Below are 115,343 nucleotides of genomic sequence, written 5' to 3'. Positions count from 1 at the left end.
TCTGACCCTGGATCGGCTCACCCTCCACTATAAAGAGCAAGTTGCTCTAAAATATGCTGAAATTGTCTATGATGGGGTTTGGTATTCTCCCCTGCGCGAGGCCCTTGATGCCTTCGTTAATGTAACTCAGAAGAACGTTACAGGGACTGTGCGCTTGAAACTATACAAAGGAAATTGTTCTTTAGCAGGTACGAAATCGCCCTATTCTCTCTATAATGAAGCTTATGCCACTTTTGGAGAAGATGGAGTATATGATCAAAAGGATGCGGCAGGATTTATAAATCTTTTTGGTCTGCCGCTTAAGGTTAGAGCCTTAATGGAAAAACAATCAGGGCTGCGTAAATAAGACTGCAAATGGGCGCCGAAATTTTCGGCGCTTATCTCACACTATTGAGGTTGAGTAGGGGGGCATTGCTCCCCTGCTTGTTTATTATCAACTACGAAAGGAAGATGACTTGTGAAACTTTGGGGCGGACGCTTTGAAAAAACAACAGATGCGTTAGTGGAGGATTTTCATTCTTCAATTCGTTTTGACCAACGCTTGTACAAACAAGATATTCAGGGAAGCATAGCTCACGCCAGAATGCTGGGCAGCGTGGGGGTAATCACGGAAGATGAAGCAGCACAATTGATTGAAGGCCTGCAAGGAATCCTGGCGGAAATCCAAGCAGGCAATGTGGAATTTGAAATCGGTGCCGAAGATATTCATATGAATGTGGAAAAACTATTAACTGAAAAAATCGGACCAACAGGGAAAAAGTTACATACCGGACGGAGCCGGAATGATCAGGTGGCCCTGGATTTAAGGCTTTATCTCAGGGAGGAGATTGACCAGACAAAAACATATGTTGGAAATCTGGTCAGGACGCTGCTGAACATAGCCCAAGAACATCTTGAAACGTGGATGCCCGGGTATACCCATTTGCAAAAAGCACAGCCCATAACGTTAGCCCATCATTTAATGGCTTATAGCCAGATGTTTTTACGTGACCTTGGACGGCTGAATGATACCCGTAAACGTTTGAATGTGTCACCGCTCGGTTCAGGAGCGATGGCCGGAACGACTTTTCCCCTTGATCGCGAGAAGGCGGCCCAGGACTTAGGGTTTGCCGGTGTTACCCTGAACAGTTTAGACGGTGTCAGCGACCGGGATTTTGCTTTAGAATTTTTATCCGGCGCATCGATTATGATGATGCATCTTAGCCGCTTGTGTGAGGAACTCGTCCTTTGGTCGAGCGGGGAGTTTCAATTCATTTCTATGGATGACGGCTATTCTACTGGATCAAGTATTATGCCGCAAAAGAAAAATCCGGATGTGGCGGAATTAGTGCGAGGAAAGACCGGACGTGTTTACGGGGATCTGATCGCGCTCTTAACAGTGATGAAGGGGTTGCCCCTTGCCTACAATAAAGACATGCAAGAGGATAAAGAACAGGTTTTTGATGCTGTCGATACCTTACAAAAATGCTTAATCGTTGTAGAACCTATGCTTAGAACCATGCAAGTCCATAAAGATGCTATGGCTTGGGGAGCTAAAGGAGGATTTACGAATGCTACGGATTTGGCGGATTACCTGGCGAAAAAAGGAGTGCCTTTCCGTGAAGCTCATGAGCTCGTAGGGCGAATTGTTCTGCACTGCACCAAAAAAGGAATAGGATTGGAAGAGCTGGCTCTCAGTGACTATCAGGGCTTGTCACCGGTGTTTGGCGAGGATCTTTTTGCCGCCATTGGGATTGAACATTGCGTGCGTGCGCGTAAGCTTATAGGAGGCCCTTCCCCGGAAACCGTTGCTCAGGGTATTCAGATAAGTCTTGAAACTCTAAAACAATTGTTGGCTGAGTGAGGTATGGGAGCCACCCCCACTGATAAAAGAGGGAATCTTAAGACTGGATAAGAGACATATGTCGAAAATTCAAAGGAAAAGACTTTTTTAGCGAGGATTACCATTGAATAAGTGGTTAATTTTGAAATTTGAGTGCAATAAAAGGCTCAATACGGGTATAGGGTTTAGAGCTGTTAGTGCATCTTGCTTAGTTTCTAGGATTTTATCCTTTAATTACACGATAAGGTGACACAAAACTGTGCATAGTGTGGATAACTCTGTGGATAATATCGAAATAGATGGGCTTTTTTAGTGGATAACCTCTAGATAAACAGGGGATAAGCTCCCTTAATCTGTGGATAACTGTTTTGCTATTTTCGAGCAAATACGACAAACCCAGTCTTTAAGAATGGTATTTTTAAGATAAAACAATTATTTCCGTTGTCAAAGAAGGAAATGTTACTTCAAAGGTAGAAATTCTCACACATGAATTTTAGGCAACGATTATATCCTAAGATTTAGGAACACAAAACCTGTAGGTGAGAGTGGCGAGGTAAAGGATAAATGGAAAATCTAACAATGTTAACAGATCTATACCAGTTAACCATGATGCAAGGATACTTTATTAATGGCTACCGCGATAAAGAAGCTGTCTTTGACGTTTTCTTTCGTTCCTTGCCCTTCGATGGAGGGTATGCGTTAGCAGCCGGACTTGAACAGGTCGTAGAATTTATTGAAAACTTAAGGTTTCAAGAAGAGGATTTAGCCTATCTCAAAAGTCTTAATATTTTTCAGGACGATTTCCTTGATGAGCTGCGACATTTTCATTTTACCGGTGATATTGATGCTATACATGAAGGAACTCCTGTTTTTCCCTACGAGCCGATAATGCGAGTCAAAGGACGCATTTTGGAAACTCAGCTTTTGGAAACTGCCATTTTAAATCTGGTAAACTTTGAAACCCTGATTGCGACAAAGGCCTCTAGGGTAGTTGCGGCGGCGGGACAGGGCCCGGTTATGGAGTTCGGGTTGAGAAGAGCTCAAGGACCGGACGCGGGAATATTAGGGGCCAGAGCAGCTTTTATCGGCGGATGTCAATCGACTTCGAATATTCTGGCCGGAGAACGCTATGGAATCCCTGTTTCGGGTACCCAAGCCCATAGCTGGGTTCAGTGTTTTCCCTCAGAGTTAGAGGCATTTCGAGCCTATGCCCGGACTTTTCCGGATAATTGTTTGTTATTAGTGGATACCTACAGCGCCCTGGAATCCGGTGTTCCGAACGCCATTAAAGTAGGGCTGGAGCTTGAAGCTGAAGGGTATCATTTTCAGGGGATACGGATTGACAGCGGCGATTTGACCTATTTGTCGAAGAAAGCTCGTCGCATGTTGGACGAGGCAGGACTGACAAAGGCCATTATCGTTGGCTCCAATGATCTTGATGAAGAGACAATCTTTTCGATAAGAGCTCAGGGAGCTGCTATTAATGCTTGGGGAGTTGGAACCCATCTTATAACCTCCAAAGACAGTCCGTCCTTAGGCGGCGTCTATAAGCTGGCTGCGGAGGGAGAAAACGGTGTTTTTCAACCTCGCCTTAAAGTCTCCGAAAACATCTCTAAGATCACCAATCCCGGAATCAAAAAGGTTGTTCGTTTTTATGACCGAGCGGGAAAAGCTATGGTCGATTTAATCGCCTTAGAGGATGAACTATTCAGCGAACAAAAATCCCTGACTATTTTTGATCCTATACAGACCTGGAAGAGAAAAACACTGGTGAATTTTCAGACCAGGGAGTTGTTAATTCCTATTTTCCGCAAGGGAAAACGGGTTTGCCAATTGCCTACACTGTTGGATATACAAAAGTATTCGCGCCAGGAACTGGATACCTTTTGGGATGAAGTGAAGCGCTTGGCGAACCCCCATCGGTACATTGTCGATCTTTCGCCGAAGCTTTATGATTTAAAGCAGCAGTTACTTTTGACCATTCACAATGAAATAAAATTAAATCAGAATCGGGAGGAAGAATAAATGTGGACTGAAAAGGAATTGGCCATCCGGATTAACACTGCTGTGGAATGGCTCCGTACCAAAGTTGCCGAGGCTAATGCCAAAGGAGTTGTCGTCGGAATCTCTGGCGGCGTGGATTCGGCAGTGGTTACCGGGCTTTGTGTCCGTGCTTTTCCGGATAACTGCATCGGAGTAATCATGCCCAGTCACTCGAATCCTGAAGATCGGGAGGATGCCCTCTGGATTGCCGAAGGGTTTGAACTTAGGCCGTTAGAAATTGACCTTGGTGAAGCTCATACATTAATCTTCAACCAAGTCAAGCAAGGATTGCCTTCCTCTGCGCAAGGCAGTCAAATTGTTGGAGAAACAATGAGTCAAGGAAATTTAAAGGCTCGTTTGCGTATGTCAACATTATATTCTGTAGCTAATGCTATGAATTATTTAGTTGTCGGGACAGACAATGCCCCAGAAAGTTATACCGGATATTTTACTAAATACGGTGATGGCGGCGTTGATCTTTTGCCAATCAGTTCCCTTACCAAAAGTGAGGTAAGAGCTTGGGCTTGGATGCTGGGTCTGCCGCAAAAAATTGCCATGCGTGTGCCTACGGCAGGTCTATGGCCCGGACAGACCGATGAAGCAGAGATGGGTTTAACTTATGATTTAATCGATCGTTATTTGCTCGGGGAAGAAGTCCCGGCCGAAGTCAAAGAACGAATTGAGAAGTTACATTGTCAAAGCGAGCACAAACGACATCTTCCTCCCAGCCTTGAACTTCCCAAACTTGAGAGGTTAGATTAAGGTGCGAATCGGAGTCGATATCGATGGCGTCGTTTCCGATAGTTACCCATATTGGATGCAGGAACTGAATCAATACTTTGGCAAGGACGTCAAGACGATTACAAATTACGATATGCATAGAGACTTTGAAGTTCCAAGATCCGATATGAATGACTTTTTTGTCGGTAATGCGGAACGGCTGCTGTTTATGCCGGATATTGTGGCGGGAGCAAAAGAAGGAATAGAAGCCCTAATCAAAGAGGGCCATGAGATTATTTATGTGACTGCCCGTACACCTGAAGAGAAGGACGTTACCATTCGCTGGCTGGCGAAGAGTGAGATTCCCCATGAACACGTGCTCTTTTCAGGCTTTAACAGTAAAGTAGACTTAGTCAAGGAATGGAGTATCGAGGCTTTTATTGAGGATTATCATGTGAATGCTCAGGAGATTGCCGCAATCGGAGTTCCTGTTTTCCTTTTGACAACCAGTTATAATCTGAACTATGGGGAGCTTTCCCAAGGCATCAAACGATGTCAGAGCTGGAAAGATGTTGTGGAGGGAATTAGAGAATTAAAGGGCCCTCTGAAGGGTTAAAAGCAGTTAAAAAAGCGGGACATTAAATAAAGAGCAGAGCAGATAACAACTCGACGTTTGTTACTGCTCTGCTTTTTTATCAAATCGTAAGATGCCCTCTTCTACAAGTAGGAGTTCCTATACCTGCTTCGGTGGAGGTAGAGTTCATCCTTCAACGCGATAGCATTTGTTAAGGGCTAGGCGCTTCGGCGAAAGTGTCCAAGGACACTTTCGTCACCGAAGTTCCGATGTTCAGCTTTAGCTGACGATGCCTAAACCAACTTTATAAACGTCCCCCGCCCCTAAGGTTAGGACGAGATCTTCGGGAGCTAGTGTTTGGGCAAGATAGTGTTTAATATCGTCTAAGGTTCCAATGTAGCGTGCCTGTATTCCTTGCTTTTGAATCAGCTCAGCTAAAGTATGAGCGGAGACTGTTTGCTGCCCTTGCTCGCGTGCGGAAGCAAAAACATCGGCAATAACGACTTCATCTGCACTTTGAAAAGCCAAAGAAAATTCCTGGAGAAGTTTTTCCGTGCGGCTAAAGGTATGGGGCTGGAACACAGCACGGATACGACGATCCGGGAAGGATAACCGGGCACCTTCTAAGGTCGTGCGGATTTCTGTTGGGTGATGAGCATAGTCATCAACAATAAGAGCTCCGTTGGTATTACAGCCAAGATGCTCAAAGCGGCGTTTTGTCCCAGTAAACTTACTTAAACTGTCGAGTACTTCCTTAATGGGAATGCCGATTTCGTGACAGACTGCGATAGTTGCCAAGGCGTTAAGAATATTATGACGGCCTGCAACATGAAGGTCCAGATCGCCGACATATTGCCCCTTTAGCATAATTTTCATTGAACTTTGCTCATCGCGAAAGAGAATTTCCGTAGCCCGAACATCCGCGGCCTCGGAAAGGCCAAAGGTAGTAATGGGCGCAGATCCGTGGATCGCCTGACAATTTGGGTCCTCAGCCCAGATGTAAATATGACCGCGTTCAGGTACCTTCTGAGCGAGTTCGGAAAAAGCAGAGATGACATCATCGAGGTCTTGGAAATAATCCGGATGATCAAATTCTATATTTGTAATTATGAGATGCTCGGGTGAATAGTTAAGAAAGTGGCGCCGATATTCACAGGACTCCGCCACAAAAAATTCCCCCGTTCCAGAATGGGCGTTGCCGCCAATGCTGGGAACATCGCTGCCCACAACAATCGTAGGATCGAAGCTGGCATTAAGCATAACCATACCCAACATGGCAGTTGTTGTTGTCTTGCCATGAGTTCCGGAGACTGAAATGCCACGTTTTTTGGAAAGCAATCGTCCGAGAAACTGGGGATAGGTCAGAACAGGAATATTTAGCTCTAAAGCACGAGCGATTTCCGGGTGTTGATTTGTATAGGCGGCTGAAGCAACAACTAAATCAGCCTTTTCTACATTACTGGGAGAAAAGCTTAAAACAGGAATTTGGGCACGTTTTAAAACACTATCTGTAAAAAAACTCTCTTCTACATCAGAACCAGAGATGGTAGCTCCTTCTATTCGAGCGCTAATTTGAGCTAAGGCGCTCATACCTGTGCCCTTTATGCCAACAAAATGAATATGCAATCCCAAAATATATCGTCCCTTCTATGTATAACTCTATCTTTCATTATACCCAAACTTATACGAAAAGGTATCATAAATATACAAGGAAAAATTTTCTAACTTTTTTCAGGAGGCGGTTTTCGTTCATAACCCGAAACCATAGCCTGGAGATGGCTAAGGTTCTCTGTCATACTAAGGTAAATGTGCAGAGGAATTGTTGCCAGAAAGTAAATGGTGATCATAAATTTGATCCACCTGAGACGCTGGAAACCGCCCACTAATCTCCATAACCAAATGAGATGCTCTCCCTGCCAATAGGAAGATAAGCCGAGCAGACTTGCTATCAGGAAAAGGAGGAGCCATGAGGAATAGACAAGACGTTGCCCGATGTTATATTTGCGATTGGGGGGAGGAGCGGAGCGCAGGAACAGGTAGTATGCTAAAAGCTTGGGAAATAGTTTAATATCACGTAATTTAGGAATAAGTGATTGATCGCGGCGGAGAATAGCATCCGTACAGCGCAAGGCCACAAATCCAAGGGCGAACCAACTTGATATTACATGAATTTTGAACATATCGCCATAGGAAACTGCAAAAAATTTTGCAGGCTTATGCAATTCTAAACCGCTTAACAAGATTCCAGTTAGACTGAGGGCGAATCCCCAATGAAAAATCCTGACCCATAGAGGTTGGAAGAGGATAATTTCTCCCTCTACGTTTCCCCTTTGAAGTTCTTTAAAAATTGTTTTTCTTAACTCTTTTTTTTTCTTCATGTTGTTAAACCTCAGATTTATCTAGCTAAGAAAAGTCCTCATTCAATTCGTAAAGCTTGAATACGTTTACCGTCTATAAGATGAACACTACAAGAAAAGCAGGGATCGAAAGAACGGATAATCCTGCCCGCTTCTTTAAGATCTTCTGATTGAACCTTCAAACCAAGCAGTGAGGATTCTCCTACGCTGCGAGTGCCTGATTCGTCCCGGGCTCCAAAATTAAAGGCAGAAGGAGTAACGATTTGATAATGCTGCACGCGTCCTTTTTTCACGCTAAGCCAATGACCTAAGACTCCACGCATAACTTCGTGGAGCCCAACACCGCTTCCTGAATCTGAGTTTATTTTTCGGTTAAGTGTATCTGCCCCAGGTTCCAGACGATTAAGCCATCCTAACGTTGCTTCGGCAAGTTTTTTGATTTCATTAGAGCGAGCCCATATCCGTGCTAGTGCTCCGTGACCGATGACGTTATCGTTATTGATGATCGCTCGTGCTAAAGGACCAACTTCCATAGGTTGGCCGTGATAGCGCGGAGATTTGACCCAGGTGTACCCTTTAGGCTGGCTGCGATCAGGAATTGTTTCCTCTTCGGTAGGGTGCAGCGGACCGTGGGGTTTATACCAGGCTCTGGTTACATCTTCAGTAATGTATTTTTCATTGAAGCTTTCGCGCTTATCCTGAAGAATGATCCCTTGGGGAAACAGCGCTGCTCCCTCTGGACTCGAGAATCCCCCCACCGACATATAATTTCCTATTCCTTCCCCCAAATCTACATAATCAGGATATCGTTTAATGATTAAGTCCACATCCGGCAGGAGTGTATCCTCAACAAAGCTTAAGATTTCCATCATATATCCACGATAGCGATTGACCTTGTCGGCGTCCACTTCCATACTGGCTCCGCCGGGTACGATTCCATGGCCATGAGGCGCTTTTCCTCCAAAGACGGCAAATGCAGCATGGGCCGCTCGGGAAATTTCCAGAGCTTTGAAATAATGTTCGCTAAGAGAATCATTTTCTTGTTTGGATACACGCAAGTCGGATTCCGAATGGGGAATAAAGGGAGCAAGGTCAGGGCCGCGGAAATAATCCGGCAAGGCATATAAGTAGAGGTGACGAATATGGTTCTGAATGACATCACTGGCTAAGATCAAGTTGCGGATTAAATGACCATTGGGCGGAACTTGCATTCCTAGTGCTTGTTCCACGGCCAAGGCAGCAGTAATGGCATGAGCAGAAGAGCAAATGCCGCAGATGCGTTGTGTGTAATAGGGCATATCCATGGGGGAGCGGCCAATTAAAATTTGCTCAAATCCTCTGTAGAGGGTATCAGAAATGTAGGCATCTTTGATTACCCCATTTTCTAACCAAGCTTCCAACAACATAGGATTATGAATACGAGTTACAGGAAAGATGACCTTCTTTTCCAGCATTGGTCACTCCTTTTTGGCGTTTTTCTTGACCCGATAGATGTGGAACGTTTTAACTTTAATGAGGGAAAGACGATGCTTCCCCCGAACTGTGGACTTGAGGAGATTTCTTTGAATTCTCCCCTTATACAGGGAAGCCGCGACATGACCAATAATTGCTGCCGAGGTAAAACCTAATACTCCCAGGGCAACAGAATCTGTCGCAATTTTTGTTCCGCCGGGTAAAGGAATGTCGGGTGAGTGAACGGTAAATGGAGACATAAGATCAGGATAGCCAGGTTCTGTACAGCCAATACAAGGAGTATTGCAGCCTATAGGCCAATTTAAGCGATCGTTCCAGCGGCGGATTGGACAATCAGCGTAGGTGACAGGTCCTTTACAACCCACCCGGTAAAGGCATTCTTTCTGCCCAATGTCTGTAGCAAAAATCCCTTGATCATAATAGTATCTCCTTGGACAGCGATTATGAATGGTTTCTCCGTAAAACATCTTTGGCCGTCCGTACTTTTCCAGCTCTGGTTCACCATATAAGGCCAGGTGAAGTAAGGTCCCCATGATCCAATCCGGGTGCGCGGGGCAGCCTGAGACATTGATAACCCTTCTCTCGGGCAGGACATCCTGTACTCCTGTCGATCGAGTTGGATTGGGATAACCGGAAACAGGTCCCCCAAAGGTTGCGCAGCTGCCTATAGCTACAACGTACTTAGCTTTGAGGCCGATGCGGCGGACCAGGTCTATTCCCGTAATGAGCTTGCCTTGCTCATAGGCGACATGGTCGTAATGCCCAGAATCACTGTGAATCATTGATCCTTGGACGAGTAGAATATATTCGTTGGGCAGTTTAGAATAGGTATCCAGAAGGACTTGATAGGCAGCATTCCCTTGAGCTTGATTCATGCTCCAATCGTAACGCCAATCGAGAATGTTTGAGAAAATATCGGAGAACGTAGGGGTCCAAATATTATCGAAGGAGATACTATCTCCGGTACATGTGCCTGTTTCGATCATAATAACCGGTAACTTTTTCTTAATGTCACCTGCCGCAATCGCTTGAGAAAGGTGAGGGGTAATAAGTTGATAAAAATTCCCTAAAATTGCTCCTTTAACGATTAATTTTAGAAATTCACGACGATCCAGTATGACACACCCCCTGAGAGGGTATTATTTCCCAAAAAATAGTGATTCACTCAAAAAGGAAGAAATAGTTGGAGTGAACTCGTTCAGCTAAAGCGGAACATCGGGGCTTCGGTGAGGGACTCTACCCCCACCGAAGCAAGGTATGGGAACCACTCCTACTTGTAGAAGTGGAATTCTTACGATTGGATAAAAAGGTATGTATCAATAAAAACAGTATTGCAATGACTAAATTAATAACCAAATTGTGCCACTCGAATACATTTCAAGAATATATTTCGAATATATTATAAAAAAATATTTGACGAAACGGCAAAAATAGGGTAATATAACTCTCGTCCGTAATTGCCGATGTGGCTCAGAGGTAGAGCAGCTCACTCGTAATGAGCAGGTCGTCGGTTCGATTCCGACCATCGGCTCCATAGGAAACTAGAACCCCGCAAGTGATTGCGGGGTTTTTGCATGTGCGATTAATGAACCAGAACGTTTTTTGACCTAAGGTGCTATAATAATTTTCTTTAACGAAAGCTTAATAGGAATGGCGAGCCGTATGCATTGAAAGATGCCCGTACGGTTCGTGAAAGGGCGAATTCCTATGGAATTCGCCTATTTCATCCACCTCACGATGGACACCCTTGACTTAAGCTAATGGTTGATCGCGTAAATAAGTGAATATGGGATACAGTCGGGGAAACTATTCTTTCCAACAGGAATTTGGGTTTAGAGGTAGAATTATCTAAAAATGTTTTACTTTAAAAAAGGAAAATGAGAAGGTGATAACCCGTGACAGATAAACGTTTAAATCAAGCTAAATCGTTCCTGATGGCCTTGTCGGAACACCACGGAGTATCCGGCTATGAATCAATCATTTCTCCAATCGTAGTTCAAGAATTTAAATCTTATGCAGAGGATGTCCAAACCGACCGTTTGGGAAATATTTATGCGGTCAAAAAAGGGGAAAACCCACACCATAAGATCATGCTTGCCGCGCACATGGATGAAATAGGCTTAATGGTCAAAAAAATTGACTCACGTGGTTTTCTTCGCTTTACAACGATTGGAGGAGTGGATCAACGAACCCTCCTATCTCAGGAAGTGATTATCCACGGACGGGAACAAGTTCTAGGGATTATCGGCTCAATGCCTCCACATCTTGTGCTAGAAGATGGAGATAAAGCCGTAAAAATCGAAGATATGGGGATTGATGTAGGTCTTTCTTTTACAGAGATCCAAAAAATCATCCAAGTTGGTGACATCATTACAATGCGGCGTGAGCCCTACGATTTGCTGGGAGGACTTATGGCTGGGAAATCGCTCGATGATCGAGCCGGCGTAGTTGCTTTGCAGGTTTGCTTTCGTGAATTACAGCGGATACATCATGCTCATGATGTGATCGCAGTGGTCACAACGCAAGAGGAAGTCGGTTTGCGTGGAGCGATCACCAGCGCTTATAACTTAAATCCTGATCTTGCAATTGCCATTGACGTCACTCACGCCGTAACCCCGGACACAAAAGGGCAAGTGAATATCGAATTAGGCAAAGGTCCAACGATTGCGCTTGGTCCGAATTTTCACCCTGTTGTTTATCGGTTAATGGTTGAGGCAGCTCAAGATGCTCATCTTACTTATCAGATTGAACCGATTCCCGCCCATTCAGGAACAGATGCCTGGGCCATCCAGGTTACGCATGCCGGCGTACCGACAGGATTACTTTCGATCCCGCTTCGGTATATGCATACATCGGTTGAAACCTTGGATCTTAAAGACGTCGTGCATGCTGGAATGATGCTTGCCCACTTTATTGCCAGCCTACCGGAAGATTTGGAGGAAATTCTATGTTATTAAAAAATCTCAGCGAATGTAATGGAACATCCGGGGCTGAAAAAGAAGTTCGCGACGTGTTATGTGAGGAAATTAAATCCTGGGTCACTTCTGTATCGATCGATAAAATTGGTAACCTTATTGCTTATGCTTATTAAGGAAGGCTTAGAGAAATGGCCAAAGATTCTCATTGCCGCTCATATGGATGAAGTGGCACTGATGATTACCGAAATTACCTCGGAAGGATTTTTGAAGTTCCTACCAGTCGGGGGAATTGACCCCCGCATTCTTGTTTCAAAACCTGTGAAAATATCAGGCTGCAACGGGGTCATCGGTTCCAAGGCGATTCATTTACAGAAGCCCCAAGAACGACAACAAGCGCTAAAACTTGACCAGCTTTATATTGATATAGGGGCATCATCTAAGGAAGAGGCAGCCAAGCATATCAAGTTGGGAGATTATGCTTATTTTGTCACAAAATTCGAACCCTTGGGTCAAGGCTATTATAAAGGAAAAGCTTTTGACGACCGGATTGGATGCTTCGTCTTAACCGAAATCCTCAAAAAAGAATACCCTGTCTCGCTCATTGCGGCTTTCACGGTTCAGGAAGAAGTCGGATTACGAGGGTCTCAAGTTGCGGCGTATCATACCCAGCCGGATTTTGCCATTATCCTGGAAGGAACAGTATCCGCCGATATGGCTCATGTTGAGGAAGAAGATTGGGTGACAGAACTCGGAAATGGCCCGGCATTATCCATTCAAGATCGGACAACGCTCTACAATCCAAGGCTCATCCAACAGGTCATTAACTTAGCTGACCAAAAGAAGATCCCGTTACAATTCCGGCGCGGGACCAGCGGTGGAAATGATGCTGGAAGAATACACACGAGCCGGGAAGGCGTCCCCTCATTAACCATTAATGTTCCATGCCGCTATATTCATTCCTGTGCTTCTGTAGTCAGTCAAGCTGACATCAGGAATACCATTCAATTGGTAGAGGAAATTCTTAAGTCAAAATTTCTTGGCGAAGGGGTTTAACATAATACCCTAGTGGTCATTATATTGTGCCTATGATTTCTGAACAGTAAGAGTTAGGTTTATTTAACATACAAGGAGGAGAACAGAGATGCCACTGAATCAAAATCCTCTGGATTTTAAGCTGCTGGAACGTTTAACTCAGTCTTATGGACCTTCCGGGTTGGAGGATGACATTGCGGATCAAATTACGGAGATAGTCCGGCCATACTGCGACTCAATTCGTAAAGACAGATTAGGCAATTTGATAGTGGTGCGCCAGGGCCAAGGGAAGAAAATTATGATTGCGGCGCACACGGATGAAATCGGAGTCATGGTTACACATATTGATGAGAATGGCTTCTTGCGCTTTACAACGATTGGCGGCGTTCATATTCACCAAATTACACACAGTCGAGTCCAATTTAAAAATGGCCGGGTCGGGGTGATCAGTGTCGAAAAATTAGAAAACTCCTCAGATCTTAAACTTGCAAAACTCTATATTGATATTGGAGCCCAAAGCCGGGAAGAAGCCAAGCAACTTGTCCGAATTGGAGACAGCGCGGTTTTTATTGGTGAATATGTCCACTCAGATTCACGCATTATTTCCAAGGCTATGGATGATCGAATAGGCTGTTTTGTGGCCATTGAAGCCCTGAAACGGGTTCAGACAGATTACGAACTTGCTTTCGTTTTTACCGTTCAGGAAGAAGTTGGTCTGAGAGGTGCTCAAACGGCAGCTTTTGCTCTTGATCCGGATGTAGCCATTACAATAGATGTTACCGCGACAGGAGACACTCCTAAAGCCCACCCGATGGAAGTAAAACTGGGTGCAGGCGTAGCGATAAAAGTCCTTGACCACTCAATAATTACGCCTCCGCAAATGAAACAGTGGATGAGTAATACCGCTGAAAAACATCAAATCCCTTATCAATGGGAAGTTCTCGAATTCGGCGGTACCGATTCTGGAGCTATCCACTTGACTAAAGGCGGAGTGATTTGCGGTGTCCTTTCTATTCCGACTCGCTATGTTCATAGCCCTGCCGAAATTGTAGATTGTAGCGATGTGGAAGCAGCTGTCAACCTTTTGGTTGTTTTGCTTGAAAGTCTCGTTCCTTTTTAATAAAGAGAGACAAAAATGAATTAAATATTCAACGATTCCTTTACGTATTTAATTCCTGAAGTTGTAAGAGCAACGCCTCTTCTCCCTCGATTAGGAATAACGAGCCCTTTCAACTCAAGATTCATTAATAATTTACGAACGACTCCCTCAGTTAAGCCTGTTTGGAGTGCCAAGGATCGACGACCGATTGGATGATCTTGGTCATTCGCCTGAGCAATAAGGCGTAGAATAAGGGAATATTGGTATGGATCCTTGATGGAAGGTGGGCTGGGATTGCTGAAGTCTTCTCTTAATTCTTCAGGAAGCATTTTTTGTACTGGTGGTTGATCGGGACAAATGCTAATAAGATATTCGACAACATTTTGAAGCTCGCGAATGTTTCCTGGCCAACTATAGGCAAGAAGGAATTCTTCAATCTTACGGAAGTAATCTTCTGCGGGATGAAGCTTAGATCCAATCAAATACTTTTCGTAAAAATATTTCGCAAGAATCAAAATATCTTCATTCCTTTGACGTAAGGGTGGAATTTTGATTGGAAGAACGTTGAGGCGATAATAGAGATCTTGACGAAAAAGCCCCTGAATAATTAGTTCTTTAAGGTTTCTATTGGTTGCTACGATTACTCGGACATCGATCGGAATAACTCGAGAACTTCCGATTCTCCGGACTTGTTTCTCTTGCAGAACGCGTAGGAGCTTAACTTGAAAAGTCAAGGGGGCATCTCCAATTTCATCAAGAAAGATAGTCCCCTTATGTGCTTGTTGGAATAGTCCTGACATTCCGCCTTTCTTGGCGCCAGTAAAAGCGCCTTCTTCATAGCCGAAGAGTTCACTTTCTAAAAGGTTTTCACTGAGAGCTGCAAAGTTTACAGCAATGAAAGGCCCGTTTTTGCGGGCTGAGGCATTATGAATACCTTGAGCAAAGAGTTCTTTACCCGTTCCGCTTTCTCCTAGAATCAAAATAGGAGAATCAGAACGGGCTATTTTTTGGGCTAATCTTTTAGTTGTTTGAATCATTTCGCTGGAGCCAAGGATATGGGCAAAGGTATAGCGCGCGAAGTTCTGTTGATTGATCAGTTCTCGACGATGTTCTTCTTCCATCCTTTGAATTTCTGTAACATCATTTAAAGTGTAGACACGACCTTTAGGGTGATTAGCAATTAACTGATTTTTATTTTCAAGGAAAACTGCGCTATTGACCACAAGATGCCTCCCATTTATGTAGTGAAAATTTTCCCGATCATTTTTTGAAGCGGCTAAGAGTTCCCGGATATCAGCCCGAATAGTCGTATCGCTCATGTTTTTGCCAATAATTACTTCACACGGAAAGCCTAATAATTCTTCGGCAATTGAATTAAAAACTGTGATGTTCCTCTGGTCATCTATGGCGATTATGCCATCACGAACTGTATTAATAATGATTTCTAACTGATTGTTTATGTGTTGATTGAGTTCTTCCATTTGTTTATTGCGTACTAACAGGTTAACCATTCCTCGTACATATTTAGCAGAGAGCAGGTTCATTTTTTCATCGAGAAGATCCAAATATTTCAGGATCTCAACTAAGGTAATAAAATCAATGCTGCGATTTTGAATATCAATAATATGTTCAACACATTCGGGTACGAGATCGGTTTCGCCGGGTGTAATAGCGAGTTTTATATGAGGATAATCTGCGATTCCCGGGTAATAATCGAAATACTTAATGTGATTCATGCCAATGGTTTTCAGAAAGGAAATCGACTCGGATACAGATGAGTCCGTATCATTTACAAGTAAAGCCTGTGTACCATTAGGTATAGTCAAAAGGGGTTCCATACCTTGATAATTAATCGAGCGCAGGGCAACAATCCGCGGACAATTCGGATTAAGGATATTTTTTCCGAGTTCAAGGACTGCTGGACTTGAAAGAATGATAAGATCCTTGCCGATGAGCTTCTTGATGTTACTCTCTAAATAATAAGCTTCAACGTGGACTCGGTCACCGAGGAGATCAATGAGTTGTTCGTGGAGAGCTTCACACGTATTTTTACCTATGGTTAATAAGGTTAAGGTCTTCATTATATTCCTCCATTGAAATGCTAAGCTTAAATGGGTTGAAAAAGGGATAAACAATGGGGAAAAAGGGCTGCAAACGGGAAGGAGAGCAGTGATAATCACCATAATATGAGCCATGAATTTGTGCTAAAACACATTAAAGCCTTATCCTTCTAAGTCTAAAAATAAAAATACGAATGGCATCTACTTTTGGCGCAATAATTGCATAACAGAAGAATGTATATATTACCATTTTACAACAGTTTAGCGGAAGGGGACAAATTTTTTACAATGTTTAAGCTTTTAAAAGGCGGAAGAGTTTTTACTCCAGAGAATCTGGGTACCAAAGATCTCCTTATAGCCGGTGATAAGATCGCCCAGATCGGAGAAATTAATCCAGTACCTGAATATGGACCTGTTGAAGTTATCGATGTCACCGATCATTATGTCGTCCCCGGGTTTATTGATCAGCATATTCATCTCATTGGAGGTGGTGGAGAGGCAGGATATGCTTCACGCACTCCGGAAGTCCGTTTAAGCCAGCTTACTTCAGCAGGTATCACGACAGTTGTAGGCTGTCTGGGAACAGATGGGACGACTCGTCACATGGCATCTCTTTTGGCCAAAGCACGGGGCCTCGAGAACGAAGGGATTTCCACATATATTTATACTGGTTCCTATGAAATTCCAACCTGCACGCTAATGAAAAATGTCCGAGATGACTTGATTATTATCGATAAAGTCATTGGTTGCGGTGAAGTTGCGATTTCTGATCACCGATCAGCTCAACCCACAAAGGAGGATATAAGCAAACTTGCCGCAGAATGCCGCGTCGGTGGAATCCTAAGTGGTAAAGCGGGAGTGTTACATCTCCATGTAGGTTCCGGCAAAGAAGGGTTACGGATACTTTCCGAAATTGTAGACGAGACAAACATACCTATTACTCAGTTTATACCGACCCATATTAATCGTAATGCAGATCTACTGGCTGAAGGCATTCGATTCGCTCAAAAAGGTGGAAGAATCGATTTGACAACCGGATTTAATCCGTTATCCCAGCCTCGGACTTCAATCAGCCCTACGGAAGCAATTCATCAGGCTTTAGCCGAGGGTGCTCCTCTTGAGCAAATAACGATGAGTTCCGATGGTAACGGCAGCCTGCCTGTTTTTAATGAGCGGGGCGACATAGTCGGAATGACGGTTTCAGAACCACGGTGTCTGTATGAGGAATTCAAAAATTTGGTCAATTCGGGACTTCCTTTGGAGGATAGCTTAAAAGTGATCACCCAAAATCCAGCGCGGGTGCTTAAAATTCAAGAAAGAAAAGGAACGCTACGAGTATGGGCTGACGCAGATGTATTAGTCCTCGATCAAGACCTAAATATCGTGCACGTTTATGCTCGAGGGCAGTGTATGATTCGAGATGGAAAAATACTTGTCAGCGGAACCTTTGAGTAATCCAAAATAAGAGGTTTGTGATGTTTCCTAATGTAGAGCGTTTTACGTTTATCATAGATACATGAAATATTTAGAAGGGGGATTGAGAAAGCAATACCTGGCAACTGCTGTTTTAGTCGGTAATGGATTGATTGTTAATTTAGGAGGAGTGAAGTGTTGATGAAAAAATCAGTAAGAGCAACCCTATTGGGGCTGCTGTCATTCAGCGTCATGCTATCGTCCATAGGATGCGGCTCCCAAACGAGTACAAGTGGTAATACAGCCAATAGTAATGCAAGCAAGCAGATTGTTATTGCCAGAAATGCTGATTCAGCAGATTTAGACCCAGTCAATGCAAAAGACAACAATGATATTTGGATGGAAAATCTATTCGCGGAAGGTCTGGTACAGAGCAGTGCCGATGGAAAAAAGACGGAACCGGCGCTTGCTAAAAGTTGGGATGTCAGTGCTGATAAACTAACCTACACGTTCCATATCCGGGATGGCTTGAAATTTTCAGACGGTACGCCAGTCACAGGTGAAGACTGGATTTATTCCCTCAAACGCGCACGGGATACCAAGAGCAGTCAATGGGCCTTTGCTTTGGAGGATGTAAAAGATGTTACAGCTCCCGATAACACAACTGTTGTTATTACGTTGAAGGATCCCTCTGCTGCCATATTATCGGATCTGTCAATGTTCAACGCGTCGGTCATGCCTAAGGCTTATTGTGAAAAAGCAGGCGATGATGGTATCAGCCAGAAACCAATTGGAACCGGCCCATATATGATCAGTGTATGGAAGAAAGGAGAGTACATCCTCTTCAAAAAGAACCCCAACTATTGGCAGAAGGGTAAACCACTAACAGATGAAATTAAGGTAACGGTTGTTCCGGATGATAATTCCAGAATCATGCAGCTAGAAGGCGGTCAGATTGATGTTGCTACCAATGTGCCCTATGATCAGATGAAGACAATTGGTTCCAGTGGAAAGCTGCAAGCAGTAAACCTTCCCTCAACAGAAGTACACTATATTACCATTAATACGACGAAGAAGAACCTTAACAATGGAAAGGTTAGACAAGCTCTTGAGTATGCCACCGATAAGGATGCCCTTGTCAAGACAATTTTATTTGGCAATGGGACCAAGGCTATTTCATTCTTATCCTCAGAGGATCCCCATTTTGATAATAATCTGCCCGATGCTCATGCTTACAATGTCGATAAGGCGAAGGATCTTCTGAAAGAAGCTGGATTACCCAATGGGTTTGAAGTTTCTCTGGTTGTACCGGCAGGAAACTCCTCTGCACAGCAGACTGCAACGATGCTAAAAGAGCAATGGGCTAAAATTGGTGTAACCGTAAATATCAGCCAACTGGAAAACGCTGCAGTATCGAGCCAGTATAAGAGCTTGCAATATGATATTCAGCTTCATGTGTGGACCAATGATATCACAGATACCACGGAATGGGTGGACTATGCTTGTATCTATGAAAATGATAAAAATAGTTTTACCGGCTGGAAAAATGACCAAATTGAGGCCTGGGCAAAGCAGGCCAAGATTGAGCTTGATGAAAACAAGAGAATGGCTCTCTATAAAAACATTCAGGAGGCCTTCCAGAATGATGCACCTTTGATTCCGTTGTATGCTGTTCCTTATACGGTTGCAATGAGTAAAAACATTACTGGATTCGTGCAAACGCCACTCGGCAATTATCGATTCCAGGATTTAGCAAGAAAGTGAACCGCTTAAAGGTTAGTCGTAAATAAGAATTTCCTTTTGGGGGGGAGTTGCTTTTCCTCCCCAATATCTCATCTTACCCCTTTCTTTCGGTATATTGATATAGTAGGTGTTAGAATGAATGAACTGAATTATATCATCAAAAGACTGCTTCAGATAATACCGGTGCTGTTTTGTGTTACGGTACTGATTTTTATTATGATGCGGCTCATCCCCGGTGATCCGGCCTTGGTAATGCTTGGGGATAAGGGTTCTCCAGAAACGATTGCAGCAATGCGCCACCAGATGGGATTGGATCAATCTTATCTTACGCAATATTGGATCTTTCTCAACAATCTTCTACACATGAATTTGGGTAAATCTGTCTACTATAATCAGCCCGTAAGCGAACTAATACAACAAAAAATTCTCGTAACGATTACACTCACCATTGTTTCAACTATACTAGCGATCCTGATAAGCTTTCCGCTGGGTTATCTTTCGGGGATTAACCGAGGCAACCTTAAAGGCCAGATCATAAATGCGGGTTCATTGGTTGCTGTATCGCTGCCTTCTTTTTGGATTGGTCTTCTTTTTCTCATTTTATTCGGGCTCAAATTAGGATGGTTCCCAATCGCAGGTTGGGGGCAGACCTGGCCGGAACATATCTATTCCATGATTCTTCCGGGCTTGACCCAGGCTTTGGCGACGTGTGCCTTACTCATCCGCAACATTCAAAATAGTGTTTCAGATATTCTTAAAAAAGATTATGTTGATTTCGCTTACAGCAAGGGACTACCCCGTAAAATTGTACGTTCTCGTTATATAATAAAAAATGTCATGGTCTCAACCGTTACCTTATTTTCTATGCGGATCGCTTACATGCTTGGCGGCAGCGTTGTCATCGAGACTGTTTTTGCTCTGCCGGGTATCGGTTTACTTCTTTTACAAGGAATACTCGGCAGGGACTATGCGATTGTTCAGGGAACTGTTTTCATCTTTGCAGTCATTGTACTGGCGATGAATCTATTCACGGACATTTCGTATTCGATACTTGACCCGAGAGTAAAACTGCAATAGGAGGGATAGGCTTGTGGGGACAGAAAATACAATTAGCTTGCCTGAGCGAACAGCAATCGCCCCAAAAATACCATTTTGGCAAAGAAGCACTACATTTAATATGGGCTTTGTTTTCTTGGTGATTGTTTTAGTGTTTACTTTATTTCCCGGTCTATTCACCTCTTATTCTCCTTCTGCCCAAGACCCAAATGTAATTTTATCAGCTCCGACTGCTGCTCATGTTTTCGGGACCGATAATTTTGGCCGTGATATGTTTTCACGGGTGCTATGGGGAACAAGAATAGACCTGGAAATAGGGGTCTTAGCCGTAATTATTCCGTTAGTTATCGGCTCCCTGATCGGGCTTATTGCCGGTTATTATGGGAAATGGATCGATGTGTTGTTTATGCGGCTTTTAGACATCGTCATGGCGTTTCCCTTTACCATCCTAGTCATTGCGATTGTTGCAATAATCGGACCGGGAATCAGGAACCTTTATATCGCCATTTGGCTCGTTGGCTGGAAAGAGTATGCAAGACTTGTACGCAGTGAAGTCATAGTACTCAAAGAAAGCGAATATGTTCAGGCCGCCAAGACCTTGGGTTATTCCGATACACGGATTTTATTTAAGCACGTTTTACCGAATGTCATGAATAGTGCTATCGTATATTCGATTTCTGATGTGATGATGTGCATGTTGGTTGGTGCATCCATGAGCTTCTTAGGCCTTGGTGTTCAACCACCTACGCCGGAATGGGGCGCTCTCATTTCCGATGGCCGATCGCTCATATCAAGCGCATGGTGGATCTGTGCGTTTCCTGGTCTTGCGCTTGCTATAACCGGTATTGGCATAAGTCTTCTGGGCGACGGTCTTTCTGATTTACTGAGAACGAAGGAGCATTGATGGGGAGGACATATGAGCAATACAATTTTAGAAGTCATTGATCTCAAAACTTATTATATCGAGAAGAATCGCGTTGTGAAGGCGGTCGATGGTGTCAGTTTTTCAATCAATGAAGAAGAAACTTTTGGACTTGTGGGCGAAAGCGGGTGCGGAAAAAGTGCGACCTGCCGTTCCTTAATCGGTTTAGTTCATAAGCCAGGCGAGATTGTTAATGGCTGTATTAATTATAAGGGGACTGATCTCTTGAAAATAAGTCCCAAAGAATTGGAGAAAATCCGCGGCAGTGAAATGGGTATGATTTTTCAGGAACCCATGACAGCGCTTAATCCGGTACTCAAAATCAAAGAGCAGATCATGGAATCCTTCAAAGATAAAGCATTAAGTAAACAGCAAAAATATGAAAAGGCTATTGAATTGCTTAGATTAGTAGGCATCCCATCCCCAGAGAAACGTATGGAATCTTTCCCCCATCAGTTTAGTGGTGGTATGCGGCAGAGGGTTATGATTGCTATTGCTTTAGCCTCCAAGCCGCGCTTGCTACTGGCGGATGAACCTACCACAGCACTAGATGTGACTATACAGGATCAGATTATAAAATTGCTTAACGATTTGAAGAGAGAACTAAAAATGAGTATGATCCTTGTCACCCATGACCTAGGTGTAGCGGCCCAAATGTGTGACCGCATGGCCGTTATGTATGCGGGGAATATCATGGAAATTACGGATGCAGTTACCTTGTTTGGGTCTCCTCGACACCCCTACACGATTGGCTTATTGAATTCACTTGCTGTTAATAAAGAAAAGGGCGGAAAGCTTCAGCCAATCAACGGTGCGCCTCCGGACCTTAGTAATATGCCTGAGGGCTGCCCCTTTGCACCCCGTTGTCAATATTGTGAGCCCCTTTGTGAAAAGCAATTGCCGGATTTACAAGAAATTGAACCGGGTCATCTATCACGTTGCCGTTGTGTTGAAAAGCTTGCCAATATAAAGGGCATCATAGAGCCTGCGGGAAAGGAGGAGCCATCGTGAACGCTAAGTCTATGCTTTCTGAGGCATTATCTGTGAAGGAGCCGTTGCTGGAGATTCAGAATCTGTCGAAAGGTTTTCCTATCAAACAGACTATAATTGATATGATTGCACGCAAAGAACAACAGGTCGTGCGGGCTGTCGATAACGTGAGCTTGGTAATTATGAACGGCGAGACTGTGGGTCTTGTTGGGGAAAGTGGCTGCGGAAAAAGCACCTTTTCGAAAACGTTAATTCGACTATATAAACCTGACAGCGGCAGAATTCTATTCGATGGGGAAGACTTTGCGCAGCTTGAGGGGCGGAAACTGCGTGAAAATCGACATAAAATTCAGATGGTGTTTCAAGATCCCTATTCCTCACTGAATCCACGGCAGACTGTGAATGCCATGTTGAGCGAAGTGCTTTCGGTTCATAAGATCTGTGCTAAAAGTGAGAGGGAAGACAAAATTGAAGCGCTTTTGCAAATGGTCGGCCTTAATATGAATGTGGGGAGCCGCACTCCAGGTGAGTTTTCCGGAGGACAGCGGCAGCGGCTAGGCATTGCCAGAGCTTTGGCGCTAAATCCACGTTTTCTGATTGCCGATGAGCCGGTCTCAGCCCTTGATGTTTCCATCCAGGCCCAAGTCATCAATTTATTGGCGGAGCTGCAGCATAAATTCCATCTTACTATGCTTTTCATTTCCCATGACCTAAGAGTTGTCCGGTACATAACGAACCGGGTGGCGGTTATGTATTTAGGAAAGATTGTAGAAATATCCCCCACAGAGGAACTGTTTGACTGCGCTTACCATCCATATAGCCGCATATTAATTAAGGCGGTACCCGTGATGGATCCACGCCAACGAAATAGAGAGAATGCAATTGAGGGTGAACTGCCTAGCCCAATCAACGTCCCAAAGGGATGTTGTTTTCATCCTCGTTGTCCGTATGCTAAGGATATATGTCATGAGCAGGAACCGGATATGAAAGCAACCGGATTTGATCGGTTTGTAGCATGTCATTTCCCCATAAGGAATTAGAGAATTGAATTTTTAGGAGGTTCTTTCATATGTATATGGTTAATTATACGAGTGATGATTTTAAGGAAAGCCTTAAGAAATCAAACATCGTTATTCTTCCGATCGGATCACTTGAAGCTCACGGGCATCATCTGCCATTAGGGACGGATATCTTTTCCCCCAGAACTTTCTGTAAATTGTTAGACGAAGAAATCGGCGATCGGATCTGGATTGGACCGGAAATTCCATACGGCCAGAGTTATGATCTAACGGTATATCCTGGTACTATCAACGTTCCCTCTCAAGTATTTGCGGACTATGTGTACTGGGTTGGGAAGGGTATGTTTGAAAACGGGATGAAAAAATTAATTATGTTAAATGGACATGGCGGGAATATTACTGCCTTAAATCTTGCAAGCGAAATGCTTATGAAATTGGGCATGGATGTTCTGATAATTAACTGGTGGCTTGATTATTCTGCCGACATTGTTGCGATTACAGGGGCCCAAGGTCATGCCGGTGAAGATGAAACATCTGCAATTCTATACTACGATTCAAAGCTGGTTCGCATGGAGAAAGCCACCAAGAATTTGATCAGGCCACTCTTAAATGTCAAATTTATGGGCAGGGCCGAAAAAATATACGAACATGCAATGTCCGGTGATGCTACTAAAGCGACCTACGAACAAGGAAAACAAATTTTCAAAGTACTCACTGCCCGATTGATCAGCGATATCACGATCCTTGAGTCGGGTAAATATTATTCGCAAAATTAAACTATAGCTTAACTTAGTTAACCGACTTTGCATATTTCTCGATTATTTTGAGAATCACTTCAACTCCTTTTTCTAGCGCAAAAGTAGGAATGAATTCGTTTTTACTATGTGCATTATGGCCGCCGGCAAAGAAATTCGGGGTAGGCAGTCCCATGAAAGAAAGACGTGCACCATCGGTACCACCTCGGATTGGCTTCACATCAGGATTGACTCCAACTTCTTGCATCGCTTGGAAGGCAGTCTCAACGATATGCATAACGGGATCGATTTTTTTACGCATGTTTTTGTATTGATCTATAATTTCAACTGTGAGAATTTCTTCCCCATACTGATCTTGCAGTTGCTTTGCTGTTGCGAGAATGGTCCTTTTTCGCTTCTCCAGTCCTTCACTTTCAAAGTCACGAAGAATATAATGGAGGACCGTTTCTTCGACGTCTCCCTGAATGCGATTCAGATGGTAGAATCCTTCGCGTCCTTCAGTCAAGGAGGGGATTTCTTGAGCAGGGAGGAGGGAGATGAATTTATTAGCTATAAGTATGGCATTAATCATTTTTCCTTTGGAACGACCAGGATGGACATTTCGCCCGTGTATTTTTACGATTGCTTTAGCGGCATTAAAATTTTCAAATTCCAACTCACCGATTGGTCCACCATCAACGGTATAGGCAAAATCAGCGCCGAAACCTCGAACATCAAAATAATCGGCACCACGGCCGATTTCTTCATCAGGCGTGAATCCTACACAGAGTTTACCGTGGGGAATCTCAGGATGCGCTGTTAAATATTCAAACGCGCTCATGATTTCCGAAATACCAGCTTTATCATCTGCACCGAGTAGGGTGGTCCCATCGGTGGTAATCAGGGTTTTTCCGATGTATTGGTTAAGTTCTGGGAAATCCTCAACCTTCAGTAGAAGACTTTTCTCAGGATTCAGAAGAATATCTCCTCCTGGATAGTTTTCGATAATTTGAGGGTCTACATGTTCCCCGGAGACATCCGGACTCGTATCCATATGGGCGATGAAACCAATGCTTGGAACCCGTGCCTCAATATTGGCTGGCAGCACCGCATAAACGTAGCCTTTATCATCAAGTCTGACCTGTTCTAAGCCAAGTCCTTTCAGCTCTTCCGTGAGAACTTTCGCTAAATTGAGTTGGCAGGGGGCGCTTGGAACTGTTGATGAGTTTTCATCGGATTGAGTATTAATTTGAACATACTTCAGAAAACGTTCTACGACCTTTGACATGAACTTACCTCCAATTATTTGTTAAAATACAAATTTTTAGCAATAGGGACTTGTGTCTTTTCTATTATAAGATCAAATAATAAAGTTTTAAAGACTAATTCCTGATGTGAGAACGTGCTCGAAAAGCACGAATCTATTGTAGCTAATACAATCTCACAATAGATACCTTGATAATTTAGTGCGAATGTGAAGCAAAGCATAAAATTCCTAGAGGATTCACACCGTGGGATGTGAGGATATTTGTTGAAATTTGCAAAATGTCCAGGATGATGATAGAGAGTTTTATATAAAATGGAAGGAGATGAATGAAATCTGTTTATTAAAAGATAGTTTTTATTAGTTTTTGCTGGTCGCTTCCAGCATGGGAGCGTGAAGAATCAATCTTTCACCGGCAATTCTCCCAATGGCCTCTATTAGGAAAATATATGAAAATAGTCTATACTTAATTTAAAATACAATCAGAGGGAAAGAGGGGCTTATTAATCGTTAAAATCCGATTAGGAATCATGGGGGCTGATGATACCGTTAAAATTATTAAGTCCGTTACAGACGAATATCCCGTCCTGAAGTGTCAATTTTTCGAGTATTGGAATGAGAAAGACCTAATTGAAAATTTGCGGCCACATGTTGACGATGTAGATATGTGGCTGTTTTCTGGACAAGTACCCTACTCGATTGCCAAACTCTGGGGCGGAATCCAAAAACCCATGTTTTATATTCCTCATACTGGTGCAAGTTTATATAGGACCTTGTTACATATCGTTTATGAACAAGACATAACAATGGAACAATTGAGTTTTGATACATTTCAACCAAGTGAATTAGAAAAAACTTTTTTGGAAGCACAAATTGACGCCAAACCTGTTTTTCTAAAATATTATCAAGGAGAAATATCTGCTGAAGAATTAAGTGAATACCATTATAGGCTTTGGCAATCAGGGCAAACGAAAGCGGCCGTTACCTGTTTGCGTACAGCCCATCTCGAACTCCAACGACTGGGGGTCCCAGTCTTTCGGGTCCTTCCGACTCGTTTAGGAGTAAAAGAAATCATTGAACTTATACTTCGGACAAATGAAACTTTACATTTTAAGGATGCGCAGATAGCTGTACAGATGGTAGAAGTTGATTCTTTTACCCGCTTGGCTAAAGATACCTTTTCCACAGATGAATTACATCGCCTAGAAATCAAAATTACGGAAAAACTACTCGAATACGCAAAAAAAGTTCATGGCTCCTTAAAAGAAGCTGGACCTGGTCGTTATGTTATTTTTACAACCCGAGGACTTTTACATGAAATCACGGAAAACTTTACCGTTGTGCCGGAGTTAGAGGAGTCCTATCAAACCGTACAAGATAACCTAACTTGTGGTATTGGTATTGGTAAAACAGCCTATGAGGCTGAGATCAATGCCGGAAAAGCCTTACTTCATGCCAAAGAATATGGACATGGAACTTGGATGATTCTTCTTGATGATAAAACAATTGTCGGCCCACTGGGTAAAAAAACGCAGATAACCTATTCTTATGCCTCCGAAGAATTAGCCCAGTTAAGCGGAAAAACCTCCCTAAGCGGAACAACCATAAATAAAATTAAGGCTATCTTAAAAAAGGCTAAAAAAGATGAAATATGTGCACATGAACTAGCCCAATATATGCAAATCATGCCTCGTAGTGCACGCAGAATTCTCATGGAGTTGGAGGAAAAAGGGTTTGCTCAGGTAATTGGTGAAGAAAGCCCTCATCCAAGGGGACGGCCAAGAAAGATTTATCGTATTTTATTTTGACAGGATTTAAACCGTAAACTGTGGATAAAATAGCGGCTCGAAAAAACCTTTTGCCTTCTGGTATCCTGTTAACAGCAGTGAATAGTAGAAGCTAGGTTTTATTACGGCTAGAGATTTAGCCCAAGAACAACGTTAGCGAGACCGCATTGAAGAATGCGGCCAAAGTGGACTGAGTATCCAGGCTTGGTGCGTTGATGTTGCAAGCGAAGGATTTTTTCAAGAATGTAAATTAGCCCGGGTTTTCATTGATTGAAGATCTGGGCTAATTTTTTATGCAACGCTATTTGTTCCACCGTTTACGTTTAAACCCTGCCTTTTTTGTATTTAGGGCAGAATTTCTTATTATACAAAATACTTCGTAATTTTGTTGTTTAATGACTACCTAAAGACAAGCTTCTATTATATAATAAACATAAAGGGTTATGACCGAAATATAACCGTAAATAATAAGAAGGTGAGCTATGGAATAATTCTATTCACTAAGTAACAAGCATATTTCTCCATAGGGTATGGCCAAATCTATTAATCAACTTATATGATAAAAGGAGCATCTATCATTATGGAAACGACGAAACTAAATAGTCTTGTTGAACAAATCAACAATGAAATCCTCAATTGGAGAAGATATCTTCATCAACATCCAGAGTTATCCTTTAAAGAAGTAAGAACCAGCCAATTTGTTTACGAGACTCTTCAATCCTTTGGTAATCTGGAACTTTCACGACCTGTCGGAAACAGTGTCGTTGCTAGACTCATTGGAGCTAAACCCGGTAAAGTTTTAGCGATAAGGGCAGATATGGATGCATTACCTGTTCAGGAACAAAATACCTTTGAATTTTCATCTCAGAATCCTGGAGTCATGCATGCCTGTGGCCATGATGCCCACACTGCGATGCTCCTGGGAACAGCTAAGATCCTCAGTGGATTGAAGGATGAGGTTCAAGGTGAAGTTCGCTTCTTATTTCAACACGCTGAAGAGCTCTTCCCAGGCGGGGCATCGGAAATGGTTGCTGCCGGTGTAATGAAAGGTGTAGACCAAGTCATCGGGGCGCATGTTTGGTCGCAGCTGGAATCCGGCAAAATCGGGATAGCTTATGGCCCCATGATGGCTGCCCCCGATACATTCCATATATTTATTAAGGGAAAAGGAGGCCATGCAGGTGCTCCTCATACATCGGTTGATTCAATAGTTATTGGAGCACAGGTAGTGACAAATCTCCAACATATCGTGGCCCGTAATATTGATCCGCTGGATAGTGTAGTTATCTCAATTGGAAAATTTGTCGCGGGAACCACGGATAATGTAATCCCCGATAGTGTAGAAATCGTAGGCACTATTCGGACACTATCGCTTGAAAACCGTGACTTGGTCCCGCGTTTAATGGAGCAAGTTGTTAAAGGAGTAACTGAAGCTCATGGAGCTGAGTATGAATTTAACATTGTGAAAGGTTATCGGCCTGTCATTAATGATATAGGCGTTAATCGCATCATGGAGGAAACAATTCGAGAAGTTTTAGGTGATCAAGCTGTTGAAACTGTACGTCCAACTATGATAGCAGAAGATTTTTCAGCGTATCAGCACGAAGTTCCTGGCAGCTTTATTTTTATTGGTGCCGGTAATCCGGAAAAAGGAATAAGTTATCCGCACCATCATCCGCGTTTTACTATAGATGAAGATATCCTGGTGATGGGTGTAAAACTCTTTACTAACGCAACATTTAAATTATTAAAAGTTTAAAGGGGGGCATTATTATGAATTTTCGTTGGTTGGCAATAATACCATTTATTTTCATGCTATGCGTTATACCATTTGTAAATAGAGTAACTCCTTATGTCTTAGGCATGCCGTTTATCCTTTTTTGGATTGTCTTATCTGTGGTAGTAACCTCTATTATTATGGGACTCATTTATAAACTTGATCCGGTGAATCACGGAGGTGATAGACAATGAACTCAGCCTTATTAATTATTTTCGCCTTTCTGCTCTTCTCTCTATATCTAGGACTGCGGGCCAAGAAAGGAAAACAGATGGATCTGGAACAATGGACGGTGGGAGGACGCGGTTTCGGTCCTATAATTATCTTTATTCTAATGGCTGGAGAAATTTATACAACCTTTACCTTTCTTGGTGGCAGCGGATGGGCCTATGGCAAAGGAGGCCCTACATTCTACATCTTATGTTATGGTACCTTAGCCTATGTTATTTCCTATTGGATGCTGCCAGCGGTTTGGAAATATGCCAAAGAGCACAATTTGATGTCCCAATCAGATTTTTTTGTTACGAAATATAAAAGTCCTGCGCTGGGTGTTCTAGTCTCATTAGTAGGAGTTATTGCTTTAGTTCCCTATTTAGTCCTTCAGCTTACAGGTTTGGGAAACATTGTCTCGGAAGCCTCTTATGGATCTGTTTCTCCTACCCTAGCCATTTGGATTGGAGTTATCGTTGTTACCATTTATGTTATGGTTTCAGGTATTCATGGTTCGGCTTGGACAGCAGTCGTTAAAGACTCCATGATTCTCGTGATCGTTCTTTTTATGGGGATTTATCTTCCTTACCATTATTACGGTGGATTCCAACCGATGTTTATGGCTATTGATAACGCAAAACCGGGATTTTTAGCTCTGCCTTCTAAAGGACTAAGTGTATCTTGGTTTATCTCGACAGTTCTATTAACGGCTTTGGGCTTTTACATGTGGCCTCATTTCTTTGCAGCTGTCTATTCAGCTAAAAGCGAGAAGGAGTTTCGCAAAAATTCAATATTCTTACCCCTATATCAATTAGTCTTGCTCTTTGTCTTTTTTGTTGGATTTGTCGCTGTTCTACAAGTCCCTGGCCTCAAAAATGGAGATCTGTCACTTTTAAGGCTTTCGAAAATGGCATTTCCTACGTGGTTTGTAGGGATAATCGGCTCAGCAGGTTTACTTACTGCAATCGTTCCTGGTTCAATGATCCTCATGGCCTCTGCCACCTTAATTGCTAAAAACATCTATAAAGTATTTGTTCCCTCGACGACTGACCAGCAAGTTGCCACATTGGCTAAATATTTAGTTCCTATTATAGCTCTTGTTGCAGTTTTCTTTACTTTGATAGGCGGAAAAACAATTGTAACTCTGCTCCTAATGGGTTATAGCCTGGTTACTCAACTATTTCCTGCCTTTATCTTTAGTTTAATGAAGAACAACTTTGTAACTAAGCAAGGCGCCTTTGCAGGCATACTCGCAGGCGTTCTTACGGTTGGTCTTGTTACGGTTTCTAATATTACTGTTGGTACGATTTTCCCCTCGCTCCCTCAAGCGGTTAAAGACCTTAATGTAGGTATCATTGCCCTTATCGTAAATATCGTTATTATGGCGATCGTTAGTCTTGCTACCCAGGGCTTAAATGTTAACGAAAGCAACATTCAGCACGCAAAATAGAAGGGCTGACATATTATCGGCTAAGCCTTCTGGAAAAACGACATCGAAAAAAGGCGCTTATAACAAGCGCCTTTAATTTATATAGCTGGAGCCGATGGCAGGACTCGAACCTGTAACCTGCTGATTACAAATCAGCTGCTCTACCAATTGAGCTACATCGGCATGTGCATCGGCACGAAAATCATTCTATCAAGATTTAGGGATCTTGTCAATGGCTGTAGAAAATAACGACCAGATGAATTTGTTAATATACTTGGAAAAAGGCCCTCATCAAAGTTGATGAGGGTTGGCTTGAGATAAGATAATTATGATGCTGTCCAAGGACTGGCTTAATTAAGCACATTAAATCTTATGCCGTTTTATTACATTGTGTTACTATACGTATCCCAATGAGCTATATTAAACCAAAAGACAATTATATTGTATCATCCCCTGGTTATCAGAAATTCTTGGTCTGTTTGTGAACCCCCTAAGTATAGATGTTTTCATTCTAACTTAAGGGGTCTGGTGTTTATTGTTCTCTTTTCTGAATTGATTCAGGGAGGCGGTAGGGATTATTTCGGTAGAACTTTATCTTGATGGAGGGTATACTCAACTATTTTATGGCATCTGTCAAATTCTACAAAAATGCTTGGTGAATTTACTATAGCTACTGAAAATATTTCCATCCATTCTGGGGTAACGTCCTTGAAGGCAACGGCTCCGTCAAACAGGATTACGGCCCAAATTATCTTGTGATTTTTAACAATAAACAAACTGTCTTCGACAAATCCTCGACCACCTTGAGGGCGTGGCATACAGTTACAATTAGGTTTGCATTTTTGAACTGAATTCTGAATGTCCTGGAAAAGCTCTAATTCTTGCTCATCCAATTTCCTTTCCTCCTTTGTTTATTATAAGGATACACCTTGTCCCTTATAGTTTCAGTATATTCCATTATTTTTAAGTTGTTCTTGGTTTAATAAGGACACAGAACTATTACAAGTTTTATATGAGTAGTCCATCCAATGGAGGTATTCCTGATATCAATTTGCTGCTGAATGCTGTTTTCGGCGTTTTGAATTAATAACAATTTATTATAGCAATTGTGAAAAATGTTTAAGGCTAACTGCAAAGTATTACGAGAGGATTTCTTAATTTCACATAATCAGCAGAATAAACGTTTGAATATTTAAAAATTTTAGTGACATTAATGAACAAAATTATAATGTAGAGATTTGGACAAACTGTTAACACTTAATGTTTGGGGAGCATAAGTTGAACTAAGAGAACGAATACGATGGGAAATAAATAGAGGCTCAAATAAAAGCGAGGCATGGAGGAGTTGCGATGGGGGATGCTGAAATTCAGGCTCTCAAAGAAGATATTACGGAGATAAAAGGGGATGTTAAGGAAGTCAAAGATGCTGTTGCCCGCTTGCATCTGCTTATGGTCGAAAACTATGTGACTAGAAACGAGTTTGAGGCCTATAAGGAGCAGGAAATAAGAAGTCGCCGGTGGTGGGTAACCTTTGTAATTGGGGCTGTAACTGTTGTAATAACAATTATTAACATGGCTAATCATTTTTTTAACAGGTTGATGGCAAAATAACTGTTAAATTTCAGTGAAGATTTGTTGTAGGATTTTGAATGAAATAATGACTCAACAGCAAATTATAGATACTATAGATAATCAACTGTATACAATATTAAGTATTAAAATAGCTGGACAGTTATAGAGAACGCAGTTATAATTGAAATGCAGTTTTGTCGTAGAAGTGAGCAAAGAAGCTCTAAAACGGCGTTATTAATAACGCCGTTTTAGAGCTTCTTTTTTATTGCTGGCAATTATAAGCGTTTTAAATAGGAAAGTATATTTTAGGCAGGAGGCATAAATAATGACTCTTAATTCCGGGGATATCGCATTTGTTTTTTTATCGACCATCTTAGTATTTTTAATGACTCCAGGATTGGCGTTGTTTTATGGAGGGATGGTCAGAAAACGAAATGTTCTTTCAATAATGATGCAAAGTTTTGCTGCGATAGGGCTGGTTACCGTTGTCTGGGTAGTATTCGGGTACTCCTTAGCCTTCGGTCCCGATCATGGCCATATCATTGGAGGGCTGGATTGGTTTGCTTTAAAAAATGTGGGACTTACTCCTAATCCTGATTATGCACCTTCGATCCCTCATTTATTGTTCTTTATGTTTCAGCTTATGTTTGCCATTATTACTCCAGCGGTTGTAAGTGGTGCTACTGCAGAAAGAATGCGTTTTCCCGCTTTTCTCTTATTTATGTTCTTTTGGAGTACGTTCGTTTATATTCCTCTGGCCCATTGGGTTTGGGGAGTAGGGGGCTGGATGAAGAATCTCGGCGTCATGGACTTTGCTGGCGGAACAGTTGTAGAAATGGCGTCAGGAGTCTCTGGACTGGTTGCAGCCCTAATCATTGGAAAGCGTCTGAAAGTAGGGTACGAGTTTAATATTCCTCATAACATGCCCAATGTTCTCTTGGGGGGAGGACTATTGTGGTTCGGTTGGTTTGGCTTTAATGCCGGAGGGGCTATGGGTGCTAATGGACTGGCTGTTTTAGCTTTGACCACAACCCAAATAGCAGGAGCAGCTGGAATGATCGGCTGGGCGTTCTTGGAATGGTTTCATCGCCGTCAAATTACAGTTTTTGGAGCTATCAGCGGTATTATTGCTGCTTTAGTTGCTATTACGCCTGCTGCAGGATTTGTATCCACCGGGAGCTCTCTGCTGATCGGATTTGTCGCAGGAGGGGTTTGCTACTTAGGTGTTAGTGTACTTAAGGATAAGTTAGGTTACGATGATGCTCTCGACGTTTTTGGTATTCATGGTATTGGAGGCACATGGGGGACTCTGGCTACTGGAATTTTTGCAGATGTACGTCTTAATCCCCAAGGCCATAATGGTTTGCTCAATGGCGGCGGAATTCATCCTGTTCTCATTCAGCTGCTTGCGATAGCTGTTACCTATGCCTTTACTGGCGTTATGACATTTGTGATTTTAAAAGTGGTTGCTTTGTTCACGCCGCTAAGGGCAACAGATGATGAACAAGTCAATGGTTTGGATTTAACTCAACATCGAGAGAATGCTTATCCTGATTTTGAACTTACAGAGAACGTTTATATTTAAGTTTAAGATAATAATCTCATTTAAATTTCTTAAATAGGTTCCCAAAAATTAAAAGGTCTCAAAAGGTTAGAGAGCTTCTTCGCCATGTTCACCTGTTCTGATCCGGATTGCATCAGCCACGTCGTAAACAAAGATTTTACCATCGCCAAATTTACCGGTTTTAGAAGATTCAACAATGGAAGAGATAACATCATCAATCCTAGCAGAACTAATGACAACCTCAAGTTTTATTTTCGGCAAGAGCTTAGAGACAATTTCTTGACCGCGGTAAATTTGGGTATACCCTTTTTGGTTTCCAAATCCTGAGACATTAGACACCGTCATCCCATTGATTCCTAGATCCGAAAGAGCTGTTTTAACATCATTTAGTTTTTCTGGACGAATAATAGCTTCGATTTTTTTCATGATTGTCACCGCCTGTTCATGGTTCTGTGAGGATACAGTCCTCTTCATTATAACAGAAAGCTATTTAGGATAATATCCTCAGATACGAGCATCATAGATTTTAATAGAGCCTTAAGTTAACTAATTTTGTGATGGCTGGTGTGCTGTAACTGGGTTTAAACTAAACAATTACTGCATCATAATGAAAACCGGGTCTTAAACCCGGTTTTGTGGTGTCTTCTTCTTAAATGGTGAATTTTTGCCTCGATCGGGTTTTCCTGTTTTTGCTGAATCTGTCGCTTTATTGGACATGTTAAATAGACCTCCTTAATCCTTGTAAACTAGTATTTTGCCGTTAGAGTGATGGGGCTTCCAGGAGTTTTAACATTAATGGCAAGTCTAATCCTGATGAAACAGTTACTGGGGAAAGGTAGTTTCTTTGTCTTTGCCGTAATCCGTGCGCCCATCCTGGTCTGCTGAATGTCCGCAGGGGAGAACTTCACGTTTAGGAAATGGCTGTTTTTTAGCTTTGAACTGATCCTGCTGTTCCATTGTTATCCCTCCTCGCTCATGCATTTATAGTTCCCTGGTAAATCATTAATTTATACGGAGAATAGAACAGGAAACTTCTGTATTAATATACGGAGATCATATTGACATGGTATGTAACACATGTTAGACTCAGCGTAGTGAATTGAATAAGTATGCTCTTATCCGGAGTGGTGGAGGGACTAGCCCAATGAAACCCGGCAACCCGCTTTGCTGTGACATTGTTGTCTGCGCAAGGCATGGTGCTAATTCTTGCAGGAGTGAATTCTTCTGATAGATAAGAGGAGTGTCGATGAATAATTAGGCCTCTTCGAACTAGAAGAGGCCTTTTCGATGCCTATGTATAGGTTTTCGAAAGGGATTTTTCAGGTCCTGGCTCTAGATCACTCTATTTAGAAGGGGAATTTCTTAAAGAATACAAGGATAAAGCGGAACAAAATCTGGAGGTGGGGTCTTTTATGAGTATTGAGAAAACATACGCAGAGATTAACGCTAAGATCAAAACTGGGAAAGCTGTTGTTGTGACAGCAGAGGAACTAATAGCGTTAGTAGAAGAAAAAGGGCTTACAGAAGCAACCCGTGAGGTCGATGTTGTTACAACGGGGACCTTTGCCCCAATGTGTTCGTCAGGAGCTTTTTTGAGTTTTGGGCATACGAAGCCGCGCATGAAAATGCAGAAGGTCTGGCTCAACGGTGTAGCAGCTTATGCGGGAATTGCAGCAGTTGACGCTTATCTTGGGGCAGCAGAGCTGCCTGAGGATGATCCCTTAAATAATAATTTTCCCGGTGAGTTCCGCTATGGCGGAGGGCATGTCATACAAGACTTGGTAGCTCGTAAACCTGTTAAACTAAAAGCTATAGCCTATGGAACGAATTGTTATCCCCGCAAGAGCGTGGAAACTATGATAACGCTTGATGAGATCAATGAGGCTATTCTTTTTAATCCACGCAACGCCTATCAGAATTATAACTGTGCGGTGAATTTAACCGATCGGACAGTTTACACTTACATGGGTATGTTGAAACCCCAATTGGGAAATGCAAACTATTCCACCTCAGGAGAACTGAGTCCTCTTCTAAAGGATCCTCATTTTAAAACGATTGGTGTAGGTACGAAGATTTTCCTCGGCGGGGGTGTGGGGTATGTGGCCTGGAACGGGACTCAGCATTTTCCGGCCATGACGAATGTCGACGGAAAAGAGCTTGGCGGCGCAGGGGGTACCCTTGCTGTTATTGGCGATCTGAAACAAATGAGTCCTAAGTGGCTGGTTGGTACGAGCTTTCTAGGTTACGGAGCGACACTTAGCGTGGGAATTGGGATACCAATTCCGCTGCTCAATGAAGAAATCACCCGCTATGCTGCTATGAAGGATGAAGATTTGTTTGCTCCTATAGTAGACTATGGAGAAGCATATCCCTCCTTTACTCCTGGTAACTTGGGGTACGTCAGTTATGCAGAACTGAAAAGCGGCAAGATTACGGTACAGGGCAAAGAAATTCAAACCTCACCTTTGTCAAGTATGCCAAGAGCTCGGGAAGTTGCCGCGACGCTCAAAGAATGGATCCAGAAGGGCGACTTCTTATTAACTGAGCCGGTTAAGTCCCTCCCGTCCCCCGCAGATGGAATTGTGGCTCATAGTATTAAGGAGGTTTGATTATGGCACCGAAAAGAATTGTTTTGCGCTTTGGATCCGATATCTCGGTAAAGCCTATCGTCTATCGTCTCGTTAAGGACTTTGACTTGGTTGTTAATATTGTTAGAGCAGATGTTAATCCTCAAAAAGAGGGAACTATGGTTTTAGAGGTCACTGGAGATCAGAGCGAAAAAGGGCTCGCTTATTTGCGTGAGTTGGGAGTTTCTGTCCAAGATCTTAAACAGGGAATTGTCCGCAATGAGGAAAAGTGTGTAATGTGCGGAGCTTGTACGGGACTTTGTCCTACAGGGGCTTTATACATCGAGCGTCCTTCTATGGAGGTTCATTTTGATGAAGACCAGTGTATCGTTTGTATGCTATGTACGAAAATTTGCCCGATGCGGGCAATGGAGGTTCATCTCTAAGTGGACTTTTTAGAACGTACCTACCGGCAGCTGCATCGCCAAGATGACCTGCAGCATTTTCAAGTGATGGTGCAAGAAACGGATCTGGATATCGGGATTCGTAAAGAACGTTTTTCTCCAGAATTGGTGGAATGGATCGAAGATACGATCCGTTCCTGCCGCAAGCCCTTGGAGGCGTATCTTCAAAAAGACCCAGGGTTTCAAAAAGCTTTAATTCCTTATGATGTACCCGAGGATGCTCCCTTGATCGTTAAAACCATGTCTGAAGCCGGTCGTTTAGCTGGGGTAGGTCCTATGGCGGCTGTGGCGGGGGCTGTAGCTGAGTGGGTGGGGAAAGCGATAGCAAAACGCTCTCGGGATGTTATCGTGGAAAACGGCGGAGATATTTTTATGAAAACGACTCGCTTTCGTAACGTTGGAATCTTCGCCGGGGATTCCCCTTTGTCAAACCGGATAGCCCTTGAAATCCACCCGGAACAGACTCCTCTTGGAATATGTACGTCTTCCGGTAAAGTGGGTCCTTCGTTAAGTTTTGGCAAAGCCGATGCAGTAGTTGTTCTTTCTTCTTCCACAGCTTTAGCTGATGCTGTAGCAACTGCTTGCGGGAACTTAATACAAACGGAGCGGGACTTGGAAAAAACTATTGAATTTGCCTCTCAGATCCCAGGAATCAAGGGATGTCTGGCAATCAAGAATGACCAATTAGCTGCCTGGGGCGCTATAAAACTAGTGCCAATGAACGTGTAATATATCAAAATTTGTATCTAAGCATGGTTTAGGTTATCGATTAGAGGAAGGTTCAAGAGAGAGCAAAAACTGACTTCCTGCAATTGGTTTATGTAAGATTGGTTTATGTAAGAATACACTGGCGCTTTTTTCCCAACAAAAAAAGAAAAAAAGAAACCTCCCCGTCGGGAGGTTTTAGTTTTGCGCAATTATCTTTATCTTCTTATTAATTCCTTTGTACAACCCTAATTTAGCACGAAATACGAAAGGAATCAATGCCCATTTTTTGGATCATTAATCTCACGATAACAAATGAATATTGTTGGTATTTAAAAGGTAAAAAAAATATTATTTTTTGGTTTGACCTGGTTTAAGTGCTATTTATGCCAATTAATCGATAGGATAAATTGAAACAATTGCCCAAGACAGGGGGCTAAACATGAAAAAGACGGTGTCGAATCAAATTTGTAATGGCGATTTTCAAAAAGCTTGTGAACATGAAGATTTTCCTCAAGACTGGCTGCCTATTGGCGGAAATTATGCTTCGACTTGGAATTATATGCAGGAATCTCAAGGCAGAGCTGGCGTGGAAATTTGTAATTCAGCAAGCGTTAAGGCGGGAATTATCCAAGCAAATAACAGAGTCATAGAGGTTGGCGGCAAGAAGCATTGGCTGGTAAAAGTGGTTTTCCAATGTCAAGAACCTGCCTTGCAAGTATTTCTGTATCTCTATCCAATTCTTGCGAATGGAGATGTTTTGCTGCCCAGGATGTTTTGCTTTAATTCAGAGTCAAATACTAAAGAAATTGTGCAATTTAGGAAATTAATAAACATCGAGCCGGAGATTAAAGATTTGCGTCTGGAAACAGGGATCATGGGCTCTGGCCAATTATTAATCTATAAATTAGTGGCCCGTCCACTTACCCCCAAACGTTTTAGGAGAATAAGCAAACCAATAGGTCCCCCGATCGAACATATTCATTCCATTGGAGAAATTTTAAAACCAATTCAGCTTGCGACTCCGATCCCTTTAAACATTCCCGTTAACGTTCAAGCGCAAGTCCATGGAGATATTCGTAATTTAACACCACAACGTGACAAAGTGCAAATCTATGGAAGTAATCAGGTGCCTTTGGCTACAACCAGTACTGGACGGGTTCAAGTAGATATCAGCGGTCATGGATTTCAAGAGAGTATCGAAGAAGTTTCGGCCGGTCAGGCTATATGTTATTCAACCATTCGTGATGTTTCTGCCCTTTCCCGCTATTCCTTTGCCATATACAATGTGGGATCTGAACTCGCCTATGTGCAGGCTCAACTAAGCCCTGATGGCCTTCATTGGCTGAATATTGGTAAACGAAAAAACGTGGAACCAGAAGCCGTAATTATGGTTGCCCCGGAAGGTTTTTTGCGTTATGCCAGATTGTGCTTTGAGGCCGAAGGTTTAACTTCCTTGAGAGTTTGGGTTCAGGCTCAAAATTAGGTCCCACAACATAGCATGTAGAGAGCAATTTTGCTAGTTTTTTAGAACAAAAGGTGGGGCGGAAATGGCTTCAAAGAATCAAGTCTATAACAGTCATTTCCTGTTAGGTCAAGAATACAGTTCGGATTTTCCAGATGGTTGGGTTCAGGTTGGAGGAGATAGCGCTACCAAGTGGGAATGGGTTGGCGAACCTCAGGGACCAAGAGCTGTGGGGATCATACATCCTTCTGGGCCAAGAGCAGGTATAAGCTTGGGGAATGATGTTTTAGTCCCGGCGGAGGAAGGCCAGCGCTGGAAATTAAGGGTTGCACTACAGACAGAGCCAAGCGGGACATCTTGCTATATTCGTTTATATCTTGGCGCGGTAAGCCAGCTTCAATTTGCAGTACGTCCCGGTTCAGAGCCCGAAGCCTTTACAAGAGTTTTTTCCACACCTACTGGGGTATCAGCATTTCGAATTGAAGTTGGCATCTTGGGAACAGGAAGTGTAATAATCCACGAAATTCAGGGATGGCGATTATATCCCGAGCGAGAATTACGGTTGGATGATAAGGGGCAGTTGTACATTCGCCATGTCGATTCTCTTGGAAAAATTCAATCACCTGTGTCTGTTAATGTGATTAACCGTAATCCCCTGCCCGTAGACGTGATAACCCCTATAAAGACTGAACTGCGTAATTTGACCCCTACTTGCGATGGTGTGAAAATTTTTAGCAGCGAAGGTGCCCCTATAATCTCCAAGCCCGATGGCTCACTTCTGGTAACGATGTCCGGAAGAAAGTTTTTTCAAAGAATAGAGACAATTAACTCAAGAGTCATGGGTTCAACGGTTCCGAATGATGTCGCAGAAGCCTCTGTTTATTCCTATGCAATCCATAATGTAGGAATAGAAGAAGTCTTTGTCCAGCTTCAAATTAGTCCTGATGGAACAATTTGGACTGCAGATGGTGTGGAAAGCGGAATTCTGCCAGGTAATCTGATAGTAATTACCCCTAATCATTTCCTCCGCTACATTCGCCTGGCCTACCGTTCACAGATTCCAGGCACAATGATAGCGTTAATGATTTGGTTCCAAAGCCAAAATTAGGTAATAATTAAAGAACGGATTGTCATCCCTCTAAATATATTGAATTACATGAGATTAGTATCTGGAGGGGTGCTTGCTGTGGATGGCTTAGTTTTAATATCTATTTTGGCCGTAGTGGTCGAAAAATTGGTTGAGATCTTTAAGGATATCGTATATGCAATCCCAATTTTTCCGAATAAGTTCAGACCGTTAACGCTAGAATTGTTGAGTTTAACGTTTGGATTAATACTTGCTTTTCAGAGCAACGTTAATGCTTTGCAATTGCTTAATGTTAATACTATCAATCCAATAACAGGAGTCGTTATAACCGGCTTGGTCATTGGCAAAGGAGCCAATTTTGCCCATGACTTTTTCCATACGGTTGGGCAAAACCAAAAAGGGAGATCTGTTTGAGGTAACTTCTATTAAATTAACAATAATAGCGGCCTTGTTCCTGGAGCTCAAAATGCTGCAAAAGGAACAAGGCCGTTCACTGCGGTTTTGCTTGGATACAGTTAACTATTATCCCAAGGCTTTAGGTTGGGGGCAGGGTCCAAAATTGATTCATATTGTTCTAGATTTCCAAAAGCTCCCTGAGGGTCGAGCTGTTTATAGCGATAATACTTAGCTAAACGGTCTTGTGGTCTGATCCAGCCTAGGTGTTTGACCCGAAGAGGACTATTGGCACCGCGTAATTCAATAATATTTTTGGGAAACCTCCCGCAATGCTGGGGGGTTTCTTGCCACTTCGCTTGAAAACCAGGTACATTACGCAGGATAAAGGGACGATACCAACGATGTGCTTGCCAGTGTGAATCATCTCGGTAGTGAGTTTCTGTCCAAAGGTCATAAAGACGAAAACTATAATAATCAACGTCGTGAGAGTGCTTTAGTAATTCTCGCAGCTGCCTTGGGGCATTTTCCTCAAACATTTCATCCGCATCTAAAATGACAATCCACTCTGGGTTGGTGCTCAGGGCCAGTTCCCAAAGCTGCTTTCGGAGGGAAACTTCGTTATGAAACATTGGTTTCTCATTAGAGTGGAGAATTAAGGGGATTCCCTTGAGGATTTCTTGGCAGAGATGAACAGTATCATCGTCACTTGCATCATCCAAAATAACGGCTTGATCTATATACTCTCTTCCTTGTTGGAGAACTCTTTCTATATGCCGTTCGGATTCATTGCGTATGAGCATGGCCAAAGTGATTTTACCTAAGATAGGATCAATCTGTTGATGGGCGCTTGATTGTGATAATTTGACCGGGGAGGGAGGGCTTTTTTTGTATTCTTGCAACGTCTCCAGCTCGGATTCACGATAAATATGAAAAGGCGGGTAGTGAGTATCGGCATACAACTCAAGGCCTAAGGCGGCAGCTCGAATACAAAAGTGGCGATCTTCGCCGCTCAGCCCTAAATTATAAATTTCTTGAAAGGATACGCCCCGTTCAAGAGCATGTCTGCTTATTAGGGTACAGGCACCTAAACCTCCCACCTTATAAGTTCCGGGGCGGGAAAGCATTTGAATAAAGTTCTGGGTTCTGAGGGCCGCTTCTTCTTCGCCGAGAGCTTCGTTTCTTTCCGAGGAATAAAGCATATATTGATCTCGAAGCCAAACCTGAGGCAGTGGAATTAAGTCGGGGTTCCAACGGGTCCAGAACACTTCAGAAACGATGTCCTTATTTAGTGAAAGGAGATGGACGAGGGTATTGGGATTAAGCCAGAGATCGGAATCAACGAGAAATAGATAATCGAAGCCTTCGTCGAGGGCTAGTTTAAGAAAACGGTCTTTATAGTCTGCAACCTTCCAAATCAGTTCTTCCCGCCAATGATGAGTGGATTCATCACAGTGGTAATCTCCTTGAAGGTCACCAGGATAAATTCGAACGTTGGGATGATCTTGGGCAAATTGGGAGAGCAAACGATGTTCATTGTGGTCATCAAGAAAAACGAAGTAAACCTCTGCATCTGTTATCTTCAACTGTGACAAAGACTCCAGAAATTCTGAGAGGATGTTTGCCTTTTGCTTAACAGGGCTGGCAATGAGAACATGGTGTTTCATCGCAGTTTGTTCCTGCCTTTCCTTCGAGTTAGTATGGTTATACATCAGTTTAAAATCAATGGACTGAGGAGGATCCTGGAGGGCTGAAAGAGTGGTTTTGAGCAGGCTTTTTGCTTGTTCAAGGGTGACAAGTTTGGAAGTTCCTATTTCCAGACATCGTTCTAAGTCTAAGCTTGCTTTCTGATAATTCTTGCCGCAGAAGTAGGCCGTTCCCCTAAGAAAAAGGAAATCCGCATGGTTCGGATACATTATGAGTACCTTGCTTGTAAAACTTAATAACCGAAGGGTATCGTTGAGACGCAAATATCCTAGGGCTACATTTAATAGAACATCTTCAAAATATCCCTCTTGGCCGGTCATGGTTACGAGGGCTTTAGTCATGTATTCCAGACCATCGGCTATAGAATTCTGTTGATAATATTCCAGCCCCAGACAATAGAGAAGAAAGGGGTTTTGGGGATTTTTAAGCAATTCCTTTTCGATAATTTTGCTATTACGGGCAAATTTATTTTTGGCTATCTGCTGATTCCTAAGATATCCAAAATGGAGAACCGTTAGATTAGCTGAGGCTAAGCCCTTGCCCCCGTTCTGCCTTAAGATAGCAGGAGCAACTTGTTCATGAATGGCTCCCTCGAATTGATACTCCAATTTATTTCGGAATAAACGCACCACTTGATCGTCAGATTCCCCCAGCGTCGGTCCAAGGCGATTTTTGATTGTCAGGAAATAGCCTTCAACTTGTGAATTATATAAAAGTCGATAAAAAGATTCCGGGTCAACGACTTGAAAAACCTCGTCGGCATCCAACACTAAAATCCAATCAGAAGAAGCGTTCCTGAGAGCAAAATTCCTGGCGGCAGCGAAATCTTCGGTCCAAACAAAAGGAATCACTCTTGCGCCCCAAGCAAGGGCTATATCGGGAGTGCCATCGTCGCTTCCCGTATCAATCACGATCATCTCGTCTACAAAACTTTGGACACTTTTTAAGGAAGCTGGGAGACAATCTCTTTCATTTTTTACAATCATACAAAGGCTGACAGTTTGCTTAGTGTTCATCTGCCCTCCATCCCATCCCAAAGATTTCAGAAAAACGCTGTTGTAACGTTTCTAGTTTATGAGTATATGTTACGAGCAGAAAATCCGAACCTTCTTCAGAGGATTTCAATAGTGTTTCCAGAGCCTCCCCCCAACTGTTTGCCAAAGGATTACCAGATTTCAAATAGCCTTGACTCTCCTGATAGTGGAGGTAGTCTTTATAAAATTCTTTGAGTAAGGGAATCGTCTCCTGTTCGTGGATTTTAGGCGGGATTGGCACGATGGTCTCGTTATTGATTAAGCGAATCGCCTTAAGGAGAATGTGTGCTTCCCCGCGGGTCAAGGGGGTTTGCCAGAGAGTGATGGCTAAGGATTTAGCCTTTGGGAAATCGCCCAGTAAGATTAAGGCGATAATCGAGAGAGTTTGGGCTGAAGAGAACTTTGCTGAGTTCTGGGATATTTGCTCTGATAATTCCAATCCCTTGTCGAATCTTCCGGAATAAATGCAATATTTGTTGAGATTTAAGCAATAGCGCTCATCGTTAGGGAAGAGATCCTTATGATCATCAAGACAGCGGAAGGCTTCTTCAACATGATTGGCTAGATAGAATAAGTTAGCTGCCGTGAGGCAGAGGAGAGGATTGTCAAGATATCCTTTAATATCGAGATACTGATAACAATCAGCGGGACCTTTTTCCCTGAGCAAGATCAAAAAGAGAGGATAGAGAGGGTAAGGATACCTTGGGTTAGAATCAAGGGCAGCTTTATAGGCCTGCCAGGCCTCGATGGTTCTTCCGAGTTTCTCATAGCAGAAACCCAGATGATAATGAGCTAAGAAACTGTCTGATCCTGCAAGATGGCTGAACAAGGCCTGGGGTGTGCCGCATTGGATGGCATGCTTAAACCACTTAAGGGCCATAAGATATTCTTCCTTCTCTTCAAAGAGAAGGCCGCCAAGATAAAAGAGATCTGTAAAGGTTGGGTAGTTTAGGCTTGCTTCAAGACAAAGTGAAAGAGCCTCGTCCGACTTTCCTGACGTTCTTAAGCACACTATTAGATATTTCAGTGCCGGAGCACGAAAAAGGAGATTTTCGTCGCTAAGGCGGAGATAGGCCTCCTGTAAAAACGGCAGGGCATAGCTTTCCTTTCCGAGCATAAGCCATTCTACTCCAAGGTAATAGTGCAAAAAGGGATTATAAGGGTCATTTTGGAAAGCTTGTAATAATGATCTTAGATTGCGGTTTCGTTTTTGATGCTGAATACGTAAAGGAAGAGGTTTATGCTTCAGAATAGGATTTTGTGCAAGGGCCACTTTTTCTGGATCCGGGATGGAAACCTGTTCATGAATCTTACCGGTGTATTGATAACGGTCAGTGTGTTTGAATAATCTTAGGACAAAGAAGGTATTAAATTCTTCGGTAGAATTAGCAATAGGGTTATGCAAAGGGAGTAAAAATGCTTCTTTATCACCGGCATTATTAATCAGCGAACGGAGGCTGCCGGGTTCACCTTGAATAACTTCGTCGGCATCGAGAGCCAAAATCCAATCTCCAGTAGCTTGTTGAAGAGCAAAGTTCCGGGCAGCGCTAAAATTTCCTTTCCAAGTAAAGGAATAGACAAGGTCTGTATAGTCCCGAGCAATCGTTGCTGTCTGGTCCGTAGAGCCGGTATCAACAATGATAATTTCGTCAACCTCATCTTTAACAGCTTCCAGGCAATCAGCTAGAAGGCGGGCCTCATCTTTCACGATCATTGCTAGACTTATTCTTGAGTTCATAACTGGCCAAGCCTCCCTTTGCTAACTGGGTGAAGACACTATTGCCGGGAAATTTCCGCATAGCCTCTTGATGAATGTTCTGCCAGGAAGCAGTATACAGCTCCATTAAACGAAGATAAGGGCGGGGCGAGTTGGGATCAAGTTGAAGGGCAAATTGGTAATGCCGTTCAGCGTCTTTTAATTTGTTTAGACGGAAATAGACTTCACCCAGCTGAAAATGGGTCTCTGAGGCAGGCTTTTCTTCACAGACCTTCTTTAAAAATGGAAGGGCCTGAATATCTTGCCCGTAGATGATAAAGATTTGGGCTATTTGCAGGGAATATTCGCCTAAACAATCCGGTGCAATCGCACGGAGGAAAAACAAAGCTCCCTCTATTTCCTGCAAAGCAACGAGGCGTTGAAGGATATCAAGCAATAACAACATGCCATCAGCATTGAAGTCTATTTGCGGAGAAGGATCCGATTCGTCTTGAGTTCTTAGAAATAGGGCGAGGACATTTTCTGTATTGTGTTCTAAGCCAAGAGCATGGAGTTCCTTCCACAAGAAACTTACCTTGTGGGGCTTGTCTTGAAGCCAAAAGCAAAATAAGCGATTTAAAAGGGCCAGAGGATAATCAGGGCTTTCTGGAGTAAAATCTTCCAGGAGCCGCAATCCTTCAAAATATCTTCGAGTTTGAAGAAGGCAAATGGCTTTCTTTAGTTTAATTTGGGATAGCGGCAAAGAATCAATTCTTTCAAAATAATGTAAAGCAAGGCTATAAGCTCCCTGCTCGTAATAGAGTTCTCCTATAAGCCGGTTGGCTTCAGGTGTACAAAAATCACAAACCTTTTCCAGACATTCCTTCGCATAATCCGGTTCTTGAGCGGGCTTTAAAATTCGGATGATGCTGTCCAGAGCCTTGGTAAAGTTGGGGTTGTCACGGAGGCAGAGCAGATAATAGTTAAGTGCCTCTTCTTCATCTAAAAATAATTCGGCAAGCTGAGCCAGGCAGTAATAGGAGCGAAATCCTCTAATCCCGCCGAAGGAAGCGTATTGAGGAGGCTGCTCAGGCATAGAAAGGGCTTGAAGAAAGGCATCCCGCGCCTGAGAATAATGGTTGAGGTCTTGCTGAAGAAGTCCGACATAATAGTAAAGGTCAGCATAGTTAGGAAAAAGTTTCAGAGCAATTTCCGCACTGTGCAGAGCTCTCTTCAATTGGCCAGAAGATTGTTGAGCGATTACAAGATAGCGCAAAAGTTTAGGCAGATAAATTGTGTTAGGGTCAATATTTGTGGCTGCCTGAATAAAGATTTGAGCTGCTTCAGCATAACGTTCGGCACGAAACAGTTCTACTCCATAGTGAAATTGCAGTAAAGGATTGGCCGGCTCTTTGGCTAGTTCTTTTTCAATTAAGGAGATGTTGCGCTGTTTTTTATCCTTAACCCGGATAATATCGTCTAAATAGCCATGATGGAGAATTGTAAACTTTTCGGCGATCTGATAGCGGGCTTGAGGGTTTCGCCCTAAAATCACATCGGCTATCTGTTCATGAATGGCTCCGCGAAAACGGTACTCCTGCTTGTTGCGAAAGAGCCGAAAAACCAGATCGGGGACCGTCTCAGTCCACCCTTGTCCTCCCAGGTAATTAATAATTTTTACGAAATAGCCTTCGATGTCTTCCTGTTCAGTCAATTGGCTTAAAACATCTCTGCTGGAAGGAGATATTTCTTCATCGGCATCTAAAAAAAGTATCCAATCTCCGCGGGCATTGTCCAAGGAGAAGTTGCGAGCATCACTAAAATTGTCGTTCCAAAGAAAATGCTGAACGTTAGCACCATATTTTTGAGCTATGTCACAAGTTAAGTCTGTTGAACCAGTGTCAACAACGATGATTTCGTCGACAAGGCCGGATATGCTCCTTAAGCAGCGGCTCAGATTGTCTGCTTCGTTTTTCACAATCATACACAAACTTATTTTATTTGCCATGACATCTCTGCCTTCTTATTTTTTCTCGCTGCAATACTATATGCACTCTAAAAGTGAAACTTTCCGTCGAGAGTGGGAATAGCATATAGTGTGTGATCTGTTAAAAAATGGATTGCACAAGAGAAAGGAAGGGAAAAGACTTTGGCGAACTTTAAAATTTTCCAAGACAACCCTGATCAAGCGAAGGTCAAAATTTATGGGAGTAATAATGCTGCCTTAAACACAGATTCTTCGGGTAATATGACCATTACCTCCACAGGTTTGGCAATTACCCCGCCAACTGGGGGTTTGGCAATTACTCCTCCAACAGATGGTTTGTCAATCACGTCGACGGGATTGGCAATAACGGCCCCGGCCAATGGCCTAACGGTCACAGCACCAGCAACAGGCTTATCTATTACCCCGCCAACTGGGGGGTTGGCAATTACCCCGCCAACTGGGGGTTTGGCAATTACTCCTCCAACAGATGGTTTGTCAATCACGTCGACGGGATTGGCAATAACGGCTCCGGCCAACGGCCTAACGGTCACAGCACCGGCTGCTGGTTTATCCATTACACCACCGACAAATGGTATTCTCGTCACTTCTCCGGGACTCGCTATTGTCAGTGCTACAACGGACGTTTCCTCAACCATTGCTAACATTACGGATACGGCGGGGAGCGGGGACACCACCTACAATGTTTTAGATGTTCGAACGTGGACCTTTGGCGTAGTCAACAATTCCTTAGCAGCTAATGCCCAGGCACTTGTCAATTTGCAAATCAGTCCCGATGGTACAAACTGGTTAACGGACGTAGGAGCAGTGACGATTAATCAAAACTCATTGACCACATTAGTATCATCAGTCTTTCTGAAATATGCCCGCGTATATTATAGTGCTGTCAATGCGGCCAGTGCGGTAACTTTGAATATCTTCTTTCAGGGAAATCTGTAGAAGTACCAATTGATAGGAGTTAAGCATTTACAAGGAGCCCTGATAATTGGGGCTCCTAAACTGTGTCTCAAGGTTTTCTTGCAATAAAAGCTGTAGTAATCACATTAAATAAGCGAATAAGTTTACTTAACAAAGATTATATAATGCTTATGCAAAACTAAATCGTTACGTCTAAACATGAATACTATACTAACAAGGCGATGAAATTCTAAGTTAGGAAGGAGAATTGTAGTCAATAGTTAGTTAAACTCGTGATTTTTTAATAAGGGGGTATTTCTATGGCTCAATCACGATGCTTGAAATGTGGGGGCCAAAAATTTGAAGCTGTTTTTGCCAATAATCTGGAAGGAACGACACGAGCAGTACTCTTTATTCAGTGTGTTGAATGTGGATCAGTTGTAGGAGCGCTTGATTTTCTTAATATTAGTGTAAAAGCTGCACGGGTAAAAAATGATCTTCAAATCACGATAGAGCGATTATTAAGTCGTTTAAATGGCTCATGAGAACAGGAAGATCTAGAAGATGATTATTATATGTAGGAAATAATTATTGTGAGAATGACCGGATGAACTGTTGAATTTCTACATCTAGTTAGGAGGAGATTAATGTGATGAGCACAATTGTTGTAGGACTTTGCTTTATTTTAGTAGTTGCATTAGCTATTATTCTCATAAAATCCCGCAATGGTTATAAGGAAATAGATAAAAAATATGGTAAACCCTACGCTGCGAAAGTAATCAAAATGATTGGCGGTCATCCTGAGTTAAAACAAGGGACAATGGCTATCTCGTTTCATCCAATGGATGCTGTAGCCTTTAACCGTAAAGTTTTCCACTTATCACAGATTAATTCGATAAAAATTATCTCAGAGTTACCTAAACTTCCGAACATTAAAAGAGAGGCTAATGAGAAACCTGTGTTAGACGAGAAATTTCTTTGTATTGTTACTAAAGATGGCATTGATGAACATGAAATAATATTCACTGCGTCATCCGACTTTGAAGTAATTGCAAACACTCTTATGCAGAAATGGAAAAGGTACAATCTTAAAGGGTAGTTGAACGTTGATTTTGAAATTGAGGGAATGCCTTTTTAACGGTAACGAGAAGAGCCCTTAGCACATAGAGTGTAGGGAAACGGAGAGAGGGATTTAATTGCTAAAAGCTAGAAAAGCTTGCACACCTTTTGGACAATTCACATAAATTGGGAGTGAAAGAGATTGAGGGAAGGTGAAAAGTAAATCTAGTGCAATATCCCAAAGATCCTCTTCTAAAATTTAGAAAGGTGGCAGAAAAATGAAAAAGGACATTGATTCCTCAAGTTTAGCCGAAGTTGTAGATCGGATTTTAGAAAAAGGTATTGTAATTGACGCTTATGTGCGTGTTTCTCTCGTTGGGATTGAATTGCTCGCAGTTGATGCTCGTGTAGTAATTGCAAGTGTTAATACTTGGCTGAGATACGCAGCAGCTGTTGGATTAACAGAAATGCACCATGACTTTTAATCTAACGATTTAGAAATCCTTTATGGGAGGGGGAAATGCTCCCTCCCATTCATTTAGCTGCAAAGGGGAAGTAATAATGAGTATGAGTCTTGTTGAATTAGGGCATGTGTTATGTGAGGAATTTGACCAAAGGAAGGATGAATTAGAAACGATTCAAACTGAAATTTGGGCAAAAGTAAAAAACGATAAAGATGAACTTGCTGAACAGAGAAAGGTTGATCAAAGAAATCAGCTGGTGGCCATAAAGCAAGTTTTGGAGAATGCCCAGGAATTGCTTGAAAATTTTGAAGTTGAACGTTCGGACATGATGAAGGTACTGGTGTCAAATTTTAAATTGCAAGTAGAAGAAAGAATGGTATGGGCAAGAGAACGTGAAGAAGAACTCAAAGGTTGGTATAAAGCAGGGGAGTATCTTTTTGGTAAGAAGATAGTCGAAGAAAAAAAAGAACGTAAATTTGGAGAGTATCCGACTAGAAAGCGTATAGGGAGGTAAGGTAATGCCGGATGCATTTATAGAGACAGCATATTTTAAAGATCTAACGAACCGTGCAGTACTCTATCTCCAGGCAGGATATGCTGTTCATTTTTGTGGACCAGCTGGTACAGGAAAGACTTCATTAGCCATGCATATTGCAGAGTTGTTAGGTCGTCCGGTAGTGACTCTCCAGGGTAATGATGAATATAAACCTTCAGATTTAGTGGGCGGAAACTCGGGGATGCGCAGAAGGAAAGTACTCGATAACTATGTTCATTCTGTTTGGAAAGCCGAGGAAGCAATGGATAGTGTTTGGTACGATGGCAGAATTACTCATGCCTGTAGGAATGGGTATACCTTAGTCTATGATGACTTTACTCGTTCTAAACCAGAGACGAATAATGTCCTGCTTGCCGTGTTGCAGGAAAAGACACTTGATTTGTCTACCCTGCAAAAAGGAGAAACAAAATTGAGTGTTCATCCTGATTTTTCGGTGATCTTTACCAGTAACCCGTCAGAATACGCAGGGGTTCATATACTACAAGATGCTTTGAAAGACCGTGTTATAACTATTCCAATAAGAGGATTAGACCGAGAATCGGAAGTAGCCATAGTTTCAGGGCGTTCAGGATTACCCTGGCGCGAAGCGGCAAGGATTGTCGACATCATTCGTGGAATTCGGAGAAATTCAGTCAAGAAACCCAGCATACGGGCAGCTATTATGGTTGCAACAATCCTAGCGACCAGGGGTTTTAAACCTGTGAGCGAAAACCCTGTATTTCTTCAGGTGTTAATGGATGTTATTGGTTCGGAGATTTTCTATGAGAGTGATGATGTTAGCAATAATCAATTGCTAGAACGCATTAGAACTGAATTAGATAAGTATATTTCAGAGGATAGGAAGTGAGAATAATGCATCAATCACCGCCTATTAGACCGAAACTAATTCGGCCGCTAGTTCATGACCATAAACCAAGCTACTTTCAGATGCATGTTTACGATCAGGAACTGCACCGACTCACAGCAGAACGAGGGCAAATAGCTAAGAGGGTTAATATAATTGAGGAAAGAGTTCAGGTTGTTCAAAAAGAGCTGCAAAAGCTTGAGAAGTTTTTGAAAAGAAATAGAGTTTAAGTTTCATGTAGCTATACTAATTTGTCATGATTTCTGCCCCCAGATAATATATATGAGTTAGGCAAGGTTGGGAGGGGGTCAGAGTATGGCATTGATCAAAAGCGTAGAGTCGACTAATTTAACGGAGGTCATTGACCGAATTCTTGACAAGGGGATTGTTATTGATGCCTTTGTTAGAATTTCTTTAGTAGGAATTGAACTCATCACCATTGAAGCGCGCATTGTCATCGCTTCAGTGGATACCTATCTGAAATACGCTTCCGCCATTGGGCTAACCCTAGCTGACTCTTCCATAATGAAATATTGAAGGAGGAGCTAAAGCATGGATATCCACAAATTAGTTAGTGATGTCAAAGATTTCTTTCAGGATGTTTTAGAAAAAGAAGCTCATGTTATTGGCGTAAAGCGTTATGAAGATACCTGGTTAGTTCAAGTTGAAACAATCGAGGATTCCGAGTACCAGCGGCGCCGGGCTCTGGACGATGTTGTTGGGATTTATGAGGTCGAAGTAAGTATTAACTTAGAGATTTTAGGATACAAGAGGGTTAGTTTAAGAGAAAGAGATCAACTCACTAATATGAATTCTGAAGATTATTAAGTCGTGTCGTGACATGACTTTCTTTTTTAGAATTCATCGTTTAGAAATTGAGTGCCGCGAGAAGTGAATGTTTTTGTTGAGCCTGGTGCAGATGAGTTTTAAGGAGTGGAGAATTTGTATTATGCCTACGGAATTATCCGAGTAAATTCCGAAAACGCCGAACTATTAACATCTGCCTTTAAGCAAGAGAAAATTTGCCTTGTCGCAGAGGGAGAGCTAGGGCTCTTGTGTGCTGAGATTAATGATGAATCAATAACCATGGTAACAAGGGAAAGTATGAGTCGTTATACGGAAGTATTGTGTCACGTGATAAAGTATATGACAGTAATTCCCTTACGCTTCGGAACACTATTTTATAAAGAAGAAGAAATCCGAGAAATCCTTCGCAAGGATAAAAAGGGTTATCTGAAACTGTTGGCACATTTAGAAAACAAAATAGAAGTAGAACTCAAAGTATGGTGGAAAAAAGAGAGTTTCCAAGAGACAATGCTGAAAAACAAGCGTTTGGCTCGCTGGAAAAATGAATTGGAACGGGGAAAGGGTCAGGGCTATGATGTTGTGGAATTTGGAAAGGCTATTATGGAAACCGCAGATTATGAACGTAAGGAATTGGAAAAATCATTTCTTGCAGCGCTGCGACCATTGGCAGTTGAGTGGGTAATCAAAGAGCCAATGGATGAATTTCAAGCTTTTGATGGCGTGTATTTAATAGATCGTGCCAAAGAGGATGCATTTGATCAAGCTGTAGGTAAGCTTTACGCAATCTACTCGGAAACCATGATTTTCAAATATACTGGCCCGTGGGCTCCGCATCACTTTGTGAATGCTAAATAACGGCATTTCGAATTTCTATCGATAGAAGGTGAATGAAATGTTTCGGTTTCCGATATGGGCAATAAAACAGGTGATTGAACAAGCACAAGCTGAGTATTATAGTCCCGAAGCAATTCGGCGAGAGCTTAGTCAACGTCAGTATATGTTGGAAAATCATGAAATCACCTTAGAAGAATATCGGGAATACGAAAAACGACTCTTTGAACGTTTAGTGGAAGGGAGAGAAAGAGGGATTGAAGAATGAAATGGTCCCTTGAAGAGTGGGAAAGTAGTATCGAAAAACTTGTGAATCAGTGTGCAGAAAAGGTGCTTGAAGAACTAGAAGAAGTTATTATGGCGCGGTTAAGAGAGAACGGTGAAGCAGTAGTAGCTCAGGGCTTTTTAAAATCGAAACCCTTGTCATCAGCCGTCAATAGCGTCCAGTATCAAGTGCCTCAGGATAACAAGGATGAGCTTTTGTACGCTATTGGCATTACAAAGACTCTTGAAAAACCGATTTCACTGTTTGGCATGGAGGACAGGCCATGTCATCTTATTGAAAGCGGCAATCTAAGTATGATTGTTTGCCCGGTATCCCGAGAAGAATACAGTGAAGAATCAATTCACAACCATATGGAGGATATGGTCTGGGTTGAGAGCCAGGCGCGTCGCCATGAAGAAATTATATTGAAAACAATGGAAGATAGGACGGTCATTCCTCTTCCTTTCTGTACGATTTATAGGAATGTCGATAACGTTAAACAACAACTTACGGTGAATGCCGAGAAAATAGAAAATGATCTGAATCATCTGGAGAATCATTATGAAATGCAAGTTAAGGTTTTAGTTAATAGTCAACAGTTGTTGGTAAAACTTCATAATGACCTTCCCTATTCAGGCGACCAAAATGGTGGGGGGTATTTTCAAAAACTCCAATGGGAGAAAAAGCTTAAGGCAGAAATGGAACAAATGATGAATGATTATGGAGAATCGTTTTATCAAGACCTAAACAGCATTTCGACAGAAAGCATCCTCTTAGAAAAATCTGAGGTAGCAGTTCAAGACAATTATTTGCTTGTATTTGCTGCGCATTATTTGATTTCTAAGGAACATTGCCAAGAATGGGATACAAAACTTAACGCATTTGATGAATTGACCGATTCTTTAGGTTTTATGGTTGAGGTATCCGGCCCCTGGCCTGCCTATCATTTTTCAAGGCTAAACAATGAGGGGGAAATAGCAGGTGGGTGATATTGCAAATACAAAAGAAGTTACTCTGCTTGAAGTCGTTGAAAAATTGCTGGATAAAGGGGTTGTAATTTCAGGAGATTTAATTCTTAGCTGTGGGAATGTTGATTTGGTTTATTTGAATTTGAAGCTCGTTCTTACTTCCGTTCAAACTATGCTTGAAGGTAGTCATCAGAAGAAAGATGTGTCGTTATGAAGAAACTTTATCTTTTGGCGTTCACTCGCCATGGTGCAGATTTACCATGTGAAGCACCATTGTGGGTAAAATGTACAACAGTAGGCGAGTATAGTGTCCTTTGGTGTAATTCGCCTAAGGAGACGTTTAGCTCTAAACGAGATTTTCTATATGCGATGCTACAATGGTATGAAAGAATCAATGAGTTGAATTTGACCATATTGCCAATTCAGGCGGGTGTTATAACTTTCAGTGAGATCAATTTAATCGAACTGTTGAACAAATATGCAAAAGAACTTGAAGCTTGTTTCGCCAAAGTTGATGGCTGTTCTGAGTATTGCTTAATTTTAGCACATAAGGAACGAGACTCAGCTCAGTTCCCTAATCTTCCAGACAAGGAAAATGTGCAAAGTGGAAAGGAGTACCTTAATCGGTTGAGAGTCAGGCATGAGTTTTTGGCCAGAGAAGTAGCACGGACTCGAGAACTAGTTGAGGATTTACGTTCATCGTTAACTCCTTTGATCAAAGACTCATGGTTTGAGGTTCCTAAAACTATTGAGTCAGGAATTAATTTGAGCTTCTTAGTGCCTAATTCCCTTAGAGGAGTGTTTATTCATAAATTAGAATCACTTGCTGATAATTGTGATTGGACTATCGATTATTCAGGTCCTTGGCCTCCTTTTCATTTTAGCTCACTGTCCTTAAAATCTGAAAAATACCTGATACGTGAATCATCCCAGTGGGTAAATAGGGAGGTGATTTCATGATTGAAAATGATGAAGCTGGTGATAAGATAGCCGAAAGTTTAAGCAGTTTCGAAGAAGGCAGCAATATTGGGCGTGTTAATGCTAATGAAGGTAATCCAGATCAAGGATTGGCAAAATTGGTACTTACGGTCGTGGAACTGTTGAGAAGAGTTATGGAACACGAAGCTTTGCGGCGTATTGAAGGCGGAACTTTGACTGATGAGGAAATCGAAGAGATGGGTCAAACTTTTTTAAAATTGGATGACAAAATGATTGAAATGCGTGAGATATTTGGTTTAAAGGAAAGTGATCTTAATTTAGATCTGGGTCCTCTGGGTAATTTAATGTAGAGAGGAAAGAAGGGGAAGTGGTTTGGCAATTCAACACTCCAATAACAGCAGTAGCTTGGGCGATCTCTTAGAACGAATTTTGGATAAAGGGATTGTCATTGCTGGAGATATTAAAATATCTTTAGCAGATGTTGAACTGTTGAACATAAAAATTCGTTTGCTTGTAGCCTCAGTCGATAAAGCCAAAGAAATGGGCATCGATTGGTGGGCACATGATCCATATCTTTCATCGAGGGCTAGAGCGCAAGAACCTGCAGCTTTGGAATCTGTTGCGCCTGCGCAAATTGCTTTACAGAATGAGGAGAGCGTGGGAAATCCTGCTGAGGTATTAGAGAATGATGCAACTATTAAGCGGCCAAGATATCGTACTTAACTTTTAAGATGGGGCTGTACCAGAACTTGTTGCATTCTCATTGAGGTCCTCCCTTCGCTTGCCTAATCATTCAATAAAGGCGTTCTCACTTCACTATATACTAGTGAAGCGAGAACGCCTTTGGCTATTTGCCACCCACTTCGGAATTTTAGAGGTAAGTTTTCAGGACAGCCCTTTAAGTTTTCGTAAAAAATAACTATATTTTATGCACCATGTCCAAAGCTGAACATATTATAAAGTAGGACAAGGACAAGGTATAATTAGAGAGGAGGTAAACCTTATGAAAAAGGATGTCGATTCCTCAAGCCTGGCAGAAGTTGTTGACCGCATTTTAGAAAAAGGGATAGTCATTGACGGATATGTTAGAGTTTCCTTAGTTGGCATTGAACTCCTAACAGTTGATCTCCGTATTGTTATAGCAAGCGTCAATAGCTTTTTGAAATATGCTTGTGCAGTAGGACTAACTACTGAACACTATGGTGACCTGTTCTAATTAGAACTAAGGGAAACCTTGATAGTCCAATGCGAACTCCCCCACTTAGTGAAGTGGTGTGGAGTTCGTTTTTGGTTTGGGGACATCGTCTTGTTAGATGAGGGTTTGATAAGCTTCGTAGGTCATTTCGGCAACTTTGGACCAGGTGTAATGCTGGCGCAGGTGATGCATTAGGGGTAAAGGTGAAGCCTGAAAGGATTGCTCAAGGGCAAGGCGTAAACTTTCATTATCAAGTGGATGCACATATAAGGCCATATCCCGGAAGTACTCTTTAGGGCTTCCTTGATCTGTGGAAATGACGACGGTCCCGCATGCTCCAGCTTCAATGCTGGACAAACCTGGAGTCTCAAACCAACTTGGCAGGACATGTGCTTTGGCAGCAGAATAAGCCGAGGCCAGAAGTTCTCCCTGTAGCGTTCCGAGATGATAAATATTAGGAAAGAGCGTCACACTTTCGAAATAGGCTTGGTCATTTATAGGGCCTAATAATACAACCGGAAGACTAAGTTCTTGTGCAACTTTCGCTAACCAGTACTGGTTTTTGCGTGGCGAAATTCTTGCCGCACAGAGCACAAACTCTTGGGGTAAATGGGGAAACTGTTGGCGAAAGGCATCTGAATCAACACCTATAAAAGCATCAGGGAATCCGTTGGGGATAACTTTATAGTTTGCTGCTTTAGGGAAATCTTGACGGAGAGCATCCATTTCCATCTGGCTATTCGGGAGTAAGAGTTGGCATTCCCTAACTAATCGATCACGCATGGGCTGCATATGTTTCCAAATTGCTAAGGCATTGGGATGGTTGCCCTCTCTTTTTAGAAAGGCAATAGGGGGCCAATAGATTGGGGATATAAGGATTTGTTTTTGTTGTTTTTGAGCGTTGCAAAAAAACATGTAACTTTCCTTAATTCGTGTAATATTGAATATGTGTATTAAATCATAAAGTGTTAAATCAAGGTTGGGGTCTGCGGAAAAATTCACTTCAACTCCAAGTCTTATTAGATTTTGGCCTGTGGAGATCACCTGAACTGTATCCCCGGCAGGGTTTTTCATGAGATCTGGTCGTGCTTGAAAAAGTACTTTCATCGAAAGCCTCCTATCCATATTAGCTCAATCACCAGAATCTGAAGGAGACTTGAGCCAGCGATTATAAGGTTTCGAGAATTGCCCGAACGGATTGTATCCGGTGTTTATATGTATGGTTACGGTATACTTCCTCTTGGCCTTGGCGAGCAATTTTGAGTCGGAGATCATCTCGGCTTAGATAAAAACGGACGAGCTCAATCGTTTCGTCGGGATGACGACTCCAGACGAGATGAACGTGGTTTTTAAAAAGAGCTTCCAGTGCTGGTGACCAATGGGTTAAGAAAAAAGCTCGGCATCCTAATGCTTCAAAAGTGCGCATACTCATCATTGTTGGGGAGGTTATTACTGAATGCAAACCTAGTACAATCTTCGCTGAAGAATATGCGCAAGGCAGCCGGATGTAGGGCAAATAACCTTGGTAAATGTCTGAAGGTAACGTATAGTGGTCGGAGTTTGATAGCCAATGTTCGTTACCGTAAACTTTCAGACGAAACGATTCATTGAGTAAGGGGGTGAGGATTGTATCGAGACCGGATTTCCTTTGAGGATAGGATGTATAGTAATTAGCCACCAGCAGTAAGTCGCTTTGGAGATCGAAGGATGGCTCAACGGGGCGATGAAACGATGGATTGCAGGCAAAATGAAAGTAATGCGCTCGAATTTTGTCTCTCTGATAGAGAGGTAGACACTCTTTGGCTGGAGTAAGTACAAGACTGGCCCCGCGCCCTAAGGGACGGGACATGCGGTTCCAGTCGGGGGGATCGTCAATTGCCCAATAGACGAGAGGAATTGAATAACGACGTAGAAGCGGAAAGAGTCTCCGAGCTACTGTTGAAATTGAAACTCCTTCAGCAAAAGCGAAATCTGGTCTTTGTTTTCTCAGCAAGCGGTCCAAACGATTTTCCCAATCGGCTAAATGGACCGGAAGATACTCAAAGCTATCAGAAGAAGAAAAACCCGATACTAAGCCATAGCTCAACAATGATGAATCGTTTAAAAATAATAAGTTCATTAATAATGTCTCCACTCGTTGCCGAATTGTTTTATTGAAACCTCTAAGGATTTAATCAGAGTTGCTGAGTTAAGATGATAACGTTGAGCAGCCTGCTCAACACTCATATTGAGTAAACTTTTGGCCCCTCAGCCACTTATTGAGATCCCAAATTTTTTAAATACTAATGCTGTCTGAGGATATTTCGATAAGATTTCTGAAAGGTTGGATTTTAAGTCTATGTGATCCATTTATTCCAAAAACCTCCTTTATTTTTCAGTTCGGTCTTCTCCTGAAGCTGGCAAATTTGTATACCGAGGTTTTCTAAAGAGGATTCATTTTCCTCCTGCTTAGTTAACATCTTATGCAGGATTTGAGAGAGACCTTGTGTTTCTCTTTCGAGATTTGACATGGCCTCCTTAAAAGGCTCCAATTCTTCGACAGGGACCTCGGGCGTGGCCGGGGCTTCTGTTAAATCTTCAGAGAAATTGATATCGTTTTTAGAAGTAGTAGTTTCAGTGAGGGCATTAAGAATCTGATCAAATTTGGAAATTATAGTTTGTAACGTAAGACTCAGATTGGAATTTTCTTGTTCCAAGTGAGCAACAGTTGTGATTAGATGTTCGAGTTGAGGGTTTTCTTGTTTGGGCTGAGATTGAGGATGCTCTTCCTCCGGAGAAGGAGTTGGCGATTCGAGAATATCTTGGATAACCTCCGAAGAAGGATCTGCTTCTTTTGGCGGATCATTAAGATTTAAGGGATTTTCCAAGGTTGAAACAGGGGAAATGGGATAATAAGTTGCCGAGGATACTTCAGGATAGTAGGCCGGAACTGGGGGAGGAGGAGCTGAGGGACTCGTTTTCATTGAGAGCGATTGTAAAGTAGTAAGCTGAGGTGAAGCGGAAAGAGCTAAACCCAATTCACGATAATATACTGGAGTGCGTCGTTCAGCCTGACTTTCTAACCAAAACGTTTGATGGAAATTTCTTTTACTTTTGTGAACCCATTGCAAAGGCTGATAGAAAGGCGTGTGTGTGGAAACCATTCTCCAACCTGCTCCGTCGTTGAGCATCAGGATTTCCTCTTCACTTTGGATTAAAAGCCAGATAACGCCGTTGACTTCCAAAGAACCGAGATTTTTCCAAGGAGAGGAGAAGGTTCTTATTGGGGCAGGCGATGGGAGCCATTCTCCCGTTAGTTCAAGGGCATTCGTTTGCTGTGCCCAACGAACTTCAAACTGTCCATTAGTATTTTTAACAGCCCAAAATAGATGATGGACATTGTCTGAGGTCATAAGTGCGGTCATATCTATTACTTCGCCGGAAATCTTCAGGGCTTCAGTCGGTGAGCCCCATATGTGAAATGTTCCATTAAAACGATTTGTAAAGAGGAGGGAATACCTTCCTTGGAAGGTTAAGGTGATTAAATGGAGGTTCCCCTGCCTATCCATGTTTACATGATAGAGGGGCACTCGCGGATGAACAACTTCCCCTAAATGTACACTGTTCCAAGTTGTGCCATTCCAGAAATGGTGCTCAATACGCCAGAGATCACGAATAGCCTGGTGGGAACAAGCATAAAAAATATGTATCATTTTACCTTGTGGAAATAGAAAGAGCCGACGATATTTAGTTGCCCGAACATCCAATTTGGAGATCAAGGTTGTCTGTGGACTTGAAGAACGGGGAATCAGCGTATAACAGAGTTCGCCGTTTGTCTTTAAGACAACCAGATGAACAGTTTCAGAGTCGGTCATGATCCCATGGGCTAAAAGCAGTGGTTCTTGAATTTTGAAGTAAGGTTCGGGCCTATCCTTTCCGAAAAGGGCGCATCCGTGAGAATCAATGTGCAAATAAGTAGATTCGTTTTCATAGGTTAGAAGTAGAGAATTTGGTGTGGTTCGATTTAAGAAAGCCATATGATCACTTCCTTATTATTTTTATCAGGGCTTATCTGATAAATAGTTTAGTAAAAAGAAAAGGCCGCATGGACGGCCCTTTCTTTTTATAGGGCAAGAAGTCATAAGAAGTAGAGTATCTAGCAATTGTCCTGTTGTGGTGGGAAGAAATCACTGGGGAATGGGGTGAGAGTGGTATCGAAGAAGTTAAGACAGGGATTCTGAGGAATAACTGGGAACTCTTCACAAGCTGGGGGTTCTGGACAGAAGCCAAAGGCAGGAACAAGAAGTTGGACAACACCAGTTACTTTAGTTATGACAAAGCTGCCGATGGCAATTTGAATAGTTGTTGTTGTGAAGACAGGACTTGTTAAAACTTCAGTTCTTGTTTCAACACGAAGATTAAAGTCAAATTCTGGACGAGTGGGTGGGAAATACATAACAATATCTTTGTTAATATCCGGCAAGTTGCCTGTTAAAGTAAACAGGGCACCTGTTGAATCTCTTAAAGTTAGCGTGTAAGGAATTTGAATGGTGAATTGAACCCTGGAGAAATTAGGGCGGGATGGAATTGGAGTGATGACGATACTGCCGGGAACAATCACGCCATTTGCGAAAGTCATGCTGATAAAGGTGAACGGAGGTACTCCTGTAGGCAATGTGACTGTGAAGGCAGGGAAACATTCTCTTTGTTGACAGCTGGCATAAACTTTTTCTACAATGATACATACCGATTCAGTGATCTCTTCGAGTTGATAAGGGTCGAGCAAATCAATAGGTTCACTTGGGGATAAGGCTGATCCAACTCTGCCAACGGTAACTCCTCTCGGTGGGAAGGACGTGGGAAGAGCAGCTGCAATAGTATTTGTGGTGGTATTAATTATGCTGATGGAACTGTCTCCTTCATTAGCAACCCATACTTGAGTGCCATCACCGGTGACATCTATGCCGAGGGGATTGATGCCAACCGGTACTGTGGTGGTGACATTGAGTCCAGTGGTTGAGATGACACTTACACTGTTAGAGGTAAAGTTGGTTACATACATGAAGACTGGGTTGACTGGGTTGACTGCGATTTTTTGAGGATCTGAACCAACAGGAATTGTACTTATCAACGTATTGTTAGAAGTGTTGATGACACTGACATTGTTACTTCCGCTGTTGACAACAAAAAGTTTTGAATTATCTAAGCTAACTGCTAGACCGTCAGGCGAAGTTCCAACTGGAATTGTGGCTATAACGGTATTTGTCACAGGATTAATGACAGAAACGGAATTGCTGCCACTATTGCTGACATAAACGCGGCTGCCATCGCGAGCAATGGTTACGTCCACAGGATTCGAGCCAACGGTAATTGTTGCAACTACTGTATCTGTTGGAATGCTGATGACAGAAACTGTTCCGCTTCCGGAGTTTGTCACATAGGCTGTTGTACTGGTTGGGTCAATGGCTACGGCAGTAGGAGCAAGCCCCACCGGAATAGTTGCTAAAACACGATTTGTCGAGGTACATAAGATTGAGACGGTGTTACTTCCTTGATTCGGGACTAAAACTTTAATACCATCCGGCGTACGTTTTGGGAAAGCGGGTGCAATTCCTACGGGGATGGTGGCGACAAGCACATCGCTGTATACGTTATATATGGCGACTGCGTTGTCGAGGGTTACCCAAGCATGGGTTTCAAATAGCATGTGTGTATTCCCCCCCTTTATTGAATCGAGAAAAAGTTAGACTGAGCAGGATTTCCAACGTTTTCAACGTATTGTATTCCATAGTTCTGTGGGGTGTTACACGCTTTCTTGATTTTGGCTAGTCATTATTAAAATTTGCTGAAGCATTCTGCCACTCCGTTCTGCCCAATCATTTGCTTGAGCAAAGGACATTCTTTCAGCTTTGCTTGAATCCTTTTCTGTCAAAAGATGACGTAAGCGAAGGGAGAATAAATGGGGATCACTTTCAAGATTGATTTTAGGAACAGTGAGCAATTCCAACAGGGGTGTGGCTAATACCTGGATTCCCGCAGCGTAATATTCATAGAGCTTAATGGGGTTGCATCCCTTTGTCATTTCTGTTAGAAGAAATGGTACTAATCCAACGTCAAAGTAATGTAGGTAAGTTGGCAGTTCATAATAAGATTTCAACCCTAAATAATAAACGTTTTTAAAATTTAGCGGAAATTTATATTTCTGGAAAAAGGCCCCGATAAATACGAAGTTAAGATCATGATTTTGTTGGATCACGGTTTTAAGCAACTCCCAATCAACCCAAGGAGCTATTGCACCGCTGTAGCCGATAATGGGTTTGCCTATGGGCAGATCCTTGGGGCGGCTAGTGGGAGAGGGGGAAAAATGCACGTAATCTACGCCATTAGGAACTAGATATACGTGAGGATGCCTTGGGTAAAAATAGTTATAGATGCTTTGGCTGCTACAAAAAATAAGATCCGCCTTTTCAAGGATAGCAGGGTAATAGGGCGCCCAACTTGCAAATTCTTCTTTGGGCTCATCAACGGCATCGTAGATAATGAGATCAGGATTATAATTTGAAATAACGTTAATATGAGAGGGAACTGTTAACCAAAGTATACGGGGTCGTGGATGTGAAACCTCAAGGGCTGAAATTCCTTGACAGAGATGTAGGCTAGAGGATAAGCTCCTGATTCTAGGATGAGGAAAGTTCCCCAGGTCTTCATATAGAACCGTGTGTCCAGATGCGGAAAACTGCCCAAGAAGTTGTTGAGGTCGTTGAAACATCCAATTCCAAGGTATTGAGGGAGGATAGATGAAGGTTGGCATTGCATACCTCCTCATGGTTTGGGTTACAAAATATTGCTCTTATAGTTAAGGTATGTTAGTTATCCTCAATTGGGAATTAAGAGTAAGCATTTTAGTTCTAGTTGACAAAAAAAGGGCTGCCGCTCTGGGAACACTAAAGTTCTCAGAGCGGCAGCCACTGTCTTATGTCTTGGTTACCTTTATTAACCATTCACTTCAATCAATCCTACGTAGACATTAATCTCAATACCATCAACGAGAAATTGAACCGCTATTGTTTGAGGGACCGGTAAGGTGGCTTGTCCATTATGACCAATAAGCAGGACCGGAGGAGAAATATCAAGTCCGTCTATGCCCACCTTGCTAAATTGAGTACAAGCATTGGCACACACCATATTCCCCATTTCTGAGATTGCGCTTTGGGCCAGTGAATCAAAGTCCGTCACTGGCATACCCATCATCATTTTGGATGCAAATTCTTTAGCAGAATCTAAGCTCATACCAATTAAAATGGCACCTTTTAACACTCCGACCAAAGAAATATTTACAAGCACTCCATCGTAATCCAACGTTGATGCGACTAAGGAGAGACCTTTACGTTCCACTGACTGAAAACCAATTTGGGGAAGGATGTCTATAAATGATAGGATGAGTGGATTAATGAGATTTATATCCATGATGCTGCTCCTTTTTTAAAACCAATTCCAAGAAATATAGATCCAAAGGTCGTTTGGGCATAGGATGCTTGAATTTTTAAATTTGGACTGGCAATTTCCGAATTTGAGCTAAAAAAGACGCTGGGAGGAGATACGCGTAAGCTGTAGGATTTATCTTTTTTATTGAGCATTGAGCAAGCGACGCCTGCAATGATATTGGCGAGTTCTGCGACCATTGCCAATACTTCTTCGTGGTTTTTGCTGGGACGATGTAAAAGTATTTCCACAATTTGCTCGGCAGCTTCACTGGATAAATCCAAAATCATAGATCCGGAATACCGTCCAATGATGCCGATAACTGTTGTAATCCCTTGGGATACATAAGTGTCATCGAAGGTGTCCATAGATTCGAAAGATACCGGTGTCTTAGTCATACGTGTAATATTTTGCGAAAGAGCTTCGTTGAAAATTCCGGGAGCCGATTCAATAAGTTCCTCATAGAGAGTGTCTGGTGACAGTATGTTCTTAATGATATTTAAAAGATACTCGCCGTCAATGGGCTTTTGAACATATCCGGCAATGCCTATCCGTCTGGCCTCCGCCTCCGTTTCTTCATCTTTCATTGAACTTACAAGTATTATTTTAGCTGAGGGATCATTCATTAGAAGTGCTCTGCTGCATTCGAATCCGTCAGTTCCGGGCATGACAATGTCCATGGTGACAATATCAGGTTTGCAATTGTTATAGGTTTCAATTAAGGAATCGAATGAATCTGCTTCTCCTACAACTTCACATCCCCCAAGTTGCAAAGTTTCGGCAAGAAGCGTTCGAGAAAAAAATGAGTCATCGACAATCATTACTTTAGCTGCGCTCATACATACATTCCTCTCAAAGTCTTTATTATAATAGTTTTCATAAATTGACCAATTCATCTTCTTTTTGCATATTATAACATAAAACTTAGGTTTAATCAGAAAGAAGTTCATTTTTTGGAAATAATCGAACTAGTTTAATTAAAACTAACCAATAAATAGGATAAATATCTAAAAATAGTAAAAATGTTATAATAAGATTAATACTATATTATTAAAATAAGATAAAAGCTTGTGAAAACTTGTAAGTACTAAAGTTTGAATTCTTAATTTCCATCCAATCGTGAGACTCTCACTTCTACAAGTGGGAGTGGTTCCTGTTCTCTGCTTCGGCACCCGCCCAGGCTTGTCGCATAGGATGGAGTGTGGAGGTAATTGTTATGGATGTGTTATCCTTAACCAATGAATTTGAAGCAGAGAGTTTTGGCGGAGCCGGTACAGCAGTCAGCGGTATGGTTCATATGCTTGATCGTTCAGGAGTGCGTCAAACCATTATTGTACCGCGCAGCGATTTAGCTGAACCTAGATGGGATTTAAGGGGATCACAGATTAAAGTTTTAGGATTGCCTCGTAACGGTCATTATATTGGTAATTTAGGCATGATCAAAGCGGAGACGGTAGTTCGGGAATTTCCTGAGCTCAATCAGGGATGGGATTTAATTCATTGCCATGCCATTAATTTCACGTCTTTGGCTTATACCCTTTCGGGCGGGAAAACACCAATTCTTTATTCAGTTTATTCCTTTTTGCGCCAGGAATTAGGAGATAGTGCGGAGCCTGAGCTGCAAGCGCAATTTAAAGTTCAAGAAGATCTTTTGCTGCGCTGCCGACAGCTTCATCTAATAAGTCAGAGCGAAAGGAATTATTTACTGGAAAATTTTCCTCAATATTTGTCGAAAACAGAAGTTCTACCTCTCGGCATTTCCTGGCCCTCTGAACGCTGGGAGCCGAAAAATACCAATGAGTTTCTCTATGTTGGCAGATTGCTGGCTTATAAAGGAATTGAAGATTTAATTCTAGCGGTCCACCTGGTTAGACAAAATGGGCGGCAAGTTCGGCTTAATATTATCGGAAAGGCACCGGATTACACTTATGAATCCCACTTGAGAAGACTTGTTGATGCAAGAAAACTTGGATCTTTGGTAAAATTTCAGGGTTGGCTGCCAAGCAGTTCAGAAGTATGGGGCTGGATGAGTAGGGCTGCGGGACTGGTGGTTCCCAGCAGACGTGAGGCTTTTGGCCTCGTGGCTTTGGAGGGAATGGCGATTGGTGTTCCAGTAATTACTTCCAGAGCCGGGGGGCTTGCAGAATTAGTTTCTGATTCTTGTGCCCTTATCTTTGAACCGGGGAATAGTAAACAACTGGCAAACACTTTACGAAAAGCTATTGACAATCCTGCAATACTGCGACGTCTCGCTGCAAAAGGCCAGGAGAAGGCAACGAGCCTGGAATGGGGACGGCTTGCTCTCAAATATAGGATGCTTTTGGAACAAACCAAGAAATAATACCCCAGGCAGGAGAGAGTGAACGTTATTAAATGCTGAAACTTAAATAACTTTCAAGGGGAGTCCTTTGGCTGATTCAGAGGACTCCTTTCCTATGGAATGAATTAAGTGCGAAGGGAATGCAGCTTACAGGCAATCAGTTACTGTATGATGACAAGTTATTATTATCTTCATCGTACAACGTGTGTCAGATATACGGAGGATGACATAGGATATAGCAATCATTGTTGAAGGGGGAATGGGGGAACGTGTTGGAACAGAAGCAGGTTTTGGTCACAGGTGCAGGTGGGTTTATTGGCAGTCACCTGACTGAAACATTAGTTAAAAATGGGGCCAAGGTTCGTGTTTTTATTCGCTATAATTCCCGTGATGGCCGAGGAAATTTAGAGGATTTGGATCCAAAGGTTCTTGATGAAATTGAAATTGTTGCCGGTGATCTGCGCGATGCAGATGTTATTGAACGTTCGCTGAAAGGCTGCGACACAGTATTTCATTTAGGGGCGTTAGTGGGAATTCCATATTCTTATAAAAATCCTCGTGAGGTCGTTGAGACCAATATCATGGGGACATTTAATGTTCTGACGGCTGCCCGGGATCTTGGTGTAAGCCGAATTGTTCATACATCAACCAGTGAAGTCTATGGGTCTGCACGCTATGTGCCCATTGACGAAAATCATCCCCTTCAAGGCCAGTCCCCATATTCCGCCAGTAAGATCGGAGCGGATAAATTAGCCGAAAGTTTTTACGCTTCCTATGAGTTACCTGTCGTTACTGTAAGACCGTTTAATTGTTACGGGCCGCGGCAGTCTGCGAGGGCTGTCATTCCAACATTAATTACCCAGGCTATGGCCAGTAAAGAAATACGTCTGGGCAATATAGAGACTTTACGCGACTTTACGTATGTTACTGATACGGTCGAGGGCTTTATAAGAGCATCTCAGAAGCAGACAGCACTTGGCAAGGTCATTAATGTAGGTTCAGGAAAAGAAATATCAATTGGAGAGTTAGCTCACGTCATTAAGAAAACCTTAGGGAGTAAGGCAAATATTGTTGTGGACGAGTCAAGAATTCGACCGAGCCGAAGTGAGGTCAACCGTCTTTTGGCGGATAATCATTTAGCCAGGGAAGTACTCGAGTGGGAACCGCGTGTTCCTTTGGAAGATGGGATAGAAAGGACCATGGAATGGATTGCTGTTCATTTAGACCGCTTCCATATTGGTAAATACCAGATATAAAGGTAAAGAGGGGAATACAATGCAAACCATTATGTTAGCAGGTGGACGGGGAATACGTTTGGATCCATTTTCCCGAATTTTACCCAAACCTCTTTTTCCGATTGGAGATAAACCCATTGCAGAGATTCTTGTAGAACAGCTTAAACTTGCAGGTGCTCATGAAATCATCATGTGTTTAGGGTATCTTGCTGATTTAATGAAGCTTTACTTCCAAGACGGAAGCTATTATGGCTTGAGCATACGCTATTCGGTGGAAAAAGATCCTTTAGGAACGGCAGGTCCCTTACGAATGGTTGATAAGCTGGATGATAATTTTGTGGTGGTCAACGGGGATGAACTAACAACCTTAGACTTTGGGGCTTTGTATAAACACCATTTAGCAATGAAAGCCGATATGACTGTGGCCGTGCATCAGAAATCTATCAGTTCATCCTTTGGAGTCCTGGAAACGAAGGATGGTCAAATCATCTCTTACTCGGAAAAACCAACCATAGACTATTGGGCAAGTATGGGGATTTATGTCATTAACAAAGGGGTTCTCCCCTTGATTCCTGAGAATCAACGTTTTGATATGCCGGATCTGGTTCAGCGTCTTCTTTTAGAACGAGCTAATGTCGTTAGCTATGAAAGTCAGGATTTATGGTTTGACATTGGGACTCTCGCTGATCTGGAAAAAGCCAAGGAACAATTTGAACACTGTTAGGTTTAAGTAAGGAGCGAGAGAAGGGTATGAAAAAAATTTTGGTCCTAGGTGCAACAGGGATGTTAGGGCATACCCTCTTCAATTCTCTTTCTGAAGATCCATGGTTTGATGTTTATGCAACGGTCCGTTCAGGAAAGGAATTATCTGGTTGGCTGCCCATTGCCAGAGTGACGAAGGTATACTCCGATATCGATATTCTGCATACAGATCGTCTGGTCAGGGTTTTCGCTGAGGTTAACCCTGATATCGTTGTGAATTGCATTGGAATTATTAAACAGCTCCCCGAAGCCCAAGATCCAATCACGACGATAACGGCTAACGCACTTTTACCCCACCGCATAGCACGGCTTTGCAGTGTCTCAGGTGCACGATTTATCCACGTCAGTTCAGATTGTGTGTTCGATGGTGCAAAGGGGAATTATGTTGAACATGATTTTTCTAATGCCGCCGATCTTTACGGAAGGACTAAATTCCTCGGGGAAGTAACTTATCCTCATTGTATTACGCTTCGCACTTCAATTATTGGTCATGAGTTAAAAGGAAATTATGGATTGGTTGAATGGTTTTTGGGTCAAAAAGAAACGGTCCGGGGTTTTAGAAAAGTCATTTATTCCGGATTTCCAACTGTAGAATTTTCGCGAATTATTCGTGATTATGTAATTCCTAATCCGGAAATGAACGGTCTTTATCATGTATCGGCTAATCCTATCTCAAAATATGAGCTGCTTAAATTGATAGCCGCCCAGTACAGCAAAACTATCAATATTGAACCCGACAATAGTGTTCGGGTCGACCGATCATTAGACTCTTCAAAATTCCGTTCTCTTACGGGGTATAATCCGCCTGGATGGACTGAACTGGTCCATGAGATGTATAACCATTATTTGCAAGGCCCATATCAAATTCGTTAATAAGGTTGTCAAGGGGGATAAACATGAAGCTTTTTGATAATAAAGTTATTGTTATTACCGGGGGGACAGGTTCACTCGGAAAGGTGTTAACCCGTCGGTTGTTAAAGAAGGGACTTGGTTCTCCAAAGAAAATTGTTATTTTTTCGCGGGATGAAGCTAAGCAGCATACTATGAGAGTTGAGTACCAGAACAAAAAGAAGGTCACGGATGAAGTCATCTATGACAATTTCGCTCGTTTAATTGAATTTCGCATTGGGGATATCCGGGACTATTCTTCTGTTTGTTCAGTGTTAAAGGATGCAGACATTGTTATTAACGCGGCAGCTTTAAAGCAGGTTCCGTCTTGTGAGTATTTCCCCTTTGAAGCAGTGCGAACTAATATCCTTGGGGCGGAAAATATCGTACGAGGAATTGCCGAAAATAATCTTCCTGTGGAAACAGTTGTTGGAGTTTCGACAGATAAGGCTTGTAAACCGGTGAATGCCATGGGAATTTCCAAAGCCATGCAGGAAAGGATTTTCATCACTGCCAATGTTGTAATTCCTAAGACGAAATTTATATGTGTGCGCTATGGCAATGTCCTGGCTTCCAGAGGTTCGGTTATTCCTTTATTCCATGAGCAGATTAAGCATGGCGGCCCGGTTACGATTACGACCAAAGAAATGACCAGATTTTTATTACCCTTAGAGAGTGCTGTGGATACCATTTTCGCGGCTCTTGCAGGGGCAAAAGCCGGTGAAATCTATATTCCCAAGATCCCTGCCGCGCGGATTGAAGATGTAGCAAAAGCTCTCCTAGAAAACCGGCAAATCCCTATAAGCTATACAGGAATTCGACCTGGGGAGAAAGTCCATGAAGTCCTGGTTTCTGAAGAAGAGGCCTGGAGAGCCTATGACCGAGGCGCTTATTATGCTATCAAGCCGATGCTTCCTGAACTCTTTGTCCCTGAACCGGATCAACAGGCTTTGGTAAAAGAGTATAGTTCCGGAGATTTTCTCATGACCTTCGAAGAAACGGTTGCTCTGTTGAGAAAGCAACAACTCTTGGTTGACCAATTTCAAGAAGAAGGAGAATTTTTACGTTGAAGAACTACAGCATTGTTTGTATATGCCAAATCTATAATGAACTGTGCAAGGACAACCTAGAACGGTTTATGAACTATGTTTTCCCTTTAGTGAATCATTTGGTGGTTTACGACGACGGCAGTACGGATGGCAGCTACGAATATTTGCTTCAACGAACGCCCTATGTCATTAGAGGCACGAAGAATGACTTTGTGAACGAGCGAAGTCATAAGCAGCTTCTCCTGGAGGAGGCCTTAAAGCTGGACCCGGATTTTATCTTGTGGTTGGATGCGGATGAAGTGCTGACTGCTAATGCCGCTGAGAAACTTCAAGAGTTATGCAAAGAGTGTGATGAAAATCAGATCGATGCTGTCAATATGCACGAAATAAATATCTGGCGCAGCAATTCCTGGCAGAGGCTGGACAGCTTGTATGATCAAGGCTGGTTTTGCCGCCTCTGGCGAGTTGTTCCCGGAATCCGTTTCAACGACACTAAGCCCGGACTTCATCAACCTCTTTTCCCTTCAACGATCCGGACCGTAAAATGGACTCTTGGCGTCCAGGTTTTGCACTACGGTTTTTCCTCTAAGCAGCGGTTGGCTTATAAGTATCTTATTTATAAGTCCCATGGACAACGGGGCTATGATATGCTGGACCGTTTAATTAGCGAAGAGAAACTTGTAACGGGAAGAGTCCCTCAGGAACTCTTCCCGGAAGGTTTGTGGGTCGATGACGAAGAACTACAGCCCTTGACCTTCGAGGAATCCCTTGCCTATGTGGAAAGTTATCGGGAAGAAGTGTTCCGGCCGAGATTTTCCATTGTTTGTTTGGTCTATAAGAGCGTGGAATGGTTGAAATTTGTTTATGAACAGGTATTTAAGTATACCGATATGAGTGACAAAGAATTTTTCTTTGTGGCGAATGATGCCAACGCCTCCGTGCTGAATTATTTAGCCGACAATTACATTCCCCATTATGTTTTTACCAATACTCCCGAGCAGCAAAAGGAATGGTATGTCAATAATGTTTATCGTGCCTACAATTTTGCTGCTGCTAAAGCTCAGGGGGATTTTGTTATTTTTATCAATACAGATATGGCCTTTTCACCAGGTTGGTTTGATCATCTTTGGCGGGCTTATGACGGAAAGAATTGTGTTGCTTCGCGTTTAGTGGAATCTGGGAAATTGCCCAGCGGTCAGTACGGGGTGGAAAGAGACTGTGGTCGAGATTATTCCGCTTATCGAGAAGATGAATTTTTGGAGTTCGCCCGAGAACTCTCGGAATCAAGAGTGATGGATGGAGGGCTGTTTATGCCCCTTTTAATCCGCAAAGAACATTTCGAAAGTGTCGGAGGCTATCCGGAAGGACAGGTTCTGCTGGGCAGTGATTTAAATCATCCGGTTATTGCCCGACGGGGAGAGGCTTGTATATCTGGGGATACCGTTTTAATGTTAAGACTTCAGGCTCTGGGGATAAAGCACCAAACAGCCTTTGACAGCATCGTCTACCATTTTCAATGGGGAGAACTTGATAGTTTAACAATCATGCCAGCAGTTTCCAAGAAGATTAAAATTGCCGTCTGCAATGATCTATCCTTAGGATCGATGCAGGAAAAAGTTTTCTGGACTGCTTTGCAAGAATCCTTGCCTGCTTCGATTAATGTTCATCAGAAAATTGCCGGTTTAAAGGGTAACTATACAGACAATACCCGAAACTATATTTATCGGCATCATCCGGAAGTCGAAGTGATTCTCCAAAATGCAACATTTATTACCATTGATGAATCACGTTATACAATAGCATTTCTGCAAGATAATGTTCGATCCCTGGATATGGGGAATGCCCTGCAAGAGGAAAATCTGCGGCGGGCTGATAGACTTGTGACGAATTCTATCCAGACGGCCTTAGCCTATCCTGAGTATGACTTCGAAATTATTCCCGGTGGTGTTGATCTTGAAGCCTTTAAGCCTCTGGATAAGGAGAAAGTTCGTGCGGAGTTGAATTTTGCCTCAGGTCGAATCGGAATTTTTATCGGAGACTTTTCGGAAATCGATGGCTGGAGTAAAGTAAGTTTCTTTATTAAAGCTCATCCGGAAATAACTTGGATTATAGTTTCCAAGTCGATCGAATCATTTATTGCGGCTAATGTAAGACGATTTAGGCCAACATCTCAAACATTGCTCGTTAAACTATTAAATTGTGCCGATTTTTTCATTGATGCTTCACCCTATAATTGGGGAAGCCCTAATGCTGTTAAAGCTTGTCTCTGCAATGTGCCCTTGATTAAGCGTAATGTTGGTATTTTTGAGGAGTTTAGTATCGAGGAGCGGTCCAAATGCGGAATTTATGGCGAGGATTTTGAGAGGGCAATTCAAGAATTCCCTAAACATGCTTTCACTCCAAGAACAATAATCAGCGCTAAGAATATCTCCGTTCAGGATACAACCCAAAAATGGCAGCAGTTACTACAGATTGTTTTTAAAGAACTTATGGTAAAAAAAGTCAACTCTCAAAGGAAAGCCCCAGGGCATAAGGTATCCATCATAATTACCACCTTCCAGAGAACCCATTTGTTAAGGTGGGGCCTTTATTCCTTATCTCTCCAGACAATGCCTTATGAGTTTGAAACCATCGTGGTCAATGACGGTATAGAGGATGAAACGGAAACGATCTGCAGCGAGTTTAAGGAAAAGCTTAACTTAAAATATATTTTTACCGGGCAAAGAAATGTTGGTAATGACCCGGTTTGGCGAGTGCCCGGTTTCGCGATTAATATTGGGGTAAAGCAAGCTTCCGGTGATATTTTGGTTATGTGCTGCGCTGAGATGTTTCATGTCAATGAAACCATTGCTAAGCTTACCAAGCCGATCTTGGATAATCCGAAACTGTTAGGTATTCCTGTGGGAAAAGATGACCGTACGGGCGCTTTATTGGCAAGTGTCGACAGAAATAACGGAATCTTTGAACCGGAGGTTTTCGACAGCTGCATCGGGTTAGATACAAGGATGCCATTTTTGATGGCTCTGCACCGCAGTCAATTTATAGAAATAGGGGGCTACGACGAAGACTTTGTAGGGGTTGCCTACGATGATCGGGATTTGATCGATCGCTTATTGAGGAATGGCTGCAGATATTGTCCGACGGATGCGTTAACGGCGCATTTGTACCATCCTCGAGCAGAGGGCTATTATGAAGGCGGAGGTCCTCCGGAATGGGATTATAACAAGAATCTCTACTTTTCCAGGGTAAGTAAAATTATCAGGAACGAGGGCAGAGAGTGGGGGAAGTTATAAAATGTTGAAACATCGGCCGCTGATTTAAATTAGCAGCCGATGCTTATTTGTAGAAAAGTTTATTTCTTAATAGCTGGCTCCTCTTCCCCACGTAACCTTTGTGAGCGTTTTCCGCCTCTCCATATCATGGGTTCACTCTTGTGGGCGAAGCTGCCTGCATTTGTGGCAATAGTTTTGTGTTTGGAATAATAATGAAATTCGACCTCAATTTGTAACTTAAAGCGGACAAAATCAATATAATAAAGAAGCTTACTAAACCAGGAGGTGAAATCGCTTGCCTTATTTTACTACAGGATTAGTTAATAATTTCTGGACTGGTCCCAGAAAAAAGACTGTAAGCCTTATTGTAGAAATTTCTAATGAGGATACATCGACTGTGGCAGTTCAAATCGATGGTTTTTTCTATAAAGGACAACAAAGATTCAAATATGTCGATGAATTTTTTGCCATTTCTGCAGGAGCTGTAGACCAAAGGAATTTCAACAGCATCTATGATGCCTTCGAATTTCAGGTATTTGTAAGTTCTGAGGATACCCATGTTTCCATTCGGGGAAAGGAGGCAAACGGAAAGGTTACACCGGTCTTGCCGATGATTTCTTCGGAATTGCATTCGATTTAAAGATTATCGATAGAATGGTTACTTTTCAAACAGCTTCTAGCAAAGTGATGCTTATAGTTTCATTGTAGACCTAAGTTGAAGAGTATCTGTAACACATTATGTACAAGCCGCGTAGAATAGAGTACCGCATACAAGGAGGTGCTGGGAATGGCTTCATTAACGACTGGTTTGATAGATAATACCGCGGTATCGGGCGTTAGACCTAGTACAACGCTTTCGGTATTGATATCGAACGATGATATTACGAGCGCTTCAATTCAAATAGAGGGATTTTTTCAAAGCGGAAGCATAAAAGTGCAGTATGTGCAAGAACTGTTTGTACTGCCTGCAGGGGGCGTAGCCTCAAGAAATTACAATGTTCAATTTGATGCTTTTGAATTTCAGTTTATTGTAAGCTCTTCAGCCGTCAATGTATCGGCCTGGGGAAAAGATTCAGCAGGAAATCTTACAACGGCGCATCGGTTAGTCGCCGAGGAGATTAACCCTTTTTAGATGCTGTTTTTTCAAAGCTGCTATTTTAAAATGATGAAAGGAGATGGAAAGAGTGGCTTTATTGACCACTGGAGTCATCGAAAATACGCCGGTTGCCGGTGTGAGACCAACGGTAACGGTTACTGTGAAAATCACAAACGATAATACGGTCCCTGCAAACGTTGAAGTTGTGGGGTTTTACGTGACAGGAAGCACAAAGGCATTATATGTTCAGGAATTGTTGGCATTGGCACCAGGGGATGTTGTTGCAAGAGTTTACTTCGCGCAATTTGATGAATTCGAATTCGAATTCGTAACCAGTTCCGATGCTATAGAAATATCCTTTTGGGGAAAAGATGCTGCCGGGGATCTGGTTGCAGCCCATCGCCTAGTACCGGCAGAACTTAATCCTGTAGGGTCTGTGGGAATTACGGGAGCGACGGGAGCCACCGGGGCGACGGGAGCGGCAGGAGCAACCGGAGCGGCCGGGACCGCAGGAGCAACAGGGGCGACAGGGGCGGCCGGGACTTCAGGAGCAACCGGAGACACGGGAGCAACAGGGGCAACCGGAGCGGCCGGGACCGCAGGAGCAACAGGGGCGACAGGAGCGGCCGGGACTCCAGGAGCAACCGGAGCGACAGGAGCAATCGGAGACACGGGAGCAACCGGAGCAACCGGAGCGGCCGGGACCGCAGGAGCAACTGGAGCAACTGGAGCAACTGGAGCAACCGGAGACACGGGAGTAGCAGGGGCAACCGGAGCAACAGGGACTGCAGGAGCAACCGGAGCAACCGGAGCAACCGGAGACACGGGAGCAACAGGGGCAGCCGGAGCGGCCGGGGCCGCGGGAGCAACAGGGGCGGCCGGAGCGGCCGGGGCCGCCGGAGCAGCCGGGGCCGCCGGAGCAACCGGGGCCACAGGGGCGGCCGGGGCTTCCGGAGCAACCGGAGCCGCGGGAGCAACCGGGGCAGCCGGAGCGGCCGGGGCCGCGGGAGCAGCAGGGGCAACCGGAGCGACCGGGGCCGCCGGCGCGACCGGCGCGGCCGGAGCAACCGGAGACACGGGAGCAACAGGGGCAACCGGAGCGACCGGGACCGCAGGAGCAACCGGAGCGGCCGGAGCAACCGGAGACACGGGAGCAACAGGGGCAACCGGAGCGACCGGGACAGCCGGAGCAACCGGAGCGGCCGGAGCAACCGGAGACACGGGAGCAACAGGGGCAACTGGAGCGACCGGGACTGCTGGAGCAACCGGAGCGGCCGGAGCAACCGGAGACACGGGAGCAACAGGGGCAACCGGAGCGACCGGGACCGCAGGAGCAACCGGAGCGGCCGGAGCAACCGGAGACACGGGAGCAACAGGGGCAACCGGAGCGACCGGAACGGCCGGAGCAGCCGGAGCGGCCGGAGCAACCGGAGCAACCGGAGAAACGGGAGCAACAGGGGCGACCGGAGCGACCGGGACCGCAGGAGCAACCGGAGCGGCCGGAGCAACCGGAGACACGGGAGCAACAGGGGCAACCGGAGCGACCGGGACCGCAGGAGCAACCGGAGCGGCCGGAGCAACCGGAGCAACCGGAGACACGGGAGCAACAGGGGCAACTGGAGCGACCGGGACCGCAGGAGCAACCGGAGCGGCCGGAGCAACCGGAGACACGGGAGCAACAGGGGCAACTGGAGCGACCGGGACTGCAGGAGCAACCGGAGCGGCCGGAGCAACCGGAGACACGGGAGCAACAGGGGCAACCGGAGCGACCGGAGCGGCCGGAGCAACAGGAGCAACAGGGGCAGCCGGGGCCGCCGGGGCCGCCGGAGCAACCGGAGCGGCCGGAGCAACCGGAGACACGGGAGCAACAGGGGCAACCGGAGCGACCGGGACCGCAGGAGCAACCGGAGCGGCCGGAGCAACCGGAGACACGGGAGCAACAGGGGCAACAGGAGCGACCGGGACCGCAGGAGCAACCGGAGCAACCGGAGACACGGGAGCAACAGGGGCAACAGGAGCGACCGGGACCGCCGGAGCGACAGGAGCGACCGGAGCAACCGGAACCACAGGTGCGACAGGTGCGACAGGAGCAGGCTTAGCTGCCTTCGGATATGTATATACGCTTGATGCGGTTGCTCAAGTAGTAGCTGGTGGAGCAGATGTTGTATTTAGCAATAATGGTCCGCTGGTAAACGAAACTCATACTGTAGGTACTTCAGCAGTAACCGTTGCTTTAGCCGGGAATTATCAGATCGATTATACTGTAAGTATTACAGCGGGGGTAGGGGCAGAAATAGCTATTGCTGTTAATGGGACCGTCGATGCCTCAACTCCAGTTTCAGCCTTAGTAGCAACGGGTCAAGTATCTGGTCAGGCAATATTAACGTTAGCTGCAGGTGATGTGGTTACACTTAGGAATAACTCCGCCGTTCCAATGACTTTAACTGCTACGCCAGAGGTTGGAGCGCAAATGACTATTGACAAATTAGATTAACGCGTTTAGAGATAGCTGTTGTACTTTAATAAATTTACAGTACAGCAGCTTCTTTTTCTTCTTTCAGATATCTGGACTGGAACCGGAGGATAAATTTATTTCGAGATTAGGTAAGATAAATTAAGGATTTCAAAGTAACAAAAAAGGGACAAGAAAAATATACTATAAAGACTCTAAATTTAAATAATCAAGGCTAGATTATGACTTAATATGACTTAAACGACTTTGAGGTGCAGATAATGGAAAATAAACCCATCACTATCAGTTTGTGTATGATCGTTCGAAATGAGGAGGTGACTATTGCTCGTTGTCTGGATTCTGTACAGGGGATTCCAGATGAAATAGTGATTGTTGACACGGGTTCCACAGACCGAACAAAAGATATTGTCAGGAAATATACTGACAGGATCATCGATTTCACATGGATTGATGATTTTGCAGCTGCCCGAAATTTTGCCTTCAGCCAGGCTGCCAAAGATTACATTCTATGGCTCGATGCAGACGATGTTTTTGCTGAAGCCGATCGTGAAAAGCTCCTAAAACTTAAGAAGAATCTGGATCCCTCTATTGATGTCGTTAATATGCCCTACCTCTTGGCCTTTGACCAGTCCGGGGCTGCCACATTTAGCTTAAGGCGAAACAGGCTAGTCAGAAGAAGTAAGAATTTCCGCTGGATCGGTGCTGTGCACGAGTATCTGGAAGTTTATGGATCAATTTTCAACTCAGATATTTGTGTAACCCATAGAGGAATACAAGAAAATGATTCTGATCGAAATTTGAGAATATATGAAAAGCGTAAAGCTGAAGGAGAGTCCTTTTCGCCCCGGGATTTATATTATTATGGCAATGAGCTTTTTGATCATCAATTTCATAGAAGAGCCATTAAAGTTTATCGGGAGTTTCTAAAAACAGGTCAAGGCTGGGTTGAAGATAACCTTTCGGCTTGCGGAAAGCTAGCGGAATGTTTCGAAAAGCTGGGTCAAAAGGATAAAGAATTAGAATATCTTTTAAAGTCCTTTGAATATACGATTCCAAGGGCAGAGTTTTGCTGCAGGTTAGGTTTTTATTTTCTAGGTGCCAAGCAATACAACCAAGGGGTGTTCTGGTATAAGCTGGCAACTCAGATGGAAAAGCCGATTGACAGTTGGGGCCCCAGGATTGAAGCATGTTGGACTTGGCTGCCCCATTTACAGTTATGTGTTTGCTATGATCGCTTAGGTAAGCATCAATTAGCTTATGAGCATAATGAGGTTGCTAGAAAGTATTATCGTGATAACCCCCAGATCCTTTTTAACAAGAAGTATTTAGAAGGGGTTTTAGGAATTGGCAAAGGAGACGAACTAAATTGAGATTAGACTGGCATGAGGATTTTATCGTTCATTTGGCTGGCGTTATTCGGCCAAAGGTATATGTAGAACTTGGGTTGTTTAAATGTGCACTTTTTAATCGAATGATTCCCTATGCAGAACAGTTAATTGGCGTTGATCTTAACCCTGAGGCCGGCAGTTATATGCAAACGTCAGGAAACACTCGTTTTTTTAAGGGCACTACTCAGGAGTTTGCTAAGGAACTTAAGGTGAATCCGCTGCCGATTAATATGCTATTTATTGATGCTGATCATTCCAAAGAAGCAGTACTAAAAGATTTTCGGGATTATTTTCCTTACGTGGCTCCACACGGCCTAATTTTATTCCATGATACTCATCCTGGGGAGGAGTACCTGATTCAGCCGGAGTGGTGCGGTACAGCCTATCAGGCTATTGAAGAATTATTGAATGAAAACGGTCCCTATGAGTTGATGACGATTCCTGTTTCACCGGGTTTGACAATATGCCGAAAACGCCATAATCAATTATCTTGGCATGAAGAGCAATAGGAAGTGACATATATTACTCTTCAATTTAGGAGGGATCAAAGAAACAATTCCAATAATTACTTCTTTGATCCCTATCAAAACTGTTATATAGCGGGCATTGCAAAATAATCTGCAAAAGCAATTTGCCTTAAGTATTTTTTAGAATAAGGTATGATAAAGCCCGAAAGGCGTTTGAAAAAAGCGTCCTCTCAGGCTTATTTTTGTCTATATTTTTTCGAATGCTGTTTTACTATGGCACCAATTTTTAAGGCTAAAGACTTCGTAAGAAAGCCTCGACCTGATCTGCCGTACGCTGCCAAGTCCAGGTTTGAGTGAAAGTGTGGCCTACAGAAGCTATCCGCTGGCGTTCGGCATCATTTCTTAAGAGCCGGTAAATCGCTGTGCTCAACTGCTCGAAGTCGCTGGGGGGAACAAGCAAACAGTTTTCGCCATTTATTACATAATCACGGTTTCCACCGCAATCTGTAGTCACTACGGCTGTACCGCAGGCCATTGCTTCGAGAGGGGGCAAGCCAAAGGCCTCGAAATAAGAGGTGTAAACAAAGAGGTCGGCCTGAGCATAAAGTTGGGCCATCTCAAGATCAGAGGTAGTGGTCTTCATTTGGCAAGGAACAGGGTATGCAAAATAGGCGTTCTCAGGAATTGAAACAGTAAGGTCAAAATCAACTTGATTTTTTAATAAGTTGATTGCTTTCAAAAATTCTGAGCCTCCTTTCCATGTGTACCCGGAAGCAGGGTCACGCATGATATAGAAAATGTTTTTGCGCCCAGTTGCCAGAGACCGCTTAGGATATGGGCGAAAGGTTAAAGTGTCAACGCCGGCGTTAATGACGGTACTTTCCAGACCCGTTTCCTTAAGCAGAAGTTGGCGGTGCCATTGAGATATGGACATAATCGGAGCGCCGATCAGATAGGTCTGCTTGGCTGTTTCCGGATCGGGGACCCAGAGCGGCTCGTACCCAAGGCTAAGACGCACTACCTGGCCTTTTTGCGATTCCCAAGCAGGTTTTACCGTTAGATAAAAGTTAGGCAGAATGAAATCCGCTGAAGGGATAGAGGAAGGGGTAAGTTCACTCACGCGCCTTAATTTGGTTCGCAAGGGCCAGACTTGAGCTCCTTTTTGGGGCATAACAACCTCCACTTCATGGCCTTTATCCTGCAAGGCATTGGCTAAATGATAAATAAAACGTGCTCCCCCACCCATTTCTAAACTAAGAACCGGAAACACAATTTTCATGGTTTGTCCTCCCTTTTGCTCGGTACTACATACTATGCGGCTAAGTGGGCGATTTGTGTCTAAAGGCACTTTACGGGACAATTTGAATAGGATGTAGGAATAGAGGGTGTAAAAATAACAATCGGAAGGATGTTCAGCCAGTGACCGTTAATGTTGTAAATCATAAAGATTTCCTCGTAACAATTAATGAACTTCTTTGTGGTTCCCGAACAGTTTTAGATATTGGGTGTGGTTTGGGTACGACTCTGACAAAGTTTCGCTGCCCGATAAAAATAGGTGTGGATGCTCATCGACCTTATTTAGAGAAAGCTAAGGCCGAAGAGCCGTTGGTTACTTTAAATTTCAGAGCAGAACGCTTGAGAGAATTGTTTCTGTCCAATTCTATTGATAGTGTGACTCTAATTGATGTGCTTGAGCATTTTGAAAAGGAGGTTGCCTTTGACGTCCTTAACCAAGTTGAGGAAATTGCTGCTCAAAAGGTTATAATTTTTACCCCAAGGGGATTTTTTCAACAAAATGACGTTGATCACTATGGTTTAGGGGGGGAAACTTACCAGCGGCATCGTTCAGGCTGGGAGACCGAGGAATTTCAGAGCCTGGGTTACAATGTAATAATCTTTGCCAGATTTCACGATCATAAAAATAAGGCTTTTTTGGAGGTTTATGGCGAAAAGGCTGAACCCATTGACGCTCTCTTAGCTTGGAAGGATTGCAGCTCGAGAAAATTACTGGAAGGTGGAAGGTGAGGGATGGCTGAGCTCGAACAGTAAGGCCTCCAATTTATCTGCCGAGCGGTGCCAGGTCCATGGCTGGACAAATTGCAGACCGGTTAGAGCAAGCCGATCCCGTACATTTTTCTGTCTCAACAACTGTAATAGCGCAAGCGTTAATTCGTTAATATCGCTGGGAGGAACTATTAAACAGTTTTCGCCGTTTTTTGCATAATCGCGATTACCTCCGTTATCTGTAGTAACCACGGCAGTTCGGCAGGCCATGGCTTCCAAAAGCGGCATGGAGAAGGATTCAAAATAGGAGGTGGAAACAAAAATATCCGCCTGACCATAGAAAAGGGCCATTTCTTGGTCCGCTTGAGCTTTTACAATTGTATAAGGAACAGGTGCCTTGTAGCTTGCTCCCTCCGGGGTGACGACCTGAATATCAAAGTCAGGAAAACATTGCTTTAGTTGCCGGCAAGATTCCCAAAAATCGTCGCTGCCTTTCCAGGTGTAGCCATGTTCCTTGGAACGAAGGATGTAGGCAATCGTCAAACGTCCTGTGGATAGGGATTTTTTCGGACAAGGATGAAAAACCGATGTATCAACACCTCCAGGTATAACAATGCTGTCTCGCCCGGTCCCCTGGAGAATTAATTGCCGATGCCATTGTGACAGAGAAATGATAGGAGCATCTATTAGATAAGACTCTCGGGATTTTTCCGCCTCCGGAACCCACATAGGTTCATAACCAAGGCTAAGTCGAACGACTTGGCCTTTTTTTGATTCCCAAGCTGGAAAGACGGTAGGATAAAAATTAGGGAGCAGAAAATCCCCGGCAGGTATGGTTTGTGAAGTAAGTTCCTTTACCCGGGTAATATGGGTGCGTAGAGGCCAGGCAATGGAACCGTTTTCGGGGACAACGATTTCTACATTGTGTCCTTTATCCACCAACTCGTTGGCTAATTGATAAATAAAGCGTGTTCCTCCGGTTTCTAAACTCAGTACGGGAATAACTAATTTCATAGATAAATCCTCCAATAGTTCATGTCGGTATCATAAAACATTCTTTATAGTCTATGTTACGCTCCTCGACAAGGTAGCAAAAAATGGGTTAAAAACCGCTATCCTTGTGTCAAGATTAAGTGGACTTCCATACCATATAGAGATGAGATTTGGGGAGGATGGAACCTAAAATGAAAATATGCGTGGTTGGTTTGGGTAATATCGGCTTTAATCTATTCACATTTCTCTGTAAGAAGTTTCCGGGAGATGTCAGCGGAGTTGATGTGGATAGGAAGAGGGTTGAGGAATTACTGCACCAAGGTTATAAGGTTACCGACGATTATCGGGATTTAGTTGGCATAGATGTATGGCTAATGACGCCTTCTACGGGTAATCAGGCTGAAAATCTGTTTGCAGCTCTGGAAGCCATGCTAATTGGCCCAGGTTCTTTAATTTCCATTGAATCGACGCTGCCGCCGGGTACTATGAACCGTGTGCGAGATTTTTTGGAGAAGAAAGGATTCCAACTGGGAAATAATGTCTTTTTGATTCATGTACCGCACAGGGTCATGTTTGGGGTTGATAAAACGGTCTGCGATACACCTAGAGTCCTGGGAGCTTTTACGAGCCCCTGCCTGGAAAAAGGACACCAATTTTATTCCCCTCTAGTACCTGAACTGATTGAAGTGGCAGATATTAGAGTTGCCGAGTTGTCTAAGGTTGTGGAAAATGTCAAGCGTTATGTAGATGTTGCCTTTGCGCAAGAAATTTATAGTTACTGTGTTGATCAAGCTTTGGATTTTGATGATTTAAGAAGGGCAGTGAACAGTAAAAGCAACGTCGAACTTCTGGGTACCGATTGGGGTATTGGCGGGGAATGTTTGCCTAAAGACTTAGGATTCTTGCTAAAAGTCTGTTCCTCATCATTGCTGGAAGGTGCAGAAAAAGCGGATCAGAACTATAGGGATAAAATCGTCAGGCAAGTGGGTTCCGGCAAGGAAATCTTGGTTAGAGGACTGAGCTACAAAGCAGGGGCTAAGGATCTTAAGCACAGCAGAGCCATCGATTTGATTAAGGCCTTGGAAGCTGCCGGAAATACAGTATGGGTAGAAGATCCTTTGTTTAGTTCGGATGAACTTCTCAATGCCGGTTTTAACGTTTGTCAGAATAACAATCCGGAAAATAGGAAACAGCAATTAGTGCCCAATAAAATCATGCTTGAACGGCAAAAGGCCTTGAATCCGATCGAAGCATCTAAAATCCAATCAAATCCTGATGACATTGAAAAAACAGCCTCTCGACGCTTAAAAAAGAGTAATTTTCAGGATAAAGTAATTGACTTAATTCAAAAAAATTTAACCAAAGCAATAATAAGCGGAAAAAGGAGCAAATAAGATGGCCAAACTATTGATCACAGGCAGCCAAGGAACTTTAGGCTCGCGACTGGTAGAAGTCATGAAAAATCGAGGGCATGAAGTTTGGGAAGTTGATTTACAGCATCATCCCGGCGAGAACTATTTTAGGGCGGACATTGCTGAATACCGTCAACTGGAACGAGTTTTCGGGCAAAACTATGATTATGTATTTCACTTAGCTGCTGAATTCGGCCGGATCAATGGAGAACATTATTATGACACCTTGTGGAAGACAAACGTTATCGGGACGCGCAATATTTTAGAGTGGCAATTGAAAAAAGGCTTTAAATTAGTGTTTGCGAGTTCATCTGAAATCTATGGGGAGGCCGCCGAGCCTCTTTTAACTGAAGATTTACCCTTAAAAAAAACGATTATTCAGCATAATGACTACGCTTTAACAAAATGGGCTAATGAAGTCCAAATCATGAATTTTGAAAAGAAATACCAATCTCCCATTGTTCGACTTCGTTTATTTAATGCCTATGGACCAGGAGAATATTATCATCCTTACCGCAGTGTTATTTGCCTTTTTATTTACCGGGCTTTAACGGGTATGCCTTACGATGTTTTTCAGGGATATTACCGGGTCTTTATGTATGTAGATGATTTAATTCCGACCATCGCGAATGTAATTTCAAACTTTAAACCCGGTGAGGTATACAACATTGGCGGAACAGAGTATCGCAGTGTCCATGAGCTCAGTGATTTAGTGCTTAAGTATACGAAAGGTGATCCCAAACTGGTCAATTACCTTCCGGAGGACAAACACAATACAGTCAGCAAACGGCCTGATATCAGCAAAGCGCGGGCTGATCTGGGACATGACCCTAAGGTGACTTTAGAAGAAGGATTGCCTGTCACTGTGGAATGGATGAAGAAGGTTTATCGGGAGGGTCGTTAATGCTGCTGCCGAAAGTAAGTGTTGTCATTCCCACCTATAATCACTCCAGATATTTGCCCTATGCCCTGGAGAGTGTCTTTCAGCAAAGTTATCCCAACCTGGAAATTTTGGTTGTTGATGATGGTTCGACGGACGGTACGTCAGAAGTCGTGAAGCCGCACCTTTCCAAAATTTGCTATCTATTCAAAGAAAATGGAGGGACCCCAAGCACTTTAAACTTGGGAATATCTCAAGCAACCGGCAAGTACATTTGTTGGTTGAGTGCCGACGATGCTTTTCTAGGGGATAAGATTGCGAAACAGGTTGCTCTCATGGAAAGTGAGCCCAGCTTTGGTTTCAGCTATACGAGCTTTATCGTGATGAATGGTAATGGTGATGTACAATACGAGGTTAATTCACCCTATTATCCTGACAAAAAGGAGATGGTGAAAAAGCTCTTTCAAGGATGTTTTATCAATGGCTCTTCCGTTATGATGAGAAGCTCTGCTCTGAAGCAAATTGGCGATTTTGATGAAAACTTGCCCCAGGCTCATGATTACGATTTATGGTTTCGTTTTTTGCATGCTTATAATTGCGGTTTTTTAAACGATCATCTATTAGCCTACCGCTGGCACGGCAGCAATATGAGTCAAAATCCAGATGAAGCTTGTTCTGTCATTGTCAGAAAACGTGCCAAGCAGCTTTTCCCAGAATGGTTAAATTAATTAAAGGGGATGGAACTATGGCTTTATTATCAACTGGATTTATCAAAAATTTAAAAGCCTCTGGCGAAAGAACAAGTTCCACTCTTGCTGTAAATATTACGAATCGTGATTCAGTGAGTACTATGATTCGTGTTAATGGATTTTATTTGACAAATACAGAGACAAAAACGGAATATGTTTTGGATGTATTAACCTTACCTCCCGGCGGGGAGGTAACGAATAACTATTTTGCCGAGTTCGATGCTTTTCAATTTCAGTTTCTTTGTAATTCAGATGATGTGGAAATTTCCGTATGGGGAAAAAATCCTTCCGGAAATTTGGCGGAAGTCTATCAGGTACACTCGGAACAGCTATTTCCTCTGGAAGTCAAAGAGCATATTTACGTTCCAAACTCCAATTCCAATAATGTTTCGATAATTGATGGGAGATCAAATACTCTGCAAGGGAATGTTGCTGTTGGCTTAGGTCCCTTTGGTATAAGCGTGAACTCGGTCACAAATCGCATCTATGTTGCTAATTTCTGGAGCAACAATGTCTCCGTTATTGACGGGGAAAGCCAAACTGTTATTGCTAAAGTTGCGGTAAATTCGAATCCCCTCGGAGTTGGCGTGAATCAGGTTACAAATCGAATCTATGTTACTAATCGGGGGAGCAATAATGTCTCGGTGATTGATGGCTTAGCTAATGTCGTTATCGATGACATCTTGGTCGGTGCTTCTCCGGAAGGGATAACCGTTAATCCGACTACGAATCGAATTTACGTTACGAATAAAGGCAACAAAGTCTCTGTCATTAACGGTAATACCAATACAGTTATCGCAACTGTTGAGGTCGGAGGCTGAATATGGTCTGAAGGGGATTTAAAGAATGAAGGTCATGACAATATTAGGTACGCGTCCGGAGATTATCCGCTTGAGTCGGATTATACCTATCTTGGACAATCTCTGTGAGCATATCCTTGTGCACACCGGCCAAAATTTCGATCGGACCCTTAATGATATATTTTTTGCTCAACTTAACCTGCGCACTCCTGATTATTTACTCAATTGCCGAGCAACTATGCCGATGGGCCAAATTGGTCAGATACTCAGTGAATGTGAAAGCGTGCTGCTCAAGGAAAAACCGAATCGCTTGCTTATTTTGGGTGATACCAACAGCGCTTTAACAGCAATGATCGGTAAACGTCTGCGGATTCCGGTCTTCCATATGGAAGCAGGCAATCGTTGCTATGATGACAGGGTACCGGAGGAAATTAATCGCCGGGTGATTGACCATTGCAGCGATATTTTGTTGCCCTACACGGAACGAAGCCGAGCCAATTTGCTGAGGGAAGGCATAGAAGGAAAAAGAATTTATGTTACCGGAAATCCAATTGGAGAAGTTCTGGCTTATTATGCTGAGAGGATTGCCGTCAGCCAAGCATTAAAGACAATGGCCGTCAGCGGCAAGGGCTACTTTCTTGTGACCCTGCATCGAGCCGAAAACGTCGATGACGAGAGACGGCTGAATTTGTTGATTACTGCATTGCAAAGGTTAGTTAAGGAATACGGGATGCCCTTAATTTGCAGTCTTCATCCCCGGACTCGTTCTCAATTAGAGAAATATCGGCAATCTTTTGGCGGTAAGGGAATTCAAGTTGTTGAGCCCTTAGGGTTGTTTGATTTTATCTGTCTGGAGCAAAACGCTTATTGTGTCCTTAGTGACAGTGGTACCGTTCAGGAGGAGTGTTGTCTCTTTAAAATTCCCAATGTAACCCTGCGTGATGTCACTGAACGTCCTGAGACCGTGGAGTCGGGCAGCAATCTCATCTCAGGATGTGAACCGGAATCTGTCCTCAGGGCAGTGAAAACAGTTTTGAGTTTGGCTGCAGATTGGGAACCTCCTGCGGAATATAAGGAAGAGAATGTCAGCCGGAAAGTCGTGAAAATCCTATTTGGAGAAAGCTGATGGGTTAGGATTGAAGAAAACAAAATGACCCAGCGTAATACAATGATAGTACGCTGGGTCTAAGCATTAATGTAATCTATAACCATTCTGTGGCAGAAAATTTGTCTGTTGCCGCAGTTGCGACATTTTAAGCATAATGGATGATGTTTTAAAGTAAAACTAAGTTGTATAGTCTATTCTTGCAAGAATTCTTGAACATAAAGATTACCATAGGCACTTCCGTAAGCGATTCCTACGCCCACATGAGTAAAACGAGGGTCAAGGATATTGGCTTTGTGGCCTGGACTTTGCATAAATGCCGCCATGGCTCCAGAAACGGAGTTATTTCCGGCAATGTTTTCTCCTGCCCAGCCAACAGTTAATCCTACGTCCTGCATCATGGCCCAGGGGCTGCCATAGGTGGGAGACGTATGGTCGAAGTAATTATTAGCTTTCATGTCATCGGCCTTAGCTTGTCCGACTGAAACTAAACGGAAATCTACCTTAAGGGGGGCAACACCGGCGGCGGTGCGTTCTTGATTAATCATATCTACCATCTGCTGTTCATCGGGTGTCAAAGAAGTTACCGCAGGAATGGCGGGGGTTGTAGGTGTAGTTGTTGGAGAGCTTGAAGAGGACGTTGGGGAAGTGCTCGAGGTTGGAGACGTCGTGGGGGTTATATTTTTTAAGGAGACAACGCTTCCTCCGAGGCTTGATTGTCCGACTGTTACCGTCACCGGTTGAGATTGAACGGTCGAAGGCGCTGAGGAGTTGTTTGTCGAAGTTCCCTGCGTTGAAGTAGGGACAGTCACTGGTGTGGAAGGAATCGAGGTTGGGTAAATATTTTTCAAAGAAACAACACTGCCGGAATTAGTCGTAGACGGCATGGTGTTGACTGTTGGAGCAGAATTCTGAGTTGAGGGTGTTGTAGATACGGTCGTTGTTGATTGAGTTCCAGAAGCTGTCGGGGTGGAAGTCGGAGCAGAAACCACTTGCGTCGCGGCAGGTGCTGTTGATCGGAGGGCAACCACTGAACCTGAAGCAGAACCTGGTAAGGATTGTGAACCGCCAATAAGAAGGGCAGCTTGTGCCGGCATAGCAACTGCGGTCATGAGTAAAGCCATTTGAATTCCTGCGAACACTTTAAAACGTTTATTCATGTATGTAGCCTCCTATTAAAATTGAAGACAACAGTAGTATATCATGACAAGTTGCTTCATCAAATGGTACATTTTGGAGATAAAAAGGTCTAATTCTATTTTTTGGAAATTTCCTTCCCTATCTAAAACGATGTATAATGAAATCATCTATTCTCTGCTTTCAGAAGGGTAAAAAAAACTCTTTAGTTGGTTATATGAGTAAGGAAAGGTTAATCATGACGTTAATTCAGTGCTTTCCCAGGAGGAGGAGAGAATCTCTTTAACGATCTGGAGAGGGTGAAAAGCTAAGTGCAGGAACAGGAAAAAGTAGTTTTGAAATATTGCCCGGATTATACCGCCGATGTTGAACAAAGCTTGAGAGATGGTCTGGCAGAATGGGGCGGTATGTCCGAGTTTGTGAAGCCCGGTCAAAAGGTATTGCTGAAAGTCAATCTTCTGATGAAGAAGCGGCCGGAGGAAGCTGTTACGACTCATCCCAGTGTTGTCGAGGCAGTCGTTCATCTGGTTCAGGAAGCGGGCGGGATTCCGATCATTGGAGACAGTCCCGGGGGGCCTTACACTCTAAGTGCTCTTCAAGCGGTATATGCCCGATCGGGTCTGCGTGACGTCGCCGAAAGGACGGGAGCACTTCTTAATGAAGATATTGGTCAAACAACCATTCCCTATCCCGAAGGGAAATTAGTTAAAAGTTTGACTGTAACGAATTGCGCTCTCAATGCAGATGTGATCATCCCTCTTTCAAAGCTTAAAACTCACGGGATGATGACCTTTACAGGGGCGGTGAAAATTCTTTTTGGAGTTATTCCTGGTCTTCTTAAGGCAGAATATCATTTAAAAATGTTTAAGATCGCTGATTTTGCTGATCTTTTAGTGGATATCGCGGCTTGGGCCAAACCAGCCTTAAGCATTATGGATGGAATAACAGCAATGGAAGGAGATGGCCCTTCAGCCGGCAAACCACGCAATGTTGGAGCTTTGATCTTAAGTGCGGACCCTTTCGCCCTGGATGTTGTCGCGGCTGATTTAATCGGTTTAAAGCCGGAAAAGGTACCAACAGTGATGGCGGCCCGCAATCGGGGATTAATCAGCAGCCTGGAAGAAATTCAGTTAAAAGGAGATGCCCGTTCGCTCTGGCGCATTGAGGATTTTATAATACCTAAAGCTGTTTCGACCAACTTCTTGGATATGGTGCCTATGCCCCAAAAAGCTAAGAAGTTTGTGCTTAATCGTGTTCGCCCGCGCCCTGTTTTTGAACATACTAGTTGTGTGGGGTGCAAAGACTGTGTCAATAACTGTCCGCCAAAAGCTCTGAGTATGAATGAGTATCAGCGCCCTATTGTTGATTTAGAGGCTTGTATTCGCTGCTTTTGCTGTCAGGAGCTTTGCCCGCAGCAAGCTGTAAAGATCTTTAAGCCTTGGATGGGAAGAAAATTTCTAAAATGATTGCAATCCCTACTAAAGTTTAGTAGTATGTCCGAAGATGACTGTATGCCGCAGCTAAAGAATGGTTAGGGATATAGCTGGAGAAGGTGTTGGAAATGGGTAAAAATTTAATTGCTGTTGATGTTGGTTCTGGTACACAAGATATCCTTCTTTATCAATCAGGGGTCGCATTAGAAAATTGTCCTAAGTTTATTGTTCCCAGTCGCACGCAGGTCGTGGCGGCTCAGATACGAAAAACCAGTTTAAACAGTAGGGAGATTTTTTTGCATGGTTATATGATGGGCGGCGGAGCCTGTACCCAAGCTTTAAGAGAACACCTTGCCTTAGGTCTGAAGGCCTATGCCACTCCGCAAGCTGCCCTTACATTTAATGATAATTTGGAAAAAGTTAAGTCTATGGGAGTTGAACTTTGTTCGGAGGCTCCTAATGCCGCGGCTTCTATCTGGATGGGAGATATTGATACCTTAGCCTTGGAGCAGGCGATGGGAGCTTTTGGTCTGGACTATCCTCAGAGCTGGGCTGTCGCCGTCCAGGATCATGGTTTTAGCAGAACAGAAAGCAATCGAACGCTGCGCTTTCAGCTATGGAAAGATTTTGTACTTCAGGGGGGAGATTTGAGAACGCTGGTTTTCAAAGAAGAAATCCCTGAAGTTTTTACCCGGATGAGGGCTGTTCGGGAGATCCTGCCGGGGGCCACGATCACGGATACCGGGACCGCTGCGCTTTTGGGAATTATGGCCGATCCTTTGATGAAGCCTTACCTGGAGCGGGGTATTTTAGCGGTTAACATCGGGAATTCTCATACGCTTGCTGCTGCTATACGGGGAGATCGTGTTTATGGGATTTTTGAACATCATACGAGTATGTTGACTCTTGAGACATTGGCCGCGTTTATTAGACGTTTTCAGGCAGGAGAATTGACCAATGAAGAAGTCTTTCGTCATGGAGGCCATGGCGTAGTAGGGCATCCGGATATGAACGCCGGTTGGGAATTTGTGGCTGTTACCGGTCCCAAAAGAAGCATGGCAAAATCTCTAAATTGGTATGAAGCGGCCCCTTATGGGGATATGATGTTAACAGGGTGCTTTGGCCTTCTTGCAGGGCAAAAAGTTCTTTAATAACCTCCATAAAAATATTTTTAAATGGCAAGGTATTTTTCGATGTATGGAGAATCAATAAGAAATAACTCTTTAGAGTATATAAGAAGGGGGGAAGACCATGACGGGTGTTTTATCTCAATTCCGTAATTTTGGCTGGTTGGATGCAATTGATGTTCTTGTGGTGACAGTGGTCTTCTACCAATTCTATATGCTCATTAAACGAACTCGGGCAGTTCAGTTGGTCAAAGGTGTTCTGGTGCTTCTTGTTGCTTACCTTTTGGCGAAATATTTTCAACTGCGGACAATAAGCTATATTCTTGACAAATTATTTCAAATGTTTGTCTTTGCTATTCCGGTGGTGTTCCAGCCTGAGCTTAGAAAATTTTTGGAGCAGCTTGGCCGAGGACGATTTTTAACTCGCCATCCTTTAACTCCCGGCATTAATTCTTTAGAACAGGTCGTTGAAGAATTGGTGCGCTGTACTCAAGTTCTCTCAAAGAATCGTATTGGAGCTTTGATCGTCATTGAACGAAAAACCGGAGTCCAGGATTTTGTAGAAACTGGCATCAAAATTGACGGGGTAGTCTCCTCCGAGTTTTTAGTCAATATTTTCATTCCTAATACACCGCTTCATGATGGGGCAGTTATTATCCGTTCGGATCGTGTGGCCGCTGCGGGGTGTTTCCTTCCCCTTTCAGAAAACCCCAATATTCAAAAAGATTTAGGAACGCGGCACCGGGCAGCTTTGGGCCTGACAGAAATTACGGATGCCATAGCTCTTGTTGTTTCAGAGGAAACCGGTGCGATTTCCGTGGGAATTGACGGTGCTCTGACTCGCTTTATGGACGATAAAATGTTACGTGAATTGTTGCTGAGGGAGCTTGAACTGAATGGTACCTCTTCCCCGACAATTCCCTTTTGGAGGTGGTAGCTAGTGATAGAAGTCTTACGGCGAAACCTCGGCGTTAAATTGCTTTCGTTTTTAGTTGCCATACTTTTTTGGCTCTTTGTCATGAACCAAGGAAGTGCTGATAAAATAATCCCTGACCAAACGTTGACGGTTCCTTTGGTGGTCACGAATCTGCCGCAAAATATGGTGGTGATGAAACAGCTTCCTTTAATTAGTGTCCGTTTCCAAGGAATCAATCCCAGCGCCAATATTAAAGACATCTATGCTGAGGTGGACCTTTCCGGGGCAACTGCCGGAGAACATAGCTATTCAGTTATAATTAATGCCCCTGAAGGAACGACTGTAGTGGATCGTCAACCGGCAAGCATTAAATTAACGTTGGATAATGTTCAAGAGAAAATTCTTCCGGTTCAGGTTGCCATGTCTGGCAATCCTGCTGATGGGTTTCAAGTTGGGACTCCTATTGTAAAGCCTTCGGCGGTGAATGTCAGAGGCCCGAGCTCGGTTATTTCAACCTTAGATAAAGTCACCGCAGAGGTCAGCATAGCAGGTGCCAATGATACTGTTGAAGTTTCTCCGGCAATAAGTTTTCGCGATAAAGCGGGTAAACCAATTCTTGGCCCTAACCCTAGTGTCGATATCTTGACCGCTTACCCAAACAGTGTCGATGTTATTGTTCCGGTTACAGCCAAAGGTATGTCGACCAAAATGATCTCCCTCAAGGTCAAAACTACCGGAACAGTGGCTCAGGGGAAAGTACTTAAATCCTTAATAGCTTCACCCACCAGTGTGCAGGTTTCAGGCAGTGCCCAGGCCTTAAAGGGTTTCGATTCTCTGGCCATTGGCCCCGTTGATCTTAGCGGCCTGACTGAAGACAAAACCTTTCAGATTCCTCTGGATCAAGTTACCTTGCCGTCGGGAGTCTCCTTCCTTGAGGGTACGACAATCAGCGTTATTGCTCAGATAGGAGCAGGACCAATACAAAAAACTATTTCAGGTGTTCCGGTTGACATACGAAATGTTGGCAAGGATCTTCAGGTTGATCAAGGAATTTCGCCGGTTGATGTGGTGATTGAAGGTCTTCCGGATGTCGTAAATAACTTAACTCCTGATCAAATCCAGCTATGGGTAGATGCTTCCGGTCAAGCTGAAGGCAGTTATCCTAATACCCAGGTTCTCTGGCAGCTGCCGCCCGGAGTTACCATGATTACAACGCCACAAGTAACCTATAGCCTTAAAGTCAAGGCGGCTAAAGGAGAATAGTAAACGTGGATTTAATATGGACAAGTTTGAGAATTCCTGTCGAGGATGATGGCTTATTAAGAACTGTCATGGCTCGAAAGTTAAAGGTCCCTGAAGCAATGATTCAGGGACTTCGTTTCTTGCGCCGTTCCTTAGATGCTCGCAAGAAGCCTAATCTGGTTTTCGATTATACCGTTCAGTTTTCGCTGGAAATCCCTAAAAAAGAAGGATATCGCCTTATAACAAGGATTCCGGGGCTTAAAGAAGCCCCGTCGGAAGTCCCTGTAGTCTGGTCAAAACCCTTGAAAAAGTTAGGGCATCGCCCCGTCGTGGTCGGTTCGGGCCCGGCCGGATATTTTGCAGCCTTGGCCTTAGCCCGTAAAGGGTATCGGCCTTTAGTGCTGGAACGGGGAGATTCGGTGGACGAGCGGACGCGAAAAGTTCAGCAATTTTGGCAGACGGGGAAGCTGGACACAGAGAGTAATGTTCAATTTGGCGAAGGAGGGGCGGGTACGTTCTCCGATGGGAAACTGACAACTCGTATCCAAGATCGTCGTATCACTGAAGTATTAGAAACCTTCGTTAAGCACGGTGCACCCTCCGAGATCCTCTTTCTGGCGAAACCGCATATCGGTACAGATATTCTAAAAAACGTGGTGAAGGGGATTCGGCAAGAAATTATTTCCCTTGGCGGCGAAGTTCGATTTCGGGCTAAAGTGACAACTTTAAAATCATCAGGTGGTCACCTGCAAAGTATCATGGTAAACTGTCAGGAAGAAATCCCTGCCGAGGCAGTTGTTTTGGCCGTAGGGCATAGTGCTCGGGATGTTTATAGATTCCTTTATGGGCAAAACATTACTCTGGAGAGAAAAGGGTTTGCTATAGGTTTGCGTGTCGAACACCCTCAAACGTTGATTAATTTAGCCCAGTATGCTGTTGAGGAACATCCTTTGGTTGGCCCGGCGGATTATCAGTTGACTTATAAGGACGCAGGGACTGGGCGGGGGGCCTATGCTTTTTGCATGTGTCCGGGAGGAAAGGTTGTTGCCGCTGCTTCGGAAGAAGGCGGCGTCGTTACTAATGGCATGAGCGAATATGCGCGGGATACCAACGTAGCCAATAGTGCTATTGTCGTAACTATAGGCACTGATGATTTTGCGACATCGCATCCTTTGGCCGGCCTGGAGTTTCAGCGAACTTGGGAAGGTAAAGCTTTCGCTGCCGGAGGAGGCAGCTATCATGCCCCGGCACAGCGAGTTCGGGATTTTTTAGAGGGCCGGGTATCAGATGATTTTGACTTGCCTGCCAGTTATCTGCCGGGTATTAAGGCTTGTGATCTGCATAATGTCCTTCCTCAGGAAATTGGGGAGGTGCTTGGCAGGGCTTTGCAGGATTTTAATCGCAAAATTCATGGATTTACAGGGCCTTTAGCGACTTTGACAGGAATCGAAACGAGGACAAGTTCCCCTCTTCGCATCGTGCGTAATGAGCAAGGAGAAGCTTTAAACCTGGCAGGACTTTATCCGGCGGGAGAAGGCGCCGGTTACGCCGGCGGCATCACAAGTGCGGCGGTAGACGGCTTAAGAATGGCCGAGCACCTTATGGCACATTATGCGCTGATGGAGTAAAATAGGAGTGTTAGACGATTAAAGTATTCCTTTCCATGCAAAACCTTAATTACGACATGTCAAAAAAGAAGTTGAACATCTCGTCCATATGGTTATAATTAGATAATGTTCACGTAAAGTTCTATCGAGTTTAAAATAGTGATGAAAGGGAGAGAAAGGATTTGGGTCGACTCTTTGGAACCGATGGGGTGCGCGGCGTGGCTAACAGCCAGCTGACACCAAACCTTGCTTTTCAACTTGGGCAAGCAGGTGCGTATGTTTTGAGCAAGGAGCATCCACACCCTCGAATCGTGATAGGCAAGGATACCCGGATTTCAGGGGATATGCTTGAAGCTGCCTTAATCGCAGGAATCTGCTCTGTTGGAGCGGATGTTTTAAAGGTAGGCGTCTTGCCGACACCTGCGATTGCTTACTTAACACGAACCTTAGACGTTAGTGCAGGTGTGGTAATTTCAGCATCCCATAACCCTGTTCAAGATAATGGTATAAAATTTTTTGATTCCACCGGATTTAAATTACCCGATGCCATTGAAGATGAGATTGAACGTATTGTTGTAAATGACGATAAACCGTGGGATACCCCCATCGGCGGGGAAGTCGGACGGGTGATTGAGGTTAAGGATGCCGGAGAACGGTACATAAACTTTCTTAAGCAGTCCGTAGGGCGCCTCGATGGTCTCAAAGTTGTTTTAGACTGTGCAAACGGCGCAGCAGCCTGTATAGGACCTGCGGCGCTGCAGGAATTTGGCGTAGAAGTCATTCCGATTTTCCATACTCCGGACGGGATAAATATCAATGCAGGCTGCGGGTCGACCCATCCTGAAGAGCTGCAGCGGGCCGTTTTGGAACATGGGGCTGATCTGGGTCTGGCCAATGATGGAGATGCCGATCGCTTGATTGCTGTCGATGAGCATGGAAATGTCCTGGATGGGGACTTCATTATGGTGATTTGTGCTTTGTCCCAGAAAGAAAAAGGAACCTTAGCGGAAAACGCCGTAGTTGTAACAGTCATGAGCAATCTGGGGCTGCGTTTAGCCCTTAAAGAAGCCGGGATTACCGTTTACGAGACCCAAGTTGGAGATCGTTATGTCATGGAGGAATTACTGAGGACGGGAGCAAAATTAGGCGGAGAACAGTCCGGCCATATCATTTTCTTAGATCAAAATACCACTGGTGATGGATTGCTGACTGCTCTTCATTTGCTGTCGGTGGTTAAAGACCGGCAAACTCCCCTTTCACAGTTGGCTAAACAAATGCAGAGACTGCCTCAGGTGCTCCTTAACGCTCGGGTAAGCAATAAAGAACGGCTAATGTCCGATGAGCGAGTTCTTGCCAAAGTGAGGGAAGCCGAAGAGTTACTGGGCGGGCGAGGCCGCGTTCTGGTACGTCCTTCGGGAACGGAACCTTTGATTCGAGTGATGGTTGAAGGACCGGATCAGGAAAAATTGACGCATTTAGCCCAAAGCGTTATCGATATGATTATTAAGTGTGATGCATAAAGATACCATTGAATAACTTGTTTAGTTTAGCGTATAATTGGTTCATGTGATGGAACAGGTATGAGTTCTGAAGCATAGAATGGTTTTGGCAGCATCTATTATGAGACCTTCCGGATCGAACTTTGTGATAAAACATACGTATCTGTCCGGCACATGGACCTTTTACTTAGTGGAGTGAACTCGAAGGACCCACCCCCACTTATAGAAGTGGGGGCCTTAAAAACTGGATAAATGATTCGGTCGTTATCAAGCTTGCCTTTTGAAAGGGGTGATGCCTTTAAGGAAAGAAGTTAGGAATTTCTATGTTTACTGATTGATGGGGTAAAATTGAATTGCGTTGTTTCAGAGACGTTTAAGCGCCAGGACCTTATCTATTATTACGTTTGAGGTCGACGAGGAAGAGGGTTATCGAATCATTCGGCGGGTCCCTCTCGGTGGCTTGTCACCGTTACGCTTACATAAAACCAGAGAGCAATTTCCGGGACAAAGGGTGAGTGAACAAGAGAAGGGGTTAGTATGCCTATTTGGACCCCTTGACTTTCAATGCCTAAAAGCTGAAACAACGAAGTCGTCCGGGGTGGGGCGGCTTTTTCTCGTATTAAAAAACGATTTTAAGAAGTCATAATGTCACAATGTCATAATGATGAGATTGAGGGGAGAAAAATAAAATGTGTGGTATCGTTGGATATGTAGGAAAGCAAGTCGCTATTCCTATTCTGGTAGAAGGCTTGAAGAAATTAGAATATCGCGGGTATGATTCAGCTGGGGTAGCCGTACTGGATGCCCAAGGGATTTCTGTGTCCAAAAGCGTTGGCAAGTTGGTCGCTTTGGAGAAAGAAATAGGAGAAAATTATTCTCAGTCCTGTATAGGTATTGGCCATACTCGCTGGGCAACTCACGGCCGTCCTTCCCAAGTTAATGCTCATCCTCATGGGGATTGCGGGCAGGATTTTGCTGTTGTCCATAATGGGATCATTGAGAATTATCTGGAATTAAAAGATCAATTGATTGAAAAAGGGCACTTATTTGCCTCCGAAACGGATACTGAAGTTTTAGCACACCTTGTTGAAGATTTTTATCAAGGGGACCTGGAAGCAGCCGTTCGCAAGGTTTTAGCGATTATTCGCGGCTCCTTTGCTATGGTCGTACTCAGCCGCAAAGAGTCGGATAAGCTGGTGGCGGCCCGTAAGGACAGCCCGATGGTCGTTGGGCTTGGTAAAGGAGAATTTTTTGTAGCGAGCGATATTACTGCTATCCTTAACCATACCCGCCAAGTCTATATTCTAGATGATGGTGAAATGGTTGTTATCCAAGAAACCGGGGTAAAAGTTACTGATTTTGCAGGAAATCCTCGCGTCAAAGAAGTCATGCATGTTAAGTGGGATGCTGTAGCAGCGGAAAAAGGCGGCTATGAGCACTTCATGCTTAAAGAAATTCATGAGCAGCCTAGGGCCTTGAGAGATACGATGCTGGGACGTCTGGAAGAGGAAAAAGTGGTTCTTCAGGAAGTGGATTTGACCTCGGAAGAGCTCGCTCAGATTCATAAAGTTTATATTGTTGCTTGTGGAACAGCCTGGCATGCCGGGTTAGTCGGCAAGACTTTGATTGAACGCTGGGCACATCTTCCAGTGGAGGTAGATATTGCGTCAGAGTTTCGCTATCGGTCTCCATTAATGGACGAACATACCCTTGTGGTGGTTGTGAGTCAGTCCGGCGAGACAGCAGATACTTTAGCAGCTTTACGGGAGGCTAAAAACCGGGGCGCACGTGTAATTGCTATCACCAATGTCGTAGGCAGCACAGTGTCCAGGGAGGCTCATGATGTAATCTTTACTTGGGCCGGTCCTGAAATCGCAGTAGCCTCAACAAAGGCTTATACAACTCAATTAGAAGGGATGGTACTGCTTGGATTATACCTTGCTCAAGTTAAAGGAACCATGCCTACAAACAAGATCGGGGAAATTATTCAGGATTTAAAAAATATCCCTGCTCAAGTCCAGGAAATTCTTGATCAAGAAAGCGGTATTCGTGAACTAGCCAAATCGTTTGTCGGTGTTGAGGATGCGTTTTTCCTGGGCCGTTCCTTAGACTGGGCGGTGGCTATGGAGGGTGCTCTGAAGATGAAGGAGATTTCCTATATTCACGCTGAAGCCTATGCAGCAGGGGAATTGAAACATGGTACGTTGGCCCTCGTCACAGAACAAACCCCTGTCCTTGCTCTGGCAACTCAACGAGAGATATTTGATAAAACCGTTTCCAATATTAAAGAAGTAAAAGCCCGTGATGCCAAAGTTTTTGGAATGACTTACAAAGGCAATACCAGTTTAGCTAAGTCAGTCGATCATGTCATCTATATTCCTGAGACAAGAGATGAACTTGCTCCGATTCTTACAGTTATTCCACTCCAACTATTGGCTTATTATGTCTCTGTGGCCAGAGGCTGCGACGTCGATAAGCCAAGAAATTTGGCCAAGAGCGTGACGGTGGAGTAGAATGTTAGATTAAATGAAAAATGTCATTTTGAAATATAGTTTGTAAGTTTTAATAAAAGTTTTGTTTAATATAAAAATAAACTGGAAAATTCGAATAAAAATGTTTGAAATCACCTCTATTCATTAAATTATTGATGAGGTGATTTTTTCTTTAAAAGAAAGCATAAAAAATAATAGAGAAACAATCGGACAGAGACTCGGATAAGGATAGAAAGAGGTTTTATATGCGAGGATAAAACATAAGATATCATTCGCAGAACTAAATTTAAATCCTAAATAGTATATTTGATAGTATATTTGATAGTATATTTAAGAAAAATGTTTTTTAAAGTCGAAAGTTTTATTTTGAATTTAAAATAATATTATTATAAAATGATTTTATTCACTATTTGCGTAAATTTTAGCAATTGGAGGCCACAATGCAGCAAGCAAAAATTTTTCGAAATTTAAGAAAAACGGGTATAGATTTTTTGTCGGAAATACCATGGGGTACACATGTTTGCGGATTTTATCAGACCAAAGAGGACTTAGAGAATTTACTGGTACCATATTTTAAGGTTGGATTAGAAAATAATGAGTATTGCCTGTGGGTAGTTTCCGAACCTATATCAGCAAACGAAGCGGAAAAGGTTTTACGTGAATCAATGCCTGATTTTGACACTTACCAGGAAAATAATCAAATTGAAATAATACCGTACAAAGAGTGGTATTTGAAATATGGAACCTTTGATAGTGAGTTAGTATTAAATTCTTGGGTTGAAAAAGTGAAGAGTTCAGTGGAGCGTGGGTATGCAGGCTTAAGGATAAGTGGGAATACAAGCTGGCTTAAAAAAAGATACTTTAAGACGTTCATGGATTATGAAAAAAAAGTTGAGGAACTTATCGGAAGTCTTAAAATGATTGCAATGTGTACATATCAACTGGACCAGTGTGGAATCCATGAAGTATTTGATATTGTAAATAATCATCAATTTTCTTTTATCAAAAGCCAGTACAACAAGGATAATATTAACAGTATCACTCGATTTGAACGTATTGACCTGGTTGGAAAGATGGCAGCTAGTATTGCACATGAAATTAGAAACCCTATGACCTCAGTTAAAGGGTTTTTGCAATTGCTTCAAAGCAAGAAGGAGCTCGTGCCCTATCATGATTACTTTTCCTTGATGATAGGTGAGTTGGAAAGAGCTAATAGTATAATTTCAGAATATCTTTCCTTAGCAAGAATTAAAGACAAATCTCTCAAATTGGAATCTATAAATAATATACTCCAGGTCTTATTTCCCTTAATAGAAGCAGATGCTCTTAAGGAGGATATGTATGTAACTTTGGAGCTGGGCGGAGTAGAAGATTTGTTAATTGATGCTAATGATATTCGACAATTAGTTCTCAACTTAGCTCGTAACGGACTTGAAGCAATGCAGTCGGGGGGAAAACTTACTATAAAAACATATATAGATGGAGAAGTTACGGTTTTAGCTATAACTGACCAAGGTGAAGGAATAAAGGAAGACTTGTACGAAAAGATTGGCAATCCTTTCTTTACGACTAAAGATCAAGGGACTGGCCTAGGGCTGGCAGTTTGCTATAATATCGCTGAACGGAATAACGCAACTATTGATTTCAAGTCCGGATCGAACGGAACAACATTCTATGTGCGTTTCCGGAAGAAGGGTACCTTAGCGAATAGAAATGCAATAAGTGCATGAGAGCGGGGTTAGGACGCAATATTTTTTAAGAAGGAAATAGACCATAAAAAACCTTTTGAAGGATAAGCTAGTAAAGAGACTACTATATTCAAAAGGAGGTAAAAATAATGATCGTACAAGAATTCAATCAGCCATCAACCCAACAAGAACAGGTTTCTTATGGAGCCTTTCAACATAACGTGTCTAATATTATGCCAACTTCACCAGAAATCGGTTATCTTTGGTGGAGTATGGAATTGCAGACACGAATAGTGCTCGGTCTGATTTAGTATCAACGTTTCGAGGTTTAGTTACTGATGTTCTTTTCTTGGCTAAGAACTGTTCAAAGGGCTTGCCATATTGTAATGAATAACCATTACTATCCAGACATCTTTCTTATATTTAAGGTTACCCTAGTGAAGAGTTCATAAGTTTAGTAAAGGAGGACTTTGGCTTATGGGTAACAATAATGATCAAGACACGGGAAATGGACCTGGAAAAGGGCAAAGTAAAGGGGCTGGGCCACGTAAAGGAAAAGCGAAAGGAAAAGGGTAGGAAAAGAATCATTTTGGAACATGAAGAAACCGAAAGGGGACAGCTAAAACTGTCCTTCTTCCGTTAATCCCTGATCGTTCCGGCTCAGCGCAAATTGCCCAAATTCTTTATCCGCTTCCGCAAAGTCCGGACAACCCCATGTTGATTCCTGACAACCAAAAGGACTGGATCATACAGGCAACAATACCCTTTGACGATAATTTTATGCGTCTGTCCGATTGTATGGGTGAGTTGAACGATGCCCTCTCTGAAAGGGTATCTATAGCTGTAGAAGGCAGTATTGATGAAGTAAAGCAAGCTTTTTCTGTATTAGCAGAAGAAGGGAAAGTGGGTATACCTCTTCAGAAAACTTTTTTCAGCCCTTGCCACGGTGTTGTTTTTGATAAGTTTGGCGTAATGTGGAATTTTGTCGCCCATACAGAGAGCCAGTAGAAGGTATTCAAATGTTTTGTAGTAAAGCAGCTTGTTTTAGATGAATCCAGAGTGTCAATCCGATGAAACTAGCTATGATTTCAGATATTGTAAGAGACCATATTACGCCATGCAAACCCCAAAAAATGTTTCCAGTTATCATGACGGATATTAAGATTAGCCCTTGTGCTACCGACATGATTGTAGCTTCTTTTTCTCGTCCAAGCCCTTGAAAAACCCCTGTAAATAATCCTGAAATGCTGGTGAATAATGATGATATTAACATTGCTGTTAAAATTAAAGTTCCAACGCGGATGACCTCTAAGTCACTGCTGAACAACCGGATAACTTGGGTACGGAATGTCAGCAATGTTAGGGAGATTAAAGTAATCAGAACTATAATATAGGTTGCAGTAGACTTAATGATTTTCATCATTCGGTCTATATTTTTGGCTGTATAGGCATAAGCAATGAGTGGTACTACGCCCATAAATAAGCCCATCCCAATGAAGTCAGAAAGTTGTACAATTCGTTGGGAAATACCAAAACCGGCAACCGCATAATCCCCGTAATATGCTGAAAAGTTATTGAGTAACAATCCAGATATAATTAAAAAGGCATCCATTAATAAAGCTGATAATCCAACTTTAAATAGTTCTTTTGTTATCGTTAAACTAGGTTTGAATAGTTTAATTGAAGCTGTGAGAGACGGACTTTTCCTTTGAAGATAAAGAATATAGTAAATCACAGCACAAAGGTTGCCTAGGATAGTTCCTATCGCCGCTCCGACAATATTTAGGTGACAAGTGAAAATAAGAATTGGATCTAAAATAATATTCACGATAACACTCATTCCCATTCCATTCATGGAAGCGGTGGAAGCGCCTTCGGCACGTACAACTTGCTCCAAGGCAAAGTTTGCAATAACAATAGGACTCCCTATAATGAAGACGAGAATATACCCTTGAGTAAATAGCAGGGTATCCTTCTTTGCCCCCAGGATCTCCAAAATGGGGTGAAGCAGCGGGATGCATAGAATCATCAATAATAGTCCGGTTAACAAACAAAAGTATAAGGTTACAGACGAAACAATTTTAGCCTCGTCTGCTTTTTTTTCTCCCAAAAGGCGCGATATAAATGTTCCTCCTCCTGTTCCAAATAAGTTGCCAATTGCCATAAGAATGGTTGTAAAGGGCAACGCCAAAGTAACCGCAGACATCATGGCAGTATGATGAAGTTCTCCAATAAAAAATGCATCAACGATGTTGTAAATTATATTTAGGGACATTCCGAGAATCATGGGTAAGGACATATGAACAATAGCCCTCCAGATGGGGGAGCCTTCAAAATAATAGGTGTTTGATTCTATTTGATTCATGGTCATGTCACTTCCTTATAATTAATTAGAATTCTAAGTAATCATTGAAAAAAATTATCTCATCTTGAAGTTTTGATAAGAGATTTTTAGCAGTTTTTTATAGGTTTCCTTCTCGTCTTCAGTCATTCCCTGAAGTAGTAAAGATTCTACATTCTGAAAAACTTCTGCCATTTCTTTGATTAACTTTGTTCCTTTTTCGGTAATTTGCAGTTGTTTCGTTCGTCCATCATCTTCTCCCGAATTTCTGGAGATAAATCCTTTTCTCTCTAACCCCTGCAATAAACTAGTAATGGAAGATCCTCGCAAATTCATAGTGTGTTCAAGATCTTTTTGACATAATTGTTTTTCCTTTTGTAGTTGTTCATAAATGTCACCTAATAATCGGGCCTGCTGATTTGTAATATTATAAGGAGTCAATTTTGAATCTTGCAGTTGTTTGATAGCGTGAACAATATTTCTGAGGTAAAATTCATAGATTCTATCCTCTCTGTGTTTAGCCAATCTTATCCCTTCTTGCTTAAGAAAATAATGTAGGACTAATTTGATTAGAATTCTAAGTAATTATATGTCGAAAAACCTAAGATGTCAATTTGTTTGGTTACTTGAAGGTAAAACTAACGAAAAAGAGCGTCCAAAGCCATTGTAATCAATAGTTTTGGACGCTTTGCCTGCGGCGGTATCTCCAGCATAGGAAGGGAGATTTCAGCCCGAAATGGATTTTGAGTAAACAATCTTAGTGGGATCTACAGGTATCCAAACATTTAACAAACTTTGTTGCAAGGTTCTCGCTGAATGACCTATCATGTTCAACAAATAAAATAGTCGGCTGGTATTCAAGCAATAACTCTTCGATTTGTATCCGAGAAATTACATCAATATAGTTGAGTGGTTCATCCCAAATATAGAGATGAGCTTTTTCGCATAAACTTTGGGCAATCAGTACCTTTTTCTTCTGGCCACCGCTAAATGTTTCGATATTCTTTTCAAATTGAACTCTGGCGAAACCAAGCTTTCTTAAAATTGTTTTAAAAAGGCTTTCATCAATTCCGTTGTCTTGAGCAAAGTCCTTTAAACTACCTTGAAGATGTGAGGTGTCCTGCGAAACATAGGATATTACAAGTTGGCTTCCTTTTCGGAAATTACCTGTATAGTTTATAGACTCACCGCAAATCAGTTTTAAAAGGCTTGATTTTCCTGAGCCGTTTTTACCAATAAGGGCAATCCGATCCCCTTGCTCAATGGTAAAGCTTATAGCTTCGCAAACCGCCTTTTCATCGTAATAAATGGAAACATTTTCGAGTTCAGCGAATCGTTCATTATGATAAGCCAGAGGTGAAATCTTAAGGCTGTCGGAGTCTTCAAGATTTTTGAGAAGCATAGACTTTTCATCAATGGCCGCTTGTTGTCTCTTTTCCATTGACTTAGAGCGTTTCATCATTTTGGCCGCCTTGTGGCCAATGTACCCTTTATCGGGCTTGCTTCCAGAATTCCTGGTTCCTTTTTTAGTTTTTTCCACTTCATCGGACCAGTTGTTCGTTCGCTTGGCAGAATCGTTCAAGCGATCAATGTCTTTTTTCAGCTTCTCATTTTCGGCAAGCTCAAAGCTATCTTGTCTTTGTTTATTTTTCCACCAAGAGGAAAAATTACCTTTTTGGATTTCTAAATTAGTCTTATTAATCGAAAGAATATGGTCGATGCAGTTATCTAGAAAAGCCCTGTCATGTGAGACGAGAATAAACCCCCGTTTGGTCTTGAGATAGTCACTAACCAATTTTCTGGCTGCCATATCAAGATGATTAGTGGGTTCATCAATTAATAGAAAACTATTTTCTTTAAGAAACAACGTTGCGAGCAGCACTTTCGTTTGTTCTCCGTTTGACAATGTATCGAAAGGACGATACAAAACTTTCTCAGAAACGTTGAGCTGAGAGAGTTCACGTATTAACTCCCAGTGAATATAATCTGGGAAAAGGTCGTTAATAACATCGAGAGTTTTATTTTCCTTAGCCTCTACATTGAACGGAAAATATTCAAAACTGATATTGGCAGAAATATGACCGCTGTATTTATAGTTGCCGAGCAATAAATGGAGAAATGTTGTCTTCCCTCTGCCGTTTCTGCCCGTAAAGCCCAGTTTCCAATCTGTGTTAATCTGAAAGCTGACATTTTCAAAGACATTATCATAACTGCCATCATAGGCAAAGGTTAGATTTGCAACATTTATTAGCGACATGGTTTTATCCTCCTGTGAAAAATTAAGAGCTGCAAGAAAGTTAATTCTTGCAGCTCGCAAATACACAACAAAACCAAACCTATATAGGTGTGGCAGGGAGGTATTATTTGAGTGAAAAGAGATAGTAACTTTCTTGCATATGCACAACAAAACAAGCGGTAATAGGTAACCATACTTATTTCATCATGCTTAATAGTTTAGCAAGAAAAATTACGCATCTTTTCAACTCCAATCTTCTGTTACTTCTTTAATATTACTCTTTATCTCTATTAAAAGCAATAAGGCTTTATCAAATTCTGTTTGTTTAACGATAATAGCTGATTGCAATAGATAGCTTGATATGCAAAATAGCGACAATATAAGACAAAAAAATCAAAAAATTCATTCGTTTTCAGTACTCATTGCAGCTAATATTTTAAGCGATACATGCTAGACTATTTTTAGATCCAAATTTAAAAGATAGTTCTGAGGGGTGTTTAGATGTTAAAATATCTGGAGAACTATAATAGCATGGAGCTCGAAAAGAGACTTATTGATCAATATAGCAATGAATATATCTATACATATAAAAACCCTTTAGAGAAAATACAATTTCGCTTTAATTACAAGGAATCGGTTTTTAAGATTATTCATTTTATTGTTTATCCCAGAGGCAGAGGGTTGGGAAGTTCATTTATCTGTTTCTTTCTTGAAGGCTTTCCACCTAAAATTGATATAATTCTTAAGCCCAAAAACTTACGGGCTAAAAAGTTTTGGTTAGACCGCGGTTTTAGTCTTATTAATGAAGACGTTATGATTTATAGAAGATAAAACTCTCAGGGAGATTCATGAAATGATGAAGCGTGATTAGGTATCGACATAAGATTTGCTATTAACAATTCTAATCAGCAAAATAGCGATTACCTATAGACATATAAGCTTGAGAATGTTATTATTAGCACAAGAAAAAATGAGAAGGAAGTGAACTATAAACGTAAGGCCAGGGGAAAAATAAGATGAGGTTTATTAGCCTAATGATTTGTGATTGTAATTACTATCTCAAAAATGTTCTAATAGATTGACTAATAATCAAACAGCGTATGGTTATCATTCTGTGAACAAGTTTTTAGATTAAACAAAACAGTTTAAAGGGGGCGTTAATATGTTAGCATGGATTTCAATGATTATGCTGTGTGTATTTCTTGGCTCATGTGCGGTTGTAACCGTTACTTCGTGTTATCAGATTTTTAAACTGGTTCGAAGATTACCGGGAAAAAGGGATTATGCAATTAAACCACAACATTTAAAAACTAGTCATGGATGACTTCTACAGAATCAAAACATGGGTTTAATCAGGCTGTCACTTGAAGAAGGTGATGGCCATTTTGTTTTTAATCAGACATTTATCCTGGATTTGTGCTTACATATAGTTGGTGGAGGCAGCTGGCTTGGGGGTGAAGTTAAGAACCCCATGCCGCTAAAACATGGGGTTCTCGGTAAATCGGGTACGGTAATATAAAATTGCATAAATTATAAGTGGGTTGAAATGCAAACATTTTGCTCAAGATAAATCTGATTAACGATTTAGAGTGGTTTTCGAACGGCATCAATGACCGTTCCATCCCGATATTCAACAACAGCCACGACTTGATCGGTAAATTTAATGGGTTCTGGCTTGCCGGTTAAACGTTCGGCGATATTTTTCAATACTTCAATCGGGACGATTGGCAGGTCAGTATCTTTAAGTTTGTCAATAAGATCTTGCCGGGCAGGGTTAACTGCTATCCCTCGTTCTGTCACAAGAACATCAATTGTCTCTCCAGGAGTGGTGACCGTTGTAACCTGATCTTTAACAACCGGAAGACGGCCTTTTGTTAGGTTCGTAACGACGATAGCCAGTTTTGAGCCTGCGGCAGTATCATTATGTCCGCCGGAAGCCCCAATAATGATTCCGTCAGAACCGGTGACAACATTAACATTAAAGTCGGTATCAATCTCGGTGGCACCTAAAATCATGACATCAAGATTATTTACGACGGCACCTCTATTATGGGGATTTCCGTAAAGCGAACCGCTCATTTTTTGGTGTTTAGGATTGTCACGCATTGAAGCAATAGCTTTTAAGTCAAAACACTGGACATCAAAAAGGGAACGGAATAACCCATCGTTAAGCATATCAACCATATAACCGGTGATACCTCCGGCAGCAAAGCTGCCAACGACATTCTTTTCTTTCATAAACCTTCGAACTTCAGCCGCAACTGCCAAGGAAGTTCCGCCTGCTCCCGTTTGGAAGGACATTCCTTCTTTAATATAGCCTGTTGCTTCAATAACCTGGGCCGCAAGTTTAGCAATACGCAAACCCACGGGATCTTTGGTTACAGTCAGAGTTCCGGAAACAATCCCATTTGGATCTCCGATTGATTCAACTTTAACAACATAATCAACGTAATCTTGGCTGATTTCAATAGGGCAAGCCGGATAGGGGACTAGATTATCCGTAACGGCAACAACGTGATCAGCATATTGTGCATCCGAAACGGCATAAGCCAATGTTCCGCAAGCCGCTTTTCCATGAACTCCGTTCATGTTGCCGTAAAAGTCTGCTGTTGGAGCGGCGATAAAAGCAACGTCAATATGCAAGTCGCCGCTCTCGATAGCTCGAGGACGTCCGCCATGACTCATGAGAACTGCAGGTTTTTTTAATAATCCTTTAGAGATAGCTGTGGCAACGGGACCTGGTGCAATATAGTTTACCGAAATTCCGGTAATAACTCCGCTCTTAATATAATCAACAAGTGGTTCGTGGATCTTGAAAATACCGGTTGCGGCAACGGTAATATCTTTAATTCCGCGCTTAGCGATAGCTTCCATAACCAGATTAATGACATAGTCTCCATTGCGGAGATGATGATGGAAGGAAACAGTCATACCATCACGAATGCCGACTTTATCGAGCACTTCATCAATAGTTTCTACGAGTTTGTTATCACCTGGTTTAACAGAACGCAGTTTAACTGATGTTTTAGTGCGTTCGCCGTAATTAGCCAGAGCTCCGCCAAAGGGTTTCACTTGGCCATAGCCCTCAATATATTCTGGAATTTCACGTCCTACACTATTTTTCATGCGATACCCCTCGTTTCCATTTGATTAAACAAAGATTTTATGAATTGTATCAATTTGCCGGCCATCAATGGCAGCTTTACCAGTGAAGCCGAGATTGCGGGCTTTAAAACAATCCTTCTCCAAGCCCTCATAATCGTTGCTGTCAATAAAGGAAGTATCAAAACTATTCATGCCGGCAACTCGACAAGCCATGGCAAACTTACTGCGGGCATAGAGGATCTCGTCGCCTTCTTTACTGCGAATGATTCCAAGTTCTTGAGCAAGACCTTCGGCATTAAAAAAGGCACTTTTGATGCGGGGGGAAGTGTTAAGAAGTGAAGACATTTGTTCTAAAGCCTTAACGGTATCAACCACTGGGATCAATCCAATACTTCCTTCTTTTAGTCCCGCCTTCTTTTCAGATTCTGTTAAAAGGATTTCAATGTCTTGAAGCTGTTCTACGCTTCCTTGTGGAATAACAAAAGCAACGGGTTGAACTGGGGTAATGACCTCAATGTCTTTAGCTCCGAAACCTGATTGGAGGGAATTAATTCTTACGACGACCTGGGTATTTTCATAATCCATAAAACCGATGGCTTCTTTAACGAGTAAGCGGGCGCTGTCCTTATCTTCAAACGGCACACCATCAGCCAGATCAAGGACAAGTAAATCCGGGTAAAATACCGGAGCGTTTTGCAGCCCCTTAGGGCTATTTCCTGGAATAATAAGCATACTCCTGTTTTTGCTCATTCTTGATACTCCTTTTCATATTATCTTAGTCATCTATAAAAGGCTAAAGAGAAGCCCTTTGAAGCGCTGCTTGAACCCTAGCCCTGAATGTATAATCCAATGCGCCTTTGTCCTGAGCTTTAATAAGTACATCTTCAGCGCCGCTTTGTTGTGCAGTCTCAAGAATCACTTTCTCGATTTGCTTGCCAAATTGTTTCTGAATAACGCGTTTTGTTTCGAGCTCAACTTTAATCCCACCATCGGGATTGGGTTCAACGGTAACAAGTACATCGCTGGATTCCAAAGCTCCAGCCTGCGCGGTCTTATTAATTTTCATCGCTTAATCCTCCTCGTACATAATCTTGAGCATTTTAATCATGACAAAATACTTCTAATTTAACAATAACCATCAACTCCTAACATACCCAAATGTAATAACATTATCAAGCGGAAAGAAGAGTTTTGCATTTGCAGCTATTAAGAAGAGACATGTTATCTAATGTTATAAGTTTTATTATATGAAACTGAGTTTCACATAATAAAGACAAATACCTCATTAATTAGAAAAATTTTTTAATTATATGCCAATTATTAAATGAAAAATAGAATATAAGAATAGGTTTTATGCATTCTAGTTAGATTCTTTCTGCAATTCGTTGAGGCGTTGACTAAAATATGCTTTGATTTGTTCGACATAATTGGGCTTTAAAGCGAATTTGCTAAAGTAACAAGTAAAATCCCTATCTAAACCGTATGTTCCTGATTCAGACCATTCAGACTCGAGGGTACAGGTGGATTTAATCTGATCGTATAAATAAGAAGAATTAGAAAATTTCTCAAACAACTTTTGTAACTCTGCATCGATTTGCGGATGAGGAAAAAATAAATTAAAAGGTTTTTTAAAGTTGCCATATTTATAAGAACCTTCTTCTTCCCAAACAAAGGGCTTATCACAAGATTCTAAGATGGCTTGGCAAGTTTCAATCATCTTGTTTTTATCGTCGTTAAAAGACATAATATGAACTCCTCTAAAAAGTATATCTTATTAAATATTATACAACGAGATAATCTAAAAATGAACTTTACGGTTTATTGTGAAAATTTAAAATATAGCATTAACCTTAAAATTATAAATGCTATCAGCATGAGGTAGTAAGTGCTTTTGGCATTAAAATCAATGACCTTGTGTACTATCGTCAAGTTCATAAATTGTTACAATAGATTATAAGGAATTAAAATGTTGTTCACCAGAAGAACATGAGGTGTTAAGTAATTGAAGAGAGCATTAATTGTTGACGACTCGGCATTAAAGAGACGTTCTATTAAAAACCTCTTAGAAACCAGCGGCTTTGAAGTTGTAGGTGAAGCTGATAATGGACTGACAGCTATACAGCTTTATAATGACCTAAAGCCTGATATTGTAACTATGGATATTATAATGCCCAAATTAGATGGGCTTAAGGCTATCAAAATGATTAAAGAAATAGATAACGGTGCCAGAATTATCATTATTACTTCTTTGGGGAATGAACACCAGGTCAAAGATGCCATTTCATTAGGTGCGGTTGGGTTTATTATGGAAAACTTTCCTGAATAATCGATAGGGAAAAACGTTAGAAATTCTGGGGGAGGACTAGTTATGACAGAAAGAATTGAACTCCTTAGGTCCAAACTCCATTCAGCTTGGGGAAAATGTTCTTCAGATGAGGTATTAACTATTAGTCAAGAACTTGATGTGGAAATTGTAAAGTATATGAGGCGACAGTTGAATTCTCGAAAGGGATTGCTAAAGCGTAAGGTTGATGACAGCGATCATAATTTATCCAATTGTATGACTCTCACTTCTGCAAGTGGGCGTAGTTCCCATATGTTGCTTACGTGGGGATAGAGTCCATCCGAGTTCACTTGAGGCAAGGGATTGGGATTTATCAAGCTGCCAGAAATAGGAGAATTTAGGGGAGGGAAAATTGAGTCTCATAAAGCCTTTTGTACAAAGGGCTTTTTTCGACAAGTTCCTGATGGGTTCCTGAAGCGATTATCTCACCTTTATCTAAAACAATTATTTTGTCAGCTGCAAGAATCGTCGAGAGACGGTGGGCAATGACGATTGCGGTTCTTCCTTTTAATAAAAAGGCCAAAGCGTCCTGTATTTTTCGTTCAACAACCGTATCTAAGGCGCTCGTTGCTTCATCTAAAAGAACGATACGAGGGCTTTGAAGCAATACTCTTGCAATAGCTAAACGCTGTCGTTCTCCCCCGGAGAGACGATATCCCCGTTCTCCGACGACAGTATGATAACCTTGAGGTAAATCCGCAATGGTATCATGAATTTGGGCCGCTTGGCAAGCTGTTTCCATATCCTCTTGGCTGGCCTTTTCGTTGGCGAGAAGGAGGTTATTGTAGACCGAATCGTGGAAAAAGAAAGGGTCTTGGGGTACTAACCCCATTTGCGCTCTTAAAGATTCCAGGGATAGGCTTTGACATTCTATGCCATCTAGAAATAGACAGCCTGATACTGGATCGCTAAACCGAGGTATTAAATTTAAGAGTGTGGTTTTCCCTGCTCCGCTTGGACCAACGAGGGCAACGGTTTGCCCGGGCTCTACTGTTAAGTTAATGTTGCAGAGAGCCAGCTTTGCTTCCCTGTCGTCCTTAGTTTCGTGCTGATAAGAGAAGGAAACATCGTTTAGTTCAAGACGTCCCTTGACGCTGTTAGGCGGAATAGTTCTTGGGCCGTCTTGAACTTCTGGTTTAATATCCAAAATCGAATAAATTCTCCGGAATAAAGCAACAGATGAGAGAACATTAACGTGGATTTGGGCTAACTGACTCAGTGGTCCATACAATTTAGATAATAACGTTGTGAAGGCGACAATGACTCCAAGATTCATTTCATGATGTATTACTAACCATCCTCCATAACCCCACAACAAGGCAGGACCTATTGAAGAAAACATACCTAACCACATGAACAGCCAGCGGCCAATGAGTCCCTGGCGTATTTGCAAATCTCGTAATTTTTCATTGGCGAGACAAAATTTCGTTTCTTCTCTTGGTTCACGGTTAAATATCCTAATCAGAAGTGCTCCGCTTACTCCGAGGGCTTCACTGAGTTGAACTGTCAGCGCGGATAACCACTGCTGAATTTCTGCTTGAATTTTCTGCCTTACTCTGCCGACCTTTTGCGTTGGAATAACGAAGCCAGGTACAACAATAATAGCCAATACAGACATCCGCCAATCCATTTTAAACATCAACAACAAGGTTACTGCGATAGTAAGGAGATTACTGATAAATCCTACTAAGGTTGAAGTAATGACATTTTGAATTGCTGTAACATCATTGATGATCCGAGACACAAGATCTCCGGACTGACGGGATGCAAAGAAATTTACCGTTTGCCGCTGAAGGTTGCGAAATAAAGCTAAGCGATAATCTGCCATAACGTTTTGAGCAATTTGATTGCTGAGCCAGTTTTGCCAAACTCCAAGTAATCCTGTGACAACTGCCGCCGCAATAAGCGCTACGGTTAAAATAATAACGGTGGGAAGTTGTCCTTTTTGGATACCATCATCTATGATTTTTTGAGTTAACCAAGCAGGCAGAACCCCACCTATAGAGGTAATAAAGATGATGATTGTCACGAGGATGGCTTTAGGCCAATAAGGAATAAATGCTTTTAGAACTCGTTTGATGATAGACCAGTCGAGATGCTCGTTTTTTGCCAGTTCTCTTAACTGCCAGCGTTTTCCTCCTGAGCCCGTACCACCTGAACCAGCGCCGAACCCCAGACCACGAAAATCTACACTCATAGGAAACAACACCTCTCTTAACGTTTAGCGATTTATCATTTACAAATTGAGGCAATATTGGAAGTTTATTTGAGAATCTTAAAGGGATCTTCATATAAACCCTATAGTGACTTGACAATATCTTAAAATTTATCAATTATGCTTAAATTATATCCTTTGATTTTTCCAATCCTGGGTAAGTTAATCTATATTTGAGAAGAATCATAAAACGAATCATCGGAAATTCTCAAAAGAGAGGTATTTGCTTACGTGCCAAATAATAGCCTTAATTATCATAATTGTAAATGTAATATAGACGTTATGCATCTGCAAAATCAGGATATACCTTTAGTCGCTCGATTATATAAACGTTCCTTTCAAAATCATTTTCTGGGGCATATGGGACATAAATTTTTAACGCTTTTTATTTCAGAATTCGTTAATTCCGATGCAAATTCTGGATATGTAGCAAAGTATAAGAATGAGGTAATCGGCTTGGTTTTAGCTACGACCTCCGATAACCCTTTTCGAGAGTTTTACCGAGAAAATTTTATGACATTAGTTTACCTTACTATTTCCAGATTCTTTAAGGATTCTTTTATTCGGAAGCATATCACAAAGAGACTTGGACACGTACATGTGGCGCTGAAGGCGCTGTTTTCCTTTTCAGTGAGGGATAGTGATTTCAGAGAGAAACAGGAAATTTGCTTATCTCGACAACCGAGGCTATTGGCCCTGGCAGTCGATAGAAGCTATCGAGGATTAGGCGTTGCAAATGAATTAACCGCTGAGTTTTGTAGAGAGATGAAAGAACAGGGGTTTAAAAAAGTAGGATTATCGGCATTGCCTTGGAATCAAAGAGCTATAAGTTTTTACATAAAAGATGGGTGGGAAAAGGAAGAAGTCTCTGAGACGTCAATTTCCTTTTCTCGCTTGCTTTAGATTAATTAAGACATGATAATTGACTATTATGTTTGAAACCCATGAGATTTAAGCCATATACATAGCTTGCTTAACGGGTTTGTTTGTTTAATACTTAGATAATGAAACATCTGCATACTTACTTTAAATACAAAGGCACACCATGTAGTGAGCCTTTGAGGTTTTTTTAAGGCCTGATATATTCAATAATATTGGCATATTGTTTTCCATTTTGGCAGATAATTAAATACTGGCATCTTATATTTCACAAATTCTTCAAATATTCGTCACTTATTTTTGATCTATCTTTGCTATAATGTTTGATGTTTACTTTTATTAACGGAGGAACGATTTTTGTGTTTAGCCAGGTGTTAAAAATAATAACCAAAAACAAGGTCTTGTTCATTCTTACTGTTCCTTTATTCGTCTTGATGGCCTTAGAAAGTTTTTCCAATGGAAGCATAATGAAAGCCATAACTTGGATTAAGAGTTATCCTTCTGAATTTTTCTTAAGCTATTTACTGATGTTTGGCATTATTAACATATTTTATATTTTACCTAAACGAGCATATTTGGTAACAGCGACGATATTTTTGGCTTTGTTTTCTGCTTTGGGCTTTATTAGTCAACAAAAATTAAAAATCAAAGGAGACCCTCTGCTCCCTTCAGATTTTCTTTTGGCCAAAGAAGCGATGGGTATTTCTGATCATTTTCGTAATGTTTTTGTTGTCCTTGGAGTCTTACTTATTATTACAGTTGCTTTGATTCGGTTCATACTTAAACATACTGCTAAAGAAAGAAAACAACGCTATCGGTCTATTGTATTTCTTTGTTCTTTCTTCGTCGTATTCATTTTCTATTCATTCTTTAACTCCATCCAGAATGCTTTTGCCTTACAATTAATTACGTATAGTCAGTCTCTTAATTATGAACAAAACGGAACTATGCTTGGCTTTCTTTTGGATACGGAATACTTAAAAGTCACTAAACCGGATAACTATCAAGAGAACGTAATCAATACTATTATTCAAAATAATACATCCTCTTATCCCGTGAATGCTAATTTTAAACCTAATATTATTTTTGTTATGAGTGAAGCTTTTTGGGATCCGACTCTGATGAAAAACGTTTCATTTAGCCAGGATCCTATTCCCTTTTTCCACTCACTGCAAAAATCTCAAACAAGCGGGACGATGCTTTCGGCTGTTTACGGCGGTGGTACGGCTAATACCGAGTTTGAAGCCATGACAGGCTTTTCAACGCAGTTTTTGCCTAATGGTTCTATCGCCTATGATCAATACGTTAATCGCCCTATTGAGGCTTTGCCTACAATTCTCAATCGGCAGGGTTACGCCACTTCTGCCATCCATACTTACGATGATTGGTTCTATAGCAGGGATAAAGTTTATCAACTTGAGGGCTTTAATAAATTTATTACTAAGGAATTTTTAAACAATCCCGAATACAAAGGTCCCTATATTCGCGATACGGTACTTACGCAACAAATTCTCAATGAGGTAAAAGAAACAGATAAACCTGACTTTATCTATGCGGTTTCCATGGAAGACCACGGCCCTTATGATACTACTGAGGACCCCGGGAATACCATAAAAGCCAGCGGTACTAATCTAAGCCCTCAGTCTCAAGCGATTCTGGATAACTATGCCAATAAAATTTCCGATGTTGATCAGTCTTTGAAACAGCTTATTGATGGCTTAAAACAAATAAATCAACCGACAATGGTCATATTTTATGGTGACCATCTGCCAATGCTTGGTGATAATTATAGTGTATACAAAGAGGCAGGCTTTATCAAAGACGGCAATTCTTATCAAGATTATTTAAACCTTCACAGCGTTCCTTTTGTAACTTGGAATAACTTTTCGACAACCGTAAATCACAACCTTAAATTGTCATCAAATTTCATGGGAGCCTATGCTCTTCAGCTAGCTCAAAAGTCTGGCAGCCCTATGACAGATCTGCTCTCTAATTTGATGCAAAAAGGAACTGATGTGATTATTAATAAAGATTATTGGAATGCGGCCAATTTATCCGAAGGTACCTTTAAGGATTATGAATTGCTGCAATATGATTTATTATTTGGCAAAGAGTATGGCTATGACCTTAAACCGGATCATAAGCCGCCGCTGAACACCGGCTATATTCAGGGTGATGCTCAACCGGTGATTACAAACGTTTTAACATCTGAAAGCTCTTTGATGATTGAAGGAAATAACTTTGTGGAAAATGATCAAGTATATTTAAACGGCAAAGCAGTCAAGACCACCTATTTTGGCCCTGATTCCTTAACGATTGACCTGCCTAAAAGCATGGCAAAGGCAACTTTTCAGGTTAAACTATCTGATAGCAGAAATAAGATTATTTCCAAATCTAATGTATTAAAAATTGACTAAGTAAGACTGCCGCTTCATAACTTACTCGAAATGAAAGCGGCAGAGAAAGAAGATATTATTTTAAGCTTGCATATCTAAGGATGCAAGCTTAATTAAATTTTGGCAGAAGACGTCCCGTTTTTAACATATACTTCTGATAGTCTGCGCCAAATTTTTCAATGAGCATAGCTTCCTCTTTGCCTAAGCGCAAGAGGAGCAGAAGAAGAGCTGCCATATGAGGCAAAAAGATCAAAGTGCTTGCTGAGAAGAGTGAAATGCTGATCATGAAGACGATGAGAATCGTGTACATAGGATGTCTTATTATGCTATAGGGACCTCTCGTAATAAGCTTGTGACCCTCTTTTAGATCGAGATCCGGCGAATATTGGCGTCCTAAAGCACGATGCGTCCAATAAAGCAAAGGAAGTGTGGCTAAGGATAAGGCTAATCCTGTAAGTCTCAACCAAAGAGGAAGGGACAAGCTAAATACTTGCAGCCAGGAGGGGCTTATGACATAAATAACGATACTCAGCAGCATGACTAAAGAAAGGATTGAACGCAAGGTCATGCTTATCTTTCCCTCACGATGGACGGCAAGATTCAGCTCTTTCAAATGATCTTCTGGTTTTTCAACAGTTTGAAACTTGATTCCAAAACGTGAGCGGACAAGAAAAAAAGCTAAATAAACAATCAAGAAAACGAATCTCCAGAACATATTTGCAAGAGACCTCCTTTGATAGGAAAAAATTGGTTTTAGTGTATTGCTTTTGTAAAGATTACTTTATATATTTTATGAACTGAGAAGT

General features: G+C 42.5%; 106 protein-coding genes, 2 tRNA genes, 1 pseudogene and 1 riboswitch (1 of these 110 cut by a window edge). Of the genes and pseudogenes, 77 read left to right on the top strand and 32 right to left on the bottom strand.

Annotated elements, in window-relative coordinates; genetic code table 11:
• From B5Y67_RS19745 to B5Y67_RS19725, 5 genes are all read left to right on the top strand, one after another.
• A protein-coding gene (locus B5Y67_RS19745; RefSeq protein WP_088228126.1) for an argininosuccinate synthase crosses the window boundary here: on the top strand, positions 1-346 show its end. Its footprint begins 863 nt before the window's first position; only the last 346 of its 1,209 coding nucleotides appear in the window; the start codon falls outside the window, past its left edge; it ends in the stop codon at positions 344-346.
• 111 nt (positions 347-457) lie between these two features.
• Entirely contained in the window at positions 458-1,843 is a 1,386-nt protein-coding gene (gene argH, locus B5Y67_RS19740) for an argininosuccinate lyase (RefSeq protein WP_088228125.1), read from the top strand.
• Between the two features lie 543 nt (positions 1,844-2,386).
• Entirely contained in the window at positions 2,387-3,847 is a 1,461-nt protein-coding gene (locus B5Y67_RS19735) for a nicotinate phosphoribosyltransferase (protein WP_088228124.1), read from the top strand.
• Positions 3,848-4,627, top strand: coding sequence for an NAD(+) synthase (gene nadE, locus B5Y67_RS19730; RefSeq protein WP_088228123.1), 780 nt, complete (start codon positions 3,848-3,850; stop codon positions 4,625-4,627).
• A 1-nt stretch (position 4,628) separates the two neighbouring features.
• Entirely contained in the window at positions 4,629-5,201 is a 573-nt protein-coding gene (locus B5Y67_RS19725; RefSeq protein ID WP_088228122.1) for a hypothetical protein, read from the top strand.
• Between the two features lie 237 nt (positions 5,202-5,438).
• Here the strand turns inward: B5Y67_RS19725 and murC are convergent, their stop codons facing one another.
• The 4 genes from murC to B5Y67_RS19705 all read right to left on the bottom strand — a co-directional run bounded on the left by murC (position 5,439) and on the right by B5Y67_RS19705 (position 10,107).
• The gene (gene murC, locus B5Y67_RS19720; RefSeq protein WP_088228121.1) at positions 5,439-6,791 is read right to left on the bottom strand and encodes a UDP-N-acetylmuramate--L-alanine ligase; all 1,353 of its coding nucleotides are present in this window, start codon (positions 6,789-6,791) and stop codon (positions 5,439-5,441) included.
• A gap of 89 nt (positions 6,792-6,880) precedes the next feature.
• Positions 6,881-7,537, bottom strand: a complete 657-nt coding sequence (locus B5Y67_RS19715) for a cytochrome b/b6 domain-containing protein (RefSeq protein WP_088228120.1) — start codon at positions 7,535-7,537, stop codon at positions 6,881-6,883.
• Positions 7,538-7,575: 38 nt separating this feature from the next.
• On the bottom strand, positions 7,576-8,970 hold the full coding sequence (locus B5Y67_RS19710) for a nickel-dependent hydrogenase large subunit (RefSeq protein ID WP_088228119.1): 1,395 nt from the start codon (positions 8,968-8,970) through the stop codon (positions 7,576-7,578).
• Between the two features lie 3 nt (positions 8,971-8,973).
• Positions 8,974-10,107: a hydrogenase small subunit gene (locus B5Y67_RS19705; protein ID WP_088228118.1), complete on the bottom strand. Its 1,134-nt coding sequence runs from the start codon at positions 10,105-10,107 to the stop codon at positions 8,974-8,976.
• A gap of 341 nt (positions 10,108-10,448) precedes the next feature.
• On the opposite strand from B5Y67_RS19705, the gene B5Y67_RS19700 reads away from it, so the two are divergent.
• The 4 genes and pseudogenes from B5Y67_RS19700 to B5Y67_RS19685 all read left to right on the top strand — a co-directional run bounded on the left by B5Y67_RS19700 (position 10,449) and on the right by B5Y67_RS19685 (position 14,059).
• Positions 10,449-10,523, top strand: a tRNA-Thr gene (locus B5Y67_RS19700).
• A 361-nt stretch (positions 10,524-10,884) separates the two neighbouring features.
• On the top strand, positions 10,885-11,946 hold the full coding sequence (locus tag B5Y67_RS19695; protein WP_088228117.1) for a M20/M25/M40 family metallo-hydrolase: 1,062 nt from the start codon (positions 10,885-10,887) through the stop codon (positions 11,944-11,946).
• Positions 11,937-12,960 (top strand): annotated as a pseudogene (locus B5Y67_RS19690) (M42 family metallopeptidase). The gene B5Y67_RS19695 and the pseudogene B5Y67_RS19690 overlap by 10 nt, the downstream one beginning before the upstream one ends.
• 88 nt (positions 12,961-13,048) lie before the next feature.
• Positions 13,049-14,059 (top strand): M42 family metallopeptidase, encoded by a 1,011-nt coding sequence (locus B5Y67_RS19685; protein ID WP_088228116.1) that lies wholly within the window; start codon positions 13,049-13,051, stop codon positions 14,057-14,059.
• 20 nt (positions 14,060-14,079) lie between these two features.
• Here the strand turns inward: B5Y67_RS19685 and B5Y67_RS19680 are convergent, their stop codons facing one another.
• The gene (locus B5Y67_RS19680; RefSeq protein ID WP_088228115.1) at positions 14,080-16,119 is read right to left on the bottom strand and encodes a sigma 54-interacting transcriptional regulator; all 2,040 of its coding nucleotides are present in this window, start codon (positions 16,117-16,119) and stop codon (positions 14,080-14,082) included.
• Positions 16,120-16,386: 267 nt separating this feature from the next.
• Between B5Y67_RS19680 and iadA the strand changes: the two genes are divergently transcribed.
• The 7 genes from iadA to B5Y67_RS19645 all read left to right on the top strand — a co-directional run bounded on the left by iadA (position 16,387) and on the right by B5Y67_RS19645 (position 24,017).
• Positions 16,387-17,553, top strand: a complete 1,167-nt coding sequence (gene iadA / locus B5Y67_RS19675; protein WP_088228114.1) for a beta-aspartyl-peptidase — start codon at positions 16,387-16,389, stop codon at positions 17,551-17,553.
• A gap of 159 nt (positions 17,554-17,712) precedes the next feature.
• Complete coding sequence (locus tag B5Y67_RS19670; protein WP_088228113.1) at positions 17,713-19,275, top strand: ABC transporter substrate-binding protein; 1,563 nt, start codon at positions 17,713-17,715, stop codon at positions 19,273-19,275.
• Positions 19,276-19,389: 114 nt separating this feature from the next.
• Complete coding sequence (locus B5Y67_RS19665; RefSeq protein ID WP_088228112.1) at positions 19,390-20,331, top strand: ABC transporter permease; 942 nt, start codon at positions 19,390-19,392, stop codon at positions 20,329-20,331.
• 13 nt (positions 20,332-20,344) lie between these two features.
• Positions 20,345-21,214: an ABC transporter permease gene (locus tag B5Y67_RS19660; protein WP_242976050.1), complete on the top strand. Its 870-nt coding sequence runs from the start codon at positions 20,345-20,347 to the stop codon at positions 21,212-21,214.
• A 12-nt stretch (positions 21,215-21,226) separates the two neighbouring features.
• Positions 21,227-22,243 carry an ABC transporter ATP-binding protein gene (locus tag B5Y67_RS19655; protein ID WP_088228111.1) on the top strand — a complete coding sequence of 339 codons (1,017 nt, stop codon included), beginning with the start codon at positions 21,227-21,229 and terminating at the stop codon, positions 22,241-22,243.
• A gap of 11 nt (positions 22,244-22,254) precedes the next feature.
• On the top strand, positions 22,255-23,262 hold the full coding sequence (locus tag B5Y67_RS19650; RefSeq protein ID WP_088228417.1) for an ABC transporter ATP-binding protein: 1,008 nt from the start codon (positions 22,255-22,257) through the stop codon (positions 23,260-23,262).
• 29 nt (positions 23,263-23,291) lie between these two features.
• Entirely contained in the window at positions 23,292-24,017 is a 726-nt protein-coding gene (locus B5Y67_RS19645) for a creatininase family protein (protein WP_088228110.1), read from the top strand.
• Between the two features lie 13 nt (positions 24,018-24,030).
• Here the strand turns inward: B5Y67_RS19645 and pepT are convergent, their stop codons facing one another.
• Positions 24,031-25,263 (bottom strand): peptidase T, encoded by a 1,233-nt coding sequence (gene pepT, locus B5Y67_RS19640; RefSeq protein ID WP_088228109.1) that lies wholly within the window; start codon positions 25,261-25,263, stop codon positions 24,031-24,033.
• A gap of 506 nt (positions 25,264-25,769) precedes the next feature.
• On the opposite strand from pepT, the gene B5Y67_RS19635 reads away from it, so the two are divergent.
• The 4 genes from B5Y67_RS19635 to B5Y67_RS19620 all read left to right on the top strand — a co-directional run bounded on the left by B5Y67_RS19635 (position 25,770) and on the right by B5Y67_RS19620 (position 30,463).
• On the top strand, positions 25,770-27,047 hold the full coding sequence (locus B5Y67_RS19635; RefSeq protein ID WP_088228108.1) for a transcriptional regulator: 1,278 nt from the start codon (positions 25,770-25,772) through the stop codon (positions 27,045-27,047).
• 559 nt (positions 27,048-27,606) lie between these two features.
• Positions 27,607-28,785 (top strand): M20 family metallopeptidase, encoded by a 1,179-nt coding sequence (locus B5Y67_RS19630; RefSeq protein ID WP_088228107.1) that lies wholly within the window; start codon positions 27,607-27,609, stop codon positions 28,783-28,785.
• A gap of 14 nt (positions 28,786-28,799) precedes the next feature.
• Entirely contained in the window at positions 28,800-28,997 is a 198-nt protein-coding gene (locus B5Y67_RS19625) for a DUF3311 domain-containing protein (RefSeq protein WP_088228106.1), read from the top strand.
• Positions 28,994-30,463 carry a sodium:solute symporter gene (locus B5Y67_RS19620; protein WP_088228105.1) on the top strand — a complete coding sequence of 490 codons (1,470 nt, stop codon included), beginning with the start codon at positions 28,994-28,996 and terminating at the stop codon, positions 30,461-30,463. The genes B5Y67_RS19625 and B5Y67_RS19620 overlap by 4 nt, the downstream gene beginning before the upstream one ends.
• An 86-nt stretch (positions 30,464-30,549) precedes the next feature.
• Here the strand turns inward: B5Y67_RS19620 and B5Y67_RS19615 are convergent.
• Positions 30,550-30,625, bottom strand: a tRNA-Thr gene (locus B5Y67_RS19615).
• 392 nt (positions 30,626-31,017) lie between these two features.
• Positions 31,018-31,335: a hypothetical protein gene (locus B5Y67_RS19610; protein WP_088228104.1), complete on the bottom strand. Its 318-nt coding sequence runs from the start codon at positions 31,333-31,335 to the stop codon at positions 31,018-31,020.
• Positions 31,336-31,792: 457 nt separating this feature from the next.
• On the opposite strand from B5Y67_RS19610, the gene B5Y67_RS19605 reads away from it, so the two are divergent.
• Both B5Y67_RS19605 and B5Y67_RS19600 read left to right on the top strand, forming a co-directional pair.
• Positions 31,793-32,053, top strand: coding sequence for a hypothetical protein (locus B5Y67_RS19605; RefSeq protein ID WP_088228103.1), 261 nt, complete (start codon positions 31,793-31,795; stop codon positions 32,051-32,053).
• Between the two features lie 286 nt (positions 32,054-32,339).
• Positions 32,340-33,599 (top strand): ammonium transporter, encoded by a 1,260-nt coding sequence (locus B5Y67_RS19600; RefSeq protein WP_088228102.1) that lies wholly within the window; start codon positions 32,340-32,342, stop codon positions 33,597-33,599.
• A 66-nt stretch (positions 33,600-33,665) separates the two neighbouring features.
• Here the strand turns inward: B5Y67_RS19600 and B5Y67_RS19595 are convergent, their stop codons facing one another.
• Positions 33,666-34,004, bottom strand: coding sequence for a P-II family nitrogen regulator (locus B5Y67_RS19595; protein WP_088228101.1), 339 nt, complete (start codon positions 34,002-34,004; stop codon positions 33,666-33,668).
• A 396-nt stretch (positions 34,005-34,400) separates the two neighbouring features.
• Positions 34,401-34,535, bottom strand: a complete 135-nt coding sequence (locus B5Y67_RS26270) for a hypothetical protein (RefSeq protein WP_282432800.1) — start codon at positions 34,533-34,535, stop codon at positions 34,401-34,403.
• A 155-nt stretch (positions 34,536-34,690) separates the two neighbouring features.
• Positions 34,691-34,816: riboswitch (SAM riboswitch) on the top strand.
• A gap of 174 nt (positions 34,817-34,990) precedes the next feature.
• Here B5Y67_RS26270 and B5Y67_RS19590 point away from each other — a divergent pair.
• The 6 genes from B5Y67_RS19590 to B5Y67_RS19565 all read left to right on the top strand — a co-directional run bounded on the left by B5Y67_RS19590 (position 34,991) and on the right by B5Y67_RS19565 (position 40,280).
• The gene (locus tag B5Y67_RS19590) at positions 34,991-36,187 is read left to right on the top strand and encodes a homocysteine biosynthesis protein (protein WP_088228100.1); all 1,197 of its coding nucleotides are present in this window, start codon (positions 34,991-34,993) and stop codon (positions 36,185-36,187) included.
• Between the two features lie 2 nt (positions 36,188-36,189).
• Positions 36,190-36,591 carry an NIL domain-containing protein gene (locus tag B5Y67_RS19585; protein ID WP_088228099.1) on the top strand — a complete coding sequence of 134 codons (402 nt, stop codon included), beginning with the start codon at positions 36,190-36,192 and terminating at the stop codon, positions 36,589-36,591.
• Positions 36,592-37,338, top strand: coding sequence for a UPF0280 family protein (locus tag B5Y67_RS19580; RefSeq protein ID WP_088228098.1), 747 nt, complete (start codon positions 36,592-36,594; stop codon positions 37,336-37,338).
• A 418-nt stretch (positions 37,339-37,756) separates the two neighbouring features.
• On the top strand, positions 37,757-38,800 hold the full coding sequence (locus tag B5Y67_RS19575) for a DUF6385 domain-containing protein (RefSeq protein WP_088228097.1): 1,044 nt from the start codon (positions 37,757-37,759) through the stop codon (positions 38,798-38,800).
• A 64-nt stretch (positions 38,801-38,864) separates the two neighbouring features.
• Positions 38,865-39,887 (top strand): DUF6385 domain-containing protein, encoded by a 1,023-nt coding sequence (locus B5Y67_RS19570; RefSeq protein ID WP_088228096.1) that lies wholly within the window; start codon positions 38,865-38,867, stop codon positions 39,885-39,887.
• 78 nt (positions 39,888-39,965) lie between these two features.
• A complete protein-coding gene (locus B5Y67_RS19565; RefSeq protein WP_088228095.1) occupies positions 39,966-40,280 on the top strand; it encodes a hypothetical protein in 315 nt (104 codons plus the stop codon).
• 101 nt (positions 40,281-40,381) lie between these two features.
• Here B5Y67_RS19565 and B5Y67_RS26395 read toward each other — a convergent pair whose 3' ends face one another.
• From B5Y67_RS26395 to B5Y67_RS19550, 3 genes are read right to left on the bottom strand one after another with little or no spacing between them, the layout of a single operon-like run.
• Positions 40,382-42,982 carry a glycosyltransferase gene (locus tag B5Y67_RS26395; RefSeq protein WP_088228094.1) on the bottom strand — a complete coding sequence of 867 codons (2,601 nt, stop codon included), beginning with the start codon at positions 42,980-42,982 and terminating at the stop codon, positions 40,382-40,384.
• Positions 42,972-44,738, bottom strand: a complete 1,767-nt coding sequence (locus tag B5Y67_RS19555; RefSeq protein WP_088228093.1) for a TPR domain-containing glycosyltransferase — start codon at positions 44,736-44,738, stop codon at positions 42,972-42,974. Before B5Y67_RS19555 ends, B5Y67_RS26395 begins: the two co-directional genes overlap by 11 nt.
• Complete coding sequence (locus B5Y67_RS19550) at positions 44,698-46,704, bottom strand: TPR domain-containing glycosyltransferase (RefSeq protein ID WP_088228092.1); 2,007 nt, start codon at positions 46,702-46,704, stop codon at positions 44,698-44,700. Before B5Y67_RS19550 ends, B5Y67_RS19555 begins: the two co-directional genes overlap by 41 nt.
• 141 nt (positions 46,705-46,845) lie before the next feature.
• On the opposite strand from B5Y67_RS19550, the gene B5Y67_RS19545 reads away from it, so the two are divergent.
• The 17 genes from B5Y67_RS19545 (at position 46,846) to gvpA (ending at position 55,547) form a co-directional block, all read left to right on the top strand.
• Positions 46,846-47,640, top strand: coding sequence for a DUF6385 domain-containing protein (locus tag B5Y67_RS19545; RefSeq protein ID WP_088228091.1), 795 nt, complete (start codon positions 46,846-46,848; stop codon positions 47,638-47,640).
• 278 nt (positions 47,641-47,918) lie between these two features.
• Complete coding sequence (locus tag B5Y67_RS19540) at positions 47,919-48,143, top strand: hypothetical protein (protein WP_088228090.1); 225 nt, start codon at positions 47,919-47,921, stop codon at positions 48,141-48,143.
• A 104-nt stretch (positions 48,144-48,247) separates the two neighbouring features.
• Positions 48,248-48,697, top strand: a complete 450-nt coding sequence (locus B5Y67_RS19535) for a hypothetical protein (RefSeq protein ID WP_088228089.1) — start codon at positions 48,248-48,250, stop codon at positions 48,695-48,697.
• A 238-nt stretch (positions 48,698-48,935) separates the two neighbouring features.
• On the top strand, positions 48,936-49,142 hold the full coding sequence (gene gvpJ / locus B5Y67_RS19530) for a gas vesicle protein GvpJ (protein WP_047808695.1): 207 nt from the start codon (positions 48,936-48,938) through the stop codon (positions 49,140-49,142).
• 76 nt (positions 49,143-49,218) lie between these two features.
• Entirely contained in the window at positions 49,219-49,635 is a 417-nt protein-coding gene (locus tag B5Y67_RS19525; protein WP_088228088.1) for a hypothetical protein, read from the top strand.
• A gap of 4 nt (positions 49,636-49,639) precedes the next feature.
• Positions 49,640-50,524: a gas vesicle protein GvpN gene (gene gvpN / locus B5Y67_RS19520; protein ID WP_088228087.1), complete on the top strand. Its 885-nt coding sequence runs from the start codon at positions 49,640-49,642 to the stop codon at positions 50,522-50,524.
• A gap of 5 nt (positions 50,525-50,529) precedes the next feature.
• Complete coding sequence (locus B5Y67_RS19515; protein ID WP_088228086.1) at positions 50,530-50,751, top strand: hypothetical protein; 222 nt, start codon at positions 50,530-50,532, stop codon at positions 50,749-50,751.
• 85 nt (positions 50,752-50,836) lie between these two features.
• Positions 50,837-51,058 carry a gas vesicle protein GvpJ gene (gene gvpJ, locus B5Y67_RS19510; protein ID WP_088228085.1) on the top strand — a complete coding sequence of 74 codons (222 nt, stop codon included), beginning with the start codon at positions 50,837-50,839 and terminating at the stop codon, positions 51,056-51,058.
• A 15-nt stretch (positions 51,059-51,073) separates the two neighbouring features.
• Positions 51,074-51,349: a gas vesicle protein GvpO gene (gvpO, locus tag B5Y67_RS19505; protein WP_088228084.1), complete on the top strand. Its 276-nt coding sequence runs from the start codon at positions 51,074-51,076 to the stop codon at positions 51,347-51,349.
• 114 nt (positions 51,350-51,463) lie between these two features.
• Positions 51,464-52,183, top strand: coding sequence for a GvpL/GvpF family gas vesicle protein (locus B5Y67_RS19500; RefSeq protein ID WP_170932752.1), 720 nt, complete (start codon positions 51,464-51,466; stop codon positions 52,181-52,183).
• A 37-nt stretch (positions 52,184-52,220) separates the two neighbouring features.
• Positions 52,221-52,427 carry a gas vesicle protein GvpG gene (locus B5Y67_RS19495; protein WP_088228082.1) on the top strand — a complete coding sequence of 69 codons (207 nt, stop codon included), beginning with the start codon at positions 52,221-52,223 and terminating at the stop codon, positions 52,425-52,427.
• Positions 52,424-53,413 carry a GvpL/GvpF family gas vesicle protein gene (locus B5Y67_RS19490; RefSeq protein ID WP_088228081.1) on the top strand — a complete coding sequence of 330 codons (990 nt, stop codon included), beginning with the start codon at positions 52,424-52,426 and terminating at the stop codon, positions 53,411-53,413. Before B5Y67_RS19495 ends, B5Y67_RS19490 begins: the two co-directional genes overlap by 4 nt.
• Positions 53,406-53,606 (top strand): gas vesicle protein, encoded by a 201-nt coding sequence (locus B5Y67_RS19485; RefSeq protein ID WP_088228080.1) that lies wholly within the window; start codon positions 53,406-53,408, stop codon positions 53,604-53,606. The genes B5Y67_RS19490 and B5Y67_RS19485 overlap by 8 nt, the downstream gene beginning before the upstream one ends.
• The gene (locus tag B5Y67_RS19480; RefSeq protein ID WP_088228079.1) at positions 53,603-54,352 is read left to right on the top strand and encodes a GvpL/GvpF family gas vesicle protein; all 750 of its coding nucleotides are present in this window, start codon (positions 53,603-53,605) and stop codon (positions 54,350-54,352) included. Before B5Y67_RS19485 ends, B5Y67_RS19480 begins: the two co-directional genes overlap by 4 nt.
• Entirely contained in the window at positions 54,349-54,681 is a 333-nt protein-coding gene (locus B5Y67_RS19475; RefSeq protein ID WP_088228078.1) for a gas vesicle protein K, read from the top strand. The genes B5Y67_RS19480 and B5Y67_RS19475 overlap by 4 nt, the downstream gene beginning before the upstream one ends.
• A 22-nt stretch (positions 54,682-54,703) precedes the next feature.
• The gene (locus B5Y67_RS19470) at positions 54,704-55,054 is read left to right on the top strand and encodes a gas vesicle protein (RefSeq protein ID WP_088228077.1); all 351 of its coding nucleotides are present in this window, start codon (positions 54,704-54,706) and stop codon (positions 55,052-55,054) included.
• 280 nt (positions 55,055-55,334) lie between these two features.
• A complete protein-coding gene (gene gvpA / locus B5Y67_RS19465) occupies positions 55,335-55,547 on the top strand; it encodes a gas vesicle structural protein GvpA (RefSeq protein ID WP_047808708.1) in 213 nt (70 codons plus the stop codon).
• 93 nt (positions 55,548-55,640) lie between these two features.
• Here gvpA and B5Y67_RS19460 read toward each other — a convergent pair whose 3' ends face one another.
• The 7 genes from B5Y67_RS19460 to B5Y67_RS19430 form a co-directional block, all read right to left on the bottom strand.
• The gene (locus tag B5Y67_RS19460) at positions 55,641-56,633 is read right to left on the bottom strand and encodes a glycosyltransferase (RefSeq protein WP_088228076.1); all 993 of its coding nucleotides are present in this window, start codon (positions 56,631-56,633) and stop codon (positions 55,641-55,643) included.
• Positions 56,634-56,694: 61 nt separating this feature from the next.
• Positions 56,695-57,645 (bottom strand): glycosyltransferase, encoded by a 951-nt coding sequence (locus B5Y67_RS19455; RefSeq protein ID WP_088228075.1) that lies wholly within the window; start codon positions 57,643-57,645, stop codon positions 56,695-56,697.
• Positions 57,646-57,862: 217 nt separating this feature from the next.
• A complete protein-coding gene (locus B5Y67_RS19450) occupies positions 57,863-59,542 on the bottom strand; it encodes a hypothetical protein (protein ID WP_088228074.1) in 1,680 nt (559 codons plus the stop codon).
• A 119-nt stretch (positions 59,543-59,661) separates the two neighbouring features.
• The gene (locus tag B5Y67_RS19445) at positions 59,662-61,212 is read right to left on the bottom strand and encodes a YncE family protein (protein ID WP_088228073.1); all 1,551 of its coding nucleotides are present in this window, start codon (positions 61,210-61,212) and stop codon (positions 59,662-59,664) included.
• 96 nt (positions 61,213-61,308) lie between these two features.
• On the bottom strand, positions 61,309-62,316 hold the full coding sequence (locus B5Y67_RS19440; RefSeq protein ID WP_088228072.1) for a glycosyltransferase family 1 protein: 1,008 nt from the start codon (positions 62,314-62,316) through the stop codon (positions 61,309-61,311).
• A gap of 182 nt (positions 62,317-62,498) precedes the next feature.
• Entirely contained in the window at positions 62,499-62,972 is a 474-nt protein-coding gene (locus tag B5Y67_RS19435; protein WP_088228071.1) for a chemotaxis protein CheX, read from the bottom strand.
• Positions 62,963-63,826, bottom strand: a complete 864-nt coding sequence (locus tag B5Y67_RS19430) for a response regulator (RefSeq protein ID WP_242976049.1) — start codon at positions 63,824-63,826, stop codon at positions 62,963-62,965. Before B5Y67_RS19430 ends, B5Y67_RS19435 begins: the two co-directional genes overlap by 10 nt.
• Positions 63,827-64,203: 377 nt before the next feature.
• On the opposite strand from B5Y67_RS19430, the gene B5Y67_RS19425 reads away from it, so the two are divergent.
• The 11 genes from B5Y67_RS19425 to B5Y67_RS19375 all read left to right on the top strand — a co-directional run bounded on the left by B5Y67_RS19425 (position 64,204) and on the right by B5Y67_RS19375 (position 77,979).
• Positions 64,204-65,328 (top strand): glycosyltransferase family 4 protein, encoded by a 1,125-nt coding sequence (locus B5Y67_RS19425; RefSeq protein ID WP_088228070.1) that lies wholly within the window; start codon positions 64,204-64,206, stop codon positions 65,326-65,328.
• A 248-nt stretch (positions 65,329-65,576) separates the two neighbouring features.
• Entirely contained in the window at positions 65,577-66,563 is a 987-nt protein-coding gene (locus tag B5Y67_RS19420; RefSeq protein ID WP_088228069.1) for an SDR family NAD(P)-dependent oxidoreductase, read from the top strand.
• A gap of 19 nt (positions 66,564-66,582) precedes the next feature.
• Positions 66,583-67,266, top strand: a complete 684-nt coding sequence (locus B5Y67_RS19415; protein WP_088228068.1) for a sugar phosphate nucleotidyltransferase — start codon at positions 66,583-66,585, stop codon at positions 67,264-67,266.
• A gap of 26 nt (positions 67,267-67,292) precedes the next feature.
• Positions 67,293-68,177, top strand: coding sequence for an SDR family oxidoreductase (locus tag B5Y67_RS19410; protein ID WP_088228067.1), 885 nt, complete (start codon positions 67,293-67,295; stop codon positions 68,175-68,177).
• 23 nt (positions 68,178-68,200) lie between these two features.
• On the top strand, positions 68,201-69,262 hold the full coding sequence (locus tag B5Y67_RS19405; protein WP_088228066.1) for a polysaccharide biosynthesis protein: 1,062 nt from the start codon (positions 68,201-68,203) through the stop codon (positions 69,260-69,262).
• The gene (locus tag B5Y67_RS19400) at positions 69,259-72,534 is read left to right on the top strand and encodes a glycosyltransferase (protein ID WP_088228065.1); all 3,276 of its coding nucleotides are present in this window, start codon (positions 69,259-69,261) and stop codon (positions 72,532-72,534) included. The genes B5Y67_RS19405 and B5Y67_RS19400 overlap by 4 nt, the downstream gene beginning before the upstream one ends.
• A 274-nt stretch (positions 72,535-72,808) precedes the next feature.
• The gene (locus B5Y67_RS19395) at positions 72,809-73,153 is read left to right on the top strand and encodes a hypothetical protein (protein ID WP_088228064.1); all 345 of its coding nucleotides are present in this window, start codon (positions 72,809-72,811) and stop codon (positions 73,151-73,153) included.
• 147 nt (positions 73,154-73,300) lie between these two features.
• Positions 73,301-73,645, top strand: coding sequence for a hypothetical protein (locus B5Y67_RS19390; RefSeq protein ID WP_088228063.1), 345 nt, complete (start codon positions 73,301-73,303; stop codon positions 73,643-73,645).
• Positions 73,646-73,697: 52 nt separating this feature from the next.
• Entirely contained in the window at positions 73,698-76,103 is a 2,406-nt protein-coding gene (locus B5Y67_RS19385; RefSeq protein ID WP_088228062.1) for a hypothetical protein, read from the top strand.
• A gap of 239 nt (positions 76,104-76,342) precedes the next feature.
• Entirely contained in the window at positions 76,343-77,452 is a 1,110-nt protein-coding gene (locus B5Y67_RS19380) for a glycosyltransferase family 2 protein (protein WP_170932751.1), read from the top strand.
• Positions 77,449-77,979 (top strand): class I SAM-dependent methyltransferase, encoded by a 531-nt coding sequence (locus tag B5Y67_RS19375; protein ID WP_088228061.1) that lies wholly within the window; start codon positions 77,449-77,451, stop codon positions 77,977-77,979. Before B5Y67_RS19380 ends, B5Y67_RS19375 begins: the two co-directional genes overlap by 4 nt.
• A gap of 250 nt (positions 77,980-78,229) precedes the next feature.
• On the opposite strand, the gene B5Y67_RS19370 is transcribed toward B5Y67_RS19375, so the two are convergent.
• A complete protein-coding gene (locus B5Y67_RS19370; RefSeq protein ID WP_088228060.1) occupies positions 78,230-79,216 on the bottom strand; it encodes a glycosyltransferase family 4 protein in 987 nt (328 codons plus the stop codon).
• Positions 79,217-79,356: 140 nt separating this feature from the next.
• Between B5Y67_RS19370 and B5Y67_RS19365 the strand changes: the two genes are divergently transcribed.
• Positions 79,357-79,962 (top strand): class I SAM-dependent methyltransferase, encoded by a 606-nt coding sequence (locus B5Y67_RS19365; protein WP_088228059.1) that lies wholly within the window; start codon positions 79,357-79,359, stop codon positions 79,960-79,962.
• Here the strand turns inward: B5Y67_RS19365 and B5Y67_RS19360 are convergent.
• The gene (locus tag B5Y67_RS19360) at positions 79,942-80,955 is read right to left on the bottom strand and encodes a glycosyltransferase family 4 protein (protein WP_088228058.1); all 1,014 of its coding nucleotides are present in this window, start codon (positions 80,953-80,955) and stop codon (positions 79,942-79,944) included. The genes B5Y67_RS19365 and B5Y67_RS19360 overlap by 21 nt on opposite strands.
• A 170-nt stretch (positions 80,956-81,125) precedes the next feature.
• Here B5Y67_RS19360 and B5Y67_RS19355 point away from each other — a divergent pair, with 170 nt between their 5' ends.
• From B5Y67_RS19355 to wecB, 5 genes are read left to right on the top strand one after another with little or no spacing between them, the layout of a single operon-like run.
• Positions 81,126-82,328: a UDP binding domain-containing protein gene (locus B5Y67_RS19355; protein ID WP_088228057.1), complete on the top strand. Its 1,203-nt coding sequence runs from the start codon at positions 81,126-81,128 to the stop codon at positions 82,326-82,328.
• 1 nt (position 82,329) lies between these two features.
• A complete protein-coding gene (locus B5Y67_RS19350; protein ID WP_088228056.1) occupies positions 82,330-83,250 on the top strand; it encodes an NAD(P)-dependent oxidoreductase in 921 nt (306 codons plus the stop codon).
• On the top strand, positions 83,250-83,954 hold the full coding sequence (locus B5Y67_RS19345; protein ID WP_088228055.1) for a glycosyltransferase: 705 nt from the start codon (positions 83,250-83,252) through the stop codon (positions 83,952-83,954). Before B5Y67_RS19350 ends, B5Y67_RS19345 begins: the two co-directional genes overlap by 1 nt.
• Positions 83,955-83,971: 17 nt before the next feature.
• Positions 83,972-84,796 (top strand): YncE family protein, encoded by an 825-nt coding sequence (locus tag B5Y67_RS19340; protein WP_242976048.1) that lies wholly within the window; start codon positions 83,972-83,974, stop codon positions 84,794-84,796.
• 25 nt (positions 84,797-84,821) lie between these two features.
• On the top strand, positions 84,822-85,901 hold the full coding sequence (gene wecB, locus B5Y67_RS19335; protein WP_088228053.1) for a UDP-N-acetylglucosamine 2-epimerase (non-hydrolyzing): 1,080 nt from the start codon (positions 84,822-84,824) through the stop codon (positions 85,899-85,901).
• A 173-nt stretch (positions 85,902-86,074) separates the two neighbouring features.
• On the opposite strand, the gene B5Y67_RS19330 is transcribed toward wecB, so the two are convergent.
• Positions 86,075-87,040, bottom strand: a complete 966-nt coding sequence (locus B5Y67_RS19330; RefSeq protein ID WP_088228052.1) for a CAP domain-containing protein — start codon at positions 87,038-87,040, stop codon at positions 86,075-86,077.
• A gap of 288 nt (positions 87,041-87,328) precedes the next feature.
• Between B5Y67_RS19330 and B5Y67_RS19325 the strand changes: the two genes are divergently transcribed.
• From B5Y67_RS19325 to B5Y67_RS19285, 10 genes are all read left to right on the top strand, one after another.
• Entirely contained in the window at positions 87,329-88,483 is a 1,155-nt protein-coding gene (locus tag B5Y67_RS19325; protein WP_088228051.1) for a DUF362 domain-containing protein, read from the top strand.
• A 95-nt stretch (positions 88,484-88,578) separates the two neighbouring features.
• On the top strand, positions 88,579-89,601 hold the full coding sequence (locus B5Y67_RS19320; protein WP_088228050.1) for a DUF1786 domain-containing protein: 1,023 nt from the start codon (positions 88,579-88,581) through the stop codon (positions 89,599-89,601).
• 100 nt (positions 89,602-89,701) lie between these two features.
• Positions 89,702-90,514 (top strand): diadenylate cyclase CdaA, encoded by an 813-nt coding sequence (cdaA, locus tag B5Y67_RS19315; protein ID WP_088228049.1) that lies wholly within the window; start codon positions 89,702-89,704, stop codon positions 90,512-90,514.
• Positions 90,515-90,517: 3 nt separating this feature from the next.
• Entirely contained in the window at positions 90,518-91,756 is a 1,239-nt protein-coding gene (locus B5Y67_RS19310; RefSeq protein ID WP_088228048.1) for a CdaR family protein, read from the top strand.
• 5 nt (positions 91,757-91,761) lie between these two features.
• Entirely contained in the window at positions 91,762-93,363 is a 1,602-nt protein-coding gene (locus B5Y67_RS19305; protein WP_088228047.1) for an FAD-dependent protein, read from the top strand.
• A gap of 161 nt (positions 93,364-93,524) precedes the next feature.
• Positions 93,525-94,862: a phosphoglucosamine mutase gene (gene glmM, locus B5Y67_RS19300; protein ID WP_088228046.1), complete on the top strand. Its 1,338-nt coding sequence runs from the start codon at positions 93,525-93,527 to the stop codon at positions 94,860-94,862.
• 668 nt (positions 94,863-95,530) lie between these two features.
• Positions 95,531-97,354 carry a glutamine--fructose-6-phosphate transaminase (isomerizing) gene (glmS, locus tag B5Y67_RS19295; protein WP_088228045.1) on the top strand — a complete coding sequence of 608 codons (1,824 nt, stop codon included), beginning with the start codon at positions 95,531-95,533 and terminating at the stop codon, positions 97,352-97,354.
• Positions 97,355-97,773: 419 nt separating this feature from the next.
• Positions 97,774-99,063 carry an MEDS domain-containing protein gene (locus B5Y67_RS19290; protein WP_242976047.1) on the top strand — a complete coding sequence of 430 codons (1,290 nt, stop codon included), beginning with the start codon at positions 97,774-97,776 and terminating at the stop codon, positions 99,061-99,063.
• 107 nt (positions 99,064-99,170) lie between these two features.
• A complete protein-coding gene (locus B5Y67_RS25455) occupies positions 99,171-99,332 on the top strand; it encodes a hypothetical protein (protein WP_170932750.1) in 162 nt (53 codons plus the stop codon).
• A gap of 403 nt (positions 99,333-99,735) precedes the next feature.
• A complete protein-coding gene (locus B5Y67_RS19285) occupies positions 99,736-100,029 on the top strand; it encodes a hypothetical protein (RefSeq protein ID WP_088228044.1) in 294 nt (97 codons plus the stop codon).
• Positions 100,030-100,036: 7 nt separating this feature from the next.
• On the opposite strand, the gene B5Y67_RS19280 is transcribed toward B5Y67_RS19285, so the two are convergent.
• The 3 genes from B5Y67_RS19280 to B5Y67_RS19270 all read right to left on the bottom strand — a co-directional run bounded on the left by B5Y67_RS19280 (position 100,037) and on the right by B5Y67_RS19270 (position 103,619).
• Entirely contained in the window at positions 100,037-101,386 is a 1,350-nt protein-coding gene (locus B5Y67_RS19280; protein WP_088228043.1) for an MATE family efflux transporter, read from the bottom strand.
• Between the two features lie 54 nt (positions 101,387-101,440).
• Positions 101,441-101,887: a MarR family transcriptional regulator gene (locus B5Y67_RS19275; RefSeq protein ID WP_170932749.1), complete on the bottom strand. Its 447-nt coding sequence runs from the start codon at positions 101,885-101,887 to the stop codon at positions 101,441-101,443.
• Between the two features lie 232 nt (positions 101,888-102,119).
• The gene (locus B5Y67_RS19270; RefSeq protein ID WP_088228041.1) at positions 102,120-103,619 is read right to left on the bottom strand and encodes an Lsa family ABC-F type ribosomal protection protein; all 1,500 of its coding nucleotides are present in this window, start codon (positions 103,617-103,619) and stop codon (positions 102,120-102,122) included.
• Positions 103,620-104,099: 480 nt separating this feature from the next.
• Here B5Y67_RS19270 and B5Y67_RS19265 point away from each other — a divergent pair, with 480 nt between their 5' ends.
• Entirely contained in the window at positions 104,100-104,429 is a 330-nt protein-coding gene (locus B5Y67_RS19265; protein ID WP_088228040.1) for a hypothetical protein, read from the top strand.
• Positions 104,430-105,182: 753 nt separating this feature from the next.
• Here B5Y67_RS19265 and citF read toward each other — a convergent pair.
• The 4 genes from citF to B5Y67_RS19245 form a co-directional block, all read right to left on the bottom strand.
• Complete coding sequence (citF, locus tag B5Y67_RS19260; RefSeq protein WP_088228039.1) at positions 105,183-106,724, bottom strand: citrate lyase subunit alpha; 1,542 nt, start codon at positions 106,722-106,724, stop codon at positions 105,183-105,185.
• A 24-nt stretch (positions 106,725-106,748) separates the two neighbouring features.
• Positions 106,749-107,453 carry an aldolase/citrate lyase family protein gene (locus B5Y67_RS19255; RefSeq protein WP_088228038.1) on the bottom strand — a complete coding sequence of 235 codons (705 nt, stop codon included), beginning with the start codon at positions 107,451-107,453 and terminating at the stop codon, positions 106,749-106,751.
• 43 nt (positions 107,454-107,496) lie between these two features.
• Entirely contained in the window at positions 107,497-107,769 is a 273-nt protein-coding gene (gene citD / locus B5Y67_RS19250; protein WP_088228037.1) for a citrate lyase acyl carrier protein, read from the bottom strand.
• A gap of 294 nt (positions 107,770-108,063) precedes the next feature.
• Positions 108,064-108,447, bottom strand: coding sequence for a nitrite reductase (locus tag B5Y67_RS19245; RefSeq protein ID WP_088228036.1), 384 nt, complete (start codon positions 108,445-108,447; stop codon positions 108,064-108,066).
• 258 nt (positions 108,448-108,705) lie between these two features.
• On the opposite strand from B5Y67_RS19245, the gene B5Y67_RS19240 reads away from it, so the two are divergent.
• Both B5Y67_RS19240 and B5Y67_RS19235 read left to right on the top strand, forming a co-directional pair.
• Positions 108,706-109,029: a response regulator gene (locus tag B5Y67_RS19240; RefSeq protein WP_088228035.1), complete on the top strand. Its 324-nt coding sequence runs from the start codon at positions 108,706-108,708 to the stop codon at positions 109,027-109,029.
• Positions 109,030-109,071: 42 nt separating this feature from the next.
• On the top strand, positions 109,072-109,320 hold the full coding sequence (locus B5Y67_RS19235) for an aspartyl-phosphate phosphatase Spo0E family protein (protein WP_088228034.1): 249 nt from the start codon (positions 109,072-109,074) through the stop codon (positions 109,318-109,320).
• A 64-nt stretch (positions 109,321-109,384) separates the two neighbouring features.
• Here the strand turns inward: B5Y67_RS19235 and B5Y67_RS19230 are convergent, their stop codons facing one another.
• Positions 109,385-111,244 carry an ABC transporter ATP-binding protein gene (locus B5Y67_RS19230; protein WP_088228033.1) on the bottom strand — a complete coding sequence of 620 codons (1,860 nt, stop codon included), beginning with the start codon at positions 111,242-111,244 and terminating at the stop codon, positions 109,385-109,387.
• Positions 111,245-111,493: 249 nt separating this feature from the next.
• On the opposite strand from B5Y67_RS19230, the gene B5Y67_RS19225 reads away from it, so the two are divergent.
• Together B5Y67_RS19225 and B5Y67_RS19220 are read left to right on the top strand one after the other, a co-directional pair.
• A complete protein-coding gene (locus tag B5Y67_RS19225; RefSeq protein WP_242976046.1) occupies positions 111,494-112,165 on the top strand; it encodes a GNAT family N-acetyltransferase in 672 nt (223 codons plus the stop codon).
• 335 nt (positions 112,166-112,500) lie between these two features.
• Complete coding sequence (locus B5Y67_RS19220; protein WP_242976045.1) at positions 112,501-114,558, top strand: LTA synthase family protein; 2,058 nt, start codon at positions 112,501-112,503, stop codon at positions 114,556-114,558.
• Between the two features lie 88 nt (positions 114,559-114,646).
• Here the strand turns inward: B5Y67_RS19220 and B5Y67_RS19215 are convergent, their stop codons facing one another.
• The gene (locus B5Y67_RS19215; RefSeq protein ID WP_088228031.1) at positions 114,647-115,252 is read right to left on the bottom strand and encodes an isoprenylcysteine carboxylmethyltransferase family protein; all 606 of its coding nucleotides are present in this window, start codon (positions 115,250-115,252) and stop codon (positions 114,647-114,649) included.
• Between the last annotated feature and the right edge of the window lie 91 nt (positions 115,253-115,343).

The organism is Desulfosporosinus sp. FKB (assembly GCF_002196705.1).
Taxonomy (GTDB): Bacteria; Bacillota; Desulfitobacteriia; order Desulfitobacteriales; family Desulfitobacteriaceae; genus Desulfosporosinus.
Note: the sequence above shows the minus strand (reverse complement) of the source record. Positions and strands in the feature narration are given on the sequence as shown.

Coding starts and splice junctions, on each gene's coding strand:
- B5Y67_RS19735 (WP_088228124.1), top strand. CDS start 2,387: ATGGAAAATCTAACAATGTTAACAGATCTATACCAGTTAACCATGATG.
- nadE (WP_088228123.1), top strand. CDS start 3,848: ATGTGGACTGAAAAGGAATTGGCCATCCGGATTAACACTGCTGTGGAA.
- B5Y67_RS19715 (WP_088228120.1), bottom strand. CDS start 7,537: ATGAAGAAAAAAAAAGAGTTAAGAAAAACAATTTTTAAAGAACTTCAA.
- B5Y67_RS19710 (WP_088228119.1), bottom strand. CDS start 8,970: ATGCTGGAAAAGAAGGTCATCTTTCCTGTAACTCGTATTCATAATCCT.
- B5Y67_RS19685 (WP_088228116.1), top strand. CDS start 13,049: ATGCCACTGAATCAAAATCCTCTGGATTTTAAGCTGCTGGAACGTTTA.
- B5Y67_RS19680 (WP_088228115.1), bottom strand. CDS start 16,119: ATGAAGACCTTAACCTTATTAACCATAGGTAAAAATACGTGTGAAGCT.
- iadA (WP_088228114.1), top strand. CDS start 16,387: ATGTTTAAGCTTTTAAAAGGCGGAAGAGTTTTTACTCCAGAGAATCTG.
- B5Y67_RS19670 (WP_088228113.1), top strand. CDS start 17,713: ATGAAAAAATCAGTAAGAGCAACCCTATTGGGGCTGCTGTCATTCAGC.
- B5Y67_RS19665 (WP_088228112.1), top strand. CDS start 19,390: ATGAATGAACTGAATTATATCATCAAAAGACTGCTTCAGATAATACCG.
- B5Y67_RS19655 (WP_088228111.1), top strand. CDS start 21,227: ATGAGCAATACAATTTTAGAAGTCATTGATCTCAAAACTTATTATATC.
- B5Y67_RS19650 (WP_088228417.1), top strand. CDS start 22,255: ATGCTTTCTGAGGCATTATCTGTGAAGGAGCCGTTGCTGGAGATTCAG.
- B5Y67_RS19645 (WP_088228110.1), top strand. CDS start 23,292: ATGTATATGGTTAATTATACGAGTGATGATTTTAAGGAAAGCCTTAAG.
- pepT (WP_088228109.1), bottom strand. CDS start 25,263: ATGTCAAAGGTCGTAGAACGTTTTCTGAAGTATGTTCAAATTAATACT.
- B5Y67_RS19635 (WP_088228108.1), top strand. CDS start 25,770: ATGGGGGCTGATGATACCGTTAAAATTATTAAGTCCGTTACAGACGAA.
- B5Y67_RS19630 (WP_088228107.1), top strand. CDS start 27,607: ATGGAAACGACGAAACTAAATAGTCTTGTTGAACAAATCAACAATGAA.
- B5Y67_RS19625 (WP_088228106.1), top strand. CDS start 28,800: ATGAATTTTCGTTGGTTGGCAATAATACCATTTATTTTCATGCTATGC.
- B5Y67_RS19620 (WP_088228105.1), top strand. CDS start 28,994: ATGAACTCAGCCTTATTAATTATTTTCGCCTTTCTGCTCTTCTCTCTA.
- B5Y67_RS19605 (WP_088228103.1), top strand. CDS start 31,793: ATGGGGGATGCTGAAATTCAGGCTCTCAAAGAAGATATTACGGAGATA.
- B5Y67_RS19600 (WP_088228102.1), top strand. CDS start 32,340: ATGACTCTTAATTCCGGGGATATCGCATTTGTTTTTTTATCGACCATC.
- B5Y67_RS19595 (WP_088228101.1), bottom strand. CDS start 34,004: ATGAAAAAAATCGAAGCTATTATTCGTCCAGAAAAACTAAATGATGTT.
- B5Y67_RS26270 (WP_282432800.1), bottom strand. CDS start 34,535: ATGGAACAGCAGGATCAGTTCAAAGCTAAAAAACAGCCATTTCCTAAA.
- B5Y67_RS19590 (WP_088228100.1), top strand. CDS start 34,991: ATGAGTATTGAGAAAACATACGCAGAGATTAACGCTAAGATCAAAACT.
- B5Y67_RS19585 (WP_088228099.1), top strand. CDS start 36,190: ATGGCACCGAAAAGAATTGTTTTGCGCTTTGGATCCGATATCTCGGTA.
- B5Y67_RS19575 (WP_088228097.1), top strand. CDS start 37,757: ATGAAAAAGACGGTGTCGAATCAAATTTGTAATGGCGATTTTCAAAAA.
- B5Y67_RS19570 (WP_088228096.1), top strand. CDS start 38,865: ATGGCTTCAAAGAATCAAGTCTATAACAGTCATTTCCTGTTAGGTCAA.
- B5Y67_RS26395 (WP_088228094.1), bottom strand. CDS start 42,982: ATGAACACTAAGCAAACTGTCAGCCTTTGTATGATTGTAAAAAATGAA.
- B5Y67_RS19555 (WP_088228093.1), bottom strand. CDS start 44,738: ATGAACTCAAGAATAAGTCTAGCAATGATCGTGAAAGATGAGGCCCGC.
- B5Y67_RS19550 (WP_088228092.1), bottom strand. CDS start 46,704: ATGGCAAATAAAATAAGTTTGTGTATGATTGTGAAAAACGAAGCAGAC.
- B5Y67_RS19540 (WP_088228090.1), top strand. CDS start 47,919: ATGGCTCAATCACGATGCTTGAAATGTGGGGGCCAAAAATTTGAAGCT.
- gvpJ (WP_047808695.1), top strand. CDS start 48,936: ATGAAAAAGGACATTGATTCCTCAAGTTTAGCCGAAGTTGTAGATCGG.
- B5Y67_RS19525 (WP_088228088.1), top strand. CDS start 49,219: ATGAGTATGAGTCTTGTTGAATTAGGGCATGTGTTATGTGAGGAATTT.
- gvpN (WP_088228087.1), top strand. CDS start 49,640: ATGCCGGATGCATTTATAGAGACAGCATATTTTAAAGATCTAACGAAC.
- B5Y67_RS19515 (WP_088228086.1), top strand. CDS start 50,530: ATGCATCAATCACCGCCTATTAGACCGAAACTAATTCGGCCGCTAGTT.
- gvpJ (WP_088228085.1), top strand. CDS start 50,837: ATGGCATTGATCAAAAGCGTAGAGTCGACTAATTTAACGGAGGTCATT.
- gvpO (WP_088228084.1), top strand. CDS start 51,074: ATGGATATCCACAAATTAGTTAGTGATGTCAAAGATTTCTTTCAGGAT.
- B5Y67_RS19495 (WP_088228082.1), top strand. CDS start 52,221: ATGTTTCGGTTTCCGATATGGGCAATAAAACAGGTGATTGAACAAGCA.
- B5Y67_RS19490 (WP_088228081.1), top strand. CDS start 52,424: ATGAAATGGTCCCTTGAAGAGTGGGAAAGTAGTATCGAAAAACTTGTG.
- B5Y67_RS19480 (WP_088228079.1), top strand. CDS start 53,603: ATGAAGAAACTTTATCTTTTGGCGTTCACTCGCCATGGTGCAGATTTA.
- B5Y67_RS19475 (WP_088228078.1), top strand. CDS start 54,349: ATGATTGAAAATGATGAAGCTGGTGATAAGATAGCCGAAAGTTTAAGC.
- gvpA (WP_047808708.1), top strand. CDS start 55,335: ATGAAAAAGGATGTCGATTCCTCAAGCCTGGCAGAAGTTGTTGACCGC.
- B5Y67_RS19460 (WP_088228076.1), bottom strand. CDS start 56,633: ATGAAAGTACTTTTTCAAGCACGACCAGATCTCATGAAAAACCCTGCC.
- B5Y67_RS19455 (WP_088228075.1), bottom strand. CDS start 57,645: ATGAACTTATTATTTTTAAACGATTCATCATTGTTGAGCTATGGCTTA.
- B5Y67_RS19450 (WP_088228074.1), bottom strand. CDS start 59,542: ATGGCTTTCTTAAATCGAACCACACCAAATTCTCTACTTCTAACCTAT.
- B5Y67_RS19445 (WP_088228073.1), bottom strand. CDS start 61,212: ATGCTATTTGAAACCCATGCTTGGGTAACCCTCGACAACGCAGTCGCC.
- B5Y67_RS19440 (WP_088228072.1), bottom strand. CDS start 62,316: ATGCCAACCTTCATCTATCCTCCCTCAATACCTTGGAATTGGATGTTT.
- B5Y67_RS19435 (WP_088228071.1), bottom strand. CDS start 62,972: ATGGATATAAATCTCATTAATCCACTCATCCTATCATTTATAGACATC.
- B5Y67_RS19430 (WP_242976049.1), bottom strand. CDS start 63,826: ATGAGCGCAGCTAAAGTAATGATTGTCGATGACTCATTTTTTTCTCGA.
- B5Y67_RS19425 (WP_088228070.1), top strand. CDS start 64,204: ATGGATGTGTTATCCTTAACCAATGAATTTGAAGCAGAGAGTTTTGGC.
- B5Y67_RS19415 (WP_088228068.1), top strand. CDS start 66,583: ATGCAAACCATTATGTTAGCAGGTGGACGGGGAATACGTTTGGATCCA.
- B5Y67_RS19410 (WP_088228067.1), top strand. CDS start 67,293: ATGAAAAAAATTTTGGTCCTAGGTGCAACAGGGATGTTAGGGCATACC.
- B5Y67_RS19405 (WP_088228066.1), top strand. CDS start 68,201: ATGAAGCTTTTTGATAATAAAGTTATTGTTATTACCGGGGGGACAGGT.
- B5Y67_RS19390 (WP_088228063.1), top strand. CDS start 73,301: ATGGCTTCATTAACGACTGGTTTGATAGATAATACCGCGGTATCGGGC.
- B5Y67_RS19380 (WP_170932751.1), top strand. CDS start 76,343: ATGGAAAATAAACCCATCACTATCAGTTTGTGTATGATCGTTCGAAAT.
- B5Y67_RS19370 (WP_088228060.1), bottom strand. CDS start 79,216: ATGAAAATTGTGTTTCCGGTTCTTAGTTTAGAAATGGGTGGGGGAGCA.
- B5Y67_RS19360 (WP_088228058.1), bottom strand. CDS start 80,955: ATGAAATTAGTTATTCCCGTACTGAGTTTAGAAACCGGAGGAACACGC.
- B5Y67_RS19355 (WP_088228057.1), top strand. CDS start 81,126: ATGAAAATATGCGTGGTTGGTTTGGGTAATATCGGCTTTAATCTATTC.
- B5Y67_RS19350 (WP_088228056.1), top strand. CDS start 82,330: ATGGCCAAACTATTGATCACAGGCAGCCAAGGAACTTTAGGCTCGCGA.
- B5Y67_RS19345 (WP_088228055.1), top strand. CDS start 83,250: ATGCTGCTGCCGAAAGTAAGTGTTGTCATTCCCACCTATAATCACTCC.
- B5Y67_RS19340 (WP_242976048.1), top strand. CDS start 83,972: ATGGCTTTATTATCAACTGGATTTATCAAAAATTTAAAAGCCTCTGGC.
- wecB (WP_088228053.1), top strand. CDS start 84,822: ATGAAGGTCATGACAATATTAGGTACGCGTCCGGAGATTATCCGCTTG.
- B5Y67_RS19330 (WP_088228052.1), bottom strand. CDS start 87,040: ATGAATAAACGTTTTAAAGTGTTCGCAGGAATTCAAATGGCTTTACTC.
- B5Y67_RS19320 (WP_088228050.1), top strand. CDS start 88,579: ATGGGTAAAAATTTAATTGCTGTTGATGTTGGTTCTGGTACACAAGAT.
- cdaA (WP_088228049.1), top strand. CDS start 89,702: ATGACGGGTGTTTTATCTCAATTCCGTAATTTTGGCTGGTTGGATGCA.
- glmS (WP_088228045.1), top strand. CDS start 95,531: ATGTGTGGTATCGTTGGATATGTAGGAAAGCAAGTCGCTATTCCTATT.
- B5Y67_RS19290 (WP_242976047.1), top strand. CDS start 97,774: ATGCAGCAAGCAAAAATTTTTCGAAATTTAAGAAAAACGGGTATAGAT.
- B5Y67_RS25455 (WP_170932750.1), top strand. CDS start 99,171: ATGATCGTACAAGAATTCAATCAGCCATCAACCCAACAAGAACAGGTT.
- B5Y67_RS19285 (WP_088228044.1), top strand. CDS start 99,736: ATGTTGATTCCTGACAACCAAAAGGACTGGATCATACAGGCAACAATA.
- B5Y67_RS19280 (WP_088228043.1), bottom strand. CDS start 101,386: ATGAATCAAATAGAATCAAACACCTATTATTTTGAAGGCTCCCCCATC.
- B5Y67_RS19270 (WP_088228041.1), bottom strand. CDS start 103,619: ATGTCGCTAATAAATGTTGCAAATCTAACCTTTGCCTATGATGGCAGT.
- B5Y67_RS19265 (WP_088228040.1), top strand. CDS start 104,100: ATGTTAAAATATCTGGAGAACTATAATAGCATGGAGCTCGAAAAGAGA.
- citF (WP_088228039.1), bottom strand. CDS start 106,724: ATGAAAAATAGTGTAGGACGTGAAATTCCAGAATATATTGAGGGCTAT.
- B5Y67_RS19255 (WP_088228038.1), bottom strand. CDS start 107,453: ATGAGCAAAAACAGGAGTATGCTTATTATTCCAGGAAATAGCCCTAAG.
- citD (WP_088228037.1), bottom strand. CDS start 107,769: ATGAAAATTAATAAGACCGCGCAGGCTGGAGCTTTGGAATCCAGCGAT.
- B5Y67_RS19245 (WP_088228036.1), bottom strand. CDS start 108,447: ATGTCTTTTAACGACGATAAAAACAAGATGATTGAAACTTGCCAAGCC.
- B5Y67_RS19235 (WP_088228034.1), top strand. CDS start 109,072: ATGACAGAAAGAATTGAACTCCTTAGGTCCAAACTCCATTCAGCTTGG.
- B5Y67_RS19230 (WP_088228033.1), bottom strand. CDS start 111,244: ATGAGTGTAGATTTTCGTGGTCTGGGGTTCGGCGCTGGTTCAGGTGGT.
- B5Y67_RS19215 (WP_088228031.1), bottom strand. CDS start 115,252: ATGTTCTGGAGATTCGTTTTCTTGATTGTTTATTTAGCTTTTTTTCTT.